Annotated in this window: 91 protein-coding genes, 1 tRNA gene and 1 pseudogene (2 of these 93 only partly in view); 45 read left to right on the forward strand and 48 right to left on the reverse strand. The window is 71.6% G+C overall.

What is annotated here, in order from left to right; translation table 11 throughout:
- Window positions 1-201, reverse strand: the beginning of a protein-coding gene (locus tag ACIBZJ_RS23280) for a Rieske 2Fe-2S domain-containing protein (protein WP_395932828.1). The gene continues 699 nt to the left of window position 1, outside the view; the window shows 201 of its 900 coding nt (coding positions 1-201); the start codon lies at window positions 199-201; its stop codon lies off the left edge, out of view.
- Window positions 202-309: 108 nt separating this feature from the next.
- Here ACIBZJ_RS23280 and ACIBZJ_RS23285 point away from each other — a divergent pair, with 108 nt between their 5' ends.
- Window positions 310-540 carry a DUF6480 family protein gene (locus ACIBZJ_RS23285; RefSeq protein ID WP_395932830.1) on the forward strand — a complete coding sequence of 77 codons (231 nt, stop codon included), beginning with the start codon at window positions 310-312 and terminating at the stop codon, window positions 538-540.
- Window positions 541-551: 11 nt separating this feature from the next.
- Here ACIBZJ_RS23285 and ACIBZJ_RS23290 read toward each other — a convergent pair whose 3' ends face one another.
- Window positions 552-1,565 (reverse strand): NAD-dependent epimerase/dehydratase family protein, encoded by a 1,014-nt coding sequence (locus ACIBZJ_RS23290; protein WP_395932832.1) that lies wholly within the window; start codon window positions 1,563-1,565, stop codon window positions 552-554.
- Window positions 1,566-1,670: 105 nt separating this feature from the next.
- Here ACIBZJ_RS23290 and ACIBZJ_RS23295 point away from each other — a divergent pair, with 105 nt between their 5' ends.
- Window positions 1,671-4,604: a hypothetical protein gene (locus ACIBZJ_RS23295; RefSeq protein WP_395932834.1), complete on the forward strand. Its 2,934-nt coding sequence runs from the start codon at window positions 1,671-1,673 to the stop codon at window positions 4,602-4,604.
- Between the two features lie 569 nt (window positions 4,605-5,173).
- Here ACIBZJ_RS23295 and ACIBZJ_RS23300 read toward each other — a convergent pair.
- From ACIBZJ_RS23300 to ACIBZJ_RS23325, 6 genes are all read right to left on the reverse strand, one after another.
- Window positions 5,174-5,623, reverse strand: coding sequence for a DUF1203 domain-containing protein (locus tag ACIBZJ_RS23300; protein ID WP_395932836.1), 450 nt, complete (start codon window positions 5,621-5,623; stop codon window positions 5,174-5,176).
- 278 nt (window positions 5,624-5,901) lie between these two features.
- Window positions 5,902-6,405, reverse strand: a complete 504-nt coding sequence (locus tag ACIBZJ_RS23305) for a hypothetical protein (protein WP_395932838.1) — start codon at window positions 6,403-6,405, stop codon at window positions 5,902-5,904.
- Window positions 6,406-6,521: 116 nt separating this feature from the next.
- The gene (locus tag ACIBZJ_RS23310) at window positions 6,522-9,650 is read right to left on the reverse strand and encodes a helicase HerA domain-containing protein (protein ID WP_395932840.1); all 3,129 of its coding nucleotides are present in this window, start codon (window positions 9,648-9,650) and stop codon (window positions 6,522-6,524) included.
- Window positions 9,647-10,294 carry a hypothetical protein gene (locus ACIBZJ_RS23315; RefSeq protein ID WP_395932842.1) on the reverse strand — a complete coding sequence of 216 codons (648 nt, stop codon included), beginning with the start codon at window positions 10,292-10,294 and terminating at the stop codon, window positions 9,647-9,649. Before ACIBZJ_RS23315 ends, ACIBZJ_RS23310 begins: the two co-directional genes overlap by 4 nt.
- The gene (locus tag ACIBZJ_RS23320) at window positions 10,284-11,288 is read right to left on the reverse strand and encodes a DUF559 domain-containing protein (RefSeq protein ID WP_395932844.1); all 1,005 of its coding nucleotides are present in this window, start codon (window positions 11,286-11,288) and stop codon (window positions 10,284-10,286) included. Before ACIBZJ_RS23320 ends, ACIBZJ_RS23315 begins: the two co-directional genes overlap by 11 nt.
- A 291-nt stretch (window positions 11,289-11,579) precedes the next feature.
- The gene (locus ACIBZJ_RS23325; protein WP_395932846.1) at window positions 11,580-11,714 is read right to left on the reverse strand and encodes a hypothetical protein; all 135 of its coding nucleotides are present in this window, start codon (window positions 11,712-11,714) and stop codon (window positions 11,580-11,582) included.
- A gap of 305 nt (window positions 11,715-12,019) precedes the next feature.
- Between ACIBZJ_RS23325 and ACIBZJ_RS23330 the strand changes: the two genes are divergently transcribed.
- From ACIBZJ_RS23330 to ACIBZJ_RS23365, 8 genes are all read left to right on the forward strand, one after another.
- Window positions 12,020-13,054, forward strand: coding sequence for a LacI family DNA-binding transcriptional regulator (locus ACIBZJ_RS23330; protein WP_395932848.1), 1,035 nt, complete (start codon window positions 12,020-12,022; stop codon window positions 13,052-13,054).
- A 21-nt stretch (window positions 13,055-13,075) separates the two neighbouring features.
- The gene (araB, locus tag ACIBZJ_RS23335) at window positions 13,076-14,752 is read left to right on the forward strand and encodes a ribulokinase (protein ID WP_395932850.1); all 1,677 of its coding nucleotides are present in this window, start codon (window positions 13,076-13,078) and stop codon (window positions 14,750-14,752) included.
- Window positions 14,749-15,399 (forward strand): L-ribulose-5-phosphate 4-epimerase, encoded by a 651-nt coding sequence (locus tag ACIBZJ_RS23340; RefSeq protein ID WP_395932852.1) that lies wholly within the window; start codon window positions 14,749-14,751, stop codon window positions 15,397-15,399. Before araB ends, ACIBZJ_RS23340 begins: the two co-directional genes overlap by 4 nt.
- Before the next feature lie 18 nt (window positions 15,400-15,417).
- The gene (gene chvE / locus ACIBZJ_RS23345) at window positions 15,418-16,548 is read left to right on the forward strand and encodes a multiple monosaccharide ABC transporter substrate-binding protein (protein ID WP_395932854.1); all 1,131 of its coding nucleotides are present in this window, start codon (window positions 15,418-15,420) and stop codon (window positions 16,546-16,548) included.
- A 58-nt stretch (window positions 16,549-16,606) separates the two neighbouring features.
- Window positions 16,607-18,145, forward strand: a complete 1,539-nt coding sequence (gene mmsA, locus ACIBZJ_RS23350; protein WP_395932856.1) for a multiple monosaccharide ABC transporter ATP-binding protein — start codon at window positions 16,607-16,609, stop codon at window positions 18,143-18,145.
- A 76-nt stretch (window positions 18,146-18,221) separates the two neighbouring features.
- Window positions 18,222-19,454, forward strand: a complete 1,233-nt coding sequence (mmsB, locus tag ACIBZJ_RS23355; protein WP_395932858.1) for a multiple monosaccharide ABC transporter permease — start codon at window positions 18,222-18,224, stop codon at window positions 19,452-19,454.
- Window positions 19,455-19,483: 29 nt separating this feature from the next.
- A complete protein-coding gene (locus ACIBZJ_RS23360; RefSeq protein ID WP_395932860.1) occupies window positions 19,484-19,732 on the forward strand; it encodes a hypothetical protein in 249 nt (82 codons plus the stop codon).
- 208 nt (window positions 19,733-19,940) lie between these two features.
- A complete protein-coding gene (locus tag ACIBZJ_RS23365; protein WP_395932862.1) occupies window positions 19,941-20,519 on the forward strand; it encodes an excalibur calcium-binding domain-containing protein in 579 nt (192 codons plus the stop codon).
- A gap of 18 nt (window positions 20,520-20,537) precedes the next feature.
- Here the strand turns inward: ACIBZJ_RS23365 and ACIBZJ_RS23370 are convergent, their stop codons facing one another.
- The 4 genes from ACIBZJ_RS23370 to ACIBZJ_RS23385 all read right to left on the reverse strand — a co-directional run bounded on the left by ACIBZJ_RS23370 (window position 20,538) and on the right by ACIBZJ_RS23385 (window position 26,009).
- Complete coding sequence (locus ACIBZJ_RS23370) at window positions 20,538-20,912, reverse strand: TIGR03618 family F420-dependent PPOX class oxidoreductase (RefSeq protein WP_395932864.1); 375 nt, start codon at window positions 20,910-20,912, stop codon at window positions 20,538-20,540.
- Between the two features lie 9 nt (window positions 20,913-20,921).
- Entirely contained in the window at window positions 20,922-21,908 is a 987-nt protein-coding gene (gene meaB / locus ACIBZJ_RS23375; protein ID WP_395932866.1) for a methylmalonyl Co-A mutase-associated GTPase MeaB, read from the reverse strand.
- Window positions 21,909-21,969: 61 nt separating this feature from the next.
- A complete protein-coding gene (gene scpA, locus ACIBZJ_RS23380) occupies window positions 21,970-24,162 on the reverse strand; it encodes a methylmalonyl-CoA mutase (RefSeq protein ID WP_395932868.1) in 2,193 nt (730 codons plus the stop codon).
- Complete coding sequence (locus tag ACIBZJ_RS23385) at window positions 24,159-26,009, reverse strand: methylmalonyl-CoA mutase family protein (RefSeq protein ID WP_395932870.1); 1,851 nt, start codon at window positions 26,007-26,009, stop codon at window positions 24,159-24,161. Before ACIBZJ_RS23385 ends, scpA begins: the two co-directional genes overlap by 4 nt.
- A gap of 190 nt (window positions 26,010-26,199) precedes the next feature.
- On the opposite strand from ACIBZJ_RS23385, the gene ACIBZJ_RS23390 reads away from it, so the two are divergent.
- The 3 genes from ACIBZJ_RS23390 (at window position 26,200) to ACIBZJ_RS23400 (ending at window position 30,664) form a co-directional block, all read left to right on the forward strand.
- A complete protein-coding gene (locus ACIBZJ_RS23390) occupies window positions 26,200-27,750 on the forward strand; it encodes a DUF4331 domain-containing protein (RefSeq protein WP_395932872.1) in 1,551 nt (516 codons plus the stop codon).
- Between the two features lie 68 nt (window positions 27,751-27,818).
- Window positions 27,819-29,117, forward strand: a complete 1,299-nt coding sequence (locus ACIBZJ_RS23395; protein ID WP_395932874.1) for a tetratricopeptide repeat protein — start codon at window positions 27,819-27,821, stop codon at window positions 29,115-29,117.
- The gene (locus ACIBZJ_RS23400; RefSeq protein WP_395932876.1) at window positions 29,114-30,664 is read left to right on the forward strand and encodes a sulfite exporter TauE/SafE family protein; all 1,551 of its coding nucleotides are present in this window, start codon (window positions 29,114-29,116) and stop codon (window positions 30,662-30,664) included. Before ACIBZJ_RS23395 ends, ACIBZJ_RS23400 begins: the two co-directional genes overlap by 4 nt.
- Before the next feature lie 16 nt (window positions 30,665-30,680).
- Here ACIBZJ_RS23400 and ACIBZJ_RS23405 read toward each other — a convergent pair whose 3' ends face one another.
- Window positions 30,681-31,310, reverse strand: a complete 630-nt coding sequence (locus tag ACIBZJ_RS23405) for a histidine phosphatase family protein (RefSeq protein ID WP_395932878.1) — start codon at window positions 31,308-31,310, stop codon at window positions 30,681-30,683.
- Window positions 31,311-31,385: 75 nt separating this feature from the next.
- Here ACIBZJ_RS23405 and ACIBZJ_RS23410 point away from each other — a divergent pair, with 75 nt between their 5' ends.
- On the forward strand, window positions 31,386-32,978 hold the full coding sequence (locus ACIBZJ_RS23410; RefSeq protein ID WP_395932880.1) for a YibE/F family protein: 1,593 nt from the start codon (window positions 31,386-31,388) through the stop codon (window positions 32,976-32,978).
- Between the two features lie 28 nt (window positions 32,979-33,006).
- Here the strand turns inward: ACIBZJ_RS23410 and ACIBZJ_RS23415 are convergent, their stop codons facing one another.
- Genes ACIBZJ_RS23415 through ACIBZJ_RS23425 form a run of 3 tightly spaced genes read right to left on the reverse strand, consistent with a single transcriptional unit; the run spans window position 33,007 to window position 34,824 of the window.
- Window positions 33,007-33,657 carry a GPP34 family phosphoprotein gene (locus tag ACIBZJ_RS23415; RefSeq protein ID WP_395932882.1) on the reverse strand — a complete coding sequence of 217 codons (651 nt, stop codon included), beginning with the start codon at window positions 33,655-33,657 and terminating at the stop codon, window positions 33,007-33,009.
- A 3-nt stretch (window positions 33,658-33,660) separates the two neighbouring features.
- Window positions 33,661-33,891: a hypothetical protein gene (locus tag ACIBZJ_RS23420; RefSeq protein WP_395932884.1), complete on the reverse strand. Its 231-nt coding sequence runs from the start codon at window positions 33,889-33,891 to the stop codon at window positions 33,661-33,663.
- A gap of 15 nt (window positions 33,892-33,906) precedes the next feature.
- The gene (locus ACIBZJ_RS23425; protein WP_395932886.1) at window positions 33,907-34,824 is read right to left on the reverse strand and encodes an SPFH domain-containing protein; all 918 of its coding nucleotides are present in this window, start codon (window positions 34,822-34,824) and stop codon (window positions 33,907-33,909) included.
- Window positions 34,825-34,973: 149 nt separating this feature from the next.
- On the opposite strand from ACIBZJ_RS23425, the gene ACIBZJ_RS23430 reads away from it, so the two are divergent.
- Genes ACIBZJ_RS23430 through ACIBZJ_RS23440 form a run of 3 tightly spaced genes read left to right on the forward strand, consistent with a single transcriptional unit; the run spans window position 34,974 to window position 38,948 of the window.
- Window positions 34,974-35,771: an alpha/beta fold hydrolase gene (locus ACIBZJ_RS23430; protein ID WP_395933246.1), complete on the forward strand. Its 798-nt coding sequence runs from the start codon at window positions 34,974-34,976 to the stop codon at window positions 35,769-35,771.
- A 40-nt stretch (window positions 35,772-35,811) separates the two neighbouring features.
- Entirely contained in the window at window positions 35,812-38,547 is a 2,736-nt protein-coding gene (locus ACIBZJ_RS23435; RefSeq protein WP_395932888.1) for a SpoIIE family protein phosphatase, read from the forward strand.
- Complete coding sequence (locus tag ACIBZJ_RS23440) at window positions 38,544-38,948, forward strand: STAS domain-containing protein (protein ID WP_395932890.1); 405 nt, start codon at window positions 38,544-38,546, stop codon at window positions 38,946-38,948. Before ACIBZJ_RS23435 ends, ACIBZJ_RS23440 begins: the two co-directional genes overlap by 4 nt.
- Window positions 38,949-38,980: 32 nt before the next feature.
- On the opposite strand, the gene ACIBZJ_RS23445 is transcribed toward ACIBZJ_RS23440, so the two are convergent.
- Complete coding sequence (locus tag ACIBZJ_RS23445) at window positions 38,981-40,069, reverse strand: LCP family protein (protein ID WP_395932892.1); 1,089 nt, start codon at window positions 40,067-40,069, stop codon at window positions 38,981-38,983.
- Between the two features lie 508 nt (window positions 40,070-40,577).
- Between ACIBZJ_RS23445 and ACIBZJ_RS23450 the strand changes: the two genes are divergently transcribed.
- Window positions 40,578-42,521 carry an acyltransferase family protein gene (locus ACIBZJ_RS23450; RefSeq protein ID WP_395932894.1) on the forward strand — a complete coding sequence of 648 codons (1,944 nt, stop codon included), beginning with the start codon at window positions 40,578-40,580 and terminating at the stop codon, window positions 42,519-42,521.
- Between the two features lie 232 nt (window positions 42,522-42,753).
- Window positions 42,754-43,341: a TMEM165/GDT1 family protein gene (locus ACIBZJ_RS23455; RefSeq protein ID WP_395932896.1), complete on the forward strand. Its 588-nt coding sequence runs from the start codon at window positions 42,754-42,756 to the stop codon at window positions 43,339-43,341.
- A 7-nt stretch (window positions 43,342-43,348) separates the two neighbouring features.
- On the opposite strand, the gene def is transcribed toward ACIBZJ_RS23455, so the two are convergent.
- Genes def through ACIBZJ_RS23470 form a run of 3 tightly spaced genes read right to left on the reverse strand, consistent with a single transcriptional unit; the run spans window position 43,349 to window position 45,017 of the window.
- Complete coding sequence (gene def, locus ACIBZJ_RS23460) at window positions 43,349-43,924, reverse strand: peptide deformylase (protein WP_395932898.1); 576 nt, start codon at window positions 43,922-43,924, stop codon at window positions 43,349-43,351.
- Window positions 43,912-44,409 (reverse strand): winged helix-turn-helix domain-containing protein, encoded by a 498-nt coding sequence (locus tag ACIBZJ_RS23465; protein WP_395932900.1) that lies wholly within the window; start codon window positions 44,407-44,409, stop codon window positions 43,912-43,914. Before ACIBZJ_RS23465 ends, def begins: the two co-directional genes overlap by 13 nt.
- A gap of 32 nt (window positions 44,410-44,441) precedes the next feature.
- The gene (locus ACIBZJ_RS23470) at window positions 44,442-45,017 is read right to left on the reverse strand and encodes a QsdR family transcriptional regulator (RefSeq protein ID WP_395932902.1); all 576 of its coding nucleotides are present in this window, start codon (window positions 45,015-45,017) and stop codon (window positions 44,442-44,444) included.
- Between the two features lie 122 nt (window positions 45,018-45,139).
- On the opposite strand from ACIBZJ_RS23470, the gene ACIBZJ_RS23475 reads away from it, so the two are divergent.
- Entirely contained in the window at window positions 45,140-46,642 is a 1,503-nt protein-coding gene (locus ACIBZJ_RS23475) for a diguanylate cyclase domain-containing protein (RefSeq protein WP_395932905.1), read from the forward strand.
- Here the strand turns inward: ACIBZJ_RS23475 and ACIBZJ_RS23480 are convergent.
- Window positions 46,639-47,727 carry a lytic polysaccharide monooxygenase gene (locus ACIBZJ_RS23480; protein ID WP_395932907.1) on the reverse strand — a complete coding sequence of 363 codons (1,089 nt, stop codon included), beginning with the start codon at window positions 47,725-47,727 and terminating at the stop codon, window positions 46,639-46,641. The genes ACIBZJ_RS23475 and ACIBZJ_RS23480 overlap by 4 nt on opposite strands.
- Window positions 47,728-48,015: 288 nt before the next feature.
- Here ACIBZJ_RS23480 and ACIBZJ_RS23485 point away from each other — a divergent pair, with 288 nt between their 5' ends.
- Window positions 48,016-49,530, forward strand: coding sequence for a CHAD domain-containing protein (locus ACIBZJ_RS23485; RefSeq protein WP_395932909.1), 1,515 nt, complete (start codon window positions 48,016-48,018; stop codon window positions 49,528-49,530).
- 50 nt (window positions 49,531-49,580) lie between these two features.
- The gene (locus ACIBZJ_RS23490; RefSeq protein ID WP_395932911.1) at window positions 49,581-51,230 is read left to right on the forward strand and encodes a carboxylesterase/lipase family protein; all 1,650 of its coding nucleotides are present in this window, start codon (window positions 49,581-49,583) and stop codon (window positions 51,228-51,230) included.
- Here the strand turns inward: ACIBZJ_RS23490 and ACIBZJ_RS23495 are convergent.
- Genes ACIBZJ_RS23495 through ACIBZJ_RS23505 form a run of 3 tightly spaced genes read right to left on the reverse strand, consistent with a single transcriptional unit; the run spans window position 51,227 to window position 53,992 of the window.
- A complete protein-coding gene (locus tag ACIBZJ_RS23495; protein ID WP_395932913.1) occupies window positions 51,227-52,168 on the reverse strand; it encodes a pirin family protein in 942 nt (313 codons plus the stop codon). The genes ACIBZJ_RS23490 and ACIBZJ_RS23495 overlap by 4 nt on opposite strands.
- A 16-nt stretch (window positions 52,169-52,184) precedes the next feature.
- Window positions 52,185-52,850 carry a response regulator gene (locus ACIBZJ_RS23500; protein ID WP_395932915.1) on the reverse strand — a complete coding sequence of 222 codons (666 nt, stop codon included), beginning with the start codon at window positions 52,848-52,850 and terminating at the stop codon, window positions 52,185-52,187.
- Window positions 52,847-53,992: a sensor histidine kinase gene (locus tag ACIBZJ_RS23505; RefSeq protein ID WP_395932917.1), complete on the reverse strand. Its 1,146-nt coding sequence runs from the start codon at window positions 53,990-53,992 to the stop codon at window positions 52,847-52,849. Before ACIBZJ_RS23505 ends, ACIBZJ_RS23500 begins: the two co-directional genes overlap by 4 nt.
- Before the next feature lie 113 nt (window positions 53,993-54,105).
- Here ACIBZJ_RS23505 and ACIBZJ_RS23510 point away from each other — a divergent pair, with 113 nt between their 5' ends.
- On the forward strand, window positions 54,106-55,581 hold the full coding sequence (locus ACIBZJ_RS23510) for a nitrilase (RefSeq protein ID WP_395932919.1): 1,476 nt from the start codon (window positions 54,106-54,108) through the stop codon (window positions 55,579-55,581).
- On the opposite strand, the gene ACIBZJ_RS23515 is transcribed toward ACIBZJ_RS23510, so the two are convergent.
- Window positions 55,574-56,005 (reverse strand): MarR family winged helix-turn-helix transcriptional regulator, encoded by a 432-nt coding sequence (locus ACIBZJ_RS23515; protein WP_395932921.1) that lies wholly within the window; start codon window positions 56,003-56,005, stop codon window positions 55,574-55,576. The two genes, ACIBZJ_RS23510 and ACIBZJ_RS23515, sit on opposite strands and share 8 nt — an antisense overlap.
- A 147-nt stretch (window positions 56,006-56,152) precedes the next feature.
- On the opposite strand from ACIBZJ_RS23515, the pseudogene ACIBZJ_RS23520 reads away from it, so the two are divergent.
- The 6 genes and pseudogenes from ACIBZJ_RS23520 to ACIBZJ_RS23545 form a co-directional block, all read left to right on the forward strand.
- Window positions 56,153-56,818, forward strand: a pseudogene (locus tag ACIBZJ_RS23520) (ABC transporter ATP-binding protein); the annotation flags it as partial.
- Between the two features lie 38 nt (window positions 56,819-56,856).
- Window positions 56,857-57,588: an ABC transporter permease gene (locus ACIBZJ_RS23525; RefSeq protein WP_395932923.1), complete on the forward strand. Its 732-nt coding sequence runs from the start codon at window positions 56,857-56,859 to the stop codon at window positions 57,586-57,588.
- Between the two features lie 81 nt (window positions 57,589-57,669).
- Entirely contained in the window at window positions 57,670-59,064 is a 1,395-nt protein-coding gene (locus ACIBZJ_RS23530) for a TIR domain-containing protein (protein WP_395932925.1), read from the forward strand.
- Window positions 59,065-59,122: 58 nt separating this feature from the next.
- Window positions 59,123-60,133 (forward strand): cation diffusion facilitator family transporter, encoded by a 1,011-nt coding sequence (locus tag ACIBZJ_RS23535; RefSeq protein ID WP_395932927.1) that lies wholly within the window; start codon window positions 59,123-59,125, stop codon window positions 60,131-60,133.
- 548 nt (window positions 60,134-60,681) lie between these two features.
- Window positions 60,682-61,002, forward strand: coding sequence for a hypothetical protein (locus ACIBZJ_RS23540; RefSeq protein WP_395932929.1), 321 nt, complete (start codon window positions 60,682-60,684; stop codon window positions 61,000-61,002).
- On the forward strand, window positions 60,999-62,606 hold the full coding sequence (locus ACIBZJ_RS23545; RefSeq protein ID WP_395932931.1) for a chemotaxis protein CheW: 1,608 nt from the start codon (window positions 60,999-61,001) through the stop codon (window positions 62,604-62,606). Before ACIBZJ_RS23540 ends, ACIBZJ_RS23545 begins: the two co-directional genes overlap by 4 nt.
- A 33-nt stretch (window positions 62,607-62,639) precedes the next feature.
- On the opposite strand, the gene ACIBZJ_RS23550 is transcribed toward ACIBZJ_RS23545, so the two are convergent.
- The 3 genes from ACIBZJ_RS23550 to ACIBZJ_RS23560 are packed head-to-tail and all read right to left on the reverse strand — an operon-like array spanning window position 62,640 to window position 65,575.
- Window positions 62,640-63,902 carry an EAL and HDOD domain-containing protein gene (locus ACIBZJ_RS23550; RefSeq protein WP_395932933.1) on the reverse strand — a complete coding sequence of 421 codons (1,263 nt, stop codon included), beginning with the start codon at window positions 63,900-63,902 and terminating at the stop codon, window positions 62,640-62,642.
- A gap of 35 nt (window positions 63,903-63,937) precedes the next feature.
- Complete coding sequence (speB, locus tag ACIBZJ_RS23555; RefSeq protein ID WP_395932935.1) at window positions 63,938-64,897, reverse strand: agmatinase; 960 nt, start codon at window positions 64,895-64,897, stop codon at window positions 63,938-63,940.
- A 12-nt stretch (window positions 64,898-64,909) separates the two neighbouring features.
- A complete protein-coding gene (locus ACIBZJ_RS23560) occupies window positions 64,910-65,575 on the reverse strand; it encodes a TetR/AcrR family transcriptional regulator (protein ID WP_395932937.1) in 666 nt (221 codons plus the stop codon).
- Between the two features lie 73 nt (window positions 65,576-65,648).
- On the opposite strand from ACIBZJ_RS23560, the gene ACIBZJ_RS23565 reads away from it, so the two are divergent.
- Window positions 65,649-67,109, forward strand: a complete 1,461-nt coding sequence (locus tag ACIBZJ_RS23565; protein ID WP_395932939.1) for an MDR family MFS transporter — start codon at window positions 65,649-65,651, stop codon at window positions 67,107-67,109.
- On the opposite strand, the gene ACIBZJ_RS23570 is transcribed toward ACIBZJ_RS23565, so the two are convergent.
- The 3 genes from ACIBZJ_RS23570 to ACIBZJ_RS23580 form a co-directional block, all read right to left on the reverse strand.
- Window positions 67,103-71,092 (reverse strand): molybdopterin-dependent oxidoreductase, encoded by a 3,990-nt coding sequence (locus ACIBZJ_RS23570; protein WP_395932941.1) that lies wholly within the window; start codon window positions 71,090-71,092, stop codon window positions 67,103-67,105. The two genes, ACIBZJ_RS23565 and ACIBZJ_RS23570, sit on opposite strands and share 7 nt — an antisense overlap.
- Window positions 71,093-71,170: 78 nt before the next feature.
- Entirely contained in the window at window positions 71,171-73,858 is a 2,688-nt protein-coding gene (locus tag ACIBZJ_RS23575; RefSeq protein WP_395932943.1) for a molybdopterin-dependent oxidoreductase, read from the reverse strand.
- Window positions 73,855-74,634: an FAD binding domain-containing protein gene (locus tag ACIBZJ_RS23580; protein WP_395932945.1), complete on the reverse strand. Its 780-nt coding sequence runs from the start codon at window positions 74,632-74,634 to the stop codon at window positions 73,855-73,857. Before ACIBZJ_RS23580 ends, ACIBZJ_RS23575 begins: the two co-directional genes overlap by 4 nt.
- Before the next feature lie 180 nt (window positions 74,635-74,814).
- Between ACIBZJ_RS23580 and ACIBZJ_RS23585 the strand changes: the two genes are divergently transcribed.
- The 3 genes from ACIBZJ_RS23585 to ACIBZJ_RS23595 all read left to right on the forward strand — a co-directional run bounded on the left by ACIBZJ_RS23585 (window position 74,815) and on the right by ACIBZJ_RS23595 (window position 78,993).
- Window positions 74,815-77,124 (forward strand): putative bifunctional diguanylate cyclase/phosphodiesterase, encoded by a 2,310-nt coding sequence (locus tag ACIBZJ_RS23585; RefSeq protein ID WP_395932947.1) that lies wholly within the window; start codon window positions 74,815-74,817, stop codon window positions 77,122-77,124.
- 51 nt (window positions 77,125-77,175) lie between these two features.
- Entirely contained in the window at window positions 77,176-77,763 is a 588-nt protein-coding gene (locus ACIBZJ_RS23590) for a biotin transporter BioY (RefSeq protein WP_395932949.1), read from the forward strand.
- 69 nt (window positions 77,764-77,832) lie between these two features.
- A complete protein-coding gene (locus tag ACIBZJ_RS23595; protein ID WP_395932951.1) occupies window positions 77,833-78,993 on the forward strand; it encodes a damage-control phosphatase ARMT1 family protein in 1,161 nt (386 codons plus the stop codon).
- Between the two features lie 103 nt (window positions 78,994-79,096).
- Here ACIBZJ_RS23595 and ACIBZJ_RS23600 read toward each other — a convergent pair whose 3' ends face one another.
- Entirely contained in the window at window positions 79,097-80,164 is a 1,068-nt protein-coding gene (locus ACIBZJ_RS23600; protein WP_395932953.1) for a BMP family ABC transporter substrate-binding protein, read from the reverse strand.
- Between the two features lie 209 nt (window positions 80,165-80,373).
- Entirely contained in the window at window positions 80,374-81,039 is a 666-nt protein-coding gene (locus ACIBZJ_RS23605) for a cyclase family protein (protein ID WP_395932955.1), read from the reverse strand.
- 257 nt (window positions 81,040-81,296) lie between these two features.
- Here ACIBZJ_RS23605 and ACIBZJ_RS23610 point away from each other — a divergent pair, with 257 nt between their 5' ends.
- Window positions 81,297-82,709: a CoA transferase gene (locus tag ACIBZJ_RS23610; RefSeq protein WP_395932957.1), complete on the forward strand. Its 1,413-nt coding sequence runs from the start codon at window positions 81,297-81,299 to the stop codon at window positions 82,707-82,709.
- Window positions 82,710-82,722: 13 nt separating this feature from the next.
- Here ACIBZJ_RS23610 and ACIBZJ_RS23615 read toward each other — a convergent pair whose 3' ends face one another.
- From ACIBZJ_RS23615 to ACIBZJ_RS23675, 13 genes are all read right to left on the reverse strand, one after another.
- Window positions 82,723-83,658: an SDR family oxidoreductase gene (locus ACIBZJ_RS23615; protein ID WP_395932959.1), complete on the reverse strand. Its 936-nt coding sequence runs from the start codon at window positions 83,656-83,658 to the stop codon at window positions 82,723-82,725.
- A gap of 25 nt (window positions 83,659-83,683) precedes the next feature.
- Window positions 83,684-84,340 (reverse strand): hypothetical protein, encoded by a 657-nt coding sequence (locus ACIBZJ_RS23620; protein WP_395932961.1) that lies wholly within the window; start codon window positions 84,338-84,340, stop codon window positions 83,684-83,686.
- Window positions 84,341-84,363: 23 nt separating this feature from the next.
- The gene (locus ACIBZJ_RS23625) at window positions 84,364-85,284 is read right to left on the reverse strand and encodes a type II CAAX prenyl endopeptidase Rce1 family protein (RefSeq protein ID WP_395932963.1); all 921 of its coding nucleotides are present in this window, start codon (window positions 85,282-85,284) and stop codon (window positions 84,364-84,366) included.
- A gap of 54 nt (window positions 85,285-85,338) precedes the next feature.
- Window positions 85,339-88,527, reverse strand: a complete 3,189-nt coding sequence (locus ACIBZJ_RS23630) for a BTAD domain-containing putative transcriptional regulator (protein ID WP_395932965.1) — start codon at window positions 88,525-88,527, stop codon at window positions 85,339-85,341.
- Between the two features lie 72 nt (window positions 88,528-88,599).
- Window positions 88,600-89,274, reverse strand: a complete 675-nt coding sequence (locus tag ACIBZJ_RS23635) for a response regulator (RefSeq protein ID WP_395932967.1) — start codon at window positions 89,272-89,274, stop codon at window positions 88,600-88,602.
- Complete coding sequence (locus ACIBZJ_RS23640; protein ID WP_395932969.1) at window positions 89,271-90,539, reverse strand: sensor histidine kinase; 1,269 nt, start codon at window positions 90,537-90,539, stop codon at window positions 89,271-89,273. Before ACIBZJ_RS23640 ends, ACIBZJ_RS23635 begins: the two co-directional genes overlap by 4 nt.
- 51 nt (window positions 90,540-90,590) lie before the next feature.
- Entirely contained in the window at window positions 90,591-91,439 is an 849-nt protein-coding gene (locus ACIBZJ_RS23645; protein ID WP_395932971.1) for an ABC transporter permease, read from the reverse strand.
- A complete protein-coding gene (locus ACIBZJ_RS23650) occupies window positions 91,436-92,359 on the reverse strand; it encodes an ATP-binding cassette domain-containing protein (RefSeq protein ID WP_395932973.1) in 924 nt (307 codons plus the stop codon). The genes ACIBZJ_RS23645 and ACIBZJ_RS23650 overlap by 4 nt, the downstream gene beginning before the upstream one ends.
- Before the next feature lie 123 nt (window positions 92,360-92,482).
- Window positions 92,483-94,930, reverse strand: a complete 2,448-nt coding sequence (locus ACIBZJ_RS23655; RefSeq protein WP_395932975.1) for an ABC transporter permease — start codon at window positions 94,928-94,930, stop codon at window positions 92,483-92,485.
- A complete protein-coding gene (locus tag ACIBZJ_RS23660; RefSeq protein ID WP_395932977.1) occupies window positions 94,927-95,652 on the reverse strand; it encodes an ABC transporter ATP-binding protein in 726 nt (241 codons plus the stop codon). The genes ACIBZJ_RS23655 and ACIBZJ_RS23660 overlap by 4 nt, the downstream gene beginning before the upstream one ends.
- Window positions 95,649-96,227, reverse strand: coding sequence for a PadR family transcriptional regulator (locus ACIBZJ_RS23665; protein WP_395932979.1), 579 nt, complete (start codon window positions 96,225-96,227; stop codon window positions 95,649-95,651). Before ACIBZJ_RS23665 ends, ACIBZJ_RS23660 begins: the two co-directional genes overlap by 4 nt.
- A 608-nt stretch (window positions 96,228-96,835) precedes the next feature.
- A tRNA-Arg gene (locus ACIBZJ_RS23670) sits at window positions 96,836-96,907 on the reverse strand.
- Window positions 96,908-96,959: 52 nt separating this feature from the next.
- The gene (locus ACIBZJ_RS23675; protein WP_395932981.1) at window positions 96,960-97,508 is read right to left on the reverse strand and encodes a DUF3105 domain-containing protein; all 549 of its coding nucleotides are present in this window, start codon (window positions 97,506-97,508) and stop codon (window positions 96,960-96,962) included.
- A gap of 142 nt (window positions 97,509-97,650) precedes the next feature.
- On the opposite strand from ACIBZJ_RS23675, the gene ACIBZJ_RS23680 reads away from it, so the two are divergent.
- Window positions 97,651-97,818, forward strand: coding sequence for a hypothetical protein (locus ACIBZJ_RS23680; RefSeq protein ID WP_395932983.1), 168 nt, complete (start codon window positions 97,651-97,653; stop codon window positions 97,816-97,818).
- Window positions 97,819-99,394: 1,576 nt separating this feature from the next.
- Here ACIBZJ_RS23680 and ACIBZJ_RS23685 read toward each other — a convergent pair.
- Together ACIBZJ_RS23685 and ACIBZJ_RS23690 are read right to left on the reverse strand one after the other, a co-directional pair.
- Window positions 99,395-100,558, reverse strand: coding sequence for a DUF305 domain-containing protein (locus tag ACIBZJ_RS23685; RefSeq protein WP_395932985.1), 1,164 nt, complete (start codon window positions 100,556-100,558; stop codon window positions 99,395-99,397).
- Between the two features lie 39 nt (window positions 100,559-100,597).
- The gene (locus ACIBZJ_RS23690; protein WP_395932987.1) at window positions 100,598-101,968 is read right to left on the reverse strand and encodes a DUF3105 domain-containing protein; all 1,371 of its coding nucleotides are present in this window, start codon (window positions 101,966-101,968) and stop codon (window positions 100,598-100,600) included.
- Between the two features lie 520 nt (window positions 101,969-102,488).
- Between ACIBZJ_RS23690 and argS the strand changes: the two genes are divergently transcribed.
- The 10 genes from argS to mptB all read left to right on the forward strand — a co-directional run.
- A complete protein-coding gene (gene argS / locus ACIBZJ_RS23695; protein WP_395932989.1) occupies window positions 102,489-104,144 on the forward strand; it encodes an arginine--tRNA ligase in 1,656 nt (551 codons plus the stop codon).
- Entirely contained in the window at window positions 104,141-105,529 is a 1,389-nt protein-coding gene (gene lysA / locus ACIBZJ_RS23700; protein WP_395932991.1) for a diaminopimelate decarboxylase, read from the forward strand. The genes argS and lysA overlap by 4 nt, the downstream gene beginning before the upstream one ends.
- Entirely contained in the window at window positions 105,526-106,839 is a 1,314-nt protein-coding gene (locus ACIBZJ_RS23705; protein ID WP_395932993.1) for a homoserine dehydrogenase, read from the forward strand. Before lysA ends, ACIBZJ_RS23705 begins: the two co-directional genes overlap by 4 nt.
- Window positions 106,839-107,924, forward strand: coding sequence for a threonine synthase (gene thrC, locus ACIBZJ_RS23710; protein WP_395933248.1), 1,086 nt, complete (start codon window positions 106,839-106,841; stop codon window positions 107,922-107,924). Before ACIBZJ_RS23705 ends, thrC begins: the two co-directional genes overlap by 1 nt.
- A complete protein-coding gene (gene thrB / locus ACIBZJ_RS23715) occupies window positions 107,921-108,868 on the forward strand; it encodes a homoserine kinase (RefSeq protein WP_395932995.1) in 948 nt (315 codons plus the stop codon). Before thrC ends, thrB begins: the two co-directional genes overlap by 4 nt.
- A gap of 420 nt (window positions 108,869-109,288) precedes the next feature.
- Window positions 109,289-111,535, forward strand: a complete 2,247-nt coding sequence (gene rho / locus ACIBZJ_RS23720) for a transcription termination factor Rho (RefSeq protein ID WP_395932997.1) — start codon at window positions 109,289-109,291, stop codon at window positions 111,533-111,535.
- Window positions 111,536-111,609: 74 nt separating this feature from the next.
- Window positions 111,610-112,368, forward strand: a complete 759-nt coding sequence (locus ACIBZJ_RS23725; RefSeq protein WP_395932999.1) for a family 16 glycosylhydrolase — start codon at window positions 111,610-111,612, stop codon at window positions 112,366-112,368.
- Window positions 112,369-112,623: 255 nt separating this feature from the next.
- The gene (rpmE, locus tag ACIBZJ_RS23730; protein ID WP_395933001.1) at window positions 112,624-112,854 is read left to right on the forward strand and encodes a 50S ribosomal protein L31; all 231 of its coding nucleotides are present in this window, start codon (window positions 112,624-112,626) and stop codon (window positions 112,852-112,854) included.
- Between the two features lie 91 nt (window positions 112,855-112,945).
- Window positions 112,946-114,022, forward strand: coding sequence for a peptide chain release factor 1 (gene prfA, locus ACIBZJ_RS23735; RefSeq protein ID WP_395933003.1), 1,077 nt, complete (start codon window positions 112,946-112,948; stop codon window positions 114,020-114,022).
- 71 nt (window positions 114,023-114,093) lie between these two features.
- Window positions 114,094-115,343 carry the 5' portion of a polyprenol phosphomannose-dependent alpha 1,6 mannosyltransferase MptB gene (gene mptB / locus ACIBZJ_RS23740; RefSeq protein ID WP_395933005.1) on the forward strand. The gene runs 226 nt beyond the window's last position, so the window shows 1,250 of its 1,476 coding nt (coding positions 1-1,250); the start codon lies at window positions 114,094-114,096; its stop codon lies beyond the right edge, outside the window.

Below are 115,343 nucleotides of genomic sequence, written 5' to 3' on the forward strand. Positions count from 1 at the left end.
GGCGCTGGCCGAGATCCAGGCGCCGACCGGCACCTGGACGAGGATCGGATGAACGGGATGGCCGAGCCATCGACCGTGCAAAAGATCAGCGATCCGCGCGTTCGGGATCGTCGAGTGGACGGCTCCCGCGATCGCCTCCGCGACGGGATCGAGGGGACGGGCGTTCTCCAGGCGGGAAAACAGTGCTCGGATCACCGACATAGTGCCCCGGTTACCCGCCGGGCGGTCGATCACACTACGAACGCCCGATTTGGGTGTGGGCTCCGATTGACCGGGTAGGTCCGTGATCCCTTCGACGGAGGAGCACGGATGAGTTGGCAGGGACCTGATCCGAGCCGGACGCCGGGACTCGAGCCGGGCGGTGGCGTGCCGCCCGGTGAGACGCCCCCGGGTGAGGGCGGAACCTCGGCGATCACTCATCAGGAGAAAGGCCCGGCGCCGAAGTGGGTGCCGTGGGCGGTGATCACCGCCCTCGGCGTGGTCGTGCTGATGGTGGCGCTGCTCATGCTGGTCCGGGTGTTCCTGATGGCCTCGGACTGAGGGTTAGGCCGTCAGCCGAAGAGCCGCAGGGGGCGGAGCAGCGGGGATCGGTCGCCGGCGTTGGCGCGGATGCCGTCGATCACGTCGTCGAGGGCCTGGGCGGCGGTACGCAGCGGCGTCCAGCCCAGTTCGCCCCGGGCCCGGGCGCTGTCCAGCAGCGGATGTCCGAGCAGCATGTCCACCCAGCCGACGTCGACCGGTTGCAGCCGGGTGACCCAGGTCGCGGCGGCGGCGGTCCGGAGCGCTCCGGCCGGAAGCCGCACCCGCCGGGCGCCGAACGCCGTCGCGAGGTCGTCCGGGGTGAGCGGGGCCGCCGGGGCCAGGTTGAACGCGCCGCCGGCCCGCGAAGCCAGGATGCGCAGCACGGCGTCGGCGACGTCGTCCGCGTGGACGACCTGGGTGACGGTCTCGTCCGGTAGCGGCAGGACCGGGAGCCGCAGCCGGGCGAGCGGGCGGGCCGGGGCGGGCAGGAAGTAGCGCAGCAGTTCGGCGGCGGCGCGCTTCTGCACGACGAGCGCCGGTCTGATCCGGGTGACCGTCGACAGCACGCCCCGGCGCTCGGCGGCATCGAGCAGGCGCTCCGCCGCGGCCTTGTCCCGGCTGTACGACGACGTCGGGATGCCGCCGGTGGCCCAGGACTCGTCGACCAGTCGGTCCTTCGGCCCGGCCGAGTAGGCGCCGACCGAGGACGCGTGCACGAGATGCGGCACACCGGCGGCCGCGGCGGCGGAAATCACGGCTTCGGTGCCGAGCAGGTTCGTGCGGATCAGCCGCCGGCGGTCGTGGCTCGGCTGGATCGCCCAGGCCAGGTGCACCACGGCGTCGGCGTTCGCGAACGCGGCGCGCAGGGTGGCGTCCGCCTGAACCGAACCGACGTCGCAGGCGACCCAGCGCGTTCCGGGAGGGGCGGCTCGGTCCGGCGGGACCCGCCGGACGATCCCGACCACCTCCGTGCCGGATCTCAGAGCCGCCCGAACAACAGCACTTCCGACATTTCCACTCGCTCCGGTCACCGCGATGCGCATGACAGGGCGGTTCCCCGTGAGGACTTCGGCAACCACGGAAGGTTGCCACGAGACTGTTACTCTCGGCCCGTCCCAGAGGTAGGCGTTCCAGAGTCGAGAAATCGCGTGAGTCAAACGTCCGACACCGTCGTGGCAACACCGGCACCGGAGCCGTCGTCTGAGGCAACCGCGCCCCCCGCCGAGCCGCGCTGGCAGCGGATCCTCACCGCCGTCGTGGCCGCGACGATCATCGGCTACGCGCTGATCGGCATCGGTTCGCCGCTGCTCGGTCTGAAGGTGTTCGCGGCGACCGACATGATCGTCGACAAGGCACCGTACGCGGAGTCGCTGTCCGGCATCGAGCCCAGCAACACGTTCCTCAACGACACCGTCGACTCGGTGGTGCCGAACTCGACGCTGTTCGGTGAGCTGTTGCGCGGCGGCCACCTCGCTCTGTGGAACCCGTACCAGATCGGCGGCTCGGCGTTCGGCTCGACGCCGAACAACGCGGTCTACAACCCGCTGACGGTTCCTTATTTGATCCTGCCCGGGCAACTGGCGCCCGGATACGTGAAGCTGCTGGAGATCGTGGTCGCCGCCGGTGCCACGTTCCTGTTCCTGAGGCGGTTCCGGCTCGGACGGGCGGCGGCCGGGCTCGGCGGGCTGATCTACGTCGGCAGCGCGTTCATGATCGCCTGGACGAACTGGCCGCAGACCCGGGTCGCGGCATTCATACCGGCGGTGTTCTGGTGCGTCGAGCGGCTGGTCGAGTCGCGCCGAGCGCGCGACGGGGCACTGCTGTGCCTGGCGGTCGCGGCGATGCTGCTCGGTGGGTTCCCGGCGGTGACCGGGTACACGATCCTGTTCGCCGGTGCCTACCTCCTGGTGCGGGTTTTCGCCACGTACGGGCGGGCCTGGAAACCGGTCGCGGGCGTCGTTCTGGCCGCTGGTGCCGCGCTCGGCGGCGCGGTCGCCCTGGCCGCGGTGCAGCTGCTGCCGTTCGTCTCGGCGATGTCCGGCGTCTACATCCGTGGCCGGGGTCAGACGTCCGCCGACCACCTGGCGCCGGTGACCGCGCTGACGTCGGTCGTCCCGTGGGCGTTCGGCACGACCGATCCCTACCGCGGGCCGTACTGGTATCTGGGGTCCAACCTGGTCGAAGCGACCATGTACATGGGCACGGCCGCGGTGCTGCTGATCCTGGTCGCGGTCGCGCGGCCGCGAGCAGCGGTGGCGCGGCTGCCGCGCGGCGGCTTCACGTTCCTCGTGCTGTCCCTGTTCCTCGGGCTGACCGTCTCGTACGCCGGTGGCCCGCCGTTGGCCCTGCTCCAGAAGCTGCCGGTGCTGTTCTCCGACAACTACGTCGGCCGCATGCGCAGCGTCCTGTGCTTCCTGCTCGCCGTGCTCGCCGCGGTCGGCTTCGACCTGCTCGTCCGTCGTACGGTTTCGTCGGACGCCGAGCCGGCCGGCGTTCTGTCGCGGCTCCCGTCGCGGGTCTTCGTGGTGTGGCCGGGGCTGGTGTTCGCGGGCGCCGGGCTCATCGGGGTGGGCCTGCTCTGGCGCGGGCGCCGGGCGGCGGAGATCGCCCACGAGGGTTCTGAAGCGTCGGAACGGGTGAGCTGGTTCGACTCGCAGGTGCTGTGGGCGACGCTGTTCGTGGTGCTGGCCGCGGCCGCCGTGTACGTGCTGTGGCGCTGGGGGCGGTCGTCGCGGGTGTTCGTGGGCGCGGCGGCGCTGCTGATCCCGGTGCTGGTGATGGTGCAGGCCCTGACGTTCGCGGTGCCCTATTGGCCCCGGTCGGACAAGAGCACGTTCTACCCGGTGACCGACGTGCACCGCTTCCTGGAGTCGCACCTCGGCGACGATCGGTACGCCTCGGCCGGGACGATGTTCGTCGGGTCGGACTCGTACTACCGGCTCCGGGCGCTGAACGGCCACCAGTTCATCGGTAAGGCCTTCGGCGAGGCGCTGGACGGCATGCCCGACTGGAACCTCAGCGACCCGCCGACCTACGTCAACTTCCGGCCGGAACTGAAGGCCGCGCAGCAGCCACTCTTCGACCGGCTGGGCGTCAAGTACTTCGTGACCTCGCCGTGGGATCCGGTGTTCGGCTCGGCGACGCCGGCTCCGGCCTCGTCGGGCTCGGTGACGGTCGGTGGTGACCAGCCGCTGCGGGTGGCGCTGCCGGGCAGCGGGCCGGTGCGGGGCGTGACGCTGACCGTGACCACGGCGTTCCACCCGACGTCCGACGCGCACGTGACCGTGAGCCTGCGTGACCCGGCGGGCAAGGAGGTGGCGCGCGCGTCGCGCCAGGTGTTCGCGACCGGGGACGACGAGCGGGGCACGTCGGGCACGTCGTCGGGCGTGGAAACGGGGGTGCCGGCCGGCGCCGGGTTCACGATCCCGATCTCGGCCGAGGCCGTGCCGGCCGGAACCGTGCTGACCGCGGTCGTGTCGCAGGACTCGTCGACGCCGATGGTCGTGCGCGACTCGGCCGGCGTGGTGCGGCCGAGTGCCGACGGGCTGCGGCTCGTGTACGCCGGGAACGCGGTCGTGTACCAGCGGTTGACCGCGCTGCCGCGGATCCGGTGGGCGAATCAGGTGGTCGTGGAGCCGTCGGCGACGAAGCGGGTGGCGCTGGTGAACAGCCGGTCGCTGGGCGCGAACCAGGTCGTGCTGGACTCGGCCGGGCCGGCGGCGACGGCCGGGAGTACGGCGTCGATCTCGGGGCTGAACGATGGCTTGGACACCATCTCGGCGCGGGTGTCCGCGTCCGGGGCGGGGTATTTGGTCGTGGCGGACGCTCTGCAGACCGACTGGGTGGTCACCGTCGACGGTAAGCCGGCGTCGCTGGTGCCGGCCGACCACGGCGTCGTGGCGGTCGCGGTGCCGGACGGGGTGCACACCGTGGCGCTGTCGTACCGGACGCCGTACCACCGGGCCGGCACCTACCTGACCGCGGCGACGGCGCTGGTGCTGGTAGCGGTCTTCGCCGGAGGCTGGTGGCGCGATCGCCGCCGGCGGCGGTCGGACCCGCCCGCGGAGGCCGTAGCGGGGTGAGCCGCGCGCCTGGCCGCGGTTGGATGGGTTCGCGGTTGGACGGGTTCCCCGTCGGATGGATCTGCGGCCCGAGGCGCCCGTGGCGGTCGTGGTCTGGCGGCCGTGGCGGGGTGAGTTCTGGCAGATGACCCGTGGTGAACCGGCCCATGGCGGAGCGGTGATCCAGCCGCGGTGAACCGGCGTATGGCGGTCGGCGGCGGACCGGCCCGTGGCGGCTGGTGGTGGGACCGGCCGGTGGTGGACCGGTCCGTGGCGGCGCGCGGTGAATCGGCCGTGGTGAGCCGTCCGTGGCGGTCGGTGGTGAACCGGTCCGTGGTGAACCCGTCCGTGGTGCACCGGTCGGTGGAGTACCGGTGCGCGGCGCACCGGTCGGTGGTGCGCCCACCGGTCCGTGGTGCACCGGCCGTGGTGAACGGTCCGTGGCGCACCGGCCCGCGGGGCACCGGCTCGCGGCGCGCCGGTTCCGTGGTGCACCGGTCCGTGGCGGCTCTGCGGCGGACTGGCCCGGGCCGGGGCCGGCCCGGGGGCGGCGGGTCGGGGTTCGCCGTATTGCGGGGGTCGTTGGGTGGTTACCGGGTGACTCGGAACATGTAGCAGCCGTAGGCGACGTTGCGGCTGTGGATCTCGGTGACGTCGGGGTCGGTGAAGATGTCGGCGATCTCGGCCTCGGGGTCGGTGCCGTCGTGCACGCGCGTGGCGCCGTGGATTCGGCCGCCGGCGTCGTAGGCGCGGAGGACCTGGGGGCGGCCTCGCCAGTCGCTGGGGTAGCCCTGGTCGGCCGGGCCGTCGCAGGGCTCGGCGTGGGCGAAGACCGGGCCGCGCTCGCGGTAGGGACCGTCGGGGGTCGGGAGTTCGTACGCGAACAGCAGGAGCCGCTCGCCCGGGTGGGCGTCGCGCAGACAGCAGCGGAGCGGTTCGCCGCCACCGGCCGTGGTGTGCTCGGCGCCGGCCGACCGGGCGGCGGTGGCGAGGACCTCGGCCGGCAGGGGGCGGACGCGGTACGCGGTGATCGTTGTCATGGCAGTGATTTTTCTCGGTTCCGCGCACCCGCGCTGGCGGGAATCGGACCTGTGGACAGCGCCGCGAGTGCCGAGGCCCCCGGCGCTGATCGCGCGGGGGCCTCGGGGCGTGCAGCTGGGCTGGAGTCAGCTGACGCGGGTCCTGGTGGCGATGCCTTGCGGTGGGGCCGTCCGTCGAGGTGCTCCGGCGGCGGTGCCCTGCGGTGGCGCTGTCGTGCGGAAACTCAGCCCGTCCGGATCGTGGCTGTGCCCTGCGGTGGCGCTGCCGTGCGGAGAGTTCAGCTGGTGCGGGTGGTGGCGGCGGTGTCGGGGACGCCGTCGTAGTTGGTGTCGGCGACGGCGGTGTCGGTGTAGCCGTCTCCGTCGGTGTCGGTGGAGGCGTAGTCGACTTGGCCGTCGTAGTTGGTGTCGGCGATGTAGGTGTCGGCTTTGCCGTCGTAGTTGGTATCGACGACGGCGTGGTCGATGGTGCCGTCTTGGTTGGTGTCGGTGCCGGTCCAGTCGACGGTGTCGTCGTCGTTGGTGTCGCCGGCGGCGCGGTCGAGGATGCCGTCGCCGGTGGTGTCTTTCCAGTAGGTGTCGGCGTCGCCGTCGTAGTCGTCGTCGTAGGTGGCGTCGTCGACGATGCCGTCGTGGTTGTAGTCGTGGGCGACGAAGTCGATGACGCCGTCGTTGTTTTGGTCGGCGGTGATGGTGACGCTGCCGTCGGCGTTTTCCGAGTAGTTGACGTCGTCGTAGTGTCCGTCGCCGTCGACGTCGACGTTCGTCTCGTAGTCGCTCATGCCGTGCTCCTGGGAATCTCGAGGGGGAGTACTTCCGCGGGGCTCGTCCGGCCTCGCTGTTGAGGAAGACGGTACGGGTGGCGGGGAAGTCCGTTCTCCCGGAAACGTGCCAACCCCTACGACCGGTTCGATTCGCGCGCCCGCTCGACGACCTCTTCCGTGGTGAGAGGGCTCTTCGGGTGATGGCTCAGACACAGCGGCGTCTTGACCTTGACGAACTGCGACCCCTCGGGAGCCGCGTAGAACTCGCCGGTGCGCATCCGTCCGACGTCCGGGACCGCGCCGCCCTTTGCCTTGGCCATCTCCTGCGCCGCGCTGATCTGCACCGGCGAGTTGAGCAGCCCGAAGAACTGGGTCGCCGCGTTGCCCGGGATGCGGTTGTGCAGCCCCTTCGGCGCCTGGGTGGCGAAGACGAGCCCGAGCCCGTACTTCCGGGCCTGGGACGCCAGCGCCAGCGTGCTCTGGGTACACGCGGTCATCGCGCCCGACGGGGCGAGCGTCTGCGCCTCGTCCATCACGAACAGGCCGCCGAGCGGCCGGTCGCCGGCCGGGTTCTTCTTCACCCAGGCGAACAGCGCCATCTGCAACTGGTTGACGAAGCTCTGCCGTTGCTCGTCCGACGGCAGCCCGACCAGGCTGATCACCGACACGCGGGCCCGCTTGCCGGGCGCGGGCGTCAGCAGGACGCCCGGGTCGACCGGCGCGCCCGCGCCCCCGAACAGCGGATCGTTGACGACGGCCGCATTCAGGTCCTGCGCGAGGTCGGCAGCGATCTTGTCGGCGTTCTCCAGCCGGCTGGCGTCCTCCGGGAACGCGGCCAGGACGCCGATGAACTCCCGCAGCGTCGAGAATCCGCTGCGTGCGAAGAACTGCAGCGCCTCGGTGAGCACCGCCCGCGCACGGACGGACCTCGCGGCGCCCCCGTCGGCCCGCGCCCGCGGGGCCAGCGTCGCCACGGCGGCGTCGATGGCGGCGTCGAACTCGTCCGGGTCGTCCCGGACGCTCGCGAAGTCGGGCAGCGGCTGGAAACTCAGCGCCCGACCGGCCTGGCGCCGTGGCGTCCACACCACGACGTCGGTGCCGCTCAGGTAGTCGGCGGCCTTGCCCGCGTCCCCGTCGCCCCACCCCGAGGGCGGCTCCGGCCAGGCGTCGCCGAGGCGGGCGAGGTCGTTGTTCGGATCCAGGACGATCGACGAGACGCCCTGCAGCGCGCACTCCTCGACCAGGCGCCGGATCAGCACGGTCTTGCCCGAGCCCGATCCCGCGAAGATCGCGGTGTGCTTGCGCAGCGCCTCCAACTCGACGCTCAACGGCTCACCGTTGTCGATCGCTCGTCCCACGACCAGTGTCGGAACACTGGGCGCGGGCCGGCGGTGCCGGCCATGCTGAGCGTCCACCGGCGAGCTGCCCGGTTTGCCGTCCGAGCCGCCCGCCGAGAGATCGGAGAGCGCCTCGCGGAGAAACTCGACGCGCTCGCTCGGCCGACGACTTTCGAGCCAGGCCTCGAGATGGTTCGGGCTTTCCTCGAGTAGCACCTTCAGGGCGGTGAGCACCTGGAGATCAGCCGGCGTGACCTTGAGGGTGCGTCCCCCGGCGTGTTCGAACTCGTCCAGCGCGATGCGGGTCTTCGTGCCCTTCTTCGCCTTCCACTCCGCGTTCCTGAGCAGGAAAAGACGTCGCTTGGGCATTTGCTGGGAAAGGCCCGACATCATGCAGGCCATGCGGATCCGCGCCAGGGCAGCGTTGGGATGATCGGCGCCGATCGCGCGGAAGGCCCAGTGCGCCTCGTCCTCGGTCTTCTCGTCGAGGGTCATCCGCAGACGGGCGTGCAGCGGGGGCTTCACACCGGGCATCGGGTCGTACGAGAACAGCTTCTCGGTGTCTTCCTTCTCCAGAATCCAGGCTTCCAGACCGGCGTTGAGCAGCCGGGGCACGAGCGTGTCTTCGGTGGACGGCTCCAGTGCGTCGGAGACGTCGGCGGAGCCGATGAGCTGCTCGAATCGGTTGTCGAGCGCGGCCATCACATCCGTCGGCGGCGGATTGTGCGTACCGTCGGTGATCGTCTCGGCGAGGGCCGTCAGTTCCCTCACCTGTCCGCGATCGACGCACGCCCGGATGTGCTTGTCGACGATCTTCAGCAGTTCCCGCGGCGTGAACTCGGCGGCTCCCTGGAAGGCGGAGGGGGCGATCGGCCACGTGGGGTAGGACGGCGTGAAGCCGATCCGGTCGTAGTACCGCTCGAACCGCTTGGTGATCAGAGTCCGAGCGAAGTCCTCGGTCGGGATCGTCTGCAGGTGCGGCGCGAGCCGGAAGCGGTCCTGCGTGGTGTCGATGGCCTCTTCGGCGATGAGCGTCCAGGTCGTCGGACTGCAGGTCAGAACAGTGAGCGTCCGACGGGTGTTCTCGCGGAGGGCCATCAGCCCTTCGGCGATCTGATCCAATGCGATGTTGCGAACGGCTTTGTGGCCGGGAGGTTCGTCCCCCGCGCTGCTCGATGCGGCGATCACGATCGGGTCGATCTGATCGACGCCGATGACGGTCGGGCCCGTCAACGCGAGGAGCCGGGACAGGTCGCGGACGATCAGCCGCGCATCCTTCACGTGCTTGCCGATGCCCCATGCGGCGCCGTCGCCGGTTTCGTCGGCGTGCGAGTGCAGGAAGTTCTGGCCGATGTCCTGGGTCTCCAGATCGGCGGAACCGTACAGAACGAGCGCACGTGCCGTGTCTTGACAATCCCGGGCGATCTGGCCGTCGACGTTCTGGAGCGCGCGAATGAACGCCGTGAGTGCCGGTGGGGTGAGCGGCTCGTCGCCGAGGATCTGGGGCAGTAGACCGGGTGCCAACCCACCTTCGTCCGCCAGCCGCATCAGCAATGCCCGTCGCTGGGGCATCCGGCGCTTCACCCTGCGGGTCAGGCCGTCGAGGATCGACACCACCGCACTCGGCCAGAACGCGGTGGGGTCGACGAGGCTGAGCAGGAAGAAGTAGCCGTCGCGATCCTGGATCTGGTCGCGGAGCCACCCCATCAGATGAGTTTTTCCGGTGCCCCGCTGGCCCTGGATGACGACGCCGATCGGGCTGCCTCCGTCGCTCTCGGCGGCATCGTCCAAGCCGTAGAGCACGGCGTCGATAGCACGCTGGTGCATGCCGTCGACGTGGAACGGGTTGGGATTCCAGACGTCGTCCGGAGTCGGCGCGAAATGGATCCGAACCGAGCGGAGCGCTCGGAGCTCGACGTCGCTCATGAGCCCTCGATCGCGATCAGGTGCTTCTTCTGGTTGCCGATGACGACCGCGGACTCACCGCCGTCGGCGAGCGACTTCTTGTTCGTCTCCGTGGAGTACGTGACGTCCGGAGCGGAGTTCAGCGCGACCAGCGCCGCGTCCACGTCCGCTCGGGGTAGGCCGGCGAGCTGCTCACGCAGGGCCGACAGAAGTACCCAGCCGTTCGGTTTCTTGGTGATCTGCCAGTAGGCGGCCCGGAGACGATCCGCCAGGTCGACTTGGGCGGTCTCGGCTTCCACGACGTCGGCATCCGCGTCGGCCGCCTGGAAGATGTCGAACAAGCGAAGGTCGTTGCGAGTGAGATAGCGATGCAACTGGGCGTTGATCGTCGCCGTCGCGGCCTGCCCGAGAATGCTCTTGGGCAGTACACCGAGCAGTTCGTCGCGGGCCCGCGCCCAACCGTCGTCGAGCACCTCGTGCGTCAGCGATCGCCCGACCTTCGTCGTTCGGACGAGCTTCCGATCGTTGAGCCCGCGCCATCCGTCGCCGGTGATCGCCACGCCGAAGCGGGCGGTGAGATCGGGGTTGGCGACCGAAGGCTCCGCGACGGCGACGAGCAGCAGAAGTGCCGCCCGCTCCACCGGCTTCAAGGCGTCATTCGACATGGCTGGATCCTTCCGCGCGTCCCATGACGCGTCGTGTGGACAGGAATTGTTCGAGCTGATGGACGACGGCGTTGACGTCGCCGAGTACTTGGTCGTTCGTGAAGCGGAGCACCGCGTAACCCGCGGTCTGCAGGAGGACGTCGCGCGTCCGGTCCGTGGCGTAGTGGAGGGGTCCCCGGTGCTCCGGGCCATCCACCTCCACGGCGGTGCGTTCGACCTCCCAGAGCAGGTCGATCCGAATCTGGTTCGTCAACGGGCCGAACGAGAACGGCTGGTTCCACGAGCGGCCGCGAGCCCAGGTGCGACTGCTCAGCGCCTTTTCGAGGAGTCGCTCGGCGTCGCTGTTCGGGTTGGGCTGTCCGCTCAGAGAGGGGACGGCCAGTGCTTCGCCGTCGGTGGGACGCGCTCCCCGTCGGGCGTCGGACTCGACGGCCGCCGGAAGCCGTACCCGTTGGGACTGGACCCGGTCGACGTCCGAGAGCGGGGCGCCGGTGAGCCACACTCCTCCGAGCCCGCCCCGGAAGGCGAGCCATTCCAGAGCGGCTATCAGCGGGGTCTCGTGGGAGGCCGGCAAGCGATCCGGAATTTCGACGACCAGGACGACGTCGGCGCGCGAGTACGCGGCCAGCAGAACGCGAGTGAGGCCGGCTGCGCGGACCTCGGGCTGGAACGAGGCGCTCGAGCCCTCGCCGGTCAGGGCCCGGGCGGCGAGATCAGCCAGAAACGGGCCGAAGTGGCCGGCCGGCCGGGACGCGAGCGCGCGGACCATCGCGACATTCGTGTCGCTGGGTTCGGTTATCCCGGCGGCCTCCGGAAGCCAGGCCGGAAACAGCGCGACGGCCGATTCTTCGAGCAGACCGAGAACCTCGGCGACGATCGCCGGTTGTGAGGCCGTGGATCGCGGCCGATAGGTCACCACCACGGGCGCATCGGGTGGTAGCGGATCCAGCGCCAGGGCGAGCGATTCCGCGTCCACGTCGAGGAGGTGCACCACCCGACCAGGAGGTAACGACGTCCACCACGAATCGTTCGAACCCACTGCGCCCCCGATGCCCCTCAAGCCCCTGCCCACCCCGGCCCTCGCCCACCCGGCCGCGCCTACCCGGCCTCGCCCACCCGGAGCAGAGTGCCCGGCGGCCACCCACCGTCGGACGTGATGCGCGCAAATGCCGAACGCTCGTCGGGCGACTCCGACCAGGTGGCCGGGCCCCGCTGGCCGGACGGTCGACTCAGGACAGAAAACCGCCCCGCCCGGAGGGGATGGGCGGGGCGGCGTCGGGGGAGGTCAGGCCTTCGACTTGGCCTTGCGCTTCGCCTTCTTGGCGTCCCGCTTCACGGCCTTGCCGGTGCTCTTCGCCTCGCTCTTCGCGGTCTTCGCCGTCTTTTTCACGTCGCGCTTCACGGCTTTGCCGGTCGCCATCGTGAGCTCCTCTCGTCGAAAACCTGGACCCTCGTCGGCTACCCCGGGCCGGACCGTCCGGAAACGTCGAGCCGGAATCAGATCTCTGACCTGCGGCGTCGGCTCGGTCGCTGCACTGTGGACGCTCTATCGCGGAGCTTGATTGCGCCCAGCGGCCGATTTTGCGCGCCGAGCGGCGTTTCCGAATCGGTTCAGTGCCTCCGTATGTAACTGTCCGGCAACACTCTCTTGACCGCGATTGTGTTACCGCTAACATCTCCGCCAGCGCGGTGACGTGAGCCACAGCGCGATCGGAGGTGGGATCCATGGCCGAACCGGCCGAGCGCCGCGTGGTGATGGCGGACGTCGCACGACTGGCGGGCGTATCGCACATGACCGTGTCGCGCGTGCTCAACGACAGCACAGCGGTCAGTCCGACGACGCGCGCCCGGGTTCAGGCCGCGATGACCACGCTCGGCTACCGGCCCAACACCGCAGCGCGCGCGTTAGCCACCGGCCGCACCGGTCAGCTCGGCGTAGTGAGCGTTAACACGACGCTGTTCGGCCCGGCGTCGATGCTGGTCGCGATCGAGCGCGCGGCCCGCGACGCCGGTTACGCGGTCAGCATCGCCAGCCTCCGCGACCCCGACCGCCGGAGCCTGGGCGAGGCGTTCGAGCACCTGATGGCCCAGTCGGTCGAGGGCATCATCGCGATCACGCCCCGGGCGGCGGTCGCCGCGGCGATCAAGCACGCGCCGCGCAGCGTCCCCCTGGTCGCGGTGGAAGGCGGCGAGGGGCCGATGCCGACGGTCGCGGTCGACCAGTACCTCGGCGCGGTACGCGCCACCCGTCACCTGCTCTCCCTGGGCCACCGCCGGATCGCCCACATCTCCGGGCCGGACGACTGGCACGAGGCCGAGGAGCGGGAACGTGGCTGGCGCGACACGCTCCGCGAAGCGGGGGAAGAGCCGCCACTCGTCCTCCGCGGCGACTGGAGCCCGCGCGCCGGCTACGAGGCCGGGCTCCAGCTCGCGGCCCGCCGCGAGGAGACGGCGGTGTTCGTCGCCAACGACCAGATGGCGATCGGGGTGCTGCGGGCGTTCGCCGAGGCCGGGGTCAACGTGCCTGGCGAGATGAGCGTGGTCGGCTTCGACGACATCCCGGAAGCGGCGTACTTCGCACCGCCGCTGACCACCCTGCGTCAGGACTTCGGGGAGGTCGGGCGCCGCAGCCTCGCGTTGCTGGTGGAGCAGGTCGAGGGTGCGCCGCCGTCGGAGGAGCGGATCGTGATCCCGCCCGACCTGGTACTGCGGGACAGCACCGCGCAGGTCAGAAGAACAGCCGCTCAGAGCTTCCGCTAACCAGCCGACGAGGAGGTGACCATGACCGATTCAACCATTGTTAACGCTAACAGCACACCGACGTACGTAGTCGGGGTGGACTACGGAACGTTATCGGGCCGGGCGCTGGTGGTCCGCGTGTCGGACGGCGCCGAGGTCGGTACCGCGGTACATCCGTACGCGCACGCGGTGATCGAGAAGACCCTCCCCGGTGGCGACGAGCCGCTCCCGCCGGACTGGGCCCTCCAGCACCCGGGCGACTGGGTCGACGTCCTGCGCACGGCGGTTCCCGCCGCCGTGGCCGATGCCGGTATCGACGCGGCCGACGTGATCGGGATCGCGACCGACTTCACCGCCTGCACCGTGCTGCCGACGACCGCCGACGGCACCCCGCTGTCGGCCCTCCACCCGGACCGCCCGCACGCCTGGCCGAAGCTGTGGAAGCACCACGCCGCCCAGCCGCAGGCCGACCGGATCAACGCACTCGCCCACGAGCGCGGCGAGCCCTGGATCAACCGGTACGGCGGCAAGATCTCGTCCGAGTGGGAGTTCGCGAAGGGCCTCCAGGTCCTCGAGGAGGACCCGGAGACCTACGCCGCCACCGACCGCTGGATCGAGGCGGCCGACTGGATCATCTGGCAGCTCACCGGCCAGGAGACCCGCAACCGGTGCACGGCCGGCTACAAGGGCATCTACCAGGACGGCCACTGGCCGGACCGCGCCTACCTGGAAGCGCTGAACCCGGGCTTCGGCGATTTCGTCGCCAAGCTCGAGCACCCGCTCTCGGCCCTCGGCGACCGGGCCGGTTCGCTCACGGCCGAGGCGGCCGGCTGGACCGGCCTGCCGGAAGGCATCGCGGTGGCCGTCGGCAACGTGGACGCCCACGTCACCGCACCTGCGGCCCAGGCGATCGCGCCCGGGCAGATGGTCGCGATCATGGGCACGTCGACCTGTCACGTGATGAACGGCGAGCGGCTCGCCGAGGTCCCGGGCATGTGTGGCGTCGTCGACGGCGGCATCGTCGCGGGCCTGCACGGGTACGAGGCCGGCCAGTCGGGCGTCGGCGACATCTTCGGGTGGTTCGTCGACACCCAGCTCCCGCCGGACTACCACGAAGCGGCGGCCGCGGCCGGCGTCGATCCGCACGAGTACCTGTCGGGCCTCGCCGCCCAGCAGGCCGTGGGCGCTCACGGGCTGATCGCGCTCGACTGGCACAACGGCAACCGTTCGGTGCTGGTCGACCACGAGCTGTCCGGGGTCCTGGTCGGGACCACGCTGGCCACCCGGCCCGAGGACATCTACCGTGCGCTGGTCGAGGCGACCGCGTTCGGCACCCGCACGATCATCGACGCGTTCGAGACGTCCGGCATCCCGGTCGACGAACTCGTCGTGGCCGGAGGGCTGCTGAAGAACCGGTTCCTCATGCAGGTCTACGCCGACATCGCCAACCGTCCGCTGTCGGTGATCGGCTCCGAGCAGGGTCCCGCGCTCGGCTCGGCGATCCACGCGGCGGTGGCCGCGGGTGCGTATCCGGACGTCCCGGCCGCATCCGCCGCGATGGGGCGGGTCGAGCGCGCGGTCTACCGGCCCGACCCGGCCCGGGCCAAGGCCTACGAGGCCCTCTACGCCGAGTACCGCACGCTGCACGACTACTTCGGCCGCGGCGGTAACGACGTCCTGCACCGCCTGCGACGGATCCGGAACGAGGCCCGCCGATGAGGGAACTGCTCGTCGACCTGCACCGGGAGCTGATCCGCTGGGGCCTCGTCGTCTGGACCGCAGGCAACGTCTCCGCGCGCATCCCCGGCGAGGACCTGTTCATGATCAAGCCCTCCGGCGTCTCCTACGACGACCTCACGCCGGAGTCGATGGTGGTCTGCGACCTGGAAGGTCGCCTCGTCGAGGGCGACCTGTCCCCGTCGAGTGACACCGCCGCACACGCCTACGTCTACAAGCACATGGCGGACGTAGGGGGAGTGGTGCACAGCCACTCCACGTACGCGACGGCGTGGGCGGCCCGGGGCGAATCCATCCCCTGCGTGCTGACCGCGATGGCCGACGAGTTCGGCGGCGAGATCCCGGTCGGGCCGTTCGCGCTGATCGGTGACGACTCGATCGGGCGGGGGATCGTCGAGACCCTGACGAACCACCGCTCTCCGGCCGTGCTGATGCGTAACCACGGCCCGTTCACGATCGGCAAGGACGCGAAATCCGCGGTGAAAGCGGCGGTGATGCTCGAGGACGTCGCGCGCACCGTCCACATCGCACGGCAAGCGGGACCGGTCGAACCGATCGACAAGGCAGCCGTCGATCGGCTCTACGACCGGTACCAGAACGTGTACGGCCAGCACTCAACCCCCAAGTAGTAAAGGACGGAAACCCAGATGCGTGCGAAGAAGGTGCTCGCCGGCGTCGTCGCCGTGGGGCTCTCGCTTGCCCTGACGGCCTGCGGCGGCGGCCGCGGGTCGGACGACAAGGCGGACTCGCCCGGCGACAACAAGGGCGCGCTGATCGGCGTCGCCATGCCGACCAAGGTCTCCGAGCGGTGGATCGCCGACGGTGACGCGGTCAAGGCCGACCTGGAGAAGGCCGGCTACAAGGTCGACCTGGAATACGCGAACAACCAGATCCCGCAGCAGGTCCAGCAGGTCGGCAACATGATCACCAAGGGCGTGAAGGTCCTGATCATCGCGTCGATCGACGGCGGATCGCTGTCTGACCAGCTGGACGCGGCGGCCAAGGCCGGCATCAAGGTGATCTCGTACGACCGCCTGCTCACCGGCAACAAGAACGTCGACTACTACGTCTCGTTCGACAACGAGAAGGTCGGCGTCGAGCAGGGCACCAGCCTGCTGCAGGGGCTCGGCGTCGTCGACAAGGACGGCAAGGACCTCGGTAAGAAGGGCCCGTTCAACGTCGAGCTGTTCGCCGGCAGCAACGACGACAGCAACTCGGCGTTCTTCTTCAAGGGCGCGATGTCGGTGCTGCAGCCCTACATCGACAAGAAGGTGCTGGTCGTGAAGAGCGGCCAGACCGACTTCAACCAGGTCACGACCCTGCGGTGGGACCCGGCCACGGCCAAGGCCCGTATGCAGAACCTGATCGCGAAGTCGTACTCCGGTGGCTCGGTCGTCAACGGCGTGCTCTCGCCCTACGACGGTCTCTCGCTGGGCATCCTGTCGGCGCTGACCGGCGCCGGCTACGGCAAGGGCGCGAAGAAGCTCCCGGTCATCACCGGGCAGGACGCCGAGGTGCCGAGCCTGAAGTCGATCCTGGCCGGCCAGCAGTACTCGACGGTCTTCAAGGACACCCGGAAGCTCGGGCACCAGGCCGCGACGATGACCGATGACCTGCTCAACGGCAAGAAGCCGGAGGTCAACGACACCAAGACCTACGACAACAAGGTCAAGGTCGTCCCCAGCTACCTGTTCCCCCCGGTGGTCGTCACCAAGGAGAACGTGCAGTCCGACGTCATCTCGTCCGGCTACCACACCCAGGCAGAACTGGACAAGTAAGGCTTAGCCGGTGGGCCGGCCGCGAGGGCGGCCCACCGGCGTAGTCAGGGAGAACCTCATGCAGGACCCGATCCTCGTGATGCGTGACATCACGAAGACGTTTCCGGGCGTCAACGCCCTTCAGGATGTATCGATCGAAGTGGAGCGGGGAACCGTCCACGCGATCTGCGGTGAGAACGGTGCCGGTAAGTCCACCTTGATGAAGGTGCTCTCCGGCGTCTATCCGCACGGCACGTTCGACGGCGAGATCGAATTCGACGGCGCGCCGGTGAGATTCGGGTCGATCAACGACTCCGAGGCCGCCGGTGTCGTCATCATCCACCAGGAACTGGCGCTGAGCCCGTACCTGTCGATCGCCGAGAACATCTATCTGGGCAACGAGCAGGCCAAACGCGGCTGGATCGACTGGAACAAGACGAACCTCGAAGCCGCCGAACTACTCAAGCGGGTGGGGCTGCGCGACAACCCGATCACGAAGATCGTCGACATCGGCGTCGGGAAACAGCAGCTCGTCGAGATCGCGAAGGCACTCTCCAAGCGGGTACGGCTGCTGATCCTCGACGAGCCGACCGCGGCGCTGAACGACGACGACTCGGCGCACCTGCTGGAGCTGATCGGCCAGCTGCGCGAGCAGGGCATCACCTGCATCCTGATCAGCCACAAGCTCAACGAGATCGAGGCGATCGCCGACCGGGTCACGATCATCCGCGACGGCAAGATGGTCGAGACCCTCGAGCTCCACAGCGGTGACGTCACCGAGGAGCGGATCATCCGCGGGATGGTCGGCCGATCGCTGGAGAGCCGGTTCCCCGAGCACGAGTCGCAGGTCGGCGAAGAGCTGCTGCGGATCGAGAACTGGACCGTGCACCACCCGATCGACCGGAGCCGCAAGGTCGTCGACGGTGCGTCGCTGTCGGTACGCGCTGGAGAGATCGTCGGCATCGCCGGTCTGATGGGCGCCGGGCGTACCGAGCTCGCGATGAGCGTGTTCGGGCACAGTTACGGGTCCGGCATCAGCGGCCAGGTCTACAAACGTGGCGTCGAGGTGAAGACGAACACGGTGCCGCGCGCGATCAAGGCCGGCATCGCCTACGTCACCGAGGACCGGAAGCGCTACGGCCTCAACCTCATCGACGACATCAAGCGGAACATCTCCGGCTCGGCACTCGGGAAGCTCTCGCACTTCGGCTTCGTGAGCGACCCCGAGGAGACGACGGTCGCCAACCGGTTCCTGAAGAGCATGAACATCAAGGCGCCGAACGTCACCGCGACGACCGGTCAGCTCTCCGGCGGCAATCAGCAGAAAGTCGTGCTGTCGAAGTGGATGTTCGCCGACCCCGAGGTGCTGATCCTCGACGAGCCCACCCGCGGGATCGACGTCGGCGCGAAGTACGAGATCTACACGGTCATCAACCGGCTGGCCGACGAGGGCAAAGGCATCATCGTCATCTCGTCCGAGCTGCCGGAACTCCTCGGCATCTGTGACCGCATCTACACGCTCTCCGAGGGGCACATCACCGCTGACGTGCCCCGGAGTGAGGCCACCGCCGAACACCTCATGCAGTACATGACTCAATACCGGGAGGTGGACGCATGAGTGAGCGCTTGCGCGAGCTCCGGCTAGCAGGGTCGCCCAGCGCTCATGGCGGCTACGAGCGCAGCGAGGAGCCGTCATGAGCGCCCCCACGGGACTGGAGACTCCGCCGACGGGGACGCCCGAGACCGCTCCCGCGAAGCGGTCCGGCGGGGTGCTGAGCTACCTGACCGGCCAGCTCAGCCAGGTCGGCCTGTTCATCGCGCTGATCGTGATCGTCGTGTTCTTCCAGGTCGCGACCGACGGCATCACGTTGAAGCCGATCAACATCTCGAACCTGATCATCCAGAACAGCTACATCCTGATCCTGGCCGTCGGCATGGTGATGGTGATCATCGCCGGGCACATCGACTTGTCGGTGGGGTCGGTCGTCGCGTTCATCGGCGCGCTGGCCGGCGTGATGATCACGAAGTGGGACCTGCCCTGGCCGGTGGCAGTCGTGCTCTGCCTGCTCGCGGGGGCGCTGGTCGGGGCCTGGCAGGGCTACTGGATCGCGTACTTCGGCATACCGGCGTTCATCGTGACGCTCGGCGGCATGCTCGCGTTCCGCGGTGCGGCGCAGATCGTGCTCGACAACAAGCAGATCGCACCGTTCCCGGACGGCTTCCGCGACCTCGGTTCGGGCTTCCTGCCGACGTTCGGGTCGAGCGGGTACGAACCGCTGACGATCGTGCTCGGTGTGCTGGCGGCGCTCGCGCTCGTCGGGTCGGCGTTCCGGCAGCGGATCGAGCGTCGCAAGTACAACCTGGAGGACGAGCCGATCTGGTGGTTCGTCGCCAAGCAGGGGTTCGCGGTCGCGCTGATCCTGCTCGTCACCGTGCAGCTGGCCAGCTACGACGGCACGCCGATCGTGCTGGTGATCCTCGGTGTGCTGGTCGTGGGATACACGGCGGTGATGAGCCGGGCGGTGTTCGGACGGCACATCTACGCGATCGGCGGCAACCTGGCCGCGGCGCAGCTGTCTGGCGTCAAGGCCAAGTCGGTGACGTTCTGGCTGTTCGTGAACATGGGCGTGATCTCGGCGCTGGCCGGTCTCGTCTACACGGCCGGTCTGAACCTGGCCAACCCGAGCGCGGGTAACGGGTTCGAGCTGGACGCGATCTCGGCGGTGTTCATCGGTGGCGCGGCGGTGACCGGCGGTATCGGTACGATCCCCGGCGCGATCATCGGTGGTCTGATCATCGGGATCCTGAACAACGGGATGTCGATCCTGGGCGTCGGCACCGAATGGCAGCAGCTCATCAAGGGTCTGGTGCTGCTCGCGGCGGTGGCGTTCGACTTCTACAACAAGAGGCGACGCGCGTCCGTTTGATACCCATTTGACGGGGCTATCCTCCGGACGTGAACGGACCTGAGCACTACTTGCAGGCGCAGAAGTACGCGACCGAGTCGGCCACCGACAAGGAACCGGACTGGATGACCGCACACGCGGCGCTCGCGCAGGTGCACGCGACGCTGGCGCTGACCGCGGCGATCGCGGAGTTCGGAGACACCAAGTCGGGGGTCGGGCGGGTGGCGAGTGACTGGACCGGCTGGCGTAACGCCGGTGCCGTGCTCTCGCCGACCGCCAACCCGAGCCCGCTGGAGTAGACCGGATCGTCCGGGTCGAGCCGTTCGGCCCGGACGACCGCCGGCCGGTCCCGTCTGACCGGCGGTCAGCACGGTCTGACCGGCGGTAACGGTCGACCGACCGGCGACGGGACGGTGCGGACGGCGGGTCGCGGTCCGGCCGCGCGGTGCGTCGCGAGCGCACGCTCGGTGGTGCGTACCGTGCGTCGTCGCTTCCTAACATCACGCGGTGACGTTTTCACCGCAAGCTCCCAGCAGACGCACCGGGTTGCGTCCGGCGTACTGGGCTCTGATCGTCTCGGGTGGTGTGCTCGCGCTGGTCTGCGGAGCGTGCGGGATCGCCGGTGTGCTGGGATCGGGCGGCGCCGACCCGGCACCGAGCGCGTCGGTGGTCGCCGCGACCGAGCCGCCGAGCGCTGCCGCGACGCAGCCGTCGAGTGCCGCCGCGACCACCGGGTCGCCGAGCGAGTCGCCCACCTCCGAGCCACCGGCCGCCGCCACCGGTGCGCCGTTGATCGGCGATCAGGCTCCGGGCACTGACGTCCGCGCGGACGCCGACGATTCCGAGGCGGGCTCGACGCCCGGCCCGGCCGCGACCACCCGGCGGGCCGTCCCGTCGGTCCCCCGCACGACCGCCGCCGTGCCGAAACCGAAGCCGAAGCCGAAGCCGCGAACCAGCGCGCCCCCGGCCGTCTACTACCAGAACTGCGACGCGGTCCGCGCCGCCGGCGCCGACCCCATCCATCGCGGCGACCCCGGCTACCGCCCGGCGCTGGACCGCGACGGAGACGGCATCGGCTGCGAGTGACGCCCACCCGCCCGCGGGCTAAAAGCGGCCGAGTACCCGGTCGACGGTGATTTCCAGGGCCACTCGCAGGGGGTTCTCGCGGGGCCGGCGGTAGCGGACGGTGTACCGCCGCACGGCGTCCGCGACCCGCTCCGGGTCGGAGACGACCTCGACCGTTCCCTCGAGCGTGATCCACCGCCCGCCCTCGACCTGGCACAGCGCCGCCCGCTTGCTCGTCCGGGCGTTGACCGCCTTCTGCGACGGCCCGGAACAGATCACGCGCGCGAGACCGGCGGAACTGTCCCAGGTGAAACCGACCGGCGTCACGTGCGGCGTCCCGTCGGAACGCAGGGTCGTGAGCGTCGCGAGGTGTCGCTCGGTCACGAACTCCAGGGCACTGGCTTCGAGTTGCACACGCCAACCCTACGGTTCCCGGAACGCGTCCAGGATCTCGTCCGCGGCCAGCGCGGGCGTCAGCGTGCCTGCGGCCACCTGCTGCTCGACCTTCGCCGCGACGTCGGCGACCCGGGCATCGTCACGCAGCGACGCCAGCAGCCGGTCCTGCACCATCGTCCAGACCCAGCGGACCTGCTGCTCCCGCCTGCGTGCTTCCAGGGCCCCGGACGCGGCGCGGGTGTCCTGGTGGTGGACGATCTGGTGCCAGATCTCGGTCAGCCCGGTGCCGTCAGCGGCGCTGCAGGTCAGTACCGGGACCGTCCACTCGCTGTGCAGCAGCCGCAGCGCACCGGCGAGCTCGCGGGCGGCCTTCTGGGCGTCCCGGACGTGCGGCCCGTCGGCCTTGTTCACCGCGATGACGTCGGCCAGCTCCAGGACGCCCTTCTTGATGCCCTGGAGCTGGTCGCCGGTGCGGGCCAGCGTCAGCAGCAGGAACGAGTCGACCATCTCGGCGACCGTGGTCTCGGACTGCCCGACGCCGACGGTTTCCACCAGCACGACGTCGTAGCCCGCGGCCTCGACGACGACCATGGCCTCCCGGGTGGCCTTCGCGACGCCGCCGAGCGTCCCGGCGCTGGGCGAGGGCCGCACGAACGCGTTGTCGTCCACTGCCAGCCGGGCCATCCGGGTCTTGTCGCCCAGGATCGAGCCCCCGGTCCTCCGCGACGACGGGTCGACCGCCAGCACGGCCACCCGGTGCCCGGCGGAGGTCAGCGAGACGCCCAGCGCGTCGATGAACGTCGACTTGCCGACGCCGGGTACGCCGGTGACGCCGACCCGGCGCACCGGCGTCCGGACCGCGCCGGTCAGCCGGACGAGCAGCTCCTGGGCCGCGACCCGGTGGTCGGCCCGGCGTGACTCGACCAGCGTGATGGCCCTGGCGATCCACGCCCGCTCCCCGGAGAGCACGCCCGCCGCGTACTCCTCGACGTTCGGGACCGGACGTCGGCTCATCCCTCGGTCCGCCGAGAGGTCTCACCGCGGGCGGTGGTTCGCCGGGCGGCGTAGGAAAAAATCACGGGTGCGCGGTCTCCGACGGATCGGGGTGACCGAGGCGGGAGCGGAGCTCGGCCAGCAGGCCGAGCGCCGCGTCGGCGATGACGGTCCCGGGCAGGAACACGGCCGACGCGCCCAACGAGGCCAACGGCTCGACGTCGGCCGGAGGGATGACGCCGCCGACGACGATCATGATGTCGGCCCGGCCGAGCGCGGCGAGCTCGTCGCGCAGCGCCGGGACCAGCGTCAGGTGCCCGGCGGCGAGCGTGCTCACCCCGACGATGTGCACGTCGGCCTCCACGGCCTGCCGCGCGACCTCGGCCGGGGTCTGGAACAGCGGGCCCACGTCGACGTCGAAGCCGAGGTCGGCGAACGCGGACGAGATCACCTTCTGGCCACGGTCGTGCCCGTCCTGGCCCATCTTGGCGACGAGGATCCGCGGCTGGCGGCCCTCGTCGCGTTCGAAGTCGGCGGTCGCCACGCGCGCGGCGGCGACGTTCCCGGCCGCACCCGCCTCATCCCGGTACACGCCGGAAATCGTACGGATCTGCCCGGCGTGCCGCCCGTAGACCTTCTCCAGCGCGTCCGAGATCTCGCCGACCGTGGCCTTCGCCCTGGCGGCGTCCACGGCCAGTGCCAGCAGGTTCTGGTCCGGGCCAGGGCCGGCGGCGTCCGCGGCCTTGGTCAGTGCGGCCAGCGCGGCTTCGACCGCCTCCGGATCCCGGTCGGCGCGCAACCGCTCCAGCTTGTCGAGCTGCTCGCGCCGCACCGACGCGTTGTCGACCCGCAGCACCTCGATCGGCTCGTCGGCGTCGGGCCGGTAGCGGTTGACGCCGATGACCGGCTGGCGACCGGAGTCGATCCGGGCCTGGGTGCGTGCCGCCGCTTCCTCGATCCGCAGCTTCGGGAGACCCTCGTTGATCGCGCGGGCCATCCCACCGGCCGCCTCGACCTCCTGGATGTGCCCCCAGGCGCGCTGAGCCAGGTCGTGGGTCAGCCGTTCGACGTAGGAGGATCCGCCCCACGGGTCGATCACCCGGGTCGTGCCGGACTCGTGCTGCAGCAGCAACTGGGTGTTCCGGGCGATCCGCGCGGAGAAGTCGGTCGGCAGCGCGAGCGCCTCGTCCAGCGCGTTCGTGTGCAGCGACTGCGTGTGGCCCTGCGTCGAGGCCATCGCTTCGACGCAGGTGCGCACCACGTTGTTGAAGACGTCCTGCGCGGTGAGCGACCAGCCGGAGGTCTGCGAGTGCGTCCGCAGGCTCTGTGACTTCGGGTTGGTGGCGCCGGCGTCCTTCGTGAGGCGCGCCCAGAGCAGGCGGGCCGCCCGCATCTTCGCGACCTCCATGAAGAAGTTCATCCCGATGGCCCAGAAGAAACTGAGCCGGGGGGCGAACTTGTCGACCTCGAGCCCGGCCGCCGCGCCGGCCCGCAGGTACTCGACGCCGTCCGCGAGCGTGTAGGCCAGCTCCAGGTCGGCGGTCGCTCCGGCCTCCTGGATGTGGTAACCCGAGATCGAGATCGAGTTGAAGCGCGGCATCCGCTGCGAGGTGAACGCGAAGATGTCGGAGATGATCCGCATCGACGGCTGCGGCGGATAGATGTACGTGTTGCGGACCATGAACTCTTTGAGGATGTCGTTCTGAATCGTGCCGGCCAGCTGCTCCGGGGCGACACCCTGTTCCTCGGCCGCGACGATGTAGAGCGCGAGCACCGGCAGGACCGCGCCGTTCATCGTCATCGACACCGACATCCGGTCGAGCGGAATCCCGTCGAACAGTTGGCGCATGTCGTAGATCGAGTCGATCGCCACCCCGGCCATGCCCACGTCACCGGCCACTCGCGGGTGGTCGGAGTCGTAGCCGCGGTGGGTGGCCAGGTCGAACGCGACCGAGAGGCCCTTCTGCCCGGCGGCCAGGTTCCGGCGGTAGAACGCGTTCGACGCCGCTGCGGTCGAGAAGCCCGCGTACTGCCGGATCGTCCAGGGCTGGGTCGCGTACATCGTCGGGTACGGACCGCGGAGGTACGGCGCGATGCCCGGGTAGGTGTTCAGGAAGTCCAGGTCGGCGGTGTCGGCCGCGGTGTAGAGCGGGCTGACCGGGATGCCTTCCGGCGTGTCCCAGATCGCCGCGTCGGTGACGGCCGCGCGCCAGTCGTCCGCCGTCGCGCCTCCCGGCGTTCCCAGCCCGACGTTCGAGAAGTCGGGAATCGTCATCGCGCTACCCCTAGGTCGTCGAGCGTCGTCGTCAGCACCCCGACCGCGTCGCACCCGCTGAACACGTAATTCTGGACGTTGGGCAGAGCGCCCGCCCGGCCGGCGAGCCAGACCCGGGTCGCGCCGGCGTTCTCGAGTGCCGTGGCGGCGGCCTCGCCGTCCGTCGCGTAGATCGCGTCGGTCGAGCAGAGCACCGCGATCTCGGCGCCGCTGGCGGTGAACGCGTCGGCCAGTTCGCCGGGGCTCAGGCCGGGGCCGGCGGTCAGCGTCTCGATCCCGCCCGCCTGGAACAGGTTCGCGGCGAACGTCGCCCGCGCGGTGTACGCGGCCAGCGGGCCGAGCGTCGCCAGGAACACGGCCGGCCGCTGCGGCGCCGCGTCCGAGGCGTCCCTCAGCGCCTCGAAGTCCTGGCCGTACCGGATGCGGGGCAGCCCGCCGCTCAACGGCGCCGGGGACGGCGTCCGGACGGGCAGTTTCTCGGTGAGGTTCGGGAACTCGCTGACGCCGGTGAGCGGGTCACGCCGGTGGGCGACGTTGCTCCGGCGCTTTTCCCGGACCTCGCCGAGGGACTCCTCGACCGTGCCGTCCTCGAGCGCCGTCCGCATGCCGCCGGAGCGTTCGACGTCGGTGAAGACGTCCCACGCGACGCGGGCCAGGTCGTCGGTGAGGCTCTCGACGTACCAGGAGCCGCCGGCGGGGTCGAGCACCCGGCCGAGGGAGGCCTCCTCCAGCAGCAGTGACTGGGTGTTGCGGGCGATGCGCCGGGCGAACGCGTCGGGGAGGCCGAGGACCGCGTCGAACGGGGTGACCGTGACCGCGTCCGCGCCGCCGATACCGGCGCCGAAGCAGGCCAGCGTCGTGCGGAGCATGTTCACCCAGGGGTCGCGGCCGCTCATCATCGCGCTGCTCGTGACGGCGTGCTGGCGCTGGGGGACGTCGGCGGCGCCGCTGACCTCGGCCACGCGGGCCCAGAGGCGGCGGGCGGCGCGGAACTTGGCGATCGTGAGGAACTGGTCGGCGGTGGCCGCGTAGCGGAATTCGAGCTCGTCCAGCGCCCGTCGGACGCTGAGCCCGGCGTCGGTCAGCGCCCGCAGGTAGGCGACGCCGGTGGCGATCGAGAACCCGAGCTCCTGCGCGTCCGAGCCGCCGGCCTCGTGATACACGGTCGCGTCGACGAGCCCGGCGCTGATGCCGGTTCCGGTCGTTCGTTGCGCCAGCGCGGTGAGCACGGAGAGATCGGCGGGTGCTCCGGTGCGGGCACGCAGGCCGATCGGGTCGGCCCCCAGGTTGCTCCCGACGGCGCCACCGTCGGGCGCCGCCGCGGCCAGGTGGAAGAAGGCCTCGGCGGCCGCGGGGGTCTCGGGGCCGGCGTCCAGGCAGATCGGGGCCAGGTCGAGGTAGACGTCGGTGAGGACCTCGGGCAGAGCGTCGATCGGGAGGCCGGCGTCGCCCAGGACGAGCCAGAGCGACGTGACGCCGTTCTCCAGGTCGGCGGCGATCGCGGCTCGCGTCGCGGTGGCGTCCGGGTCGGCGTGCCGCTGACGGACGTCCCAGCCACCGGGGCGCTCGCCGCCTTCGGCCGTCGCGTCGCGCAGGCGGTTGCCCCGGACGAACGGCGGGAAGCCCGGCGCGCCCGGTTCGGTGGCGTCCTCCGCGGTGTACAGAGGCGAAATCCGGATCCCGTCATACGTCACCGTGGTGAGCAGATCGTCGACGTCGCCGGCCGGTGTCTCGTCGGTGGCGCGGCGGGATTTCTGCAGCACAGCGAGTGCGAGCTCCCGCCAGCGCGCCCGATCGGCCGGCTCGAAGCCGGCGGCCAGCGCGAGTTTTTCGGACGGCACCGTCATACGCGGATGCTATTGCGGTTGCGGTCAGCCCTGACCGAAGTGTGGCCCGGGTAACCGCGCGTCGACGGTCTGGATCTGTCAAGTAAGCGACAGGTCCCCATCCGGGGGCGTCGCCGTACCGAAGACCGGGTGCGACGCCACGGGGCGTCGCTGCCCCTCGCGGGTACCTCTCGGCACCGAAGGACGCCAGATGCTCCGCATACCGCCCCGACGGCGGACGTTCTCCGCGGCGGTCGCAGCCGCGGCCGTGACCGCCCTCGCGATACCTGTGCTCGCGCCGCACGGCGCGACCGCGTCGAGCCACCGGGAGGCCCCGACGATCGCGGGCTTCCCGCAGTACGACAACACCGACGTGTACGCGTTCGTCAGCCCCGACAAGCCGGACAGCGTCACGATGATCGCCAACTGGATCCCGTTCGAAGAGCCGGCCGGTGGTCCGAACTTCTATCCGTTCGCCACCGACGCCCGGTACGAGATCAACGTCGACAACAACGGCGACGCCAAGCCCGACCTGACGTACCGGTGGACGTTCACCAGCACGTACTCGAGTAAGGACACGTTTCTCCACAACACCGGGCCGGTGACGAGCCTGGCCGATCCCGACCTCAACTTCTGGCAGAGCTACCAGTTGGAGGAGATCAGGTGGGGCGCCGACGGATCGATCGCCGGGGAGAAGGAACTGGCCCATCACCTGCCGGTCGCGCCGTCGAACGTGGGCAAGGCGTCGATGCCGGACTATCGCGCGCTGCGCGACCGGGCGATCAAGTCGCAGCCGGGTGACATCAGGCTGTTCGCTGGCCAGGCCGACGACCCGTTCTTCCTCGACCTGCGGGTCTTCGACGTGCTGTACGGCGGCGACCTGAGCGAGGTCGGCAACGACACGCTGGCCCCGTACAACGTGAACACGATCGCGATCCAGCTGCCGAAGTCGCGGCTCGTCCGTGGTGGGGATCCGGTGGTGGGGATCTGGTCGACGACCTCGCGCCGCAACTCCTCCGGGAACTACGTCCAGGTCTCGCGGCTGGGGATGCCGCTGGTGAACGAGGTCGTCGTACCGATCAGGGACAAGGACCGGTTCAACGCGTCCAAGCCGTCGGGTGACGCTTCCTTCCTCCGGTACGTGACGAACCCCGAGGTGCCGCGGCTGCTCGAGAAGATCTACCGGATCAAGGCTCCGGCGACCCCGCGCAAGGACCTGGTGCAGGCGTTCCTGACCGGCGTGCCGGGACTGAACCAGCCGGCTCGGGTGACTCCGAGCGAGCAGTTGCGGCTGAACACGTCGATCGCGCCGTCCGCGTCGCCGAAACGGCTCGGCGTGCTCGACGGGGACAAGGCCGGATTCCCGAACGGGCGACGGCTGACCGACGACGTCGTCGACATCACGCTCCAGGTCGCGGAAGGTGAGCTCGTCGGGTCGCCGAACGACCTCGGGGACGCGGTGAACACGAACGACGCGCCGTTCGAGCGGTCGTTCCCGTACGTGGCGCTGCCGGCGGCGGGATCGGTGACGCGGGCCGGGACCTCTCCGGCTGCGACCCCGCAGGCGCAGACGTCGTCCGCGCCGGCCGCGGCTCCGTCGATGCTCGACGGCGGCTCGGCCGACCCGGTGCCCTCGCCCGCGGCGAAAGCGTCGCAGCGGCAGTCGACCGACCTGATCCCGCTGGGTTCCGCGGTCGGAGGCGCGGCCCTGCTGGCCTTCGGGGCGGCCTGGCTCTGGCGCCGCCGGCGCTCCGCTTCGTGACCGTTTTCTGATCACGGCGGGCCGCCGTAACCGCGGCGGCCCGCCGCCGGACGGAAAGGACTTCTCCGATGCGACGTCGGATTCTCGTTGCGGCGCTGCCGGTGGCGGCAGGGCTCACGCTTGCGACCGCGGTGCTGTTCACGCCTTCTGCGGACGCTCCGCCGCGCGCCGATGCGGCTCCGGTGGCCGTCGTCGCGGGCGAGTGCGGCACCGACGGGTGCGTGACCGCGCTGCAGGAGCGGCTGCGTACCCATCCGCGCGACGGCCGGTCCTGGTCGGCGCTGGCGGTGGAGTACGTCGAACAGGCCCGGGTGACCGGGGCGTCGTCGTGGTACCCGAAAGCGCAGGCCGCCGTCGACCGCGCGCTGGCCCTCGGCCCGGACGACGACGCCGCGCTGGCCGCGGCCGGGGTGCTGGCCGCGTCCCGCCACGACTTCGCCGGTGCACTGCGCTTCGGCGACCGTGCCGCCGCGGCCAACCCGTACAGCGCCCGGGCCCAGACGGTCCGGACCGACGCGCTCGTCGAGCTCGGGCGCTACCCCGAGGCGCTGGCCGCGGCCACGGCCGCCGACGACCTCAAGCCGGGCACCCCGACGTTCAGCCGGCTGTCGTACCTGTCGGAGCTGACCGGTGACACCGGGCGGGCCGCGGCCCTGCTGCGCCGGGGAGTGGAACCGGGCGCGGCCCCGGCGGACATCGCGTTCTGCCGGTTCCATCTGGGCGAGCTGGCGCGGTCGGCGGGGGACTACTCGGCGGCATCCGCGCAGTACCGGGCGGCGCTGACCGCGGACCCGGCCCACCTCCCGGCGCGCGCCGGGCAGGCACGGGTGCTCGAGGCACGCGGGGATCGGGCCGGTGCGGTCCGGATCTACCGCTCGATCGTCGCCCGACTGCCGCTGCCGCAGTACGCGACCGAGCTCGGCGAACTGCTCGAGGCGTCGGGTGACCGGGCCGGGGCGTCGCAGCAGTACGCGGTGGTCCGGGCGGCCGTGGCGCTGTCGCGGTCGGCCGGCGTGGCCGACGGCCCGGAGGTGACGCTGTTCGAGGCCGATCACGGCCGGGCGGCGTCGGCGATGGAGTCGGGCCGGGCCGAGTGGGCGAAGCGGAAGAGCATCTACGTCGCCGACGCCCTCGGCTGGGCGCTGTACCGGGCCGGGCGTCCGGTGGAGGCGCTGCCGTACGTCCGGGCCGCGACACGCCTGGGCACGCGGGACGCGCGCCTGCTGTTCCACCGGGGCATGGTCGAGAAGGCCGCCGGCCACCCGGCCGGGGCACGGGAGTGGCTGGGCCGCGCGTTGGCGCTCGACCCGCACTTCTCGCCGCTGGACGCGCCGGTCGCCCGCACGACGCTGGCGGGTCTGCGATGAGCGCCCGGGCCGGGCTACTGGCGGGGCTCGCCGTGGTGTTCGGGGTACTGCTGATCGGGACGCCGGCGTCGGCGCATCCGTTGGGCGACCTGACTGCTTCCCGGTACGACGGGGTGATCGTCGGGACGGATCGGGTCCGGGTGGATCACGTGGAAGACCTGGCCGAGATTCCGACGGCACAGGCGCAGCCGTCGATCGACGCGAACGGCGACGGCGCGATGAGCGCGGAGGAGCTGGTTCGTTGGAGCCGGGGCGCGTGCGGATCCGCGGCGTCGTCGTTGCGGCTGACGGTGGACGGCCGGGTCGTTCCGGTCGGCGTGAGCGGCGTCCCGGGCGCCACGGTGGGCAAGGGACGGGCCGGTTTGCCGGTGCTCCGGCTCGAATGCCCGTTGGCGGGTGCGTCTTCCGCCGGAACGGATTTCTCGTTCGTGGACGCCGGGGGAGCGGACCGGCCGGGCTGGCGGGAGATCACGGTCATCGGAGATCGCACGACGATCGCCGGCACCGGGCTGCGCTCGGAGAGCGTGAGCCAACGTCTGACGCGGTACCCGACCGACGCGCTGTCGTCACCGCTGGACCAGCGCGAGGTCACGTTCGAGGCGCGCCCGGGCGGCGCGGCGGCCCGGGTGCCCACGACCACCGCCGGGGGTGGGGGCACCTGGTTGCCCGCGACCGATCGACTCACCGAGGCGTTCACGGCCCTCCTGGACTCGCACACGACGCCGTGGTTCGCCGCGCTGGCCGTGCTGGCGGCGATCGCGCTCGGCGCCACCCACGCGATTGCCCCGGGGCACGGCAAGACGCTGATGGCGTTCTCGCTCCTCGCGCGGGGCGAGTCGGCTGACGCGCACCCGGTCCGGGCCGCGTTCGCGATCGGAGCCGGGGTGACGGTCGCCCACACCGGCGGAGTCGTGACGCTGGGGGTGCTGGTCACGGCCGGAGCGGCCGTCGCCCCCGCGGCGGTGATGCCGTGGCTGTCCGCCGCCAGCGGCGTCGTGATCCTCGTGGTGGGCGTGGCTCTGCTCCGAGGCCTGCGCGGGTCCCACGGCCATGCGCACGGCCATGCGCACGGCCATGCGCACGGCCATGCGCACGGGGATTCGCACAGGGATTCGCACGGGGATTCGCACGGCGGGGGGCACGCGCACGGCCATTCGCACGGGGAGGGGCACGCGCTCGGCCATTCGCACGGCGGGGAGAGCCGTAGGCGTCGGCTGCCCGGGCGGCTGCCGCTGGTGGCGACGGGGCTCGCGGGCGGCTTGCTGCCCAGCCCGTCGGCGCTGATCGTGTTCCTCGGCGCGGTCGCCGCACACCGGGCCTGGTTCGGCGTGATCCTCGTGCTCGCCTTCGGCGTGGGCATGGCCGTCACCCTCGCCGCCGCCGGTCTGCTCGTCCGATACGCGGGCCGGCGGGTCGTACGGCTCGTCACCGACCGCGCGGGCCGGGGCCTCGCCGCCCGGGTCCTCACCCGGCTCCCGCTACTCACCGGCGTGGGAATCTGCGGCGTGGGCGGCACGATCGCGCTACGGGCACTTCTGAGCGTCTGACGCCGTCGACCGCCCGCTACTCCGGGGCCGGGGCCGGGGCCGGGGCCGGGGCGAGGCGTTCGGCGGTGCGGCGGACGGTCCAGCTCCCGGGGCGGCCCGACAGGTCGGTGCGGGTCAGCGGAGCGACGTCCAGGCGCCAGAACGCCGCCGGCGGCGCGGACAGGGCCACTACCAGCACCGCTTTCACCATCGCGGCGTGCGTCACGCCGACGGTTCGGACCGGGCCGGTGCCCACCTCGTCCAGCCACTTGGTGGCTCGGTACAGCAGGTCCCGCACCGACTCGCCGCCGTGGGGGGCCGCGTCGGGGTCGGTGAGCCAGGCCTCCAGCCCGGACGGGTCGGCGGCGGCCAGCTCGTCGATCGTGCGGCCGCGCCAGGAGCCGAAGTCGCACTCGTCGAGGGCGTCGTCGATCGAGACGTCGGTCGCGCCGAGCGCGGCGACCGTCTGCCGGCAACGCAGCGCCGGGCCGCAGCGCCAGCCGGCCGACCGGTAGGCGGTCAGCCGGGCGGCGGCGTCCTTGGCCGCACGGAGGCCGGCCGGCAGGAGGGGGTCGTCGTGCGGGAACGTGGACGTGACGAGCGACTCGGTCGCCGGGTGCGTCAGTAATGTCAGCCGGACGCCGTTTGCGCGGCTATCGCTGGTCACGCCCGCTCCTCGCGTTTCGAACGTAGTTCTGATTTGATTCCGCGTGACTGTATCCGGTTCCCGAGGAGTACCTAGATGGCCGACCGGAACAGTCCTCCGGAGGGCTGGCCGCCTGCTGACGATCCGTACGCCTACGGGGCTCCGCCGCCGCAGTACGCGGAAGGTACGTACGACCAGCTGAACTTCCGGAACCCCGGCCGACCGGCCGACCAGCCCCCGCCGGCCACCTACGGCCAGCCCCAGCACGGCCAGCCCCAGCACGGCCAGCCCCAGCACGGCCAGCCCCCGTACGAGCAGGCCCAGTACGAGCAGGCCCAGTACGAGCAGGCCCAGTACGAGCAGGCCCAGTACGAGCAGCCCCAGTACGACCGACACCCTTACCGGCAGCCCGCCCCGCCGCCCCGGCGCGAGGACGAGCAGCCGCCCCACCACGTCGGCGCCGCCATCGCCGCGGACGAGTACGTGCACAGCCACGTCCACTCCGCTACCAACCCGATGTCGGAGCGCACCCGCAAGGCCGTCGTCGGCATCCTCGTCCCGGCGGTCATCGCCACCATCATCGGCCTGATCGTGCTCTGGCCCGGCCAGTTGCACTACGGCAGCGCCAACCAGAACGGCCAGCAGGAACGCGCCGACGGCACGGTCACCCAGGTCGTCGAACAGTCGTGCCCGGAGACCTCCGAAGCCGACGCCGGTTCCCTCACCGGCCCCTGTGGAACGGCCACCGTCAAGGTCACCGGCGGCGTCGGCAAGGGCGACACGGTCTCGATGGAGCTCCCGCAGGGCCCGGGCTCGCCGAGCGTCCACGTCGACGACAAGGTCGTCATGCTCGTCCTCGCCACCGGCGGGAACGCGGCCACCCGCTACACGATCGTCGACAAGCAGCGCGGTGGATCGCTCTGGCTGCTGGTGGCGCTCTCCGCGGCCGTCGTCATCGCGTTCGGACGGCTCCGCGGGCTGGCCGCGATCGGTGGACTGATCGTCAGCTTCGCCGTGCTGCTGCTGTTCGTCATCCCCGGCATCCTCGGCGGGTCGCCACCGCTGCTGGTCGCGGTCGTCGGGTCGTCCGCGATCATGTTCGCGGTGCTGTACCTGACGCACGGCATCTCGGTGCGGACGTCGGTCGCGATCCTCGGGACGCTCGCCAGCCTCGTGCTGACCGGCCTGCTCGGGGCCGGTTTCACCGCGCTGACCGAGCTGACGGGCCTCGGCGACGAATCGAGCGTCTACCTCTCGACGGTCCAGGGCGGCGTCGACATGCGCGGCCTGTTGCTGGCCGGCATCATCATCGGCTCGCTCGGCGTCCTCGACGACGTCACGGTGACGCAGGCGGAGGTGGTGGCCGAACTGGCGCGGACGCCCCGCAGCCGGTTCGACCTGTACCGGGCGGCGATCCGGGTCGGGCGGGCGCACGTCGGGTCCGCGGTGAACACGATCGTCCTCGCCTACGCCGGGGCCTCACTACCGCTGCTGCTGCTCATCTCGGTGAGCGGCCAGAGCCTCGGCTCCCTGGTCACCGGCCAGTCGATCGCGAGCGAGATCGTCCGCTCGCTGGTCGGCACGATCGGCCTCGTCGCCTCGGTACCGATCACCACCGCGCTGGCCGCGCTCGTCGCCGAGCCCCCGGCCGAAGACGACGAGGAGCAGGCGCAGCACACGGGGGTCTGAGCCGGAGCTCGAACCCCCGTGCGCGGTCTCAGCCCGCGGCCGCCGCGGCTTGCTGCGACTGAACGGCCTTCCGGAGCGCCTGCACCGTCGGCCCCACGTGTGCGCTCAGCGTCTCCAAGCGCCGCTTGAACTGCCGCCGGTCGCCCCGCGAAACCACGATCCCCAGCTCGCCCGCGGCGGCCAGTGCCACCACCGCCGCGTCCCGCCGATCGATCCGGTCGACCGGCTCGCCGCCCCGTAACGTCCGGCGGGCGTTCTCGGCGAGCTTGCTGCGCAGCCGCACGTCGCGGAGCTCGATGTTCCACACCGGGATCAGCCCGAGCAGCTTGCGCCGCTCGGCCCGGATGAGGTTCTCCGCCGCCAGTTGCTCGCGGACGGCCGAGACCGTCGCCCCGGTCTTCCGATCGACCCAGCTCTGCCACTTGCGCGGCCGGCTGCCTCCCGCCACGTCCGCCAGGACCGGCCCCAACACCGGATCACCCGAGATCCGACCGGCTGCCCGGCCTGCCTCGGCCGCCACCCGGCCGTCCGAGTCGGCCAGACAACCGTCGAACACCAACTCGGTCAACACGGCCGCACGGAGCAGCACGCCCAAGTGGTTCCGGTTGGTCAGCCGGTGCTTCTTCGGATCGTAAGCGAGCAGGAACAGCCTCGCCGGAACGGAAAGCTCGGTGTCCACTGCTCACTCCTCTTCGTCGACAGTGTCTTCTTCGTCGTCGCCCTTGCGTGGCCTCCCGGGGCCGCGCATGCGGCCCGCCTCCCGGGGCAGCCGGCCGGCCGCCCCGAGTGCGCGGCGCAGCAGGAACTCGATCTGCGCGTTCGTGCTGCGCAGTTCATCGGACGCCCACCGCGCCAGCGCGTCGTGCACGGCCGGGTCGAGCCGCAACAAGAGCTTCTTGCGCTCGCTCGCCACCGCCTCACCCCAGTGTCAGTAGAGAGTGCCGGCGTTGACGATCGGCTGCGTGCCGCGGTCGCCGCAGAGGACGACGAGCAGGTTGCTGACCATCTGGGCCTTGCGCTCCTCGTCCAGCTCGACGACGTTCTGTTCGGACAGCCGGGCGAGCGCGAGCTCGACCATGCCGACCGCGCCCTCGACGATCCGGCGCCGGGCCGCGACCACCGCGTTGGCCTGCTGACGCTGCAGCATGACCTGCGCGATCTCTGGGGCGTAGGAGAGCCGGGTGATCCGCGATTCGATCACCTCGACGCCGGCGGCGGTGACGCGTGCGGCGATCTCGGCCGAGAGCCGGCCGGTGATCTCGTCCGCGTTGTCGCGCAGCGAGAGCTGGTCGTCCGGACCGTCGTACGGGTAGCTGTTCGCGATGTGCCGGACGGCGGTCTCGCTCTGGATCGCGACGAACTCGACGAAGTCGTCGACCTCGAACACGGCCTTCGCGGTGTCGGAGACCTGCCAGACCACCACGGCGGCGATCTGGATCGGGTTGCCGTCGGCGTCGTTCACCTTGGCCAGCTCGGTCTCGTGGTTGCGCACCCTGGTCGACACCTTCTCCCGCTTGGTGAGCGGGTTGACCCAGCGCAGACCGTCGGTGCGGATCGTCCCGGTGTAGTGACCCAGCAGCTGGACCACCCGGGCCTCACCGGGCGCCACAGCGGTCAGGCCCGCCATGCAGATCAGCGAGGCCAGACCGAGCAGGGCGCCGAGGATCGCGAGCGTGACCGGCACCGCGCCCGGCGCGGTCGCCCCGCCGACGATGACCAATGCGATACCGAGGAGAAGGCCGAGGATCAGGGCGCCGGCCATCGGCCAGCCGGACAACCCGTCGGCGCGTTGTTCCCGGACCTGTGGGGCGGGCATTTCCACGAGCTGATCAGTGGTGGACATCATGTCTCTCCTCCCGTGCGGATAGCTACACAGTAGCAAAGTGATATCACTTTTTCCAAGCACGGTTCACGGGGATCAACGCCTCCCGGTATGGTCACCCACGGATGACGCTGCGTAGCTGCTCCCTTTCGCCCCTCCGATTGCGAGTCGTGATGAGCATCCTGACCAGGAACAACGTGTCGCTCACCGGTCGCGAAGGCGGCCCAGCCATGGTGTTCGCGCACGGCTTCGGCTGCGACCAGTCGATGTGGCGATACCTGACGCCGGCCTTCGCCGACCGCTTCCGGATCGTCGCTTTCGACTACGTCGGGCACGGCAAATCCGAACTGGCGGCCTACGACGCCGACCGGTACTCGACTCTCCACGGCTACGCCGAGGACGTTCTCGAGGTCCTGGGTGAGCTCGACCTCTCCGACGTCGTGTTCGTCGGGCACTCGGTGAGCTCGATGATCGGCGCGATGGCCGCGATCGAGCAGCCCGACCGGTTCCGCAGCCTCGTGATGATCGGTCCGTCCCCGCGCTACCTCGACGACGACTCGACCGGATACGTCGGCGGATTCCGCCCGGACGACTTGAACGGTTTACTCGACTCGATGGAAAGCAACTACCTGGGATGGTCGAGCTCGATGGCGCCGGTGATCATGGGTAACGAGGAGCGTCCGGAGCTCGGCGACGAGCTGACGAACAGCTTCTGCCGCACCGACCCGGCGATCGCCCAGCAGTTCGCCCGGGTGACGTTCCTCGGCGACAACCGTGACGACCTGCCCAAGGTGCCGATCCGATCGCTGGTGCTCCAGTGCACCGCCGACGTGATCGCGCCGGAGGTCGTCGGCCGGTACGTGCACGAGCACCTGCCGGAGAGCGAGTACCGGGTGCTCTCCGCAACCGGCCACTGCCCGCACCTCAGCGCACCGGCCGAAACGATCTCCGCGATGCAAGGCTTCTGCTGACCTGTTCCGACGGAACCAGCCTGGGGGGTAGGGAGTGGAAATGTCGGAGCGGCCGATCCCGGCCGCCGAGATCGCGACTGCGGCATCCGGTTCCGGCCGGAGACGCGCGGTGACCCGCCTGCGCCGCCGTGCGGCCGGTTCCGCCCCGGACCCCGCCGCCGACCCGGTGGCCGACGACGCCGAACACTCCGACCCGCTCGACCCGCTCGACCAGGCGCCGTGCGGCTTCGTCGTCACCGACCCCGGCGGCCTGATCATGCACGTCAACCGCTTCTTCCTGGAGTCCAGCGGCTACCGGGCCGGCGACCTCGTCGGCCGGTTGCGGTTCCAGGACCTGCTGATCCCCGGTCACCAGATCTTCTACGAGACCCACTACTCGCCGCTGTTGCTCATGCAGGGCCACGTCCGCGAGATCGCCGTCGACCTGAAGAACGCCGCCGGCGAGAAACAGCCGGTGCTGGTCAACGCGGTCCTCGACCGCGACGAGGCCGGTAACCCGCTGGCGATCCGGACGACGGTCTTCGGCGCGACCGACCGCCGCCGTTACGAGCGGGAGCTGGTCTCCCAGCGTCAGCGGGCCGAGCGCTCGGAGGCGCGCGTCCGCGCTCTGCAGGAGGTGGCGGCCGAGCTCGCCGCGGCCGGCGACGTCGCCGCGGTCGGTCAAGCCCTGGTGGACGCCGCTCTGCTGGTCGTCGAGGGTGATCGCGCCGGCCTCTGGCTGCTCGACCGGCGCGAACTGGCGACCGCGACCGAGGCCGACGAGGCGCTCGGCAACGACTCTCCGGACACCGCCGCCGCACTCTCGTCGGCCGGTCTGGTCCAGATCGCCGCGGTCAACATCAGCGACTTCTCCGACCTGGCCCGCATCCCGGTGCCCGACCGGGAGGCGTTCACGTCCCAGCCGCGCAGCCCGGTGCTGATCGACTCGGTGGAGTCGATCCTGCCCCGGCACCCGGTGATCGCGGCCGCGATGGAGCGCACCGGCGTCGGGACGCTGGTCGTGATCCCGCTCGACGTCGGTGACCAGCGGGTCGGCCTCCTCGCGGCCGGGTGCACCGAGACCCGCCAGCTCGACGTCGACGACCGCGAGGTGCTGCACGCGCTCGGCCGGCAGGGCGGGCAGGCGCTGGAGCGCGCGGTCCTGCACGCCGAGGCGGCGAAGGCGGCCGAGCGATCGGACTTCCTGGCCTCGTCCGGGCGGGCGCTGGAAGAGCGGGTGGGGCTGGTCGACCGGGCCGAGAAGCTCGTCGAGCTGGTCACCAACGAGCTGGCCGAAGTGGCCAGCGTCGAGTTCGTCGACCACGAGGGTCCCCGCCGGCTGGGGCACGCCCGCTCCGCCCGGCTGCCTGCCGACGGCGTCGGCGGCGTCGGCACCCTGATCGGCATCGAGCCCGGCCGCGCCGGTGACCTGATCGCGCAGGTCGTCAGCGGTAACCGGCCCAAGCTGGTGGCCGAGCGGCTGCCGATCACGCCGTCCGGGCCGCGTCCGGCGAACTGGTGGCTCGTGCTGCCGCTGCGGGCCTCCGGCCGGACGCTCGGCGCGCTGGTGCTCGGCCGCTACGGCCGCGCGTTCAGCGTCGACGAGGTCGCGTACTGCACCGAGGTGGCTGCGACCGCGGCGCCCGCGCTCGACAACGCCCGCCGCTACGAGCAGGAGCGTGAGGTCGCCTACACGCTGCAACGCAGCCTGCTCTCCGGCGGGCTGCCCCGTCGGCAGGGGCTGCGGATCGCCACGCACTACCGGCCGGCCATGGAGAACCTCGAGGTCGGCGGCGACTGGTACGACGCGTTCGAACTCGGCGGCGACCGCATCGGCATCGTCGTCGGCGACGTCGTCGGCCGCGGGTTGAACGCGGCCAGCGCGATGGGTCAGATCCGCAGCGCGATCCGTGCGCTGGCCGGTGCGGGCCTCGGCCCGGCCGCGCTGCTCGACCAGCTCGACCGATTCGTCGGTCAGTTCGACGCCGGGCGGATGGCGACGCTGGTCTACCTGGAGCTGCACCCCCGCACCGGTTCGGTCCGGTACGCCTGCGCGGGCCACTTCCCGCCGCTGGTCGTCCAGGGCGACGAGGAGGCGCAGTACCTCTGGGACGGCCGCTCGACGCCACTGGACGCCTATGCCGGGCAACCGGGCCGGTCGGAAGCGGAGATCACGCTGCTTCCCGGCGCGCGGCTCCTGCTCTACACCGACGGTCTGGTCGAACGCCGGGGCCGCCTGATCTGGCGCGGGCTCGAAATGCTGCGCGAGGAGATGGAGAAGCACCGGACGTCGTCCGCCGCCGTGATCGTCGAGCGCCTGTCGGAGACGATGCTGTTCGACGAGGGCGCCCGCGACGACGTGTGCCTGCTGGCGCTGTCGCTCGCCGAGTCGACGCCGTTCGAGGAGGAGATCCCGGCCGATCTCGCCGAGCTGACCGGCGTCCGGAACCGGTTGCGGGCGTGGCTGGTCGATCACGAGGTCGACAAGCACGACGGGTTCGCGATCGTGCTGGCCTGCTCGGAGGCGATCGGCAACGCGATCGAGCACGGCTACCGCAACGGCGGTCCGGCGCCGAGGACGGTCTCGATCTCGGCGTCGATCGTCGACGAGCGCGTCGATGTGACGATCCGGGACGCCGGGCTGTGGCAGCCCCGGGAGACGGCGCCCGATCGCGGACGTGGGCTGATGCTGATGAAACGACTGATGGACGAAGTGACCGTCGACCGGATGAGCGCCGACCGTAGTCGGGGCACGACCGTGACGATGTCCCGGCGGGTGAGATGGGTGGGGCCATGACGGGAGACGAGGTAACGGTCGACCGGCCGGCGGCCGTGACGGTAGGCGACCTGGACCTGGACCTGGAACTGGACGACGCCGAGCCGCCGGGGCGCCCGGCGAAGCTGGTGTCGTTCCAGGGCGAGATCGACCTGGGTACGGCACCGGGGCTGGGTACGACCGTCGAAGTGGAGACCGCGGACGCGTCGGCGATCGTCCTCGACCTCTCGGCGGTGACGTTCCTCGACAGTGCCGGTGTGCGGCTGCTCGACAGCCTGGTCGGGGCCGGGGAAAGCCGGGGTTGCGTGATGCGGCTGGTCGCCCCGGAGCACGGCGTGGCGAGGTTCACGCTGACGCTGTGCGCGTTCCGGTCCGACCTCGTCGAGTCGACGGTGGCCCGGGCGGTAGCGACCCTGAATTAGTCGACCGGCTTGAACTAGTCCACCGGCTTGAACTAGTCCACCGGGGCCGGCGTACCGACGGCCCTGGTGTCACCCTCGACGAGGCTCGTCGTCTTCGTGTTGCGGGTCGCCTGCCACTCCGGCAGCCGATCTTCGTTCACCGCGGCGAACATCTCGGCCATCGCCCTCTCGTCGAGCTTCACCGCGTCGCCGTACGGCGTCAAGAACGAATCGGAGGAGTAGGGCAGCGTCTCGAACGTGATGTCGTCGGGCCGCAGGTTGCGCAGCGCGAGCGCGAGGCCCTCGATGTTCATGTTGTCGTCGACGGTGATCGCGCCGGTGGCGGCGCGGAGGAACTTGTCGAAGCGCAGCGGGTTGGAGAGCGTGCCACCGCTGACCGCCCGGGCCAGCAGCGACTGCAGTACCAACTGCTGGTTGTGGATGCGGCCGAAGTCGCTGCCGGGCACGTTGTAGCGCTGGCGCATGAAGTCCTGCGCGGAGTCGCCGCCCATGCGGTTGCAGCCCTTGGGCCAGACGCGGCCGGTGTGGATCGACCGGACGGTGTAGGTCGTGCAGACCCGGATGCCGCCCACCGCGTTGACCATCGTCCGGACGCTATCGAAATCGACGACGATCGCGCCGTCGAGTGGCAGGCCGGTGAGCTCGTAGACGGTCTTGGCGGCCAGCGGGGGCCCGCCGAACGAGAACGCGGCGTTGATCTTGTTGTTGCCGCCCTCCCAGGTGCCGCCGGCCGGGATGTGCACGTAGCTGTCGCGGGGGATCGAGATGACGTAGGCGCTCTTCAGATCAGCGGTGACGTGGACCAGCATGATCGTGTCGGACCGCTGGCCGATCGTGTCGGCCCGGATCGTCGACACCGCGAGCCGGGTGTCGGAGCCGAGTACCAGGAAGTTCAGCGGGCCGACGACGCTCCGGTCCGGGACGACGGTCGAGCCGCTCGCGTCGGTGCGCGTGGTCGTCGGGATGTCGCCGAGCAGGTCGGCGCGCTTGATGTTCTGCTCGTAGCGCGCGCTGATCGCCCAGGCGGCACCGATGGTGCCGACCGAGACCAGCAGGAGGGCGACACCCACGATCAGCCCCACCGTGGTCCACGGTGTGCCGGTCTTCCGCCCTGCTGCCACTCGCCCCGCCTTCGCCTGAGCCTCTTCCGGGCTACATCGGCATTGTTCGGATCGAGTCAAGTACTCGATTCGCTGTGGCCTGCTGTACCCGGCACTCATCGAAGATAATCGCTGTTCGCACCCCTGCCTGCCAGGGGATTCGTGGTCTCGGAGCGGCAACGAACAATGGCGCGTTCGAGTTCCGTTCAAAGTCTGTTCGGTCGGTAGGGAAATAGCCGAGAAATGGCTGGGTCAAATCGTCGATGCAATAAGCCCAGGAAAAGGGCGGGCAAAGCGCCCATTACCGGGCGCCGCTGCGTCGGCGACGCTGAAACCCGCTGGGCGGCCGAGGGCGGGGTGACGCGTTGGCGGAGTGGGGTTCCACCGAAACGGATGAGTCCCGCGGGACCACACTAAAAACCGCATCTCGCTAGCATCCGTTTTGATGCAAACGTGGCGAAATATCATTCAACTGCGCACCGGTTCGCAACAAAAATCGCAATTGTCTCGCGCTGTCGATGTTCGCCGTGTGAAATGCCTCACTAAAGAATTTTCGTACGTTCCGGGACTGGACGGCGTGCGCGCGCTGGCCGTTGTCGCGGTGCTCGTCTATCACCTCGATGCTCGTCTCCTGCCCGGTGGATTCGTGGGCGTCGACGTGTTCTTCGCGCTCTCCGGGTTCCTGATCACGACGCTGCTGGTGCGGCGTCCCGGGCTGGTGAGCTTCTACGTCCGGCGGGCGCGCCGGCTGCTGCCCGCGGCGCTGCTGATGGTGGCGGTCGTCTGTTCGGTGGCGGCGTTCACGATGCCGACGTTCCGCCTCGGCTCGCTGCGCGCGGACGGGATCTGGACGGTGTTGCAAGCGGCGAACTGGCGTTTCGTCGCGTCGGGGCAGTCGTACGTCGATGCGTTCGCGCCACCGTCACCGCTGCGGCACGCCTGGTCGCTCGCGGTCGAGGAGCAGTTCTATCTCGTCTGGCCGCTGGTGGTGGCGGCGCTGGCCGGGCGCAGGCGGACGCTGCTCGCGGTGGCCGGGACGCTGACGGTGGCGTCGGCCGTCTGGATGGGGTTCCGGTACGCGGCCGAGGACCCATCGCGGGCGTACTACGGCACCGACACCCGGGCCCACGCGCTGCTCGCCGGCGCGGTGGTGGCACTGCTCCTGATCGGGCCGCTGCGGGCCTCGCGGCTGCTTCCGCGGCTCGGGATACCCGCCGGCCTCGTTCTGCTGGTAGCGGCGGCGTCCGTGCCGGATTCGTGGGCCGGCTACTACCGGGGTGCCGGGTTCGGCATTGCGGTGGCGGCGGCGGTACTCGTGGGTGCGGTCGCCACCGCACCGGGGTCGCGGCTCGGTCGGCTGCTCGCAGCCGGGCCGCTGCCCCGGGTGGGACGGGTCTCGTACGCGCTGTACCTGTGGCACTGGCCGGTCTACTGCTGGCTGGACGGCGCGGCGGTGTTCACGTCGGGGGCGTTCGCCGACGCGCCGGTAGTGGCCGCCGTGGCCAAGCTCGTGCTGACGACCGGGCTGGCCGTGGCGTCCTACGCGCTGGTCGAGCAGCGGTTCCGAGCGCTCCGCACGGCGCGCCACCGCCCGCCGCCCGCCCGGTCCACGCTGCTGATCGCCCCGGCCGCGCTCGCCACCGTGCTCGGAGTCGTCGTCGTCGCGACGATCCACGCGACGCCGCCGCTCGTCGACGAGCCGGCCGACGCCGGCACGCGCGTCCTCGCCGAGGCCCCGGCCACCGGCACCGGGGAGGCGGCCTCGGACGCCGGCCCGGTGCGGCTCGCGACCGCGGGAGACTCGGTGGCCCACAGCCTGGCTCCGGCGCTGCGGCGGATCGCCAACGCCAGGGGCTGGAGCTACGCCGACAGCTCGGTCAGCTCCTGCTCGGTCGCCGCGTTGCTGATGGTCGAATCGGACGGCTCTCCGTACGCCGCCGGCCGACGCTGCCCGTCGATCGTCCCGGCCGTGCAGCAGCAGCTCGTCACCCGCTACCGCCCGACGCTGATCCTCGTCCACTCGCGCTGGGAGGCGTTCGCGGTGCGTCGGACGGACGGCACGATCGTCCGGGCCGGTACCACCGCCCACCTGGCCTACGTCCGGGCGCAGCTGACGGCCGCCTTCCGGAGGCTGACCTCCGGCGGTGCCCGGGTCGTCGTGATCGAGCCGGTTCCGCTCGCCGACTCGCTCTGCCGCCGCCTCGGACGCTCGCTCGCCACCTGCCGCGCGCAGGCGTCCGACCCCAGGTTCGTGCAGTACAACGCCCTGCGCCGCTCGGTGGCGGCGCAGTTCGGCGGCCGGGTGGCCGTCGTGCGGATCGACGACGTCGTCTGCCCGGCCACGCGGTGCACGGACGAGGTCGACGGTCGGACGCCGCGCCCGGACGGCCTGCACTTCTCGCCGGACGGCGCGGCCTGGCTCGCGCCCCGCCTCCTGCGCCGGGCCGGTCTCGACCCCGGGGTGGGTTTGTGATCGGTATCGCGTCAGCGGCGCGGTGAACTGGGCAAAACCGTCTGCTAGCGTGGGAAACGCGAAGGGGAGTAGCTCCCAATGTCGCGGTCGACATACTGACGGCCCGGGTCTCGACAACCCGGAACGTCCGGCCGCGCGGCCCACTCGGGCGAGCGAGACCTTCGACTCAGGCGTTGTGTACGCCGGGTCGAGGTCGTGCGCACCTGATCCGGCAGTGACCGGAAGGTGTTACGTGTCTGGATTCCTCGCGGCGCTGGTCGTCAGCTTCGGCGTGATCTTCGTTGCCGAGCTCGGCGACAAGTCGCAGCTCATGGCGCTGACGTTCGCGACCCGGTTCAGGGCCCTCCCGGTTCTCATCGGCATCACGATCGCGACCGCGGTCGTGCACGCGGTGTCGGTCGCGGTCGGTTACGGCCTCGGAGCCGCGCTGCCGACCGGCTGGATCGCACTGGTCGCGGCCATCGCCTTCCTCGCGTTCGGAGCCTGGACGCTGCGCGGCGACCGGCTCACCGAAGAAGAGAAGACCAAGGCCGAGAAGTCGACGAAGTCGGCCGTGGTCGCCGCGTCGGTCGCGTTCTTCCTGGCCGAGCTCGGTGACAAGACCATGCTCGCGACGATCACGCTGGCCACCCAGTACGGCTGGCTCGGGACCTGGCTGGGCTCGACGGTCGGCATGGTGGCCGCCGACGCGCTCGCGATCCTCATCGGGCGCTCGCTGGGCAAGCACCTGCCGGAGAAGGCGATCAAGTACGGTGCCGCCGCCCTGTTCTTCATCTTCGGCGTCTGGCTGCTGATCGACGCGATCATGCAGCTCACCTGACGCGGTCTCAGCCGGTGCGCCGGGGCTCCAGCGAGGCCTCCCCGGCCCACTCCGCCGACCGGATCTCCCGGAGCGCCTGCTTCCGGACCTTCCCGCCCAGACGCTCCACGTAGAGGACGCCGTCCAGGTGGTCGACCTCGTGCTGGAAGCACCGGGCCAGGTACCCCTCGCCGACGACGTCGACCGGGCTGCCGTCGGCATCGACGCCGGTGACCCGCACCCGGGAGGCCCGCGGAGTCGGGAAGCGCAGGCCCGGGATCGACAGGCAGCCCTCGTTCTCTTCCTCGAGCCCGGTCGAGAGCCGCTCGAGCACCGGGTTGACGACGTGGCCGCGCCGGCCCGGCCCGCAATCGTAGGTGAACAACCGCAGGCCGACGCCGACCTGCGGACCGGCCAGACCGGCGCCGGGCGCGGCCTTCATCGAGGCGGTCATCTTCTCGATCAGCTCGGCGAGCGTCGCGTCGAACGTCGTCACCGGCGCGGCCGGTCGGTGCAGCACCGGCTGCCCGGTCAGGACGATCGGCAGCAGCCCGTCCGCGCCCACCGCGGGAATCACCAGGCCGGCCTCGGTCACGCTTTCCATTCGTCTCCTCCGGGGGGAATCAGCGGGAAGATCCGGGACACCAGCGCGACCGGCCGGGCGTCCGCGGGGCGTCTCTCCGGGCGCTCGCGGTCGGCGAAGCGCTCGGCGACCGCGCGGAGTTCCGACGCCACCGCGGCCAGTTCGTCCGGCGTCAGCCAGAGCACGTGACTGGCGGCGTCGTCGGCGTGCCAGCGCGGGTCGGCCCGGTCGCGCCCGGCCAGCCAGCGGCGGTACCCCTCGTCCTCCAGATCGCGCAGGAGCGGATCGAACTCGCCGGTGGCCTTGAGCTGCCACGGTCGGCGCCGCCCCGGCCCGCTCCCCGGCGGCACCAGGGCCTCCTCGACGAGACCGGCCCTGGCCAGTTGGCGCAGGTGGAACGAGCACGACCCGGAGCTCTCACCGAGACGCCTGGCGGCCTCGTTCGCGGTGACCGGCCCGTCGGCGAGCAGCTCGAGCAGCGCCGTACGCACCGGGTGGTCGTCCATGCTTTGCAAAGTATCAGCTTTGCAAAGCAGAATCAGGGGGCCGTCAGTAACACCCGCACGGTCGCGAGCGCGGTCTCCACTTCCGGCTCACCCCGCCCCAGCAGATGCGCGTACATGTGGAAATCGCACACCCGCACGATCGCGATCGCCAGCGCGGGAACCGGCAACCTGAGCGGCAGCCGTCCGGCCGAATGCTCACGTTCCAGCAGCTCTTCCATCAGAGCCGCGGCCCGGCTCTCGATCGCCCCCGGCATCGTCGCCAGCCGGATGAACACCATCGGCTCGCGCTGGGTGAGTGCCTTGAGCCCGGGCGCACCGAGCACCGCGCGCATGAACCGCGCCAGCACGTCGACGACGTACTCCACCCCGTCCGGCACGCCCGCCGACTTCTCGGCGAACCGGAACGTCCGCTCGGTCGCCTCGGCGAGCACCACCGCGAGCAGTTCCTCGCGGTTGCCCACCCAGCGGTAGAGCGTCGCCCGGCCGATGCCCAGCTGGTGCGCGAGCGCCGACATGTCGACCGGCTCGCCCTCGAGATAGGCACGCGTGGCCAGCGCGACGACGTCGGCCGGGCCCTTGGCGTGGAGCACCGGCGCGGATCCGGCCACTCGATCTCCCGGTCACTCGGCTCTGCGCTGCCCGGATCATGGTAGTGGCCCAGGTCACTCCACTCGCCGATGGCACGGATCGGTCCGGCTCAACTCCCCGCCGCGGAAACCGATGGACGGGCGTGAAGGTCCGCCAGACCGTCCGATCGTGGTCGCTGCTGCAGCGCGTACGCGCACTGTTCCTCGCGTACGCGCTGATCAACCTCGTCCCCGCGATGGCCGCCGTGGTGACGGCCCCCGGATCGACGTGGGAACTGAAAGCATTGATCGTCGCGGGCCTGGCCGGGTTCGCCCCGTGGTGGGTTCTCGGCTGGCGACGCCGGAATTTCGTCAGCTGGGCCGAACCGGTGGAGTGGGTGGTCCTCGCCGGCATCGCGACCGTCGTCGAGGGCGCAGTGACGGTCGGACTGGCCTTCGCGATGGTGTACTACCGCTCGCTCTTCGGGACGGTCTGGAACGTGGTGCTGCGGATCGTCTGCATCGAGGCCGCGCTGATCACGCCGGCCGTGCTGGGCGACTTCTCAATTCCCGACCGCGCCGCTCCGGTGATCATCGCGCTGATGAGCGTCGTCATGCACGTGCTGAGCGTCGCCCTGACGCAGCACGAGCGGTTGGTGGCGCGGGAGCGGGTCCTGGCCGAGGGCGCGCGGACCGTCGTCGCCGCGACCGACCGGCAGGTGATCTACCAGACCGCGGTCGACACCGCGCTCGCCCTCGCCGGTGGGGGCGCGCTGGACCGGGCGACGCTCGCCGGCGGCGGGAGCACGACCACCGAGGTCCTGGCCGCGGCCGGCCGGAACATCGACGGCCTCGTCGGCCTGCGGGTCCACCTCGACCAGATGCCGCCCGGCCTGCTGGCGAAGATCCGGACCGGTGACCCGCTCTACCTCGACGGCGACGACTGCGCCGCGCTCAACCGAGTCGCCGAGGTGCCGGTCTGCCAGGGCGGGCTGTTCCTGATCCCGTTGCGGTCGGCCAAACACCAACTCGGGATGCTGACGGTCGGCTCGGACGGGACCCTGCATCCGGAGATCCGATCGAGCCTGCTCACCTGGGCCGCCCAGGTCGCCTCCTCGCTCGAGAGCCTGATCCTCAACCAGGAACTGGCCCACCGCGCCTTCCACGACCCGCTCACCGGGCTGCCGAACCGGGCGCTGGTCCACGACCGGCTGCACGTCGCGCTGAACGCCGGCCGGGACAGCCGGCCGGTCGCGTTCATGCTTCTCGACCTGGACGGCTTCAAACAGGTCAACGACGGTAGCGGCCACAAGGCCGGAGACGACCTGCTCTGTTCGGTCGCCACTCGGCTGTTGGCCTGCGTCCGCCAGGGAGACACGGTCGGACGTCTGGGAGGCGACGAGTTCGCGGTGATCCTGCCCGGCGTGGCGAGTCGCGAACGCGCGGCCACTGTGGCCTCCCGATTGGTGGACGCCGTCCGGATGCCGGTCGTCGCCGACGGGCGGCTGGTCGGCGTCGGTGTCAGCGTCGGGATCGCGTTCGCCGAGCCCGGCACGGACATCGACGAGCTGGTCCGGGCCGCCGACACCGCGATGTACCAGGTCAAGGCGGCGGGCTCCGGCGGGTACGCGATCTACGCGGCCGAGACCACGCCGAGCACTGCTTAAGCGGACTCCCAGAACGCGACCGCGGAGTCGGGCTCCCAGCCGTACACCGACGTGTGCGGCTGCAGGCAGCGGTACCTCTTGCCGTCGAAGACCACCTCGTCACCGGCGTCGTACCGGGTGCCGGGCGTCCAGTCCGGCGTCCGGTTGCCGCCGTCGGCGGTGCCGGACTGGCTGGACGGCTGCTCGCTGGGCTGCTGCACGCTGGCCGGTGCGGTGCTCGGTTTGGCGGCCTTCGGTGCCGTGGCGGACGGGGTCGTGCCCGCGCTGCCGCCGAACACGACGTCCGAGCAGGCGTACAGAGCCGAGTCGTTGCCGCCGTCTTCCCAGACCGTGTAGATGAGCTGCCGTCCCGACCGGGTGGGCAGCCGGACCTCCACCCGGTAGACGTTGTCGGAGCCGGGCTTGCCGTTGGCCTGGGCGAGCGGCTCCGTACCGAGGTCGGCCCAGGTGAGCGGTTTGGTCGCGTCGTAGCCGGCCTTGGTCAGGTAGAAGCGCAGGGTTCCGGACCGGCGGTCGTCCAGGCGGTACTGCAGCGTGACGTTCGCGCCGCTGGTCACGGCCGTGGCCGGCCAGTCGTCGCGGGCCAGGTCGAGGCCTCGGTAGCGCTCCCGGCCCGCGCTGCACAGCCGGGTGTCGGGAATGACCTCGCGGTGCCGGTCGCCGACGTCCGGTATGCCGACGTCGGTGCCGTCGCCCAGCCCGCTGGTGCTGTCGTCGCCGGTCACCGGCCGGACCGCGACCGCCGCCTGGCACGCGGGCGAGACGTCGCGGCTGTCGCCGCCAGGGCGGCACGCGTACCCCCGGCTGGGCGGCGAGATCGTCGTGCCGGACGCGTCCGCGCCGGGCGTCCACAAGAGCAGGAGAGGGACGGCGATGAGGGCCGCGGCCGCGACGCAGGCGCCGGCGATCAACTGCGTGCGGCGATCGAAGCGGCGGCGCGGAGGATCGGATTCGCCGGACGGAGGGACCGCCGGTTCGGCGTGGTGGCGGCCGGGAGCGGGTTCCGGAGCCAGCGCCGGGGGCGGCGGAGGAGCAGCGACCGCACCGGCGGCGCGGGCGATCATCTTGGTCAGGTCGCCGGTCAACTCGGACGGTGACTTCGCCGCCCGGCGGTGCGACCCACGGGCGGGCGGCTGGAGTGACCCCGCCGGCCTCGCATGCCCGTCCACTGGACTCCGTCCTACCCCCATCAGCCCGGCCCATCGACCGGTGCAGCTGACCGCGCTGATGCTAGTGCACTACAGCGTGCGCGCGTTACCGCTGTGCTTGGGGTACGTGTCCCACGCCGCACCAGTTCATCGCCCTCGGAGGGTTTGCCTGCCCGGGTGCTCGGGCTAGCCCTTCCTGAAGCGTTATGTAAGGAGTGATAAGCGGTGCAAACCACGGTCCGAGAAGTTGAGCGCAAATACGAACTGCCCGCCGGAGTGGTGCTCCCGGCGCTGGACGACCTGCCCGGTGTGGCGGTCGACCCGGCCGCGGACGTGTTCCGGCTGGAGGCGGTCTACTTCGACACGGCAGACCTGCGACTGGCCGCGAACCGGATCACGCTGCGCCGCCGGACCGGTGGCGACGACGCCGGCTGGCACCTCAAGCTGCCCGCGGGCCCGGACGGGCGGGACGAGATCCACTGGCCGCTCGGCCGCAGCAGCCGCACGGTTCCGGCCGACCTCGCCGCGCTGGTCGCCTCGTTCGCCCGGGGGACCAAGCTGGAGCCGGTTGCCCGGATCCGGACCACCCGGACCCGGCGCCGTCTGCGCGACGACGCGGGCGAGGTGCTCGCCGAGCTGGTCGCCGACGACGTGGCCGGTGAGGCCCTCGGACGTGAGGTGACGGTGTCGACCTGGTCGGAGATCGAGGTCGAGCTGGCCGGTGGCGAGCGCGATCTGCTCGATCGGGTGGAGAAGCGGTTGCGGTCGGCCGGAGTGCGGCGTTCCGCGTACGCGTCCAAATTGGCCCGCGTGCTGGGGGATCGTCTGGGCGGCCCGGCCGGGCGTCCGAAAGGGAAGAAGCGTTCGACGGTGGGCGACGCGGTCGTCGTGCACCTGCGGGAGCAGGCCGACACGCTCCTGGCGTACGACCCGCGGGTCCGGCGGGACGAGCCGGATGCCGTGCACAAGATGCGGGTGTCCACCCGCCGCCTGCGGTCGGCGCTGCAGACGTTCGGCACGGTGGTCGACCGTCGTGCGACGCGGCCGTTGACCGACGAGCTCAAGTGGCTGGCCGGTGTGCTCGGTGAGGCGCGCGACCTCGAGGTGCTGCGCGAGCGGTTCGCGTCGCAGGTGGCCGCGACCGCCGACGACCTGGTGATCGGTCCGGTGCAGGCCCGGATCACCGGTCATCTGGCCCACCGGCAGGCCGAGGCGCGCGACCACGTGCTCGAGGCGTTGAACTCCGAGCGGTACTTCGCGCTGCTCGACGCCCTCGACGGCCTGGTGGACGATCCGCCGCTGCGTGGCGGCTCGCGTCGCCCGGCAGGCAAGGAGCTGCCCCGGACGCTGCGCAAGAGCCACCGCCGGGTGTCGCGCCGCGTGTCGGCGGCGGTCGACCTCGGGCCGGGACCCGAACGCGACCACGCGCTGCACGAGGCCCGGAAGGCAGCGAAGCGGGCCCGGTACGCCGGGGAGCTCGCCCGGCCGGCGCTCGGCCGCACCGCGAAACGGTTCGCCGGGGAGATGGAGGGCGTCCAGGAGGAGCTCGGCGCGCATCAGGACAGCGTGGTCGCGCGGCGCGTGCTGCGGGAGATCGGCATGCAGGCACACCTGGCCGGGGAGAACGGGTTCACGTTCGGTCTGCTCTACGGCGGCGAACAGCAGCGCGCCGACCTCGTCGAAGCCCGGATCCCGGAGGTGCGCACAGCCGTTCGTGCCGCCAAGCGCCGCCTGGGCTGATAGCTTCCGGGCCTACTGTCCGGTAACTGGCGATCAGAGAGGCTTCCGCGATGCGGTCGTTCCTGCGGCGAGGGTCCGCTGTCCTGCTCGCCGTCGTACTGGCGGCCGGTCTGGCCGCCTGCAGCGGCGACGACTCCTCAGGTTCGTCCACTCCGGACGCCGTGGGCGATCTGAACGCCGCGGTGGTGCACACCGCGGGCGGCGATCTGCGCGGGGCCAGCGCCGAGGGCTACCGGTCGTTCCTGGGTGTGCCGTTCGCGGCGCCACCCGTCGGCGCGCTGCGCTGGCGTCCGCCGGAGCCGGCCGCCAAGTGGTCGGGGGAGCGGGACGCCACCCGGGCCGGCTCGGCCTGCGTCCAGCCCGGCAGCATCGTCAGCGGCGGCGACTCGGGCAACGGGAGCACCACCGAGGACTGCCTCTACCTGAACGTCTACACGCCGACCGCGGGCACCGCCCGGCGGACGCTGCCGGAGCAGGCCGACAAGGGCAAGCTCCCGGTGATGGTGTGGATCCACGGCGGCAGCTACATCAACGGCGCCGGGTCGGACTACGGACCGGGCCGGTTGGTGACGCAGGGCGGCGTGATCGTCGTGACGATCAACTACCGGCTCGGCGCGATGGGCTTCCTGTCGCTGCCGGGGCTCTCCGGCGAGCAACCGCTGGGCGCGGGCACGTACGGGCTGCTCGACCAGCAGGCCGCGCTGAAGTGGGTGCAGAAGAACATCGCGGGATTCGGCGGCGACGCGAAAAACGTGACGCTGTTCGGGGAGTCCGCCGGGGGCGGCAGCGTCTGCGCCCAGATGGTGTCGCCGCAGGCCAAGGGACTGTTCGCGAAGGCGATCGCGGAGAGCGGGTGCGCGCTGCGCGGTCCGACCCAGACCGTCGCCGACCAGACCGGCACCGCGCTGGCGGCCAGGCTCGGGTGCCGCGGGGCCGACGTGGTGGCCTGCCTGCGGGCCAAGCCGGCGGCCGCGATCCGGGCGGCGTCCTCGTCGACCGGTACCAGCCTGACCTACGCCCCGGCGTCCGGTGGGCCGGTGCTGCCGACCGACATGGAGTCCGCGTTCGACCGGGGTGCGATGCAGAACGTGCCGCTGCTGCAGGGCACCAACCACGACGAGGGCCGGCTGTTCATCCTGTCGCTCGGGTTCCAGAGCCTCGGGCCGGAGCTCTACACGACCGCTCTGCAGCGCGCGACCGGACCGCTGGCGGGCCAGATCGCCGCGCAGTACCCGCTGAAGAAGTACGGGACGGTGGGCGACGCGCTCGGCGCGATCGTCACCGATGCGACGTTCTCGTGCCCGGCGCTGAGGACCAACACGGCGGCGGCGAAGCGCAGCACGGTGTACGCGTACGAGTTCAACGACCCGAACGCGCCGCTGCCGAAGATCGCCGGGTACCCGCTGAAGGCCGCGCACGCGGCCGAGCTGCCGTACCTGTTCGATCTGAAGCGGCTCGGGGCGCTGCCGCCGGCGGCGCAGACGCTGAGCCGGCAGATGGTGTCGTACTGGACGAGCTTCGCGATCGACGGTGATCCGAACACGGGTGGCGTGCCGAAGTGGGCGCCCTTCTCCCCGGGCGGCTCGACCATGCAGGCGCTGGTGCCGTCCGGGGCCAAGGCGCTCGAGGCGTCGGCGTTCGGGAGCGAGCACCACTGCGATTTCTGGGCGCAGCACCCGAACGTGGCCCTGCGGTCTTAACGCGTCCGGCCCCGGGCTTTGAGCGCAGTGGTGGGTAGTTCGGGAGCGTGCAGGGGCGGGCCGTCGAAGCCTTCGACGGTGCCGAAGCCGGTGTGCGCCTCCCAGTCGGTGCGGGCCGCGACGATGTCGTCGTGGGTCCGCCCGACGAAGTTCCACCACATGACGATCTGCTCCTCGAACGGCTCGCCGCCGAGCAGGAACACGCGGCCGGTGCCGTGCAGCGCGAGCTCGGTGCGGCCGGCGCCGAGGTAGCTCAGCGCGCCCGCGGGCACCGGCTCGCCGTCGACGACCGGCCCGTCCTCGAACGCCAGCACCGCGTACTCGAAGTCGGGACGCAGGGCCAGCGTGCCACTGCCCCCGATGCGGACTTCGGCCCCGACGATCGGGGTGTGCATGCGCGCGGGCGACGTCACGCCCTCCAGCGTCCCCATCACGACCGTCGCGCTGAGGCCGTCCCGGTGCACGACCGGCAGGTCGTCGTGGTGCGCGAACGCGGGCGCGGTGGCCCGGTCGCCGTCCGGCAGCGCGACCCAGAGCTGGACGCCGTGCAGGATCCGCGTGAGGTCCGGCGGGGACTCCTCGGAGTGCGAGATCCCGGCGCCGGCCGTCATCAGGTTGAGCTGACCCGGACGGATCAGCTGTTCGGAGCCGAGGCTGTCGCGGTGCAGCACCTCGCCGCGGAGCAGCCAGCTGACGGTCTGCAGGCCGGTGTGCGGGTGCGGTGGCACCCGCATGGTGGCGCTCTCCGGGCCGTAGTGGTCGACGAAACACCAGGCGCCGACCATCCGGCGGTGCTTGTGCGGCAGCGTCCGGGTCACGGTCATCCCGCGGGGCCCGCCGAGCACGACGTCCCGGCCGATCAGCAGCTCGCGCACCGGCGCGGTGGCCGGGTCCGGGCGGCTGATCGCCTCGGCCGGGGCCGGATCCAGGTTGCTCACGGGCCGAGAGTACGTCTCATTCCGACCGGCCCGGCACGACCAGCCCCGACTCGTACGCGTACATCACCGCCTGAGCGCGGTCGCGCAGATGGAGCTTGGCCAGGAGGTTGCCCACGTGGGTCTTGACCGTGTGCTCGGACAGCTGCCAGCCGGCGGCGATCTCGGCGTTCGACCGGCCGGCGGCGATCAACCGCAACACGTCGGTCTCCCGGGGCGTGAGGCGGGCCAGCTCGGTGGTCAGCTCCGGCGAGGGATGGCCGCGCCGGTGCAACTCGCCGATGACCCGGCGGGTCACGGCCGGCGCGAGCAGGGCCTCGCCGGAGGCCACTACCCGGACGGCGCGCACCAGCTCCGCTCGCGGCAGATCCTTGAGCAGGAAGCCGCTGGCTCCGGCCCGCAGCGCCGCGTACAGGTACTCGTCGGTGTCGTACATCGTCAGCGCGATCACCCGGCTCGCGGTCCGCTCGCAGACCTGCCGGGTAGCGGCCACGCCGTCGAGCACCGGCATCCGCATGTCCATCAGGACGACGTCGGGCCGGTGGGCGACCGCCGCCCGGACCGCGGCCGCGCCGTCGGCCGCCTCGGCGACCACATCGATCCCGTGCTCGGCGGAGAGGATCGTGGCGAACCCGGCCCGGAAGAGGTCCTGGTCGTCGGCGAGCACGACGCGGAGCGTGCTCATCGGGGCAGGACTGCCCGGACGACGAAGCCGCCCGCGTCGCTGGTGCCGGTCTCCAGCGTGCCGCCGCAGGCCAGTGCCCGCTCACGCATGCCGACGAGCCCGTGCCCGGCCGCTTCGCCGCCTGTTTCGCCGGGACGGCCGCGGCCGTCTGCTTCGCCGGGACGGCCGCGGCCGCCTGTTTCGCCACGACGGCCGCGGCCGTCGTCGGCCACCTCGATCGTCAGTTCGTCCGCGGTGCCGTGCAGCGCGATGCGGACGCTACGCGCCCGGGCGTGCCGGACCACGTTCGTCAGCGCCTCCTGCACGATCCGGTAGACCGCCACCGCCACGTCGGCCGGCGGGTCGACGTCCTGGCCGGTGCGGTGCAGTGCGACGTCCAGCCCGGCCGCCCGGGCCTGGGCGACGAGTGCGGGCAGCGCCGCCAGCCCGGGCGGGTCGAAGCTCTCGTCGGAAGACTCCCGGAGTGCGCCGACCGCCCGTCGGAGCTGCACGACCGCGTCCCGGCCGGTGGTCGCGATCGCGGCGAAGGCCGCGTCGGCCCGGTCCGGATCGTCGCGGACGAGTATCGGCCCGGCCTCGGCCTGCACGACCATGATCCCGACCGAGTGGGTGAGGATGTCGTGCAGGTCGCGGGCGATCCGGGTCCGCTCGCGCAGCACGGCTGCGCGCTGTTCCTGCTCCAGCCGCTGAGTTCGTTCGCGCAGCGCGGTGACCTGGACGCGGCGGGCGCGGGCGCCGGTACCGAGCGCGAACGCGGCCACGTAGGCGACCGCCAGGTAGCGCAGCAACTCGGCGTCGTCGCCCGGCGGCACCAGCGAGAGCGTGACGCCGAGCGCCGTCCCGGCCACACCCACCAGACGAGCAGCCAGCGAGCCGAGCGCGGCGATCGTGTAGACGGCGACCAGCGCGCCCAGCGGTAGCAGCGGTGGGGTGCCGGCCAGCGCCAGCCCGGTCGTCGCGCCGCCGACCACCAGCCCCACCCGCAGCGGCGCCCGCTCGCGCCAGAACACCGGAACCGAGGCCGCCACGGCCAGCGGGTACGCCCACCAGGGCCGGACGTGCCCGGACAGCGCGGGCAGGAGCGTCACCACCACCACGACGACGGTGAGGACGACGTTCAGCGCGACACGGTACCGGGTCATAGGACGCCAGTATCGCGGCCGGGTTTCCGCCGGCGCCTCGCTCGGCAGGACCAGATCCGGCCGGTCCTGCCGAGCGATCCGGAGCGGTGCGAGGAGTCGGAGAGTTCCCCGGCATGACGACTCGACCCCTCGCACTGGCCGCCTCCGCGGCGGCGGTCAGCGGTGCCCTCTGGCTGGCCGGCAGCGGCCTGCACCCGATCGCGGTCGCGACCTGGCTCGCGCCGTTGCCGCCGCTGTTGCTCGCTCCCCGGGTGAGCGCCAGGACGGCCGGCGTGGTCGCCGCCGTCGCCTGGCTGATCGGCCAGGCCGGAATCGTCGGCTACTACCGGGGGACGCTGCAGTTCCCGGTCCCGGCGGTGGTGGCCGTCGTCCTGTTCGGAGCGTCCTTGTTCGCCGGCGTCGTGCTGGTGGCCAGGGCGTTGGTGCGCTCCGGGCGAACGGCGACGGCGGTGCTGGCCGCGCCCTCGGTCTGGGTACTCGGCGAGTACGGGTTGTCGCTGCTGCTGCCGCACGGGGCCTGGTGGAGCCTCGGCTACACCCAGGCCGACGACCGGTTCCTCGTCCAGCTCGCGGCCCTGACCGGCGTCTGGGGGCTGGCGTTCGTCCTGTTCGCCGTGCCGGTCGGGGTGGCTGCCGTGTTCGTCCGGCGACGGCTCGCGGCGGCGGTGCCGCTCGCGCTGGTCGTGGCTCTCGCGACGGCGTGGTCCGCGTGGTGGCTGGCCACCGGCCCGCAGCCGGCAGCCGATTCGCGGCAGGCGGCTCGGCTTTCGGGGCAGGCGGCCCGGCTGTCGGTCGGGCTGGTCACGCGCCCGCAGACCGGGGGTTCACCGGAGCTGGACACCGCGGAGGGCACGGCGCTCCTGCGCGACTACCGCATCCACGCCGAGACGCTCGCGGATGCCGGCGCCGACGTCATCCTGATGCCGGAGAAGATCTTCGTCGTCACCGACGCCACGATCGCCACCCTGGCGGACGCGTTCGAGCCGCTGACCGCGCGGGGCGTGGCCGTCGTGGTGGGGGCCGAACTGCACCGGCCGGTGGGGGCCGGAGTGCGCCGGTCGAACGTCGCGCTGGCGTTCACGGAGCCGGGATCGGGCCCGGCCGTGTACGCCAAGCAGCATTTGATCCCGGGTCTGGAAGGCGACCTGACGCCAGGGCACCGCGGAGTGTTCGTGCCGGGCCGGACCTTCGCGTTGGCCGTCTGCAAGGACCTGGACTTCCCCGGGCTGGTGCGGGGCTACCGCGGGCGTGGCGCGACCACGATCCTCGCGCCGGCCTACGACTTCACGCAGGACGGCTGGCTGCACAGCCGGATGGCGCTCGTGCGGGGAGTGGAGAGCGGGGTGGGGATCGTCCGGACTGCCCGCAAGGGCCGGCTGCTGGTCAGCGACGCCACCGGCAAGCGCCTGGCCGAGGCGACCGACGCTTCTCGGGGGGCCGCACTGCTGGCGGATCTTCCCACCACGCCCCGGCGAACGCCCTACGCGCGCGCGGGCAACTGGTTCCCCTATCTCTGCGCGCTGCTGCTCCTCGCGGCCGCGGTCCGGATGGCGTCCCTTCAGGACTTCGTTCGGGCGCGTTTCACGTGAGCCAGGACTCGTCGTCGGTGGTGTGGGCGAGAGTGGCCTGCAGCAGGCGGCGCAGCGCCTCCACGGCCGCCGGGGAGACGCCGGCGAAGAACTCCTCCTCCGCCTCCCGGAGAGCGCGCGACACGACCGGCAGGCGCCGCACGGCCAGCGGCGTGAGCGCCAGGCGGCGGGTGCGGCCGGTCGCGCCCGGTGCGCGCACGAGGTAGCCCGCGCGTTCCAGGGCACCGACCATTTCGTGCAGCGCCTGCCGCGACACGTCGAGCTGCCGCGCCAGTTCCGAGATCGTGAGCTCGGGTTCCAGATCGAGCTGACTCAGCACCCCGTACTGCCGGGTGGTGAGCGAGAACGGCTGCAGTGCGACGTCCGAACGACGAACGGCGAGAACCCCGGCGTGCGCGAGCAGATACGCCATCGGCGGGGGCATGACAACGATTCTGTCAGGAGTCCTGACAGTTACATGATCTTCCGGCCTACGCTTTTTGGGCTTCCGGCGCCGGAAGAACCATCCTATTTCCACCCCTCACGGGAGGTTTCGATGATCCAGGCTCGTGGCCTGGCTTGACAGTTCCGGTTGAAGCGCGGCGAGGTCGTCAACGCGGTCCGCGGCTTGAACCTCGACGTGGCGCCGGGCGAACTCGTGGCGTTCCTCGGCCCCAACGGCGCCGGGAAATCCACCACGCTCCGCATGCTCACCACGCTCCTGCCCCCGTCCGCGGGCACGGCCGTCGTCGCCGGGTGCGACGTCCGCGACGATCCGGCCGGAGCCCGCCGCCGGATCGGCTACATCGGACAAGGGCACGGCGCCGGAGACTCCTTCCGCGTCGGAGACGAACTGGTCACCCAGGGCCGTCTGTACGGCCTGACCCGCGGCGACGCCCGCCGTCGCGCCACCCAACTGCTCCAACTACTCGATTTGGACGCTCTGGAGCGCCGCACCGTTTCGACGCTCTCCGGCGGCCAGCGGCGGCGGCTCGACATCGCGATCGGGCTGGTCCATCGTCCGCCGCTGTTGTTTCTGGACGAGCCGTCGACCGGGCTCGATCCGCAGAACCGGGCCAACCTGGTCGAGGTGATCCGGCGGCTGCGGTCCGAATTCGGGACCACGGTGTTCTTCACGACTCACTACCTGGAGGAGGCGGACGCGCTGGCCGAGCGGGTCGTCGTGATCGACAACGGAACGGTGATCGCCGACGACACACCGGCCCGGCTGAAAACCGGGATCGGCGCGTCGACGCTCGACGAAGTGTTCCTGTCGCTGACCGGAAGGAACATCGCATGACCGGGGTGATCTTCGCGCGGGAGATCGCGCCGATTCTGCGGAATCCGATCGGGCTGGTGTTCACGATGGCCCAGCCGCTGGTGTTCCTGTTCTTTTTCGGTCCGCTGCTCACCGACGTGCCGGGCGAGTCGCCGTGGCAGTGGTTCGTGCCGGGGATCCTGGTGATGACCGGGTTGTTCGCGACCGCCGGGGCCGGGTACGCGCTGCAGACCGAGATGGCCGGCGGATCGTTCGAGCGGATGCTGGTGGCGCCGGTGAGCCGGGCGTCCATTCTCGCCGGTAAGACGCTGAAGGAGGCGTTCTCGCTGGTGGCGCAGGCGGTGATCATCGTCGTGGCGGTGCTGCCGTTCGGATTCCGGCTGTATCCGCTGAACGTGCTGGCCGGGCTGGTGCTGCTGGTGGTGTTCGGGGTCGGGCTCGGGTCGCTCGCGATCGCGCTGGCGATCTACACGCGGCGGCAGCAGGAAGCGTTCTGGGCGCTCCACCAGTTCCTGTTGTTTCCGCTGGTGCTGCTGTCCGGAGTGCTGCTGCCGCTGGACCGGGGCCCGGCCTGGCTCACCGCGGTGAGCCGGGTCAACCCGCTCACGTATCTGGTGGAGGCCGAGCGGGCGCTGTTCGCCGGCGATTTCCTGGACCTGTCGGTGCTCCGGGGTTCGCTCGGTGCCGTGGCCACCGCGGTGATCGGTCTGGCCGTGGGTACTCGCGCGATGCGGTCCGCGAGTCTCTGACCGGCTCTACGCTGAGCCGGGTTCCCGAAGGGGAGCCCGGCTACAGTGAACCGGCGGCGGATCAGCTGGGGAGGCGTCGCGGTGCCGGTTTTCGTTTCGTACGCACGCGGCGACCAGGTGGCGGTCGAGGGCATCGTGCAGGCGCTGGAGATGGCCGGGTTCGACGTCTGGCTCGATCGCGAGCTGCTCGGCGGCACGGAGTGGTGGCCCGAGATCCTCCGGCAGATCCGGGGTGCGGACGGGTTCGTGGTCGCGGTGTCGCGGGCGGCGATGTCGTCGGACGCGTGCGCGGCGGAGCGGCAGTACGCGTTGCGGCTCGGCAAGCCGCTGATTCCGTTGCTGGTCGAACCGATCGATCCCCGGGATCTGCCGCACGAGATCCGCAGCAGGCAGATCGTCGACTACACGGTGCCCGGTGAGCGGGCGATCGCGCGGATCTTCGGCGCGCTGCGCAAGCTGCCCCCGGCCCCGCCGTTACCGCGGGTCCTGCCGCCCGAGCCGGCGGCTCCGTCGGGCGCCGTCCTCGAGTCGCGGGCGCACGCCGACTCGCTGACCCGGGAAGAGCAGCTGGCCATCGTCCGGGAGGTGGAGCAGAACCAGTCCGACCGCACGTCGGCCCGCGCGATCCTGAACTCACTGCTCAACCGGGACGACCTCTACGCGGTGGTGGAACGCGAAGCCCGCCGCCTGTTCGACCGCCTGGCCGACTCCGGGCGGTCAGGTGACTCCGGGGGGCCGGGTGGCTCCGGGCGGTCGGGTGGCTCCGGGCGGGAGGCCGGCTCGGGCCGCTCGTACGGCTCGTCGGACGCACCCGCGGTCCCGGACCCCCGGCCCGCCCCCTACGCGGCCCTTCGCCCCTCCGTGCGGCGCCCCGACCCAGCCGACGTTTCGGGCTACGAGGGGGCCGTTTCGGGCTACGAGGGGGCCGCGTCCGGTTATGAGGGGGCCGCTTCGGGCTCTGGTGCGACCGCTCCGGGCTATGGCGAGGCCGCTCTGGGCTATGGCGAGGCCGCTCTGGGCTCCGACGCGGGCGCGGGGCCGCACCCCGACGCGGCTGCCGCCTACTCCGGCCTCTACCCCAACTTCACCGTCCCGCACCGACCCGCGGCCTGGGACCCGCCGGTCGACGCGGCCCCGGTATCGCCGAACATGACTCCGGCCGACGTCCGCAACACCGCGTTCCGGAAGCCGCCGCTCGGCACCCGGGGCTACGCCGAGCTCGAGGTCGACGGGTTCCTCGACCGCGTCGAGGAAGAGCTCGCGCTACGGATCGCACTGCTCAACGGCTCCGACGACGGGCGACGGCCGGGACTGACCGCCGCGGGCGTCGGTAGTGCCGCCTTCGGGAAGCCTCCGCTCGGTAAGCGGGGCTACCTCGTGGACGACGTCGACGAGTTCCTCGACGAGGTCCAGCGCGAGTTCGCCCGGCTCGACGAGCTGCTCGGGCGCAGAGGGTTCTTTCCGAAGCCCAACTGAATGGCGTTGTCATCGTCACCTTTGCAACATATAGCGAACTCCGCATATGTTGGATGACATGCACGATCACGATCATGAGCACGACCGCGAGGGTGACCACGGGGGCGGCCGGCGGGGTGGGCACGGGGACGGGCACGCGGGTGGGCACTCGCACTCGATCAGCGCCGACGCCGACCGGCGGTGGCTGATCGCGGCGCTGAGCCTGATCCTCGCGTTCATGGTCGGCGAAGTCGTGGTCGGTCTGCTCGCCGAGTCGCTCGCGCTCCTCTCCGACGCCGCCCACATGCTCACCGACGCCGCCGCGATCGTCCTCGCGCTGATCGCGATGCGGCTGGCCGCGCGTCCGGCCAAGGGCAATTTCACCTACGGTTTGCGCCGGGTCGAGATCCTGTCGGCCCAGCTCAACGGCGTCACGCTGTGGGCGCTCGCAGTGGTGTTCGTGATCGAGGCGGTCGACCGGTTCCGCAACCCGCCCGACGTCGCCGGTGGTCTGGTGCTGGTCACGGCCATCGCCGGTATCGCCGTGAACGCGGTCGCGACCTGGTGCCTCTCCCGGGCCGACCGCCGCTCGCTCAACGTCGAGGGCGCGTTCCAGCACCTGCTCAACGACCTGTTCGCGTTCATCGCGACCGCGGTCGCCGGTGCGATCGTGCTGCTCACCGGCTGGGCCCGCGCCGACGCCGTGGCGACGCTGCTGGTCGCCTTCTTGATGGCCTGGGCCGGGTGGGGGCTGCTGCGTGACTCCTGGCGGGTGTTCCTCGAGGCCGCACCCCGCGGCCTCGACGTCGCCGCGATCGACCGTGACCTGCACGACTTCGACGGCGTCGTCGACGTGCACGACCTGCACGTCTGGGAGGTCACCTCGGGGTTCCCGAACCTCTCGGCGCACCTGCTGCTCGCGAGCGACCAGGACTGCCACGCCCGCCGCGAGGAGATCGCGGCCCTGCTCGCCGAGCGGTACGGCATCGAGCACACGACCCTGCAGGTCGATCACCACCGCGAGTCGCTGATCGCCCCGGGCGACCTCCGCCCCGGCCCCGACCGAGCCCACCCCGCCGCCCCGCACTAGACCGCCGCCCCGGGCGGCGCGGTGCCGCCGCCTGGCTTGCGCCACCGCCGTCATGGTTCGCCCGAACTCCGCCGCTACGGCTCGGGCGCCGCCGTCGCAGTCGCGGCTTGCCCTCCCGTCGGCCCCGCTGCTATCGGCCCCGCGGTCGGTGGTCGGGCGGTCTTGGTGGTCGGGCAGGCCGGGCGGTCGGGTGGTCCCGGTGGTCCCGGTGGTCCCGGTGGTCCCGGTGGTCCCGGCGGTCGGGTGGTCCGGCGGTCGGTGGCGGTGGTCCGCGCGGTCGGCGTGCCCGTGATCGGCGGGCGTCGTGGTCGGCGGCCGGGTTCGGATCGTCCGCCGGAGGGACCGGCGGTTGGTGACCGCGACCGCCGCACGGCAGCGCCCCGTATCAAGCTTCCTGTACCGATCCAGAACGCGCGCCGGAGCGGTTCGCCGATAGCGCTTAAGCCGGTCGATCTCGTGCCGACGTTTCGAGTGGTCTCTCTCTTACTGCGGCGAGCTCTTACTGCAGCGAGGCCACGCCCGGTCGAACGTGGTTCGAAGGAGCAACGGTGACGCAGCCCGCGAGTCTGATCGACGCGACGGCGAATACCGCGGTCAAGGCCGCGTCTCTGGCGCTGCTCGTCCAGGATCGCCTCGTCCTGATCGCGAACGCGAAAACCGGCGCGCCGGTGCCGGTCGATCAGCGGGCGGTCGACCTCTCCGATCGCCCGATCGAGGCTTTGATCGGGCAGCGGCTGGACCAGGTCCGGTCGGCGAACCGAGGGAGTCAGGGCTCCTCGGTGTCCCGCAAGGCGCAGGAAGCGTTCAGCGAAATCATCACCGCGGCCACGGTCGCGAGTGAACGGGAGAGCAAGGAGGTCACTCGGTGACACTGCTGGCCGAGCGTCCGGTCGAGGTGCCGTCGCAGACCGACGACGCCACCGTCCGGGGGGTGACCGTTCCCGGCCGCGGTACGGACACCACCGTCTACGGGATGTTCACGATCGGCCCGGCGCTGGTCGCGCTACCGCTCTCCGAGCTGCGCGAGGTCATTCCCTGCCCGTCGTCGTTCAGCCGGTTGCCGGCCCGGGCGCCGGGGCTCGTCGGCGCGGTCAACCTGCGTCACCTCGTCATTCCGGTGCTCGACCTGCGTCACTTGATCGGGATCGAGGAGGACGGCGGGAACGACGTGATCGTCATCGTCGCCCGCGAGGGTCAGATGTTCGGCCTGCTGGCCGACGAGATCCGCGGCGTGACCCGGATCCCGTTCGACGGGCTGATGGAGATGACGATCGGCGGGGACGGCGTTTCGCTGTTCAAGCAGAGCTTCGAGCAGCCCGACGACGGCAGCGTCGTGTCGGTGCTCGACACCGGTGCGATCTTCGCGCTACCCGGCATCCCGGTCGTGCGGGACACCGGGCAGCGCAACCAGAGCGCGCTGGCCGCCGCCGCGGCGACCGCACCGGACGCGACCGACGTCGGGTTCATCAAGGCCGGTGACGCGAACCGGCGTGTGGTCATGCTGCTGCGGTGCGCCGCGATCGGGCTGGCGATCGACGTCAGCCACGTCCACTCGGTCATCCCGAAGCTGGTCATCCGCTCGTCGCCGCTGGTCGGCGAGTCGTGCCTGGGTGTCGTCGCGCTCGGCGGCAAGGCAGTGCCGGTCGTCGACTCGCTGCAGATCCTCGGGCTCGGGGTGCTGCCCAAGAACGACACCGAGCGCGGGATCGTGCTGAACATGCCGCGCGGCCTGGTCGTGCTGAGCGTCTCGGACGTCACGAACATCGAGTCGGTGCCGGCGGTCGACGTGCTGCCGCTGCCGCCGACCGGCATGGCGAACAACCCGTTCCTGCAGGGTGCACTGCTGATTCCGGGCAAGGGCCAGAACCTGGTGCTCGACGGCGAGTCGCTCCGGGACTACGAGCACCTCGACAACCTCGCCAACATGGGGATGCCGCTGGAGGGTTCGGCCGAGAGCCTGGCCGAGGAGGAGCAGCGCAGCCGCCGGCGCAGCCAGCAGGAAGTGAAGGTCGACGACGCGCCGGAAGGCCGGCGGGTGGTGCCGGTCGTGAAGAAGCTGCTGACGTACAACGCCGGCGTGGACGTGGCGAGCCCGCTCGTCCAGATCTCGGAGATCCTGCCGTACCCGACCGACTACATCCCGCTCGAGGGACTCGATCCCACGATGCAGGGCGTGTTCACGCACCGGCGGGCGACCGTACCGCTGATCTGCCTGAGCACGGTGCTCGGACGCTACGAGGAGGTCGACAAGGCCACCGCGCGGGTACTGCTGGTCGACGCGTCCGGCGGCGGGTACGTCGGCTTCATCGTTCCGGCGCTGAACGCGATCGAGGAGTCGATCTGGGAAGAGGTCGAGGACGAGAACCGCGGCGTCGGCGCGGACCCGTTGAGCCGTCGCCTGATCAAGGTCGGCACGCCGGAGGTCGGCCGGATGCTCCCGGAAATCGACCTGCAACGCCTGGCGTCCACCTGAGGAAGCCGCGCGCAGGCTGAGGCGGCCGCGGTTTCAGGCCGAGGGCATCTGGCGGCGGGCGCCTTCGATTCCGACGTCGTCGAGCATCTTGCTGCTCCAGCTGATCGCCGAGAGGTATGCGTCCGTGGGCGCGACCGGGCCGGTGAGCGCGGCGAGCTCTCCGACCGCACCCTCCTCGTAGTGCCGCACCGCGGTGAGGATCTCGCCCAGGTCGCCGGTGCCCTCGGTCAGCGCCGACCGCACCTCGTCGGCCAGCGGCAGTTCGTCGGCCAGCGCCTGGACCGGACGTCCGACCAGCTCGGCGATGCCGGAGAGCAGACCGACCGTGAACGCGACCGACCCGGGCAGGTGCTGGAACTCCGCGGTGGTCTGGCACAGCCGGGCCCGGGTCATCGTCGAGGAGAGCTGGTCCTCGGTGGCGTCCGAGAGGTCGGTCAGCAGCATCAGCGTGACCCACTGCCGTACCTTGTCGAGCCCCAGGAACACCGCGGCCTCGTGCACCGACGAGACCCGCACGGTCAGCCCCGACGCCGCCGCGTTCGTCGCGCGCAGCAGCCGGTAGGCCAGCGTCGGGTCGAGCGCGACCCGGTCCACGATCTCGTCGTAGTCCACGTCCTCGGCGCTCAACGCGGCCAGCAGTTGCAACCGGCTGACGCGGGCGGGGGAGAGCCCGGTCGTCGACAGCACGTGCGGCCGGCCCAGGATGTTGCCCCGGAACAGGTCGAACCCCAGCAGGAACGCCACCTGCAGCTGTTCCTCGGTCTCCAGCCGCTCGGCGATCAGGCGCAGGTGCGGGTAGTCGCGGCAGCGCTGGATCGTCGCGTCCACCTCGGCCGGGTCGGCGCCACGCATGTCGACCATCGCGTAGCTGGCGATGTCGAGCAGCCGCTCGTGCCCGCTGCCCCACTCGAACGCGCTCAGCGCGATCGTGAACCCGCGTTCGACCAGCGCGGTGGCGCCGGTCACGACGTCGTCGTCGACCTCGACGGTCGGCACGATCTCCAGCGCCGCGTGACCGGAATCGAACGGGATCGGCAGCTCGCCGACCAGGAACTCCCTGGTCACGTTGATGAAGCAGGCCTTGGCCCCGATCAGCTGCTCCAGGCCGAAGTCGGTGAACGCGGAGACGATCACCCGGCTGGTCGCGTACGCACCGCGGCTACTGGCCCGTGGTGCGTCGGCGGCGTCGCGGAACGACAACGCGTACGCGACGACATCGCCGGTCTGGTCGTAGATCCCCTGCCGCCCGACGTGGACGAGCGGTGCCGACACATCGGTCGGCGGACGGACGAGCATGCGCTCAGGCTAGTACAAAAATCCCATTACGGACGTCAATCGGCGGCGCGATTCCGGGCGAGTACCGAGAGCAGCTCGTAGGCCACGTGAGCAGCGGCGATGCCGGTGATCTCGGCGTGGTCGTACGGGGGCGAGACCTCGACGAGGTCGGCGCCCACGATGTCGAGCCCGACCAGCCCGCGCAGTGTGTGGAGCAGCTCCCGGCTGGTCAGGCCGCCGGCCTCGGGGGTGCCGGTACCGGGTGCGTGGGCCGGATCGAGCACGTCGATGTCGACCGAGACGTAGACGGGGCCGTCGCCGAGGCGGTGGCGGGCCTTGGCGACCAGGCTGGCGACCGTGCCGGTCTCGTAGTCGTCCGCGCGGATCACCTGGAACCCGAGGACGCCGTCCTGGGCGAGGTCGTCGGACGTGTAGAGCGGCCCGCGGATCCCGACGTGCAGGCACCGGGCGGGGTCGAGCAACCCTTCCTCGGACGCCCGGCGGAACGGCGTGCCGTGCGTGGTGGGTTCACCGAAGTAGGTGTCCCACGTGTCGAGGTGGGCGTCGAAGTGCACGACGCCGATCGGGCCGTGTTCCGCGTGCACGGCGCGCAGCAGCGGCAGCGCGATCGTGTGGTCGCCGCCCAGCGTGAGGAGCTTGACTCCGTCGGCGGCGAAGCCCCGGGCCGCTGCCTCGATCGTGGCGACCGCCTCGCCGATGTCGAACGGGTTCACCGCGAGGTCACCGGCGTCGACGACTTGCTGCACCGCGAACGGTGAGACGTCCAGCGCCGGGTTGTACGGGCGGAGCAGCTTGCTCGCGGTGCGGATGTGCGACGGCCCGAACCGGGCGCCGGGCCGGTAGCTCACCCCCGAGTCGAACGGGACCCCGAGCACGGCCACGTCGGTGCTGGGCACCTGGTCGGCTCGCGGGAGCTGGGCGAACGTGGCCGGCCCGGCATAGCGCGGAATCCGGGTGGAGTCGACGGGCCCGACCGGGCGCTCAGCACCAGACATGCCCCCACCGTTTCACGCCATCGCACCCGGGGGTCCGGAACCGTAACCGTGCAGGAACGCGTGGACGCCGGCGGCTACCGCGATGTCGGTCTCGGCCGCGGTCAGGTGGCCGGCCTGGTGCAGCCCGCGAGGGTTCGCCTCGACGGTCGTGAGCGACTGGAAGTGCAGAACGGCGCGCCCCAGTTCGGGGACGACGAGCAGCCCGCGGTCGGCCAGGCCCGAGAGGCGTTCACCCACCGCCACCTCGACGCGCTGCGGGCCGGCGCCGTGCCAGGCGGCGAGCACCGGCCTGGGAAAATGCGTCGACTCGGCGTTGATCTGCCGCACCATCGCGAAGTGGTCCGGGTAGTCGATCGCCATCCGCACGAGTGCGTGCCCGACCGCGATCAGCTCGGCCGGCACCTCGGCCGTGGTGGCCGCGATCGGCGCTGACCGGACCCGTTCGACGAAATTGTCGGCGACCTCGGTCGCGCTGGCCTCCAGCACGATCGCGAACAGCGCTTCCTTGGTGCTGAAGTGCTTGTAGAGCGTCCGGGTCGAGACGCCGGCCGCGCCGGCGATCGCGTCGATGCTGGCGCGCGCGTACCCGTCCCGGCCGAAGATCCGGCGGGCCGCGTGGACGATCGCGTCCCGCTTCTGCGGCTGCAACCGGCCGAGCGGGGGGACGGGCAACGACATGTCCCGAGGGTAGACGAGCGGCTCGTTTGTAAAGTAAAACGAGTACTGTACTTACCGAACCGAGGAGAACTCGATGTCTGTGCAGTCGGAAAGAGACACGCCGCTCGGCCCGGACGTGTGGCGGCTGGCCGCGATCATCGCGTCCGGTGCCTTCCTCAGCGGGCTGGACGCCTCGATCGTGAACGTCGGGCTCGACACGATCACCGGCGAACTCGGCGCGTCGCTCGCCACCACGCAATGGGTGGCCAACGGGTACCTGATCGCGATGGCGTCCTCGTTGCCGCTCTGCGGCTGGGCGGCCCGGCGGGTCGGCGCCGGCCGGCTCTGGCTCGCGTGCTTAGCCGCGTTCACCGTGGCCTCGGCGGCCTGCGCGCTCGCGCCGGACATCGGCTGGCTGATCGTCCTCCGGGTGGTCCAGGGGCTGGCCGCGGGCATGCTGATACCGGCCGGACAGACCGCGCTCGGACAGGCGGTCGGCCCGCACCGCCTCGGCCGGGTGATGGCGACGCTCGGCGTCGCGGTGACGCTGGCGCCCGCGCTCGGCCCGGTCGTCGGCGGGCTGGTGATCGACGTCGGGTCCTGGCCCTGGCTGTTCCTGCTCAACGTCCCGGTGGGTGTCGTCGCGCTCGCGCTCGGCGTGCGGTTCGTGCCCCGGGGTCAGGTCGGCGACCCCGGCCCGCTGGATCGGCTCGGGCTCGTGCTGCTCAGCGTCGGCCTGCCGGTGCTGGTGTGGGGATTCACCCGGTGGGGTGAGGAAGGCACGCTCGGACGGTTCGACGTCGCCGGGCCGTTGCTGCTCGGGGTGGGGGCGCTGGCCGCCTACGGTGTCCACTCTCGCTACTCCGCCCGCCCGCTGCTCGATCTGCGGTTGTTCCGGAACCGGTCGTACCGCGCGGCCACCTTCACCGCGACGTTCACCGGCGCCGCGCTGTTCGGCGCCGGTCTGCTGTTCGCGCTCTACTTCCAGCTCGGTCGTGGCGCCGATCCGCTGGCGTCCGGCCTGCTGCTGATCGGCGCGAGTGTCGGTACCGCGGTCGCGCTTCCGTTCACCGGACGGCTGGTCGACCGCTACGGCGGCGGTCCGCTGAGCCTGCTGGGCGGTCTGGTGACCGTCGCGACGACGGTCCCGTTCGCGCTGCTCCCTCTGGACGCCGGGGAGTGGCTCGTCCAGGTGCTGCTGTTCGCCCGGGGCGCCGGACTGGCCGGTGCGGTGATGCCGGTGATGACCTCGGCGTACAAGGCGGTCAGCGCGGCGCAACTGCCGGACGCGGCGACGCAGGTCAACATCGTGAGCCGGGTCGGCGGGGCGCTCGGCGGGGCGATCTTCGCGGTGGTGCTGGCCTCGGCGCTCCCGCACGGAACCGAACCGGCGTTCCGGACCGCGTTCTGGTGGCTCGTCGGCGCCTCCGCGCTCGGCACCGTGTGCGCGGCCTGGCTCACCGTCGCCGAGCGAGGAGCCCCCGGCCCGGCGGCCCCGGTGGTTGCTGCGGAAGCGGTGGGCGGGTCACCCTCGCGGGGGTCGGCGGGTCAGTAGACGTCCCGGACGTAGCGCTTGTCCGCGACCAGCTGGTCGACGTAGGCGCCGGCCTCGTCGGGTGACCTCCCGCCGTGGGTGGAGATCACGTCGCGGAGCGCCTGGTCGACGTCCTTGGCCATGCGCCTGGCGTCGCCGCAGACGAAGAAGTACGCGCCGTCGGCGATCCACTCCCACAGCATCGCGCCGTGCTCGCGCATCCGGTCCTGGACGTAGATCTTCGCCCGCTGTTCGCGGGAGAACGCCAGGTCGAGGCGCGTGAGCGTGCGGTCGGCGAGCAGCTGGCCCAATTCGTCCGCATAGTAGTGATCGGAGCGGCGGGGAGCGCCGAAGAACAGCCAGTTCGGGCCGGTCGCACCGCGGGCGCGGCGGTCGTGGAGGAAGCCGAGGAACGGCGAGACGCCGGTGCCGGGGCCGACCATGATCGCGCGGGCGGCCGGGTCGGCCGGTGGCTTGAAGTTCGCGGAGCGTTGCACGAAGACCGGCACCGTCGCCTCGGGGGCGGTGCCGGTCAGGAACGCGGAGCACACGCCGCGGCGCTCGCGGCCGCTGTCGTCGGCGAAGCGGACGACGGAGATCGTCGTGCGTACCGTGGCCGGGTCGACCAGGGGACTCGAGGAGATCGAATACAGGCGCGGTTGCAGCGGAGGGAGCGCGTCGACCCACTCCTGGGCCGCGGCGTCGACGCGGTACGCCGTGAGCACGTCGGGGGCCTGGCGGCTCCACGTCCAGCGGGCGAGTTCGCCGCGGTTCTCCGGGCGGAGCAGTTTGCCCAGGTCGCGGTTTTGCGTCCGGTCCAGGACGAAGCGGAGCAGCCTCGGGCTGATCGCGGCGATCTCCCGGTGAGCGCGGAGTGCGGTGCGGAGGTCGGTGACCCCCGGGCCGGTGAGCTCGACCGGTGTGGACGGGTCGAGGCGGGTGAGCGCGAGCCACTCGTCGACGAGGCCGGGGTCGTTCGTCGGCCAGACGCCGAGCGCGTCGCCGACGTCGTACGCGAGGCCGTCGGCCGAGAACGCGAACTCCCGGACCTCGCGCACCGCGTCTGTGCGCCCGAGCCGCCGGTTCCCGACCACCCGAGCCAGAGCGGGCACCCCTTTCGACGCCCGCCCGCCGGCCTGCGCCTTGGTCGCGCCGGTGCTCCGGGCGTCCGGGGGAGCGGAGGACGGGGCGAGGGCGGTCGCGACGCGGTCGATCCAGGCGTCGGCGGCCTCGGTGTAGTCGGGTTCGCAGTCGGTGCGGGGGACCAGACGATCGGCGCCCAGCTGAGCCAGGCGGTCGTCGAGGCGGCGGCCGTGGCCGCAGAAATCGTCGTAGCTGGAGTCACCGAACGCCAGCACCGCGTACCGCAACCCGTCGAGGCGCGGCGCGTCGGCCGCGGCCAGGGCGTCCCAGAACGACCCGCCGTTGTCCGGCGCCTCTCCGTCCCCGTATGTGCTGGTCACGACCAACAATTCGGACGCCAGCCGAAGCGTGCCCGGCGCACACTCGGACATCGCACACACCGTGACCGCCCGCCCGGCCGCCGCCAACCGGTCTCCCGCCGCCACCGCGAACTCCTCCGCGTTCCCCGTCTGCGACGCGAAGAGCAGCAGCACCCGCCCGGTTTGCGGTGTCGGCGGGTCGGTCGCGGGCGTGATCGTGGCACCGGTGCGCGAGAACCGGCCGGCCAGCCAGCCGTTCAGCCACATCGCGGTATCGGCGGTGAACGGTGCACTCCCCGGCAGCACCGGGACGACGCCGGCCTCCGGCGGGGCCGCCTCCACACCGGCCAGGAAGCCGGCCAGATACCGGCCCTCCGCGCCCGACAGAACCGGCGCGTCGACGTCCGCCAGCACCGGCACTCCGGGACCGCGCACCTCATCGCGCTCCGGGGCGTCCGCCTGGGACACGGCGGTGAGCGCGACGGCGCAGGCCTTGAATTCGGGCTGGAACGAGATCGGATCGACCGCGTCGTTCGTCACCGCGTTGACGCTGAGGTACTCGCCGAACACGTCGTTCCAGTGGAACGGCGCGAAACACGAGCCCGGCAGCACGCGGTCGGTGACGACGGCGGGAAGCACCGCCCGGCCACGGCGGGACGCGATCTCGACCGGGTCGCCCTCGCGCACCCCCAGTGAGTCCGCGTCGTCCGGATGCACCTCGACGAACGGTCCGGGATCGAGCTTGAGGAGCTTCGCGATCTTGCCGGTCTTCGTGAGCGTGTGCCACTGATGCGGCAACCGGCCGGTGTTCAGTACGAACGGGAAGTCCTCGTCCGGCAGCTCGGCCGGCGGCACGTGCGGGCGCGGGAAGAACACCGCCTTCCCGCTCGGCGTCGCGAACCGCTCGGTATACCGGACCGGGTGCCGATCCTCCGCGTCACCCGGAGGCGAAGGCCACTGCACCGGCCCGGACCGCAGCCGCGAGTACGACACCCCGCGCAGGTCGTAGCCGGTCCGCGGATTCGCGAACGCGCTCAGCTCGTCGAAGATCTCCTCGGCGGACGCGTAGCCGAACGCCTCGCCGAATCCCATCCCGGTGGCGATCCGGGCGATCAGCTGCCAGTCCGGCAACGCCGCTCCGGGTGCGTCGACCGCGGCCCGCCCGAGCGTGAGGTTCCGCTCCGAGTTGACCTGCACACCGTCCGACTCACCCCACATCGCCGCGGGCAGCACGACGTCCGCGTACGCGTTCGTCTCGGTGTCGGCGAACACGTCCTGGGTGACGACGAACTCCGCGGCCTCCAGACCCTCGATCACCGTGCGCCGGTTCGCGACCGACGCGACCGGGTTCGTGCCGATGATCCACGCCGCCTTGATGTCTCCCCGGGCCAGCCGGCGGAACAGGTCGACGGTGCCGGTGCCGGTGTGCTCGGGGATCGAGCCGGGTTCGATACCCCAGCGCTGCTCGACGAACCGCCGGTCGGCCTCGGCCAGCACCGTGCGCTGCCCGGGCAGGCCGGGGCCCAGGTACCCCATCTCCCGCCCGCCCATCGCGTTCGGCTGACCGGTGAGCGAGAACGGCCCGGCGCCCGGACGGCAGATCGCCCCGGTCGCGAGGTGCAGGTTGACCAGCGCGTTCGTGTTCCAGGTGCCGTGGGTGCTCTGGTTGAGGCCCATCGTCCACAGCGACATCCAACGGCTGCCGGCACCGGCGATCAGCGCCGCGGCTTCCCTCAGCGAGGCCTCGGAGAGGCCGGTGATCTCGGCGACCCGGGCCGGTGGGTAGTCGCGCAGCAGCGCGGGCATCGCCTCCCAGCCTTCCGTCCGCGCTGCGATGAACTCGTGGTCCAGGCGATCGGTCAGCAGGTGCAGCAGACCGTTCAGCAACGCCAGGTCCGTGCCCGGCGCGACCTGCAGGAACAGGTCCGCCTTGGCCGCGGTCGCGGTCCTCCTCGGATCGACGACGATCAGCTTCGCGCCTTTCTTGACGCGGTCCAGCAGGCGCAGGAACAGGATCGGGTGGCAGTCGGCCATGTTCGAGCCGATGACCAGGAACAGGTCGGCCCGGTCGAGGTCGTCGTAGGAACCGGGCGGGCCGTCGGCGCCGAGCGAGAGTTTGTAACCGCTGGCCGCGCTGGCCATGCACAGGCGCGAGTTCGATTCGATCTGGTTCGTGCGGAGGTAGCCCTTCGCCAGCTTCGTCGCGAGGTACTGGGCTTCGAGCGACATCTGGCCGGAGACGTAGAGGGCGATCGAGTCCGGGCCGTGCTGGTCCCGGATCGCGCTGAGGCGGGCCGCGGTCCGGGCGACCGCCTCGTCGACGTCGGCCGGTGCGTGCGGCGCGGACCGGTCGGCGCGCACCAGGGCGGTGGTGAGCCGTCCCGGTGCGTTCAGCAGGTCGGCGCTGGTCGCCCCTTTGGTGCAGAGGCGTCCGCGGTTCGCCGGGTGCTCCTTGTCTCCGGACGCCGTGAGAGCGCGCCGCCGCCCGTCCGCGCCGACGACGACGTCGAGGACCAGGCCGCAGCCGACGCCGCAGTACGAGCACACGGTTTTGACACGCATTTCCCGAGGATGCGAATCGCCGGTTTCGCCGTCGTGACACGTGTACCGCGCGGCCGGTTACACCTCTCGCACCAGCGGTCAGCCGTTCGGTGCGGTCGGGCCGGTCTCGGCCAGTTTCTCCCAGACGACGTCCCGGGCCAGCGGGAGCTCGGTGAAGCGGACGCCGGTGGCGTCCCGGACCGCGTTGGCGAGCGCGGGCGCGATCGGGTTGAACGGGCTCTCGCTCATCGACTTCGCGCCGAGCGGCCCGACCGGGTCGTGCACGTCCTCGACGAAGTGGACGTCGGTGCGCGGCACGTCGGCGAACGTCGGCAGATGGTAGGTCCGGAAAGTTGGATTCTCGACCGCGCCGGCCGCATCGAGGCGGAGCTTCTCGGTGAGCGTCGCGCCGAGTGCCTGTGCGATGCCGCCCTCGACCTGGCCCCGGCACTGCATCGGGTTCATCACCGTGCCCGCGTCCGCCGCGTGGACGCTGCGCAGAATACGGATCTCGCCGGTGGCCGGGTCGACCGCGACCCGGAACCAGTGCGCGTTGAACGCGACCGAGCGCGGGGTGCCGTCGAAATGGCCCTCGGCGGTGAAGATCGTCCCTCCGGCGGCCTCGCGCAGGTCCGCCGGCGCGATCCGCAGACGCCCGGCCACGACGACGTCCTGCTCCAGGCGGCACGCCTCGACCGGGACCTCGGCCCGCGCCGCGGCCGCCGTCAGCAGCCTCGTGCGCAGCGCCCGCGCGGCGGCCAGTACCGCGTTGCCACCGACCGTGATGCCGGTCGAGCCGAACGCCCCGGTGTCGTGCCCGACGAGATCGGTGTCGGACTGCCGGACCCGGACCCGGCCGGTCTTCGTGGCCAGTACCTCGGCGACGATCTGCTGGAACACGGTGGTGCTGCCGTTGCCGAACTCCGAGGTGCCGACGGCCAGGTCGTAGCACCCGTCGGTGGCCAGCGCGAGCGTGGCGTCGGCGTAGTGGCCGTTCGGGGGAGTGGTCGCGATCATCGAGATCGCCATCCCGTCGCCGACCAGCCAGCCCGGCATCTCGGGGACGGATTCGGCCCGGGCCCGGTCGAGGATCGCCAGGCACTGGTCCAGCCCGTAGCTGGCCACCGTGAGGTCGGCCTCGTGACCGGCCGGGGTGACCAGCGGATCCCCGGCCCGGATGACGTTCCTGGCCCGCAGTTCCACCGGGTCGAGACCGAGCCTGCGGGCCAGTTCGTCCATCGCGGACTCGACCGCGAACAGCACCTGCCCGAGCCCGTACCCGCGGAACGCACCGGCCGGCACCGAGTTCGTGTAGACCGCGTATCCCTCGACCCGCTTGTTCGCGCACCGGTAGATCGCCATCGACTCGCCGCACGAGTGGAACAGCACGCCCGGCCCGTGGTTGCCGTACGCACCGGTGTTCGACACCACCCGGAGGTCCATCGCGGTGAGCGTCCCGTCCCGGCGGGCCCCGAGCCGGACGTCGATCGTGAACGGATGCCGGGTGGTCGCCGCCTCGAACTGCTCGGACCGGGTGTACTCGTACTTGACCGGCCTACCGGTGTGCAGCACGGCCAGCGCGACCAGGTCCTCGGCCAGCGTCTCCTGCTTACCGCCGAACCCCCCACCGACCCGCCCCGTGAACACCCGCACCCGCCCCAGCGGCAGGTCGAACAGTGCGCACAGTGCCCGCCGGGTCAGGAACGGCACCTGGCTGCTGGTGCGCACGACCAGCCGCCCTTCGTCGTCGAGCCAGGCCAGCGAGCCGTGCGTCTCCAGGCTCGCGTGCTGGACGCGCTGGGTGCCGAACGTCCCCGAGTACACCTCGTCGGCCTCGGCGAACCCGGCTCCGACGTCGCCGATCTCGCCGTGGACCTCGCCCGCGACGTTCTCACCGGCCCGCGCGATTCCGTCACCGGCGCCCTTGCCGGGATGCAGCACCGGGGCGCCGGGGCTCATCGCGTCCGCGGGGTCGAACACCGCCGGGAGCACCTCGTACTCGACGACGATCCGGCGGCACGCCTCCTCCGCGGCGCCCTCGGTCTCGGCCACCACGGCGGCCACCCGCTGGCCCCGGAACCGGACGACGTCATCGAGCACCCGGGTGTCTTGCGGGTCGTCCTGCACCCGTTCGTGGCGCCCGGTGGAGAAGCGCCTCGCCGGGGCGTCCGAGTGAGTGAGCACCGCGTGCACGCCCGGCAGGTTCTCCGCCTCCGAGACGTCGATGGCGACGATCCGAGCGTGCGCGTGCGGGGACCGCAGGACCTTCAGGTGCAGCAGGCCGGGCACGTCGACGTCGAACGTGTACCGGGCGGTACCGGTCACGACCTGCGGCCCGGCCGGGGCCGGCGTGTTGCCGCCGACCGCGGTGTCCTCGACGTGCTTGACGCCGCCGATCGCGTCCTCGATCGCGCGGTAACCGGTGCAGCGGCAGAGGTTGCCCTTCAACGCGCGCGGCAGGTCGGCGCGCTGATCGTCGGTGAGCGCGGCGGCCGTCATCAGGAAACCGGCGGTGCAGAAGCCGCACTGGAAGCCCTGGGCCTCCAGGAACTGCTGCTGTACCGGGTGGTCGAGGCCCTCGACCGTGGTCACCGCGCGGTCCTGCGCCCGAACGGCCGGGTACACGCAACTGTGCACCGGCACCCCGTCGACGTGGACCGTGCAGGCGCCGCAGTCCCCGGCGTCGCACCCCTTCTTGACGCCGAAGTGCCCGAGGTCGCGCAGGTGGGTGCGCAGGCACTGGCCCGGGCGGGGTTGCGCGTCGAACGGCCGGCCGTTGACGATCATCGCAGCTCACCGCAGACCTGCTCGGCGAACATCCGGGTCAGGTGACGCCGCCAGGAGGGCTTCCCGTGCACGTCGTCGACCCAGAGGTCGTCGGGGATCGCGCCCTCCAGGGCGGTGCCCAATTCGGCCGGCGTGGGCAGGTGGGCGAACCGGAGCTGGACCGGACGTTTCGTCGACGCGGTCACGGTCAGCACCAGGCCGCCGTCGGCCACGCGGCCGATCACGAGTGCGGCCGAGCGTCCGAGCGGGTGCAGCGAGCCCTGCCGGAACGCCGTCCGGCCACCGAGCGCCGAGGCCGGCAGGAAGATCGAGCGGAGGAACTCACCCGGCTCCAGCATCGTCGTGCCCTCGCCGGTGACGAAATCCGTCACCGCCACCCGCCGGCGCACACCGTCGGGCCCTTCGAGCGTGCACCACCCGTCCAGCGCCGCGGTCAGCGACGTCATCGGGCCGGCGGGGAGCGCCGCGCACACGTTGCCACCGACCGTGGCCACGTGCTGGATCTTGAAGCTGGCCAGGAACGCGTCGCAGCACTGGGCGAACAGCTCGTTCGGGTACTCGCGCAGCTCGGCGATCGTGCAGGTCGCGGCGATCTGGAGGCCTTCGGGACCGTCGGTGAGCGCCGGCCAGCGGTACGCGGTGAGGTCCCGCAGGCGCTTCAGGTGCGGCTGGGGCTCGGAGAACAGGTACGTCCCGCCCGCGAGCCAGCCGTCACCGGGCCGCCAGGCACCGGCGTCGGCCGCGTCCGTCACCTGCTCGATCGTGTTCAGGTCCACCAGCACACCAGATCACCGGAGAGTTGCGAGAACTACTGGCGGTCCCTCCAAACGCCGGGCGGACCGTGCGGGTCACACTGGCCGATCGCACAGCGGTTCAGTTTTCGCCCGGCGATGCCGATGGTTTGATCGGCGGTCCACCGAACGCCGGTCGACTCGTGCGCGGAAGGAGGCCGCTGGATGCCGCCCATCGGCCAGACCGTGCGTGAGCTCGCCGAGCTCGTGATGCTGGCCGTGCTGATCAGCATCGTCAACGAGCTCGGCTGGTACGGCGGTCACTCGACGCCGGTCCTGCTCGCGGTCACCGCGCCGCTGCTGCTGATGAACACCACCGGCGTGCAGCTCCGGCTCTCCGGCGGTGACCTGTCCCGTCGGATCTCCCTCCGGATGTTCCTGCACCTGGTCGTCGGTCTGTTCCCGGCGGCGTTCATCACCGGTTGGGGCCCGGTGATGATGACCGGCGTGATCGTCGCGGCCGCGCTGCACATGCGCTGGAGCGGGGCCGGCGTCTGGAAGTTCGCGGTCGGCTGCGCGTTCGTCATCGCCGGTCTGGGCGTCGTCGCGATCGCGCTCGGGCTGGTCACCGACTACTTCGGCCGGCCCGAGTCGTACGTGCTGTGCGGCCTGATGCTGCTGGTCAACGTCCTGGTACTGCGCAGCTACGGGCGGGTGCTGGAAGACCGCGAACGGGCCGAGGCCGAGCACGCCGCGTCCCGCGCCGCGGCCCGCCGCAGCGAGCGCTGGTTCCGGGCGCTGGTGCAGAACACCAGCGACGTCATCAGCGTCGTCGACTCGGCGCGGCTGGTCACGTACGTGTCCGACTCGGTCGAAGCAGGTCTCGGCCACCGCCCGGCCGACCTCCTGGGTGGTCCGGCGGACGCGATCGTCGACCCGGTCGACCGCACGGTGTTCGCCGCGTTCCTGGACGGGGTACTGCGCTCGCCGGGCACCGACCACCGGGCCGAGCTGCGGCTGTGGCACGCCGACGGCGCCCAGCGCTGGCACGAGGCCACCGCCCACGACCTGCTCGACGACCCGGAGATCGCGGGTGTCGTCCTCAACTACCGCGACGTGAACGAGCGGCGGGCGTACCACGACCTGCTCGCGTTCGACGCGTCCCATGACTCGCTGACCGGCCTGGCGAACCGGGCCGAGCTGAACCGCGCGCTCGACGAGGCGCTGCTGCTGCGGTCGGCGGCCCTGGCCGCGGCCGGTGGCGACGCCGGGTCGGTGCCGGCCGTGGCCGTCCTGCTCATCGACCTGGACGGCTTCAAACCGGTCAACGACACCTACGGCCACGAGGTCGGCGACGCCCTGCTGGTGACCGTGGCCCGGCTGCTGGAGCGCAACGTGCTCGGCGTCGACACGGTGGCCAGGCTCGGCGGCGACGAGTTCGTCGTCCTGCTGTCCGGGCTCGCCGACGAGCGAGGCGCGATCGCGGTCGCCGAGCGGGTGCTGGGCCTGCTGCGCGCGCCGCTGCGGCTGCCGTCGGCCGAGGTGCGCCTCGGTGCCAGCATCGGCATCGCGCTGGCCACCGAAGACACCCTGCACGGCGTCGAGTTGCTCCGGCGGGCCGATCACGCGATGTACCGGGCCAAGCGCGAGGGACGCCACCGCTGGGTCTGCCACCGCCCGGGCGGCTCCGAGCACGACGACGAGGTGTCGGACTCGGAGATCGCGGCCACGACCTCGGCCGCGATCGAACGGGACCTCCGCGTCGCGCTGACGACCGGCCGCGGCCTGTCGGTCGCCTACCAGCCGATCGTCCTGCTCGCCGATCGGTCGCTCTGGGGCTTCGAGGCACTCGTCCGCTGGACCCACCCGACCCGTGGTCCGATGTCGCCGGCGGATTTCGTCCCCCTCGCGGAGCGGACCGGCGTGATTCACGAGCTGAGTCGCTGGGTGCTCGACACCGCCTGCCGGCAGGTCGCGTTCTGGCAGCACGAGTTCCCCGAGGATCAGCGGATCTCACTCTCGGTGAACCTCTCGGCCCGCGACCTCGATCAGCCGGGGATCACCGACGTCGTCCTGCAGACGATGACGGCGGCCGGCCTGGACGCGCAGGACCTCGTCATCGAGGTGACGGAAAGTGCTCTCGTCGACCCGGAGCTCGCGATCCCGGCGCTCGGGCGGCTGAGCGATGCGGGGATCAGGATCGCGATCGACGACTTCGGCACCGGTTACTCGTCGTTGCAGTACCTCACCCAGATGCCGGTCGACATCCTCAAGCTCGACCGGTCGTTCGTGAGCCGGCTGGACGGCACCCCGCAGCACGCGGCGATCGCTGAAGCAGTGGTCCGGCTCAGTCAGACGCTGCGATTCAGCACGGTGGCCGAAGGGATCGAAACCGAGGCGCAGGCGGCGGAACTGACCGCGCTCGGTTACCGGAAGGGACAGGGGTACCTGATCTCCAAGCCGCTCACGCCGGATGAGGTTGGAGGTTTCCTCCAAGCCTCAGGACGTGAGGTTCGTCGCGAAGTTCCCTGGTAGCCGGGTTCGTGGTGTTACTAACGTCTGACTGTTGTTGGAGACAGGAGGACGATGACTACCGTCAGTGTTGCTTCCCCTCGCCGTGTTCTCGCCGACGTGGTTCCCGGCGGTCTGGTCCGGGATGCCGCTCTCGTCGTCGGATCGGCGGCGTTCGTCGGGCTCTTCGCACAGATCTCGATCCCGCTCTCGTTCACGCCGGTTCCGGTGACCGGGGGAACGTTCGCGGTGCTGTTGTCGGTCGCGGCGCTCGGGCCGGCCCGCGGCGTCCTCGGCCTGCTCGTGTACATGCTGGCCGGCATGGCCGGGGTCCCGTGGTTCTCGGCCCACTCGTCCGGCTGGTCGATGCCGTCGTTCGGGTACATCGTCGGGTACGTGCTGGCCGCCGCGGTCGTCGGTGCGCTGGCCAGGCGCGGTGCCGACCGCACGCCGCTGCGCGCGGTACCGCTGATGATCGCCGGCAACCTCGCGATCTACGCGATCGGTGTGCCGTGGCTGATGGCGTCGCTGGACGTCAGCTTCGCGAAGGCGCTCGAACTCGGCGCGACTCCGTTCCTGATCGGTGACGCGGTGAAGATCGTGCTGGCGGCCCTGGTGCTGCCGGGTGCGTGGGCGCTGGTGCGCCGGATCGAAAAGAAGTAACCCCGAAGACTGCCCGCCCCGGCACTGCGATGGCGCGTGCCGGGGCGGGCTGTTCCTAGGATCTCCTGTGTGACCGAGCTACTGGCGCCCGAGATCGACAGCGCGGACCCGGCGTCCTTCCCGTGGAGCGTGTTCCACGACCGGCACCCGGTCCTGATCGAGCGGGTCGCGACCGCGCTGCCCAGACCGGCCGCGCAGCGGGACGCGCTCGCCGTGCTGCTGGCCGAGTCCACGTCCGGGGTGGTGACGGCGCTCGACGTGGAGTCCCTGCGGCACGAGCCCTGGCCCTGGTGGCGTCCGGAATACCGCGGTCTGCCCTGGGGCGAGACGCCGTTCCTCTGGGCCGAGAGCTACTTCTACCGGCGTCTGCTCGATGCGGTGGAGTACTTCCGGCCCGGTCTCTGGCGCGGCCTCGACCCGTTCGGCCCCACCAAGGCCGCCGAACTGGCCGGTGCGGAGGTCGACCAGGAACTCGCGGCGCTCGACGATCTCGCCGGGCGTCCGGCCGACGAGCAGTGGGACGCGCTGGTCGGCTCGTCCCTCTGGGGCAACCGCGCCGACCTCAGCTTCCAGGCCGGTCCGACGGCCTCGTCCGCCACCAGTGGGTTGATCGCCGACGACAGCGACGCGCTCCGCGGTTTGCTGCACGACGGTCCGGCGGGCGAGGTGCACCTGCTCGCCGACAACGCCGGTCGGGAGGTCCTGCCGGACCTCGTCCTCCTCGACCACCTGCTCGAGTCCGGTCTCGCGACCGCGGTGGTGCTGCACGTGAAACCGCACCCGTACTACGTGTCGGACGCCACGGTGGCGGACGTTCTGGCCGCGGTCGCACGGCTGCGCGACGCCGGGGGACGAGCGGCCACCGTGGGAGGGCGGCTGTTCGAGCGCGTCCGCACCGGGCATCTCGAACTGGCCACGCACGAGTTCTTCTGCGGGCCGCTCACGTACGACGCGATGCCGGTGGCGTTGCGGGAGCGACTCGGCCGGGCGTCGCTGACGATCTCGAAGGGCGACCTGAACTACCGGCGGCTGGTGGGAGACCGGCGCTGGCACCCGACCGCGCCGTTCGCGGAGCTCACCGGGCACTTTCCCAGCCCGGTGGCGGCGCTACGGACGCTGAAGTGCGACGTTGCGGTCGGGCTGACCGAGGAGCGGGCGGAGTCGCTGGACGCGACCGGGAAAGCCTGGCGCACGAACGGCGAGTACGCGGTGATCCACGTCCGCGGCTAGCCCCGGCGCGGGCCGCCGGACGGGACTGCCGGACTGGGTCGCCGGACGGGGAGCTGCCGACTGCTGGGAGTGCACGCGGCCGGCCGCGTGCACTCCCTCGCGCTCACGCGCCGAGCTTGGCCACCTCGGTGTCGACGTTGATCTTGCCGCTGCCGATGTCCTTGATGAACGTCTCGAGCGCCGTGTTCTGCTCGGCCGTCCCATCACAGATCTTCACCGTCGGGACCGGGTCCTTGCCGATGTGCCAGTCGCGGGCGACGCCCATCTTCAGCTTGCCCTCCGAGAAGTCCTGCAGCGCCGCGGCGAAGTACTCGCCCGGGTCGAAGATCGACGACACCTGGAACTTCGGACTGGTCGACGCGCATCGGTCGGTGCCGGGCGTCGAGAGGATGAGGTTCTTGGTGTTGCCGAACGCGGCGACCGCGTCGGTCGCGCCGCCGAGGTACGGGTAGAGCGCCTGCACACCCTGGTTGACCTGGGCCTGGGCCGCTTCCTTGGCCTTGGCGGAGTCGTTGAAGTCACCGGTGTACGTGGTGACCAGCGTGGCGTTCGGCACGACCTCACGGATGCCGGCCTTGAAGGCCTTGGCCGCCTGCACGGAGAAATCCGCTTCCGGGCCGGTGACGTAACCGGCCTTGGTGTAGCCCTTCTCCTTCATCAGCAAGCCGTTGGCGTAGCCGGTCGCGAGGATGACCTCGTTGATGAAGTCCCGCGAGATCGTGATCTTCGACGTCTGCTTGAGGTCCTGCTGCGCCGGCACGTACCAAGCCGTCTTGGCGCAGACGGACTCCTCCGAGGCCGGGATCGCGTCCTTCAGCTCGCTGGCGCCCAGCGCGACCATGTCGACCTTCTGGCGACAGAGGTTGCGGGCCTGGTTCAGTGCGTCGGCCGGGTTGATCGACCCGACCTTGATGAGCTTCCAGCCTTTACTGTCAGTGAACGCCTGCGCCTTCGCGACGAAGCTCTCGTAGTAGCCGTTGTCGTTGAGGTCGCCCGGGCTGAGCACGCCGATGACCACCTGGCCGTCACCGTTGACGTCGGGTCCGGCCGCGGACGCGCTCCCGGCCGACGCGCTGGCCGTCGTCTCGGCCGTGTCGCCGGGGCTGGTGCAGGCGGCGAGCGCGACGACAAGACTGGCCGCGGCGGCGACCTTTATCGGCAAACGTCTCATTTCTGGCTCCTCGGGAGGTTGAGGGGAGAGCAGTCAGAAGTGCGTTCGGCCATCCGGCCGTCAGCGCGCGGTGACTCGGCGAGAGACGACAGCGCCCAGGTCGGGGCCGCACATGGGGATCAGCGTCACTTCGGCATATTCCAGCCACGTTTCTCTCACGTCAAGAGACAACGTCACGCATCGCGGGACGTGAGAGCGGATATTTGGTTTCAAACCTTGGCGAACGCGCGGACCGGGAACGTCCCGAACCCCTCGATGGCCGGCGGCGCCGCGGTGAAGGACGCACCCGAGGACGGCAACTCCTCCAGGCGCGTCAGATGCTCGACCACGTGCACCCCGGCGCCCAGCAGGACGCTGTGCGCCGGGCGCTCCCCGCCGGACTCGGTGTCGTCGATGTTCACCGAATCGATGCCGACCAGAATCGCGCCCGCGTCCACGAGGAATTGTGCGCCCGCGCCACTCAGGAAAGGCGCGCCGACACCGTACTCCGGCGACCCGAAATGGCGACTCCACCCGGTATCGAGCAGAATCGCGGCGCCTCGGACGTCTCTTTCCGCAAATGCCGACGCCGGAATTCCACGGTCGTCCGGCGACCAGGTCTCAGCCAGGTGAAATACCTCTGCACGCAGGTCGACCAGCGTCGACAGGTCGAGTCCGGCGAGGTCGGAGCCGTTGGGGTAGCGGTGGAACGGCGAGTCCAGATAGGTCCCGGTATTGCCGATCAGCGTGATCACGTCCATCGCGAATTCGGTGCCGGGCGCGTAGCGGGAGCGTGATTCCTCGCGGGTCAGGAACGGCGTGATCGTCGGCGCGGGCAGACCGGGATACGTGATCAGGCCCGCGTTGATCCGGTGGCTGAGGTCGATGATCGTCACCTCGCCATCGTTTCACGGCACCACTTCGGCTCCGGAAAAAGACCGCCACCGGGCTCCGCGCCACCGCCGCCCGGACGCGATTCGCCGTGGTGGGCGTCAGCCGGCGCCGAGATCCGCAGCTCACGGACGTCCGGACAAAGGTGCGCGTGAGCGCTCGACGGTGGATCGGTGGCCGATACGGGGGTTCACTACCACCCGTCGGTGACGGAGCGTTACCGCGGTGTCGGCTGGGCGGCTCGCCGGCGTAGCGTCGGGCCGTGACGGAGTTCTGGGACGGACCGCCGGAGTTCACCGCGCGTCGCACCGGCCCGGACGGAACGCTTCCGTCCGCGCTGCCGGTGACCGACCTGGCGGTGGCGAGCGTGGCGGCCGCCGCGTCGGCCGCGACCGAGTTGCTCGCGGCCCGCGGCGGACCGCCGGCCGTCGCCACCGTCGACCGGTCCGCGGTCGCGACCGCGTTCACCAGCGAGCGGCACCTGCGCCGCGACGGCGAGGCGTTCGACAGTTTCGCGCCGCTCTCCGGGTTCTTCCGCACCCGCGACGGATGGATCCGCACGCACGCCAACTACCCGCATCACGCGGCGCGGCTCCTCGCCGTGCTCGGGCTCCCACCCGGTGCCGACCGGGCCGCTGTCGCCGACCGCCTCGCCGCCGTGTCCTCCCGCTCTTTCGAGGCGGACGCCACGAAGGCCGGCGCTCTCGCCGTCTCCGTGCGGACGCCGGACGAGTGGGCAGGGTCGGCGCCGGGCCGGGCCGCGGCGGCGCACCCCCTGGTGAGCGTGACCGCGGGGAGCGACGCGGTCCGTCCCCTTCCGGGGCCGGTGCAGGGACCGCCGGAGCCGGGGGAGGCGGCGAGGCCCGCGCAGGCGGCGGGGTCGGCGCAGGCGGCGGGGTCGCCGATGCCGGCCGCGGGTTTGCGGGTGCTCGATCTGACGCGGGTCATCGCCGGGCCGGTCGCCACCCGCACGCTCGCGTTCCTGGGGGCGGAGGTGCTACGGGTGGATCCGCCGGGGTTGCCGGAGCTGATTCCTCAGCACCTGGACACGGGCGTCGGGAAGCGGTCGGCGCTGCTCGACCTGACCGACTCGGCCGCTCGGCGGCGTTTCGCCGAGTTGCTGGCCGGTGCCGACGTGCTGGTGACCGGCTACCGCCCCGGTGCGCTCGCCGCCCTCGGCCTGGACGCGGGGACGATTCGCGCGAACCATCCCGATCTCGTGGTCGCGAGCCTCAGCGCCTGGGGCGATACCGGCCCCTGGCGCGACCGGAGGGGTTTCGACAGCCTGGTCCAGGTCGCGACCGGAATCGCGATCGTGGAGGGCGGGCCGGGCGGGCCGGGCGGGCCGGGCGTGCTTCCGGCTCAAGCACTGGACCATGCCACTGGTTACCTGCTGGCCGCTGCGATCCTTCGCGCGCTGACCCGTCGGGCCGCCGGCCAGAGCGGCAGCACGATAGCCGTGTCGCTGGCCGGGACCGCGTCCTGGCTACTCGACGCCCCGCGCCCGGACGACCCCGGGGGCGCCCGTCCCGATCCGGAACCGTGGCTCGCCGAGCTGCCGAGCGCCTACGGAACCATTCGGCACGCCGTGCCGCCGTTCCGGCTCGACGGCGGCCCCCGGGACTGGGCGTCCGGCCCGGTCGCCTGGGGCACGAGCGAGCCGCGCTGGCTCTAGGCGCCGGCGATCGTCACGACGGCGGGTAGCTGCCTCCGCGCCCGGACCTGGACGGGTCCTCGCAGTTCCAGCGCTCGGCCGTGTCCCGGACATACGTCTCGTAGCTGCGGAGAGGACGACCGAGCAGGGCGGTCGTCCCGGCGATGTCGCGAGCCGGGGCCGGCAGAGGGAACCGGGCGATGAAGCCGTACGAGCGCCGGAAGTCCGCGAGTTTGGGGCCGCTGAGGTGGCGGGCCAGGGCGTCCGACCAGTCCTGGCGATCGCCGTCGTAGCGCACCGGCCGGTCGAGCGCCTCGCTCCAGAGCTGGGCGGCCCGCGGGCCGCTGACCGATTCCGGACCGGCCAGCGCCGTGGTACCGGCGGGGAAATCCGGGTCCCGCAGGGCCCGGGCCGCGATCTCGCCGACGTCCCGCAGATCGATGCGGTTCAGCCCGTTGTGATGCGTCGGCAGTCCGTACCGCCCGTCGAGGATGTCGGCGCGGATCACCTCGTCGTTCTGGAAGTAGTTCGCGACCCCGAACAACACCGGCTCCCGTTGCGCGGCGGCGACCCGGCGGGCGACGCGCAGTTTGCCTCGGTAGTGCGGGAGGAACGTGCGGACCAGCGTCTCGGTGGCGAGCCTGGCCGAGCGGCTCGGCGCGGTCAGCACGACGCCGGCGAAGACGAGCCGGACGTCGAGGCGGTCGCAGGCGGTGACGAACAGGTCCGCCATCCGCACCTCGTCCGGGTCGTGCGGCGAGACGTACAGCGCGGCGTCGACGCCGGTCAGAGCGGCCGTGACGGAATGCTCGTCGCGGAGGTCACCGAGGACGGGCGCCAGTCCCGGCGGCAACAGTTCCTCGCGCTCCCGGGTCCGCACCAGCGCGCGAACCCGGGTGCCGCCCGCGAGCAGGGCGGTGGCGACTTCCCGGCCGATGCTGCCGGTCGCTCCGATCACCAAGACGGTCATGGTGGGCTCCTCTCCTGGTCGTGGTTCAGACGACGACTGCGACGTCCGGCGTCGTCAGCGCCGGCCTGCGGGTGGAGCGGATCGCGAGCACACCGAGCCCGAGGAGCATCGCGCCGCGCAGCAATTCGATCTGCAGGCCGGTCACCACCGGCAGCACGGGCAGCGGCAGGAAGACGACCACCGCACCGGCGATGCCGGCCCAGCCCGGCCACCGGGGAAGGCCGGTGGCCCGCACCAGACCGATGGCGAAGAGAAGAAGCCCGAAGACGAGTACGACGCCCGAGGCCAGCTGCTCCGTCTCGAAGGCCGGCGCGGCGAGGACCGCATCGTGCTCCGAGATCACCTCGGGGTGCCGCTCAGCCAGATCCGACGCGGCGAAGTTCATGAGCACCAGGTGCGGGACAGCGCTGAGCAGGTTGCCCAGGAAGTAGAGGACGAAGCCGACGAGGCCCAGCCGGCCCGCTCGGGGCGCGATCCAGCCGTAGACGCCGGGTAGGCCGATCAGGAGCAGCACGGTGCCGATCAGCAGCGCCGACGAGCCGAGGACGTGTGCCTGCGCGAGTGCCTCCGGGGTGTGCGCGTGCCCGTGTTCGATGGGGTGCAGCAGTCCGCCGATGACGCACAGCGGGCCGGCGGCGACAGCGGCCAGGCCACTGAGCCGGCGGAGGGTGAACGCGTCCATGAGAACTCCTTCGATCGCTCCGGTCACTTCCGCCGGGAAGCGTCGCCGGTGCCGCTGGTGTGCGGCTGGTGCGCCGCCGCAGTCGCGAACCAGCGCAGAAAGACCAGCGCAGCGAGCACCATCGCCGCGGCGTACGCGAGCCCGGTCTCGGTCGCGATCCAGGCCGTCGCGGTGCCGGTCGTCGCGGTGGCCGGTTCGGTGAAGTGGTAGAGGACCGCGTTGACGGCCGCGTGCGCGACGACGCCCGGCCACATTCCCCACCGCAGCTGCATCGCTGCCAGGATCGCTCCCAGCGCGGTCGTCCCGATCGTGAACATCGCCACGGCGTACAGCGGTGAGACGCCCTCCGGGACGCCGCCGAGGAACAGCAGCAGCCACACGTGCGACAGGCTCCACGCCGTCCCGCTGACGAGGTAGACCGTCCGTGGGCGGCTGATCTGGCGGAGCCGGGTGACGAGGAGGCCACGCCATCCGACGTCCTCGGCCAGAGCGAGCAGCACGTACGGCAGCACCATCAGGGTGCCGGCCGTGACGGCGGCGAGCAGCGGGCTGCCGAGGCCGAGCGCGACGGCCGCGGCCGCGCCGTCGAAGCGCCCGGCGCCCGTCGTCCACACCGCGAGAGCAGCCGCGAGTACCGGCAGGACGCCGACGGCCCAGGCCAGCAACAGCGCGCGCCACGACGTGCGGCGGAACCCCCAGCCGCGGAGGCGACCGGTGGTGCGCCACCGGACGGCGAACGCCGCGACCAGCGGCGTCAGCGCCATTCCGTAGGCGGCGGCCTGGCCCAGCGGCGACGCGTCCTCGATCCGGCGGACGTCGACATCCTCGGCGGCCGCGACGGCGGTGGCGGCGAGAGCGAGAAGCGACTGCAGGGCGATGAAGTAGACGGCCTCGCGGCGGGCGGTGCGAGTGAGCGGGTCTCTCGAGCGGACTGTGGTGGTCATGCCGTCACGGTTCGCGACGGCGGTCGGGACTCGCTGGTCGCCGGCTTGGACCGGTCAGCCGGGCAGGGAGGCGAGCAAGGCCCGGGCCCGGTCGGCGAACGGGCGGGAGCCGAGTACCTCGGCCTGTTCGAGGGCGGCCGAGAGCACCTCGCGCGCCTCGGCGATCTCGCCGAGGACTGCGAGCGTTCCGCCGAGATAGAGCTGGGCCGGCCCGAGGACGACCACGCCCGGCCAGAGCACGATGTTCTGCCGCCCGTAGGACCGCAGCACGGGCAGGAGGACGGCGAGCCGATCGGCGTCGTGCAGTGCGATGAGTGCCGCGCTGAGCATGACCGCCCACGCAGTACGCCGCTGACCTTCCGGCGGGTCGGAGAGGAGCCGGTCGAGGACGGGCAGCGCGGCGTCGCGATGGCCGGCCTCCGCGTGTCCGAGGGCCACGACCAGCATGAACGCCGGATCGGCGGTGGCCGCGAGATCGACCGCGTCGCCGACGGCGTCGATCAGCCGGCCGTCGTGCCACGCGGCGATGCCTTCGACGGTGGCGCGCGAGATGACGTCGAGGGCGGTCGCCGCCGGCGAGGTGAGCGCGACGGCTCCGGCGGCCGAGACCGCCGTCGCGCGGGCTGCGTGCGACTCGCCGCGGAGCAGTTGCAGACCGGTCCGCCACCAGGTGTCGAGCAGTTCGAGGTCCGGGTCCCGGGTGCGCGCCGCGATCGCGGTGAACCGGCGTGAGGCCCGGGCCGACTCACCCGGCCGCCCGAGCTCGAGCAGCACACATCGATGCAGGTGCGCGGCGGTCGCTTCGAGACCGGCGTCGTGGGCGCAGAGGCCGAGCAGTTCCTCGACCTGACCGAGCCGGTCCGGCGCCGTGTCCGGCGTCCAGGCCGCCAGGATCGACGCCACGAGCGCGCGGGCCCGTGCATCGCGATCGGCGCCTGCCTCGGCCAGCGCGCGGGAGGCGAGGTCAGCGGCGCCGCTCTGGTCGGTCCCGGTTCGCTGGGTGGACTCGGCGGCGAGCAGGCGGGCGCGCAGCGGCGCCGGGATCGCGTCGAGGTGGGTCAGCGCCTCTTGCAGCAGGACGCTCGGTCCCAGCAGCGGTATGCCGAACAGTGCCCAGTATCCACCGATGCCGCCGGGAGCCGACTCCAGTGCGGTCCGCGCGAACCTGGTCCAGTCGCCGCGGCGACGGGCGATGTCGGCGTCCTGGCGCAGCTCGGTCTCGCTCATTTCGAGCTGCCCGGATCGCCGCGCGGCGATGCCCGCGACCCGGTGCAAATCGGCCCTCACCTCGTTGCCGACGGCGACGGACAGGCCGCGATGCGCCCAGATCACGGCCTCGTCCAGCGCGGTCGCGGCGAGAGAGCCGCGGCCGGCGTCGAGAGCTGCCCGGGCCGCGCGCTCGTCAGCCGCGCCGCCCGCCGCGGCGAGCCGGTGTTCGGCGACGGCACCGGACGATCCCGCTCCCGTCGCGGCGAAGGAGTCGGCCAGGCGGGTGTGCAGAGTGGTGCGCTTGACCGGTCCGAGGTCGGCGGCCACCGCCTCGCGGACGATGTCGTGGCTGATGCGCAGCAGGCCGGGGGCCGGCTCCTCCACGAGTCCACCACGCAGCGCGGCGGCCAAGGCCTGTTCGATCGAGTCGGGGGTTCGGCCCGCAGCCGCCGCGGCGACGGTGAGCCGGAGGTCTCGGCCCGCCACGGAGAGCGCTGCGACGAGGTCGGCGCCACCGTCCGGCAGCGCGTCGACCCGGGCGCGGACGGTGTCGCGGACGTCGCCGGGCAGGTCGGCGTCCGAGGCGAGCGCGGTCAGCGACGTGAGGAAGTACGGGTTGCCGCCCGTACGGGCGACGAGGTCCGCCGCGGTACCCGGGGGGAGCGGCCGCGTGGCGAGTCCGGCCAGCAGGGAGGCGGCCTCGTCGTCGGTCAAACCGGCGAGCCGGACGTCGACGTGGCTACGACGACGGGCCATGCCGGCCAGCACTCGCCTCAACGCGCCGGGCGCGCGCGGAGGATCGTCGCGGGCGGTGAGAACGAGCAGCAGCGGCACGTCGCCGAGCGTGTCGAGCACGATCTCGAGCACGAAGAGCGAGTCGGGGTCGGCCCAGTGAGCGTCGTCGAGCACCACCGCGACGCCACGGTCGCCGGCCATCTCGCGCAGCCTCTTCGCGAGGTCCAGGCCGAACGCGAACCGGCCGGCCTCCATCGCCGCGTCGACCGGGGGAAGGCCGTCGAGCACTTGGGCCCACGGCCAGTACGCCGGTGCACCGGGGGCGGCGGGACAGCGACCCCAGCGGGCCACCCCACCGGACCCGGTCACTGCTCCGTTGATCAACTCCTCGACCAGGCGGGTCTTTCCGATGCCGGCCTCGCCCCGAACCACCGCCGTCGAGGTCACCCCGGCGCACGCCCGCTCCCACGCGCGGCGCAGCACGGTGAGCTCGGGGCCGCGACCGGCGAATCCGCTGCGGGGCCGCTTGACCGTCGTGTCCGGCAGCAGCCGCGGGTCCTGGTTGAGCAGTCGATTCTCCAGCGCCGAGATCTCCGGCCCGGGGTCCACTCCCAACTCGTCGACGAGCCGGCGGCGCAGGTCACGTAGGACGGTGAGCGCATCCGCCTGCCTGCCGCTGCGGTACAGGGCGGTCGCCAACAGCGCCGGCCCGCGTTCGCGCATCGGATACTCGGCGACCAACCGACGCAGGTCGGGTACCACCTCGGCGTCCTCGCCCGCGGCGAGAAGGGCCTGAGCGTGCGCTTCCCGGGCCACGACCCGCAGCTCCTCGAGGCGGTGCACCTCCGGTAACACCGCCTCGACGTCGCGCACCTCGGCGTAGGCGGGCCCCCGCCAGGAAGCCAGCGCGGCACCGAGGAGGTCGGCGGCACGGCCCGGCGCCGCGTCCAGCAGCTCGCGGGCCTGCCGGACGTCCGCCTCGAAGCGGTCGGCGTCGAGGGGAAGATCCAGCCGGTAGCCGTCGCTGACGGTGACGATCCAGGTCGGCGAGGCGTTGGCCGCTCGTTCCGGCTCCAGCAGCCGGCGCAGCCGCGAGATGTAGCCCTGGAGCGTCGTGGTGGCCGAGGGCGGTGGATCGCCGCGCCAGACCAGATCGGCGAGAGTTTCCGCACTGACGTGTCGGCGGCGGTGCGCGGCCAGGAGCGCGAGCACCTCCACGTGCCGCCGGGCTCCGAGGTCGAGTTCGCGGCCGTCCGAGGCGACGACCGACGTCGGACCGAGAACCCGCACGACCTGCATGCCCGAAACGGTATCGAGACGGGGCGCCGACCGCGGGCGGCCCGGGAACCTGACGCTCGAGGCCGCCCCCGGTCAGCCGGGCGCCCGTGGGTGGGTCAGGCCCACGTCGTAGGCGAAGATGACGGCCTGGACGCGGTCGCGGGCTCCGATCTTGGCCAGTACGCGACCGACGTGCGTTTTGACTGTCGACTCCGACAGGACGAGCCGGGCCGCGAGTTCGGCGTTGGTCCAGCCCTGGCCGATCGCTACCAGCACCTCGCGCTCACGGTCGGTCAACGTGGCCAGCCGTGGATCGGGCGCCGCGGAACGGTTCGGCGTGGTGTCGAGATGCTGGGCGAACTCGTCGAGCAGCCGGCGGGTGAGGGCGGGGGCGATGACCGCGTCGCCGGCGGCCACGGCGCGGATGCCGGCCAGGAGCTCCTCCGGGCGGACGTCCTTGAGCAGGAACCCGCTGGCTCCCGCGCGCAACGCGGTGTGCACGTACTCGTCGAGGTCGAACGTGGTGAGCATCAGCGTCCGCGACCGGCCACCGGATCCGACGATCCGGCGCGTCGCTTCGATCCCGTCCATCCCGGGCATCCGGACGTCCATCAGGACGACGTCGGGACGCAGCGCGGCGGTCTGACGGACCGCGTCGGCGCCGTTGTCCGCCTCGCCGACGACGTCGGTGTCGGGCGTGCTGTCGAGCAACATGCGGAAGCCGAACCGTTGGAGCGGTTGGTCGTCGGCGATGAGAACGGTGATCATGCCGGATCCTCGTCATGAGCGGTGAACAGCACGGCCTGCACGATCCACCCTCCGTCGTCGGCCGGGCCGACGGTGACCGACCCGCCGTAGAGCGCCGCCCGTTCCCGCATGCCGATCAGACCGTGCCCGGTTTCCGCCGGCTCCGGCGGGGGTGTCGCTCCGGCTCGTCGTCCGCTGTCACGGACGACGAGCTGTACACGGTTGTTCTCGGCGCGGACGGTGAGGTGGATCCGCGTCTGCGGACCGGCGTGCCGAAGCGCGTTGGTGAGCGCCTCTTGCACGATCCGGTAGACGGCGAGCTGGATGCCGAGGTCGAGCGCGCCGAGGTCGCCGCCGGTGTGGTACTCGACCTCGGCGCCGGCGTCGCGGACGCGCTGGCAGAGCGGGTCGAGGTCGGCGATTCCGGGTTGCGGGTGGAGTTCCGGTTCGTCGGTCTGCTCCCGGAGGACTCCGAGGATGCGCCGGAGCTCGCCCAGCGATCGGCGTCCGGTGTCACCGATCAGCTGCAACGCCTGCTTGCTCCGCTCCGGGGTGACGTCGGCGGCGTAGGCGCCACCGTCGGCGAGCGTGATGATCACCGACAGGCTGTGCCCGACGATGTCGTGCATCTCGCGCGCCACCCGGGTGCGCTCGGTGGCCGCGGCCAGCCGGCTGCGCTGGTCCCGCTCGATCTCGAGCCGGACCGCCCGCTCGCGCAGGGCGTCGAGCTGGGCACGCCGGATGCGCACGGCGAAGCCGAGCGCCGCGGCTGCGGTGCCCGCGCTGATCGCGACGAACGCCACGTCGGCCAGCGACAACTGACCGGCCAGCCGGGCGGTGGCCAGCACGAGCCCGGCGAGCAATACCGGCGCCGCGAGCGGCACACGTCGGATCCGCTCGTACTTCACGACGCTGTAGATCGCGATCAGCACCGCGACGTCGGCGCGCAGCAGGAAGCCGATCGCCCACTGGACACCGAACACGGCCGTCACCACGTGCAGCGCTACGAGCGGCGCCCGGCGACGCCACCAGAGCGGGATCAGGAGCCCGAGCTGGAACAGCAACATCACCGGGCGGGAGACCTCGGTCAGCTGGATCGGCGGATCGGGCCGGCCGCCCGCGTGGACGAGGTCCGGCGCGCAGAACAGCATGAACGTCACCAGCACGACGACGGTGTCGAACGCCCAGGAGTGGTCGGCGCCCCAGCGACGCAGCCGCTGCTCCGTGCTGAGCAGCCGTGCGATCACCGGGTGGCCGGCGAGTTCACCTGCGACGTGCTGGCTCACCGTCGTCCCTCTCTGCGTCGTCGATCGTCCGACAGTAAGTCCGGAACGGTCTCAGACGTCGGAGCGGACGAGACGATAGGCCGCCGCGGCGACCGCGAGCGCGGTCCACCCGCACAGGACCAGTAGCCCGGTCCCGGCCGACAGCGCGCCGGAGGCGTGCTGCAGGGCAAATATGGAGCTGCCCGCCTCGCTCGGCAGGTACGGGTTCAGGTCGGTGCGCCAGGACAGCGGAAGCAGCGACATCAGCCCCGGCAGTAGCAGGAACACACCGACCAGCAGCGAGATGCCACCGGCGATCGACCGCAGTAGCGTCCCCAGCGCGACGCCGATGACTCCGACCAGCGCGAGGTAGACGCCCACTCCGACCAGGCCGCGGACGACCTCGTTGTCGCCCAGGCCCATCGCGACGCGGGTGCCGGAAAGGATCCCGCTCGACACCAGGAACACCACGAACGTGCCGACGACGCCGACGACGAACGCGACCGCGCCGTAGACCACGGCCTTCGACCACAGCACCGGCAGGCGGCGTGGCACCGCGGCCATCGTCGACCGGATCATGCCGGTCGAGTACTCGCCCGCGGTGATCAGCACCCCGAGAACGCCGAACGCGATCATCGCGAACGTCACGCCGAACGTCGCGAGGCTGTAGGTGGTGGCGTCGGCGAAGTCGGGGTCGAGCGGCTTGCCGGAGTCGAGGTTCGACTTGAACCGCAGCGCGGCGATCGTGCCGAGCGCGACCAGGAACAGCGCGCCGACGGCCAGGGTGATCCAGGTGGAGCGGATCGACCAGAGCTTGGCCCACTCGGAGCGGGCCACCCGCGCGATCGTGACCCTGGTCGCCGGCCGGGCCGGTCGGGCCGGCGCATCGGCGGGAGGTGCGATGTCGGTAGCGGTGCTCATGCCGTCCTCGCCGGGGTGGTCGCGTGGTATTCGACTGCGTCCTTGGTGAGCTCCATGAAGGCCTCCTCGAGCGACACCGCACGGCTGTGCAGCTCGTACAGCGCGATGCCGTGCTCGGCGGCGGCGAGTCCGATGGCGCGCGCCTCCAGCCCGGTGACGGTCAGCTCCTCCGAGCCCGGTTGCCCGCTGACCTCGACGCCGGGGGCGGCCAGCGCGCTGCGCAGCCGGGACGGGTCGGCGCTGGCGACGACCACCGTGTCCCCGCCCATCTGGCGGACCAGCTCCTGCACGGTGGTGTCGGCCAGGACGCGCCCGCGGCCGACGACGATCAGCCGGTCGGCGACCAGCGCCATCTCGCTCATCAGGTGGGAGGAGACGAAGACCGTCCGGCCCTCGGCGGCCAGCTCGGTGAGCAGGTTGCGGATCCAGAGCACCCCCTCCGGGTCCAGGCCGTTGACCGGCTCGTCGAGCATCACGGTCTGCGGATCACCGAGCAACGCGGCGGCGATGCCCAAGCGCTGGCCCATGCCCAGCGAGAACGCCCCGGCGCGCTTGCGGGCCACCGACTGCAGTCCGGTGCGCTCGATCACCTCGTCCACCCGCGCGCGGGAGATCCCGTGGGTGAGAGCGAGCGCTCTGAGGTGGTTGTACGCGGACCGGCCCGGATGGATCGAGCGGGCCTCCAGCAGGGCACCCACTTCGTGGAGCGGAGCCGCGTGCTGCGCATACGGCTTGCCGTTCACCGTGACCGACCCGGCGGTCGGGGTGTCGAGTCCGACGATCAGGCGCATCGTCGTGGACTTGCCGGCTCCGTTCGGCCCCAGGAAGCCGGTCACGGCCCCGGCCCGGACCGTGAAGGTCACCTCGTCGACGGCGGTTTTCGTCCCGTATTTCTTGGTCAGCTGTCGTGCTTCGATCATGCTCAGAACGCTAGGGACGTCCGACCGGCCGGAGGCGGTACCGCAGTGCGATCTTCGGCGCCGCCGTAGTACCCCGGTACCAGGCTCTCGAGCACCTCGAAGCTTCCCGTGGACGACCGACGGTCAATCCGCGGGGCGCCGGGTGAGCACGCGTGGCTCCCTGCCGGCCAGTAACCGGCCTCCCAGGTAGGCGATGAGGGGCAGGCCGGCCAGAATCGCGATGAGGTCGAGCGTCGGCGGGTCGGCCAGCCAGTGCATCTCGCGGTGGTACCAGGCGAGCATCGCCAGGTAGGCGCAGGCCGTACCGAGGACTGCTCCCGACAGGGCGAGCGCGGCAGCGGTCGCCGCAGTGATCGCGCGTCGGGTGCGTCGCGGGGCGCCGGTGGCGGTGAGCGTGCGAAGGTCACCGGCGGTCTCGCTGCGGATCAGTCCGACGGTCGTCGCCAGCACACCGAGAGCCAGCGCGATGCCGGCCGCGGTGAAGCCGCGGGCCAGCCGTGTCTGATCTGCGCCGGTCGGGCGGGATTCGATGGTCAGTCCGGCGGCGGCCGCCTTTCGCTCCACCGCGTCGATCTGGGCCTGGGTGAGTGCATGCCTGGTTTTCACCAGCCAGCCCACCGGAATGGTCGTCAGGTGCATTCCGTTCGCGTTCATCCCGCGCGCGGTGATGAGTACGGTCGGCAGCGAGTCGTGGCTGGGCAGGTTGGCGTGTTGCACCACCGGGTGCCAGCCGCGCTGCCGGCCGGGGATCAGGTCGTATCCGGCGAGATTCGCCCGAGACGTGAGGAAGTCGGCGTCGGGGTTCACGGCGTCGAGGCCGTAGTGCGCAAGGACCTCGGGGGTGGCGACGTACACCGGGATCGAGTCGCGGCCGCTGTACTCGACCTCGCTGCCGGAGCGGTGCGGCTTGGCCAGCTCAGCGGGGTAGCGTCCACCACGTTCGAGTGGCTGATCCGGGAAGACGGCGCCGGTCAGCAGAAGCGTCGAGGTGGGGTGCAGCTCGTCGACGATCGCGTCGGCCTGTTTCCGGGCGGCGTCGGTCTGGGTGGGGGTGAGGACCGGAACCGGTCCGGAAGCGGATTCCAGGGACAACCGGACGATGAGCTGATCGGCGGGCAGGTTACCGCCGGTCGGTGCGGCCGCTTTCGCTGCGGTGACGCCGGCAGCCAGCGCGACCACCGCGGCGATTCCGACCGCCAGGGTGATCGCGGCCAGCGCCGCGCTGGAGCGAGCCTGGTAGCGCGCGAGGTCACGCATCGCCAGCCGCGCGGCCAGCGGCGCGCTACCGGCCAGCCGCCCGATGAGGGCGACGCCCATCGGTGCGAGCAGGAGCAGCGCGACCGCGGTGGCCACGGTTCCACCGATGATGAACGGCGGTTTTTTCTGCTCGGCGAGGAGCAGCGCGGTCAGACCGGCCAGCAGGAAGGCCAGGCCGAGCACCGCGAATCGGCGGGCCGGTCGGGGCGGTGCCGGCCGCGCGTACAGGGCCGCGACGATCGGGCTGCGCGCCACCGCGCGAGCCGGCCACCAGGCGGCGGCGACAGCGGTGACGGTCGCCAGCAGGACGGCGAACACGATTGGTGCCCACGGCAGATCGAACCGGTTGATGCGATGACCGAGCGGTATCTCCAGCCGTGGAGCCACTACGATCCAGCCGCCCACGCCGATCGCCGCGCCGACGAGCGCGCCGACCCCGCCGGTGACGGCGCCGTGGGCCAGCAGGACCAGCCGGATGTGCCGGGGAGCGGCGCCCATCGCGCCGAGCATGCCGAGCGCGCGGAGCCGTCGCTGGGCCATCACCGTGAAGCCGGCCACCGCCAGCAGGCCGACGAAGACCAGACCGATCGTCGCGAGCAGCAGAACCGGGACGGTGGTCGCGTCGTCGCCGGAGCGCTCCTGGACCGTTGTGTCCGAAGGCCGGGGCTTCGCGAAGAAGTCCACCCGCGAGGCGCGGAGCAACACGTCGACGTGGTCCGGTGCGGCGACGTGTCCGGGTGCCGCGAGCGCGAACGCATCACGCAGGTCCAGCGGATTCTCGACCAGTCCGACCACCTGGCGCGTGATGCCGTCCTGGTGCCAGATTTTCCCGACGTGCAGGCCGAGGATCGTCGCGACCCGTTCGGTGACGGCGACTTCGTCGGCGCCGCGCGGCCACCGGCCGGAGACCAGCCGCAGCGTGGTCCGGCCGAACGGGCCGGCTGGATCCTGTGCTCGCAGGTCGACACCGTTCGCAGAACCGGGCGCCGGGATCCGCTTCCCGTGCTCGATCACCTCGATCGTGCCGAACGACTGACGCAGCTTGGCGAGATCTTTCGCCGCTGGGGCGCCGGCCAGCGTCAATCGGTAGTTGGCGCGGCCGAAGATAGCGCCTTCCGACGTGGCGTTGGCGCCGATGCCCAGACCGACGGTCGTCGCCGCGACAGCGGTCAGGAGCAGGGCCAGCACCAGCAGCTGCTGGCGCCACTCGCGACGGAACAGCCGCCAGGCCCAGCGCACCACTGCCCGCCGCGCGGCGAGACCACCGTGCCCGGTACCGAGCACCAGCGGCCGGTCCTCGACCGCGAGGCTCATCGAGCCGTCTCCTCGGGCAGCAGCGATTCCGGACCGGTTCGCGGGGTCGTGCGGTCGACGATGCTGCCGTCACGAATGAAGACGATCCGGTCGGCCCAGGAGGCCAATTGCGCGTCGTGGGTCACGACGACCGCGCCCACTCCGGCCCGGCAGGCAGTGAGAATCAGCCGCATCACCGACTCGCCGGTCGCCGAGTCGAGAGCTCCCGTCGGCTCGTCGGCCAGCACCAGACGGCGTTCCCCGACGACGGCCCGGGCGATCGCGACGCGCTGCCGCTCACCGCCGGACAGCTGGTCCGGGAACCGCGACGCCCGGTCGGCCAGCCCCAATTGCGCCAAGGCGTCCAAGCCGGCTGCGCGAGCCTTGCCCGCCGGCAACCCGTCGAGCTCGAGCGGAAGGGCCACGTTCTCCGCCGCGGTGAGCCCGGGCAGCAGGTTGAAGTCCTGGAAGACGTATCCGATCACTCGCCGGCGCAAGCGAGCCCGGTCGTCGCGGGACATCGACGACAACGGCCGGCCCGCTACCAGCACCTCACCGCCGGTCGGCGTTTCCAATGCGCCCGCGAGCGTGAGCAGGGTGCTCTTGCCCGAGCCGCTGGGTCCCATGACCGCGACCATCTGGCCCGGCTCAACCGTCAAGTCGGCTTCCCGCAAGGCGTACACCGCTTCGGCGCCGTCCCGGTACGTCTTGGAGACTCCGCGTAACTCGAGCACGGCGGTCATCGGCGCACCCCGGTCCGGCGCCGGACCCGCGGCATCGTCGTGCTCGGTGCCGGTGGATCGAGCGATGCCCGTTTCAGCCGGCCGTCCGCCGTGTCCAGCCACCGCGCGACCGAGTCCAGCCGATACAGCTCGGCGTCGACGATCAGGGCCAAGCCGACGTCCCGCTCTCCCTCTTCTTCTTTCACTCGCGTCCACTGCTGCATGAGCTCGACCACGTACCGCCGGTGCGACTGGATGATCTCGTGCACGTCGGCGCCCGGCAGCCTCGCGGCGATCAGGACCTTGATGACCAGTTCGTCGCGTGGCGGTGAGGCCAGATCGGGGGGAGTGCGCAGCCATCCGGCCAACTCCTCGGCGCCCTCGGCGGTGATCCGGAAGCCTTTCTGCGGGCCGGGAGCAGCTTCGTCGTCGGACTCGACGAAGCCGTCGCGTTCCAGGCGCTGCAACGTCGTGTAGACCTGGCCGACGTTGAGTGGCCAGATCTCGCCCGTGCGCGCCTCGAACTCTTCGCGCAGCTGAAGGCCGTACTTCGGACCCTCTTCCAACAGCGCCAGAAGCGCGTGACGGATACTCATGGCCGCAGCAAACTCGGTATCATGCTGGGTAGCATACTCAGTATTATGCTGCTGAACTAGTTTTTGACGGTTGGCCTGCTCGCCTTACGGTTCAACCGCCCGCGTTCCCTGGCCGTCTGCGCGGCTGACGGCCAGGGCACCGACCAGCACTGCGATGGTCGCCAGTGCGATCAGAGTCACGGGTCCGTCTCCCAGGCCCACGCCCAGCGGCTCGCGTCCGACGTGTGGCAGTGACGATCACGGCCGAGCCGCTGGGAACCGGACCAGCTGTGATCCCGACGAGCGCCCATGCGTCGCCGCCTTGGCGTGGCCGACGGACGAGCCGGCCGGGCTACCGTCCGGGCGACGTGGTCGCTCCTACCGAGTGCTTAGTGAGTAGGGCACCGCACCGTCCTACCTGCACATCGATGGGCACTGGCAGGACCACGTATTGTTCCAGCTCCTGGCCTCGACGTCGGATCCTGTCATGACCGGGTGACGAAGGCCGGACCCCGGCGCGGATTTGGCGGGGACAGCCACAGCGTGCCGGACATAGCCGGACAAACAACTAAGGCCGTGATCAGCGTCCAAGCTGGTCACGGCCTTGTGTTTATGCAGATCAAGCTGTGTGCCCCCGGCAGGATTCGAACCTGCGCCCCCGCCTCCGGAGGGCGGTGCTCTATCCCCTGAGCTACGGGGGCTCAGGAACGGCTCAACCTTAGCAGCCACCCCGAGCGGGTTGTGCATCGGCGGTCAGCCTGGGGCGGTCGTGCCGTTGCTGCAGGGCGCGCCGGGTTCGATGGACGCCGACATGCGGAAGTCGTTCAGGAAGTCGTCGATTCGATCGTCGGCGGCGTCGTCGAGTTTCAGCTGGTAGCCCCAGGCTTGGAGGGAGATCGGCCGGTCGAGCGTGGGGTACGGGCTGAGCATCGTGTAGTCGCGGCCGGAGACCTTGTCTATCAGGGACTTCAGCTGATCGGCGGGGAGGTCGGGGCGGTACGTGATCCAGACCGCGCCGTGTTCGAGGCTGTGAACGGCGTGGGCGTCGCCGATCGGGGACGCGTAGACGTCGCCGTTGCAGGTCTGCCAGACCGAGTCGTGGTTGCCGCCGACCGGCGGTTTGACCGGGTAGGTCGGGGTGGTGCCGACGTGCTGGCGGGTGAGGATGCCGGGCTGGGTCTCCCGGTAGTTGATCAGGCCGGGGATCGCGGCGTTGGTGTCGGTCGACGGGCTGCTCGGGCCGGCGTTGCGGAGCAGGAGGACCCCGGCGGTGGCGGCGCCGCCGCAGAGGAGCAGGAGCACGACGATGCCGATGACGATCCCGGCGATGAGCTTGCCGTTGCCTTGTTCGGACGGGGGAGCGCTCCAGCCCTGCGGGGGGTGCGGGTAGCCAGGGGTTCCGTAGCCCGGGGTTCCCGGGGGCGGGTTAGCACCCGGAGCGCCGGTGTACGGCGGGTGGGTGCTGGTGTGCGGCGGTTGGATGCCGGTCGGCGGCGGCTGGGTACCGGGCGGCGGCTGGGTACTGGGCGGCGGCTGGGTACTGGGCGGCGGCTGGGTACTGGGCGGCGGCTGGGCGCCGGGCGCGGCGAAGGCGGCGGCCGGGGTCGCGTAGCCGGCGGCGCTGCCTTGGGGCGGGTGGGGCAGCCCTGGGCCGGGGAATCCGGGTGTCGGGTGGTAGCCCGGGGCGCCGGTTCCGGGGGCGCGGGTTCCGGGGGCGCCGTTTCCGGGGGCGGCGACAGTTCCTGGGGCGGGACCGGATCCGGGGGTTGGGTATCCGGAGGGAGCAGCTCCTGGGGCGGTGTATCCGGTGGCGGGGGCGGTCCCGGGGCCGGTGGAACCGGTGGTGGGGCCGGTGTATCCCGCTGGGCTTGGGGCCGTGTATCCGGCTGGGCCGGCACCCGGGGAGGTGGGTCCGGCGCCCGGAGATCCGGGCCCCGGAGCGTGGTACCCGGTCGGAGGGGGCGTGGGGAAGGCCGAGGCCGGGGCGGCGTAGCCGGGGGCGGCTGGAGCCGAGGGCGGGTAGCCGGGGGACGGCGGGGCGAAACCGGTCACTGACGGCTGGGTCGTCAGGGGTGGGAACGGTCCCGCCGGCGGGAAACTGGGGCTGTCGTCGGTGGCTCCGACGGCGGGTTCGTCGGTGACGTCCGAGGACGCGAGGTAGGCCGGGGGCGGCGGAAGATCGGGCCCGCCAGGGGCATCCGCGCCGATAGCGTCCGCGCCTGCGTCATCCGCGACTGTGCCGATCCGGTCCGCGGCGGGGGTGCCTGCGTCATCCGCGTCTACGCCGATTGCATCCGCGGCGGGGGTGCCTGCGTCTGCGGCATTCGCGTCTGTACCAATCGCGCCCGCGCCGATGGTGTCCGCGTCAGCCGCGTCTGCGGCAGGGCCGCCTGCATCGACGCCACCCGCGAGCGTGCCGCTTTCGTTTGCGGCGGGGGTCCCTGCGTCGGCCTCACCCGCGTCCGTGCCGATCGTGTCTGCAGCGGGGATGCCGGCGTCACCGGCGGTGGTGTCTGTGTCTGCGGCATCTGCGTCTGCCGTCGTCGTGTCTGCGGCGGGGACGGCCGCGGGTGCCAGGTCGGGTTTCGCCAGCTGCGGTGGGGCGTTCAGCGGGCTGCTGTGAGGCGGGCTGTCGTCGGTCGAGCTGTCGTCGAGGGCGGCGTTGGGTGTGGCGTTGGTGTCCGCGGTGGTTGCGGCGTCGGTCGGGGGCTCGTCGGCGGGGGCCGCGCCTGGCGAGTCGGGGTGCGGCGTGTCCGGGCGTGGTGAGGCCGTGCCGGGCGCCGAGGTGTCTGGCGAGGTGGTGTCCGTTGGTGCAGCGTCCGGCAGGGCGGCGTTGGCACTGCCTGCGTCGGCCGGGGCCGCGTCGCTAGTGGTCGCGTCGGCGGGAGCCGTGTCGGCAGGGGTCGTGTCGGCAGGGGTCGTGTCGGCAGGGGTCGTGTCGGCAGGGGCCGCGCCTCGTGGCTCGACGTTGGCGGGCTCGACATCCGGCGGCTCGGCGTCGCGTGAGGCGGCCTTCGTCGCGTCGGCGTCGGTTGAGTCTGCGGCGGTCGGGTCCGGGGCGGTCGTCGGGTCCGGGTGGGTCGACTCGGCTTCTGGCGACGTGGGGGCGAGCGGGTCGCTGGCGGCCGCGTCGGGACTTGGGCCGTCGGGCGACCGGGGCGACGGGTCGGAGGGGGGTGGGCCAGCGGTCATTTTTGGGCGGTCAGCCTCTTCTGTTCCTGCTGCAGCGCCTCGATCTCCGACTGCTGCGAATCCTTGATCTGGTGCGCGAGATACAGCACCTGGTCGTCCTTCGCTTGCTTCAGGGCAGCGTCGGCCATGTGGATGCCGCCCAGGTGGTGCGCGATCATCAGCTTGATGAACAGCAGGTCACGGGCTGTTCCGGTGGACGTCCGAAGCTGTTCGAGCTGAGCGTCGCTGGCCATGCCGGGCATACGTCCGTCGACGATCAGTGCGCGGCCGCCGTCGGGCATCCAGGCCATGGGGCTCTGGGTGCTGGTGGGGTTGAGGTCCCAGTTCCGGAGCCACGCAATCATGATGCCGATCTGCGCCTGCTGGGTCAGCGTGATGTCGACCGAGAGTTGCCGCAGCGGCGCGTCGTCGGTGACGCGGTATTCCAGCGACGCCATCGCTACGGCCTGGGCGTGATGGGTCATCATGTCGCGGGTGAAGCCGGCGTCGGCCGAGTCGTCGGCCGGGCGGTGCGGGCTGCCTACCCAGACGCCGATGCCGAAGCCGACGGCGAGCACGAGGATCGCTGCCATTGCCGCACGGAAGATCCGCGTCTTCCGTCCGGCCCGACGCCGCGGCGCGGGCCCGCTGCTGCCGTTCAGGCCGTCGCCCTGGGCCGGGCCGTCACCTGGGCCGCCGCCGTCACCCGGGGACAAGCGCTCACCCGGGCCACCGTGGGCACCGGCTCCATCGTGTTCGTCCGGGCCGCCGTTGTCGGCTGCATAAGCCTCGTCTGCGGCGCTGTCCTCGGCGAGGCCGTCGTGTTCGCCCTGGCCGCGGTCATCGGCTGCGTCAGCCTCGTCCGTGGCGCGGGTTTCGGCGAAGCCGTGGCGCTTGCCCGTGCCGCGGTCTTCGGCTGCGTCGACCTCGTCCGCGGCGCGGCCTTCGGCGGTTCCGTCGCGGTCGTCCGCGTCGAGGTCGTCCGCGTCGAGGTCGGCGGCGGGCGTTCGGCGCGACGCCCGCCCGCGGGGGCGGGAGGGCGCGCGGCCGGCGGCGGCGCGCTCCTCCTCGTCCACCTCGTCGTTCGGGGGCTCAGCCGACGACACGTCGGTGTCGTCGGCTGCGGCGTCGAGTTCGTCGAGCCGACGCCGGGCGTCCGCGAACCTCGGTCGCTGCGCCACTGATCTCCCTCTTACCGACTCTCCCTCTTACCGGCCTGGTCAGCTGCCGCCGGTCTTCATGTCGGCGTCGCCCTGTTCCTGTGGCGTCGTACCGGTCACCGTAACGCCGTTCGAGCAGACCGCACCGGACTCCACGCTCGCGTTGAGGCGGAACTGGTTGATGAACTCGTCGATCCGCTTGTCGCTCGCGCTGTTGACCTTGAGCTGGAAGCCCCAGGCCTGGAGCGAGATCGGCTTGTCGAGCCCGGGGTACGGGCTCATGAGCATGTAGTCCTTGCCCTTGACCTTCTTGGCCAGGTCCTCGACCTGCGCGGCGGGCAGGTTCGGGTTGTACGTGATCCAGACCGCGCCGTGCTCGAGGCTGTGGACGGCGTGCTCGTTCGGGATCTGCTTGGCGTAGACGTCGCCGTTGCAGTTCTCCCAGACGCCGTTGTGGTTACCGCCGACCGGAGGGCTGGTCTGGTACTTCACGAGGCCGGTGACGTGGTTCCGGGTGAGCCACTTCGGGTCGTCGGCGCGGTAGTTGTGCATGCCGTCGACCTGCTGGGAACGGCGCTCGCCGAAGGGCTTGCTGGCGTCCCACGAGTACCAGACGCCGTAGCCGATGATGCTGAGCGCGACTACCGCGACGATGCCGCCGAGGAAGATGTTGCCCCAGGGGAGGCCGGGCTTCACGACCTTGACCGGCTGGCGTCCGCGTCCGCTGCCGCCCCGGCCGCCGGTGCCCTTGGCCGGGCCTCGGCCGGTGGGGCCCTTCCCGCCGCCGGAACCCGAGCCGCCGGAGCCCGAGCCCGAGCCGCCGGAGCTCGATCCGCCGCGGCCCGGTCCGGTCTTGGAGCCGGTGGCTTTGCTGGTGCTCTTGGCCGGTGCGGCCTTGTCGGTCTGGTCGGCTGCGGCCTTTTCGGCGGCGACCGCGGCTTCGAGCTTGTCGGCGGCCTTCGCTGCGGCGGCCTTGGCGGTGGTCGCCTTGGCGGCGGCGGTCTTCGCCGCGGCTCGCGGCGACGCCTTCGCGCCGGTGGTCTTCGCGCCCGTGGCCTTCGCGCCGGTGGTCTTCGCGCCGGCGGCGCGGGCACCGCTGGTCGTTGCGCCGGCGGCGCGCGCCCCGGTGGTCTTGGCCCGGGTGCCGGTGGTTTTCGCGCCGGTGGCCCGGGCGTTGGACGCCCGGGTGCCGGTGGTCTTCGCGCCGGTCGCCTTGGTGGCCGCCGCAGGCGCGGCGCCCTCTGCGGCACCGCTCTCCGCCACGTCGGCCTTCGCCGCGCCCGCGCCCGGCTTCGCCGCACCCGCGCCGGCCTCCGCCGCGCTCGCGTCGGCCACGCTCGCCCCGGCGCCGGACTCACCCGCACCACCGTCGGCGGCGCCCGCCTTCGCCGCGTCAGCCGTGGCCGCGCCCGACCGCCCCTCAGCGGACACAGTCCCACCCGCCGTCTCAGCGGACGAGGTCCCGCCGGACGATGTCCCAGCGGACGATGTCCCAGCGGACGCGGTCCCTCCGGCCACCGTCTCAGCGGACGCAGGCGCAGGCGTTCCGGTCACCGTCTCGGCGGGCGGGCCGGACTCGGGGGCCGTCTGATCGGTCTCCGTCGCCCCGGCGGATTCCTCGGCCGCGGTGCCGTCGACGTTCTCGGGGGAGGCCGACGTGCCGGCGGTGTTGCGCTCGGGCCGCTTACCGGAACCGGACCTGCGCTGGGTGCTGTTGGGCATGGGACCTTTCATGACTTCCGTGCGCGAGCTCGCCGGGACGGCGAAAACTCCGAGGCGGGTGCAGACCGTTCGGGTGCGGACCGTGCGTGCGGAGCGACACTCGCGACCGAGGCCCGATCGAACAACGATCTATGATGGCGCCTCGTTCCGCGCGCGACACCCGCGGGGCACGCTCGCCCCCACACGGTAGCGGGCGGGGCACCCCCGCGACGCTCGATAGCATGACGTAGTGACTCCCGATGCCCTCTCGGCCGCGATCCTCACCGCGGCGCGCGCTGTCTTCACCGAACGCGGGCTCGATCCCGCGCTGCTGCCCGACGCGGTCACGGTGGAGCGACCCCGCAACCCGGAGCACGGTGACTACGCCACCAACGTCGCGCTCCAGGTGGCCAAGCGAGCCGGGGTCAAACCGCGCGACCTCGCCGGGTGGCTCGCCGAGGCGCTGACGCAAGAAAAAGGCGTCAAGAACACCGACGTGGCCGGCCCCGGCTTCCTCAACATCACGCTCGACGCCGCCGCGCAGGGCGAGCTGGCCCGCACGATCGTGCAAGCACAAGACGCCTACGGCCGCACCGACACGCTGCACAAAAAGCGCATCAACCTCGAGTTCGTCTCCGCGAACCCCACCGGACCGGTGCATATCGGCGGGGTCCGCTGGGCCGCGGTCGGCGACTCGCTGGCCCGCCTGCTCGAGGCGACCGGTGCGGACGTGACCCGCGAGTACTACTTCAACGACCACGGCGCGCAGATCGACCGGTTCGCCCGGTCGATCCTCGCCGCGGCCCGGAACGAGCCGATCCCCGACGACGGCTACGGGGGCGCCTACATCCCCGAGATCGCGGCCCGGGTGCTCCAGAAGGATCCCGGGGCGCTCACCGCGCCGGATCCTCAGGAGGCGTTTCGCCGGATCGGCGTCGACCTCATGTTCGAGGAAGTGAAGCGCAGCCTGCACGACTTCGGCGTCGACTTCGACGTGTACTTCCACGAGAACTCGCTGTTCGAGTCCGGTGCCGTCGAGCGGGCGGTCGCCACGCTGCGTGAACATGGTCACATCTTCGAGAAGGACGGCGCGGTCTGGCTGCGCACGACCGACTACGGCGACGACAAAGACCGGCCGATCATCAAGAGCAATGGCGACGCCGCGTACATCGCCGGTGACGCCGCGTACTACCTCGACAAGCGTCGTCGCGGCTTCGAGATCTGCATCTACATGCTCGGTGCCGACCACGCCGGCTACGTCCAGCGGCTGCGGGCGCTCGCCGCCTGCGCGGGCGACGATCCGGACTACAACATCCAGGTGCTGATCGGCCAGCTGGTCAACCTGGTCAAGGACGGTCAGCCGGTCCGGATGTCCAAGCGTGCGGGCGACGTGGTGACGATGGAAGAACTGGTGGACGCGATCGGCGTCGACGCGTCCCGGTACGCGCTGGCCCGCTCCAGCGTGAACCAGACGATCGACCTCGATCTCGACCTCTGGGCCCGCCGCACCAACGACAGCCCGGTGTTCTACGTCCAGTACGTGGCCGCGCGGACGGCGGCCGTGGTCAGGAACGCCAAGGACGTCGGCATCGTGCTCGACGAGAGCACGTTCAAGCCCGAGCTGCTCACCCACGAGCGCGAGTCGGCGCTGCTCGGCGCGCTGGCTGAGTTCCCCCGGGTCGTGGCCGGCGCGGCCGAGCTGCGGGAACCGCACCGGGTCGCGCACTACCTCGAGTCGTTGGCCGCCACCTACCACCGCTGGTACGACGAGTGCCGGGTGATCCCGAAGGGAGACGAGGAGATCACCGACCTCAACCGCACCCGGCTCTGGCTCAACGTGGCCACCCGCACGGTCGTCGCGAACGGCCTGGGCCTGCTCGGCGTCTCCGCTCCGGAGCGGATGTGAGGGCGCATCCGGCCGGTCCGCGGCACGCCGAGGTCCTGGCCGCCGCCCACCTCAGCGCACCGGCCGGAGACCTCAACGCGCTCGACCCGGCGATCTGGCCCGCGAACGCGACCCGCGAGAACGGCGTCCTGCACCTCGGGGGCGTCGACGTGCGCGACCTCGCGGCCGAGCACGGCACTCCGGCGATCGTCCTCGACGAGGGTGATTTCCGGTCGCGGGCGAAGGCCTACGCCGAGGCGTTCAGCGGCGGCGACGTGTTCTACGCGGGCAAGGCGTTCCTGAGCAAGGGCGTCGCCCGCTGGGTGAACGAGGAGGGCCTCCACCTCGACGTCTGTACCGGAGGCGAGCTCAACGCGGCGCTCAGTGCCGGCTTCCCGGCCGGGAAGATCGCACTGCACGGCAACAACAAGTCGACCGCCGAACTGCGCCGAGCCGTACACAGCAACGTCGGCCGGGTCGTGCTCGACTCCTACGTCGAGATCGTCCGCCTGGCGGCGATCGCCCAGGAGGCGGACACGACGATCGACGTCCTCGTCCGGGTCACGGTCGGCGTCGAGGCGCACACCCACGAGTACATCGCGACCGCCCACGAGGACCAGAAGTTCGGGTTCTCGCTGAGCGGCGGCGAGGCGGCCGAGGCGGTCGCGCGGGTGCTGCGCCAGCCCAGTCTCCGGCTCGTCGGACTGCACAGCCACATCGGATCGCAGATCTTCGACACGTCCGGGTTCGAGGTGTCCGCACACCGGCTGGTCGGGCTGCTCCGGCAGATCCGCGACGAGCACGGCCTCGAGCTGCCCGAGCTCGACCTCGGCGGCGGCCTGGGCATCGCGTACGTCGAGGGCGACACGCCACTCGACATCGGCGCGGTCGCCAAGGAGCTGCGCCGGATCGTCGAGACCGAGTGCTCGTCCGCTGGGCTGCCGGTGCCGCGGATCGCGGTCGAGCCCGGCCGGGCGATCGTCGGCCCGGCCGGCGTCACGGTGTACGAGGTCGGCACCGTGAAGCCGGTCGCCACCGGAACCGGCACGCGGACCTACGTCAGCATCGACGGCGGTATGAGCGACAACCTGCGCACGGCCCTGTACGACGCGGAGTACACCTGCGTCCTCGCATCGCGCGCCAGTGAGGCCCCGCCGATGCTGGCCCGGGTCGTCGGGCGGCACTGCGAGAGCGGCGACGTCGTCGTCAAGGACGTCTGGCTGCCCTCCGACACGGTCCCCGGCGATCTGCTGGCGGTCGCCGCGACCGGCGCCTACTGCCGGAGCATGGCCAGCAACTACAACCACACGCCGCGTCCGCCGGTGGTCGCGGTGGCCGACCGGGCCACGAAGGTCCTGGTCCGGCGCGAGACGGAGGACGACCTCATGCGGCTGGACGTCGGATGACCGACCCCGAGAAAAAGACCCTCCGGGTCGCCCTGCTGGGCTGCGGCACGGTCGGCCGCGAAGTCGTCCGGCTGATCGATTCCCAGTCGGACGATCTGACCGCGCGCATCGGCGCCGAACTGCGGATCGCCGGGATCGCGGTGCGCCGCGGCGGCCGTGACCGCGGGGTCGACCCGGCCTTGCTGACGACCGACGCGCACGGGCTCGCGGTGCGCGACGACATCGACCTGGTCGTCGAGGTCGTCGGCGGCATCGAGCCGGCGCGCAGCTGGCTGGTCGACGCGCTGAAGGCCGGCAAGTCCGTGGTCAGCGCCAACAAGGCGCTGCTGGCCGAAGACGGAGCGACGCTCCAGGACGCGGCCGCGGCCGGCGGCGCCGACCTCTACTACGAGGCCGCGGTGGCCGGGGCGATCCCGCTGCTCCGCCCGCTGCGGGAGTCGCTGCACGGCGACCGGATCACCCGCGTGACCGGAATCGTGAACGGGACGACGAACTACATCCTGTCCTCCATGGACTCCACCGGTGCGGGGTTCAACGAGGCCCTGGACGAGGCCACCGAGCTCGGTTACGCCGAGGCCGACCCGACCGCCGACGTCGAGGGCTTCGACGCCGCGGCCAAGGCGGCGATCCTCGCCTCGCTCGCGTTCCACACCCGGGTCACCGCCGCGGACGTGCACCGTGAGGGCATCACCGAGGTCACCGCCGCCGACGTGGCCAGCGCGCGCGAGATGGGCTGCACCGTCAAGCTGCTGTGCATCGCCGAGCGCCACACCGACGCCGACGGCCGCGAGTCGGTCAGCGTCCGCGTGCACCCGGCGATGCTGCCGCGCACCCACCCGCTGGCGAGCGTCGGGGACGCGTTCAACGCGGTGTTCGTCGAGGCCGACGCGGCCGGTCAGCTGATGTTCTACGGACGGGGTGCCGGCGGCGCGCCGACCGCGAGCGCGGTGCTCGGCGACCTGGTCGCGGTGGCGCGCAACCGCGTGGCCGGTGCCCGGGCGACGCCCGAGTCGCCCTACGCCGACCTGCGGATCCGGCCGATGGCCGAGGCGCGGACGCGGTATCACATCTCGCTCGACGTCGCCGACAAGGCGGGAGTGCTGGCCGAGGTGGCCGCGGTCTTCGCCCGGCAGGACGTCAGCATCTCCACGGTTCGGCAGGAAGGGCGGGGCAACGACGCGACGCTCGTGGCCGTGACGCACACGGCCACGGACGCGGCGCTGGCCGCGACCGTGGACGCGCTGCGCGAGCTGCCGATCGTCCGGAACGTCGTCAGTGTCATGCGGGTCGAAGGGGGAGAGTCGAAGTGATCCCGGCCGGAAGCACCAGAAGCGGGTCGAGACCGGCCTGGCGGGGCATCATCGAGGAGTACCGGGAGTTCCTCCCGGTGGGCCCGGAGACCCCCGTGATCACGTTGCGTGAGGGCGGTACTCCGCTTTTCCCGGCGCCGATGCTCTCCGACCGCACCGGTTGCGACGTCTACCTGAAGATCGAGGGCGCCAACCCGACCGGTTCGTTCAAGGACCGCGGCATGACGATGGCGATCTCGAAAGCCGTCGAGGGTGGCGCCAAGGCCGTGATCTGCGCGTCGACCGGAAACACGTCGGCGTCGGCGGCCGCCTACGCGGCGCGGGCCGGTGTGGTCTGCGCCGTGCTCGTCCCGCAGGGCAAGATCGCGCTCGGCAAGATGGCCCAGGCGCTCGTCTACGGCGCCAAGTTGTTGCAGGTCGACGGCAACTTCGACGACTGTCTGCAGCTCGCGTCGAAGCTGGCGCTGGAGTACCCGGTCAGCCTGGTCAACTCGACCAACGAGTTCCGGCTGGAGGGTCAGAAGACCGCGTCGTTCGAGATCGTCGACGCGCTCGGCGACGCCCCGGACGCGCACTTCCTGCCGGTCGGCAACGCCGGCAACATCACTGCCTACTGGCGCGGGTACGTGCAGGCGGCCGAGCACGGCTGGGCCACCAGGCGTCCGGTCATGCGCGGGTTCCAGGCCGCCGGTGCGGCGCCGCTGGTGTCCGGCCAGGTCGTCCGGGAGCCGTCGACGATCGCGACCGCTATCCGGATCGGTAACCCTGCGTCATGGACGAAGGCCATCGCCGCGCGTGACGAGTCGAGCGGCACCATCGAGGCGGTCACCGACCGGCAGATCCTCGCCGCGTACCGGCTGCTCGCGCGCTCGGAGGCGGTGTTCGTCGAGCCGGCGTCGGCCGCGTCGGTGGCCGGGCTGCTGGCCGCCTCCGAGGCGGGCACGCTGGCTCGCGGTCAGCGCGTGGTGTGCACGGTGACCGGCAACGGCCTGAAGGATCCCGATTGGGCGATCTCCGGCGCCCCCGCGCCCCGCACGATCCCGGTCGACGCGGCGACCGCCGCGGCCGAGCTGGGCCTCGCGTGAGCGCAGCCGCCGACGCGCGGCCGGTGTTCCGGCAGGCGCCGGTGACCGTCCGGCCGCCCGCGACGACGGCGAACATCGGTCCGGGGTACGACGCACTCGGCGCGGCGCTGACCGTCTTCGACGAGATCGAGATGGCGGTCACCGGCGGCGGCTTGGACGTCTCCCTGGCCGGCCAGGGCGCCGGCGAGCTGCCGACCGACGAGCGGCACCTGCTGGTCCGGGCGGCCAGGGCGACGTTCGACCGCCTCGGTGGCCAGCCGCCCGGCCTGCGCCTGCACTGCGTCAACCGGATCCCGCAGGCCCGCGGTCTGGGCTCGTCGTCGGCCGCGGTCGTCGGCGGCATCGTCGCGGCCCGCGGTCTGGTCTCCGGTGGTGCCGAGCGGCTCGACGACGCGGCCGCGCTCGCGCTCGCGGCCGAGATCGAGGGGCACCCCGACAACGTCGCGCCGTGCCTGCTGGGCGGCGTCACGATCGCCTGGACCGACGAGGTGACGGGCCTCGCCCGCGCTACCCGGATGGAACCGGCGACCGGACTGCACCCGGTGATCTGCGTCCCCCAAACGCGTGGGTATACCGCAGCCAGCCGTAGCCTGCTGCCGGCCGAGGTACCGCACGCCGAGGCCGCGGCGAACGCCGGCCGGGCCGCGCTGCTGGTCAGGGCCCTGACCGTGCAGCCAGACCTGCTGCTGCCGGCCACTCGCGACTGGCTCCACCAGAACTATCGCCGCGCCTCGATGCCGCAGAGCCTCGACCTGGTCGACGCGCTCCGCGCCGAGGGGATCGCCGCGGTCGTGAGCGGCGCGGGCCCCACGGTTCTCGCGTTCGCACCGGCCCCGTCGATCGAAGGGGTGGAGGCGATTGCGACGAAGGTTGCCGGTTCGGCTACCTTTGAGATAACCGCGGTCGACGTTTCACCGGTCGGCACGGTGGCAATCCAGCACTGACCTCAGTACCCGGTCGTGACCAGCGGTGATGTGAGTGTGACGCATCCCGCTTCTCCTCCTCGACGCCGTCCAGGCGCCGAAGGGGAACACGCCGGTGGCGGGATGTGTTGCTGCGAGCAGACCTGGGCGTCTACGCTGCTAGGCAGCACAGCCGCCCTCGGGCGCGCGATCACGCCGGGCCGAGTGTCTTCTGAACGCTCCCGCCGGCAACTCCAGCCGATGCAGCGGGGGCGGTACCTGACCGCAACCGGCGCTGAGGTCGAGCCAGAGAGCGCTCTTCCTCGGCCCCTCTTGAGGTTAGGCGGTTGTCCCCGATCGACCCGTCTGCCGACGGGTGGATCAAGACCGGTCGAGAGACCGTGCTCCATACCCGGCCGTGCGGCTGAACCAGCCGTCGCCCGTCGCAGGGAAGGACCCCCATTGAGCGACACCACTGAAATCGCCCCCCAGTCGCAGGAAGCTCCTGCGGCGGCGGGCACCCTGACCCCAGCGCCGGAATCCGGCACTGCCGGGGCCAGCGCACCGGCGGCCAAGCCTCGCCGCCGGGCCGGGGGGTTGTCCGGAATGCTGCTGCCGCAGTTGCAGCAGCTCGCCGGTGAGCTCGGTATTCCGAGCACCGGCCGGATGCGCAAGAGCGAGCTCGTAGCCGCCATCCAGGCCCGTCAGGCCGGTGGCGCCGAGCCCGTGAAGGCGGCCGACAAGGCTGCCACCGTGCCGGCGCCGCGCTCTGCCGCCGCCCCGGCCACCGAGGCTCCCGCCGAGCAGCCGACGCTGCCGGTCGACGCCGAGCCCGCGGTCGCCGCGGCCGGCCCGGCCCGCCGCCGTCGTGCCGCCACCCGTGCCGCCGGTGCCCCCGCCGCGGTCGAGGCGTCCGTCGTCACCGCGGAACCGCAGGCAGCGGCCCCCGCGCAGGCCTCCGCACCGGCCGAGGCCGCAGCGCCCGCCGCGGCACCGGAGGCGTCCGCCCCGCCGGCCGAGGCTCCCGTCACCGAGACCCCCGGTGACAGCCCGTCCACCGACGAGGCACCGCAGCGCCCCCGTCGCGAACGCAGTGACCGCGGTGACCGTGGTGACCGCGACGAGAGCCAGGGCGGTGAGCGGCCGCGCGAGCGTTCGCGAGACCGTCGTCCGGCCGCCGAGGGCGACCGCCAGGGCGGACGCTCCGGCGAGGAGTCCGGCGATCGTCCGCAGAGCGAGCGCGGCGACCGCAACCGGAACCGCGACCGCAACCAGCAGACCGAACGCAGTCAGGGCGAGCGCAGCCAGGGCGAACGCAGCCAGGGCGAACGCAGCCCGAGCGACCGCAGCCCGAGCGACCGCGGTCAGAACGACCGCAACGACCGCACCGACCGCAACCAGAACCGCGGCGGCACGCAGAACCAGAACCAGAACCAGAACGACCAGGACGACGACGACGACGAGAGCGGCAGCCGCCGGCGTCGCGGCCGGTTCCGCGAGCGCAACCGTCGTGGCCGTGGCGACGGACGCACCGAGCGCTTCGGCGGCGACGAGCAGCAGCCGCAGGTGGCCGATGACGACGTCCTGATCCCGGTCGCGGGCATCGTCGACATCCTCGACAACTACGCGTTCGTCCGGACGTCGGGCTACTTGACCGGCCCGAACGACGTCTACGTCTCGATGTCGCAGGTGCGCAAGAACGGTCTGCGCCGCGGCGACGCGGTCACCGGTGCGGTCCGCCAGCCCCGTGAGGGCGAGCGGCGTGACAAGTACAACGCGCTGGTGCGGCTCGACACCGTCAACGGGTTCCCGCCGGAAGAGGCGCGGAAGCGGCCCGAGTTCCACAAGCTCACGCCGCTCTACCCGCAGGAGCGTCTCCGCCTGGAGACCGAGCCGAACATCATGACCACCCGCATCATCGACCTGGTCATGCCGATCGGTAAGGGTCAGCGCGCGCTGATCGTCTCGCCGCCGAAGGCCGGTAAGACGATGGTGCTCCAGGCGATCGCGAACGCCGTCGCGAAGAACAACCCCGAGTGCTACCTGATGGTCGTCCTGGTGGACGAGCGTCCGGAAGAAGTCACCGACATGCAGCGGTCGGTGAAGGGTGAGGTCATCGCCTCGACGTTCGACCGCCCGCCGTCCGACCACACCACGGTCGCCGAGCTGTCGATCGAGCGGGCCAAGCGCCTGGTCGAGCTGGGCCACGACGTCGTCGTGCTGCTCGACTCGATCACCCGTCTGGGCCGCGCGTACAACCTGGCGGCCCCGGCGTCCGGCCGGATCCTGTCCGGTGGTGTCGACTCGACCGCGCTCTACCCGCCGAAGCGGTTCCTCGGCGCGGCGCGCAACATCGAGAACGGCGGCTCGCTGACGATCCTGGCGACCGCGCTGGTCGAGACCGGTTCCACGATGGACACGGTGATCTTCGAGGAGTTCAAGGGCACGGGTAACGCCGAGCTCAAGCTCGACCGCAAGATCGCCGACAAGCGGGTCTTCCCGGCGGTGGACGTGGACGCGTCCAGCACCCGTAAGGAAGAGATCCTGCTGGCGCCGGAAGAGATGGTCATCGTGCACAAGCTGCGCCGGGTACTGCACGCGCTCGAGCCGCAGCAGGCGATCGAGATGCTGCTGGACCGGCTGCGCAAGAGCCCGACGAACATCGAGTTCCTGATGCAGGTGCAGAAGACGACGGTCTCCAACGACTGACACGGTCTCGAAGGCCGGCCTCTCCGGAGGTCGGCCTTCGGCGTGTCCGGTCCGGCATTTGGTACGTTCCGGGCATGTGGTGGGGGCGCATGGCGCTGGCGTTGACGCTGGTGGCAGCCGGGTGCGGCACTGAAGTCGTGTCCAGCTCGACCGCCATGCCGACCGGCGACCTGTCCGGCTGGCGGCGGGTGCTGAGCGACGATTTCTCCGGTCCGGCGCTGTCCGACCGCTGGCTCGCGTACGACGGTCAGCCCGCCGGCGACCCGGCCGGGTGGTTCGACCGGAAGAACGTCACGGTGGACGACGGCGTCGCCACGATCCGGGGCGCCTACGACACGGGGCGCCGGCGCTGGGCCACCGGAGGGATCTCGACCGAGCACAGCCTCATCCAGACCTACGGCAAGTACGAGGTGCGGTTCCGCGCCGATCGCGGCCGGGGGATCCAGTACGCGATGCTGCTCTGGCCCGCCGACGGTTCCTGGCCGCCGGAGGTCGACTTCGCCGAGGACAACGGCGACCGCCGCAACCGCCTCTACGCGACGCTGCACGCGATCGGCGGCTCCCAGGTCGAGCGCTCTACCAGCAAGGACTTCACGAAATGGCACACCGCGGGCGTCGAGTGGACGCCCGGACGGCTCGCCTACACGCTCGACGGGCAGGTTTGGGCGACGCTCCACGACGCCCGGGTGCCCGACCAGCCGATGGCCCTCGCGATCCAGAGCCAGGCCTGGTACTGCGCCCACGCCTGGCAGCACTGCCCGGACACGTCGACCCCGCCGCAGGTCGACCTTCAGATCGACTGGGTGGTGGCGTACGCGCGCCGGGCGGCCTGAATTCGAGTGCGAGTGCGGGCACTCCCAGCGAGCGCACCGCCATTACCGGGGCGGCACCGACTGCTCGTTGTGCGAATGCACGAAATACGTCGCCTCGGGCGGGTTCCGCGCCTGGCTCCGCGGCCGGCGGCGCAGGGAATAGGGGGATTGGGCGTTGAGTTCAACCGTCTGACACACTGGACCTCATCGGTTCCGGTTCACGCTGCGCTCCTCCGGGCGCCCGGCGACCCGGCGACCACTTCGAGAAGAGGAACCATGAAGCCCGACATCCACCCGCAGTACGTCGAGACGCAGGTCGTCTGCTCGTGCGGGAGCACGTTCACCACGCGCAGCACCGCGACCGGCGGCACGATCAACGCCGACGTCTGCTCGCAGTGCCACCCGTTCTACACGGGCAAGCAGAAGATCCTCGACACCGGTGGCCGCGTGGCTCGGTTCGAGCGTCGCTTCGGCAAGCGCCAGGCTGCCGGCACGTCCGACAAGTAGCGTCCCGACGGCGCCCGTCCGCCCCTGCCAAGGGGGTGGGCGGGCGCCGTCGTTCGTCGTGCCCTACCGCCCTTGATCCACCGGAGCCCTCATGACCGACACCCGTACCGACCGGCTGATGGCGCTGCTCGACGAGTACGCCTCGCTGGAGCAGCAGCTGGCCGACCCGGCGATCCACGCCGACCAGGGCAAGGCTCGCGAGCTCGGACGGCGGTACGCCGAGCTCGGTCCGGTGGTGGCCACCGTCCGGGAGATCGACGCCGTCCAAGGCGACCTGGAGACGGCGCGGGAGCTCGCGGCCGACGACCCGACGTTCGCGGCCGAGGCCGACGAGCTGGCGGGGCGGATCCCGGCCCTGGACGCGAGGCTCCGCGAGCAACTGCTCCCGCGCGACCCGGACGACAGCAAGGACGTCATTCTGGAGATCAAGGCAGGCGAGGGCGGCGAGGAATCCGCACTCTTCGCCGGTGACCTGCTCCGGATGTACCTGCGCTATGCCGAGCGCGAGGGCTGGAAGACCGAGGTGATCGACTCGACCGGCTCCGACCTGGGCGGATACAAGGACGTGTCGGTCGCGGTGAAGAGCCGGGCCGGCGCCGAGAGCGGCGTCTGGGAGCGGCTCAAGTACGAGGGCGGCGTCCACCGCGTCCAGCGGGTTCCGGTGACCGAGTCGGCCGGGCGCATCCACACGTCGGCGGCGGGCGTCCTCGTGCTGCCGGAGGCCGAGGAGGTCGACGTCACGATCGACCCCAACGACCTGCGGATCGACGTCTTCCGGTCCTCGGGGCCGGGAGGGCAGAGCGTCAACACGACCGACTCCGCGGTCCGGATCACGCACCTGCCGACCGGCATCGTCGTCTCGTGCCAGAACGAGAAGTCCCAGTTGCAGAACAAGGAATCCGCGCTGCGGATCCTGCGCGCCCGGATGCTCGCCGCGGCCCGTGCCGACGCGGACGCCGCGGCGTCGGACGCGCGCCGCTCGCAGGTGCGGACCGTGGACCGTTCCGAGCGGGTGCGGACGTACAACTTCCCGGAGAACCGGATCTCCGACCACCGGGTGAACTACAAGGCGTACAACCTCGACCAGGTCCTCGACGGTGACCTCGACGGAGTGCTGAACGCGCTGGTCGACGCCGACAACGCGGCCCGCCTCGCGGCCGCCGGGTAAGGCTTCAACGCTTTACCGCGCGGCCACCCTCGCGCCGTCCTTCTCGCGTCGGAATCTGGCTGGGTGTTCCTGTGCCTGCCGAGGATTCGCCGACGGTCCGGAAGCTGCCCGCCCTGTCCCGGGTGGACGTCGTCCCCCGGGTGAAGTGGGGTGGGGTCGCGGCGTCCGCGGCGGTCGCCCTCGGCGTCACCAGAGCGGGGACGGCGGGCGGCGCGATGCCGCCGGACGGGCCGCTCGGCCTCTGGCGGCCGGACCTCCAGCACCCGGTGGGGTGGGCGGTACTGGCGCTCCTCGGGCTCAGCGCGCTCGTCCTGGTCTTCCTGCAGTTGCACCGGCTCGCGAGCGCCGCGGCGGTCGACGTCCGCACGGTCGCGGTGATCGCGTTCTGGTGGTCGGTGCCGATGCTGGTCGCGCCGCCGGTGCTCAGCCTGGACGTCTGGTCGTACCTCGCGCAGGGCACGATGGTGCACACCGGCCTGAACCCGTACCTGTACGGTCCGTCGCTGCTGGGCCCCGGCTCGATCCTCGACGCGGTGTCCCCGGTCTGGCGTGACACCCCGGCGCCCTACGGGCCACTGATGCTCGGCACGCTGGAGCTCGTCGCGTACTTCTCGGCCGCCCACTTATCGGTGGCCGCGCTGCTGTTACGGGCGGTCGTCGTCGTGGCGGTCGTCGTGATGGGGGTGCTCGTCGTACGGATGGCGCCGGTCGAGGAGCGTCCGCCGGCGCTGGCGCTGGTGGCCGCGAACCCGCTGGTCATCATCCATCTGATCGGCGGCGCCCATCTGGACGCGCTGCTCGCCGTGCTGGCCGCGGTCACGATCTGGTGCGTGCGGCGCCGCTGGTACGCGGTGGCCGCGCTGGCCGCCGCGACCGCGTTCTCGATCAAACTCCCCGGCATCCTGCTGGCCGGGTACCTGCTCGCGCACCTGGTGCGCAACCGGGTGCCGGTGCACCGGATGCTGGGTTCGGTGGCCACGCTCGGCGCGGTGACGCTCGGGTGCGCGCTGCTGGTCCCCGACGGGTTCGGCTGGATCGGCGCGATGGACGTACCCGGCCTGGTGCGGATCTACTGGGCTCCCGCGTCGATCGCCGGGGGACTGATCTACCTGGCCACCGGCGCCTCGGTGCCGTTCACCGACGCGCTGGCGCTGGCCCGCTCGGTGGTCGCGGCGGCCGGGGCGATCGCGGTCGCGGCCCTGCTCTGGCGGGCCGGTGCCGAGCCGAGCTGGCGCCGGGCCGGTGCGCTGGTGGGGGCCGCGCTGCTCACTCTGGCGGTGTCGGGGCCGGTGATGCACGCCTGGTACGCGGTGTGGGGCGG

Source organism: Cryptosporangium sp. NPDC051539, from assembly GCF_044454545.1.
GTDB lineage: Bacteria > Actinomycetota > Actinomycetes > Mycobacteriales > Cryptosporangiaceae > Cryptosporangium.

What these genes read in the sequence shown, in the direction of transcription:
- ACIBZJ_RS23305 (WP_395932838.1), bottom strand. Translation starts at nt 6,405, where the DNA reads ATGAGCGACTACGAGACGAACGTCGACGTCGACGGCGACGGACACTAC.
- ACIBZJ_RS23290 (WP_395932832.1), bottom strand. Translation starts at nt 1,565, where the DNA reads ATGCGCATCGCGGTGACCGGAGCGAGTGGAAATGTCGGAAGTGCTGTT.
- ACIBZJ_RS23435 (WP_395932888.1), top strand. Translation starts at nt 35,812, where the DNA reads ATGTCGGAGCGGCCGATCCCGGCCGCCGAGATCGCGACTGCGGCATCC.
- ACIBZJ_RS23625 (WP_395932963.1), bottom strand. Translation starts at nt 85,284, where the DNA reads ATGACCACCACAGTCCGCTCGAGAGACCCGCTCACTCGCACCGCCCGC.
- def (WP_395932898.1), bottom strand. Translation starts at nt 43,924, where the DNA reads ATGGAAAGCGTGACCGAGGCCGGCCTGGTGATTCCCGCGGTGGGCGCG.
- ACIBZJ_RS23650 (WP_395932973.1), bottom strand. Translation starts at nt 92,359, where the DNA reads ATGATCGAAGCACGACAGCTGACCAAGAAATACGGGACGAAAACCGCC.
- ACIBZJ_RS23315 (WP_395932842.1), bottom strand. Translation starts at nt 10,294, where the DNA reads ATGTCGAATGACGCCTTGAAGCCGGTGGAGCGGGCGGCACTTCTGCTG.
- mmsA (WP_395932856.1), top strand. Translation starts at nt 16,607, where the DNA reads ATGCAGGACCCGATCCTCGTGATGCGTGACATCACGAAGACGTTTCCG.
- ACIBZJ_RS23300 (WP_395932836.1), bottom strand. Translation starts at nt 5,623, where the DNA reads ATGACAACGATCACCGCGTACCGCGTCCGCCCCCTGCCGGCCGAGGTC.
- ACIBZJ_RS23570 (WP_395932941.1), bottom strand. Translation starts at nt 71,092, where the DNA reads ATGCGTGTCAAAACCGTGTGCTCGTACTGCGGCGTCGGCTGCGGCCTG.
- ACIBZJ_RS23505 (WP_395932917.1), bottom strand. Translation starts at nt 53,992, where the DNA reads ATGACCCGGTACCGTGTCGCGCTGAACGTCGTCCTCACCGTCGTCGTG.
- ACIBZJ_RS23285 (WP_395932830.1), top strand. Translation starts at nt 310, where the DNA reads ATGAGTTGGCAGGGACCTGATCCGAGCCGGACGCCGGGACTCGAGCCG.
- ACIBZJ_RS23430 (WP_395933246.1), top strand. Translation starts at nt 34,974, where the DNA reads ATGAGCATCCTGACCAGGAACAACGTGTCGCTCACCGGTCGCGAAGGC.
- ACIBZJ_RS23390 (WP_395932872.1), top strand. Translation starts at nt 26,200, where the DNA reads ATGCTCCGCATACCGCCCCGACGGCGGACGTTCTCCGCGGCGGTCGCA.
- prfA (WP_395933003.1), top strand. Translation starts at nt 112,946, where the DNA reads ATGACCGACACCCGTACCGACCGGCTGATGGCGCTGCTCGACGAGTAC.
- ACIBZJ_RS23385 (WP_395932870.1), bottom strand. Translation starts at nt 26,009, where the DNA reads ATGACGGTGCCGTCCGAAAAACTCGCGCTGGCCGCCGGCTTCGAGCCG.
- ACIBZJ_RS23615 (WP_395932959.1), bottom strand. Translation starts at nt 83,658, where the DNA reads ATGACCGTCTTGGTGATCGGAGCGACCGGCAGCATCGGCCGGGAAGTC.
- ACIBZJ_RS23620 (WP_395932961.1), bottom strand. Translation starts at nt 84,340, where the DNA reads ATGGACGCGTTCACCCTCCGCCGGCTCAGTGGCCTGGCCGCTGTCGCC.
- ACIBZJ_RS23550 (WP_395932933.1), bottom strand. Translation starts at nt 63,902, where the DNA reads ATGCTCGTCCGTCCGCCGACCGATGTGTCGGCACCGCTCGTCCACGTC.
- ACIBZJ_RS23600 (WP_395932953.1), bottom strand. Translation starts at nt 80,164, where the DNA reads ATGAGACGTTTGCCGATAAAGGTCGCCGCCGCGGCCAGTCTTGTCGTC.
- mmsB (WP_395932858.1), top strand. Translation starts at nt 18,222, where the DNA reads ATGAGCGCCCCCACGGGACTGGAGACTCCGCCGACGGGGACGCCCGAG.
- ACIBZJ_RS23590 (WP_395932949.1), top strand. Translation starts at nt 77,176, where the DNA reads ATGACTACCGTCAGTGTTGCTTCCCCTCGCCGTGTTCTCGCCGACGTG.
- ACIBZJ_RS23490 (WP_395932911.1), top strand. Translation starts at nt 49,581, where the DNA reads ATGCGGTCGTTCCTGCGGCGAGGGTCCGCTGTCCTGCTCGCCGTCGTA.
- rpmE (WP_395933001.1), top strand. Translation starts at nt 112,624, where the DNA reads ATGAAGCCCGACATCCACCCGCAGTACGTCGAGACGCAGGTCGTCTGC.
- ACIBZJ_RS23310 (WP_395932840.1), bottom strand. Translation starts at nt 9,650, where the DNA reads ATGAGCGACGTCGAGCTCCGAGCGCTCCGCTCGGTTCGGATCCATTTC.
- ACIBZJ_RS23515 (WP_395932921.1), bottom strand. Translation starts at nt 56,005, where the DNA reads ATGCCCCCGCCGATGGCGTATCTGCTCGCGCACGCCGGGGTTCTCGCC.
- ACIBZJ_RS23645 (WP_395932971.1), bottom strand. Translation starts at nt 91,439, where the DNA reads ATGAGCACCGCTACCGACATCGCACCTCCCGCCGATGCGCCGGCCCGA.
- ACIBZJ_RS23340 (WP_395932852.1), top strand. Translation starts at nt 14,749, where the DNA reads ATGAGGGAACTGCTCGTCGACCTGCACCGGGAGCTGATCCGCTGGGGC.
- ACIBZJ_RS23400 (WP_395932876.1), top strand. Translation starts at nt 29,114, where the DNA reads ATGAGCGCCCGGGCCGGGCTACTGGCGGGGCTCGCCGTGGTGTTCGGG.
- ACIBZJ_RS23565 (WP_395932939.1), top strand. Translation starts at nt 65,649, where the DNA reads ATGTCTGTGCAGTCGGAAAGAGACACGCCGCTCGGCCCGGACGTGTGG.
- ACIBZJ_RS23665 (WP_395932979.1), bottom strand. Translation starts at nt 96,227, where the DNA reads ATGAGTATCCGTCACGCGCTTCTGGCGCTGTTGGAAGAGGGTCCGAAG.
- ACIBZJ_RS23535 (WP_395932927.1), top strand. Translation starts at nt 59,123, where the DNA reads ATGCACGATCACGATCATGAGCACGACCGCGAGGGTGACCACGGGGGC.
- ACIBZJ_RS23585 (WP_395932947.1), top strand. Translation starts at nt 74,815, where the DNA reads ATGCCGCCCATCGGCCAGACCGTGCGTGAGCTCGCCGAGCTCGTGATG.
- ACIBZJ_RS23395 (WP_395932874.1), top strand. Translation starts at nt 27,819, where the DNA reads ATGCGACGTCGGATTCTCGTTGCGGCGCTGCCGGTGGCGGCAGGGCTC.
- ACIBZJ_RS23575 (WP_395932943.1), bottom strand. Translation starts at nt 73,858, where the DNA reads ATGATCGTCAACGGCCGGCCGTTCGACGCGCAACCCCGCCCGGGCCAG.
- araB (WP_395932850.1), top strand. Translation starts at nt 13,076, where the DNA reads ATGACCGATTCAACCATTGTTAACGCTAACAGCACACCGACGTACGTA.
- ACIBZJ_RS23660 (WP_395932977.1), bottom strand. Translation starts at nt 95,652, where the DNA reads ATGACCGCCGTGCTCGAGTTACGCGGAGTCTCCAAGACGTACCGGGAC.
- ACIBZJ_RS23705 (WP_395932993.1), top strand. Translation starts at nt 105,526, where the DNA reads ATGACCGACCCCGAGAAAAAGACCCTCCGGGTCGCCCTGCTGGGCTGC.
- ACIBZJ_RS23325 (WP_395932846.1), bottom strand. Translation starts at nt 11,714, where the DNA reads ATGGCGACCGGCAAAGCCGTGAAGCGCGACGTGAAAAAGACGGCGAAG.
- scpA (WP_395932868.1), bottom strand. Translation starts at nt 24,162, where the DNA reads ATGACGATTCCCGACTTCTCGAACGTCGGGCTGGGAACGCCGGGAGGC.
- ACIBZJ_RS23635 (WP_395932967.1), bottom strand. Translation starts at nt 89,274, where the DNA reads ATGATCACCGTTCTCATCGCCGACGACCAACCGCTCCAACGGTTCGGC.
- ACIBZJ_RS23410 (WP_395932880.1), top strand. Translation starts at nt 31,386, where the DNA reads ATGGCCGACCGGAACAGTCCTCCGGAGGGCTGGCCGCCTGCTGACGAT.
- ACIBZJ_RS23330 (WP_395932848.1), top strand. Translation starts at nt 12,020, where the DNA reads ATGGCCGAACCGGCCGAGCGCCGCGTGGTGATGGCGGACGTCGCACGA.
- speB (WP_395932935.1), bottom strand. Translation starts at nt 64,897, where the DNA reads ATGTCTGGTGCTGAGCGCCCGGTCGGGCCCGTCGACTCCACCCGGATT.
- ACIBZJ_RS23725 (WP_395932999.1), top strand. Translation starts at nt 111,610, where the DNA reads ATGTGGTGGGGGCGCATGGCGCTGGCGTTGACGCTGGTGGCAGCCGGG.
- ACIBZJ_RS23655 (WP_395932975.1), bottom strand. Translation starts at nt 94,930, where the DNA reads ATGAGCCTCGCGGTCGAGGACCGGCCGCTGGTGCTCGGTACCGGGCAC.
- ACIBZJ_RS23465 (WP_395932900.1), bottom strand. Translation starts at nt 44,409, where the DNA reads ATGGACGACCACCCGGTGCGTACGGCGCTGCTCGAGCTGCTCGCCGAC.
- ACIBZJ_RS23510 (WP_395932919.1), top strand. Translation starts at nt 54,106, where the DNA reads ATGACGACTCGACCCCTCGCACTGGCCGCCTCCGCGGCGGCGGTCAGC.
- chvE (WP_395932854.1), top strand. Translation starts at nt 15,418, where the DNA reads ATGCGTGCGAAGAAGGTGCTCGCCGGCGTCGTCGCCGTGGGGCTCTCG.
- ACIBZJ_RS23630 (WP_395932965.1), bottom strand. Translation starts at nt 88,527, where the DNA reads ATGCAGGTCGTGCGGGTTCTCGGTCCGACGTCGGTCGTCGCCTCGGAC.
- ACIBZJ_RS23500 (WP_395932915.1), bottom strand. Translation starts at nt 52,850, where the DNA reads ATGAGCACGCTCCGCGTCGTGCTCGCCGACGACCAGGACCTCTTCCGG.
- ACIBZJ_RS23525 (WP_395932923.1), top strand. Translation starts at nt 56,857, where the DNA reads ATGACCGGGGTGATCTTCGCGCGGGAGATCGCGCCGATTCTGCGGAAT.
- ACIBZJ_RS23560 (WP_395932937.1), bottom strand. Translation starts at nt 65,575, where the DNA reads ATGTCGTTGCCCGTCCCCCCGCTCGGCCGGTTGCAGCCGCAGAAGCGG.
- ACIBZJ_RS23425 (WP_395932886.1), bottom strand. Translation starts at nt 34,824, where the DNA reads ATGATGTCCACCACTGATCAGCTCGTGGAAATGCCCGCCCCACAGGTC.
- ACIBZJ_RS23440 (WP_395932890.1), top strand. Translation starts at nt 38,544, where the DNA reads ATGACGGGAGACGAGGTAACGGTCGACCGGCCGGCGGCCGTGACGGTA.
- meaB (WP_395932866.1), bottom strand. Translation starts at nt 21,908, where the DNA reads ATGAGCCGACGTCCGGTCCCGAACGTCGAGGAGTACGCGGCGGGCGTG.